At 62.3% G+C, this 115,343-nt stretch carries 84 protein-coding genes and 4 pseudogenes (1 of these 88 running past the window's edge); 42 read left to right on the forward strand and 46 right to left on the reverse strand.

Features of this window, described 5'->3' with window-relative positions; genetic code table 11:
• Positions 1–16 precede the first annotated feature (16 nt).
• Positions 17–774, reverse strand: a pseudogene (locus tag GM910_RS06180) (IS630 family transposase); the annotation flags it as partial.
• Between the two features lie 87 nt (positions 775–861).
• Here GM910_RS06180 and GM910_RS06185 point away from each other — a divergent pair.
• The 8 genes and pseudogenes from GM910_RS06185 to GM910_RS06215 all read left to right on the forward strand — a co-directional run bounded on the left by GM910_RS06185 (position 862) and on the right by GM910_RS06215 (position 9,056).
• Entirely contained in the window at positions 862–1,005 is a 144-nt protein-coding gene (locus GM910_RS06185; protein ID WP_159586647.1) for a hypothetical protein, read from the forward strand.
• 206 nt (positions 1,006–1,211) lie between these two features.
• Positions 1,212–1,417, forward strand: a pseudogene (locus GM910_RS27140) (hypothetical protein); the annotation flags it as partial.
• 204 nt (positions 1,418–1,621) lie between these two features.
• Entirely contained in the window at positions 1,622–2,635 is a 1,014-nt protein-coding gene (locus GM910_RS06190; protein ID WP_159586648.1) for a tripartite tricarboxylate transporter substrate-binding protein, read from the forward strand.
• 27 nt (positions 2,636–2,662) lie between these two features.
• Positions 2,663–3,196: a tripartite tricarboxylate transporter TctB family protein gene (locus GM910_RS06195; RefSeq protein WP_159586649.1), complete on the forward strand. Its 534-nt coding sequence runs from the start codon at positions 2,663–2,665 to the stop codon at positions 3,194–3,196.
• Positions 3,196–4,737, forward strand: a complete 1,542-nt coding sequence (locus GM910_RS06200) for a tripartite tricarboxylate transporter permease (protein ID WP_159586650.1) — start codon at positions 3,196–3,198, stop codon at positions 4,735–4,737. Before GM910_RS06195 ends, GM910_RS06200 begins: the two co-directional genes overlap by 1 nt.
• Positions 4,738–4,743: 6 nt before the next feature.
• On the forward strand, positions 4,744–5,994 hold the full coding sequence (locus GM910_RS06205) for an LVIVD repeat-containing protein (RefSeq protein WP_159586651.1): 1,251 nt from the start codon (positions 4,744–4,746) through the stop codon (positions 5,992–5,994).
• Positions 5,995–6,035: 41 nt separating this feature from the next.
• A complete protein-coding gene (locus GM910_RS06210) occupies positions 6,036–7,577 on the forward strand; it encodes a carboxylesterase/lipase family protein (RefSeq protein ID WP_159586652.1) in 1,542 nt (513 codons plus the stop codon).
• A 210-nt stretch (positions 7,578–7,787) separates the two neighbouring features.
• A complete protein-coding gene (locus tag GM910_RS06215) occupies positions 7,788–9,056 on the forward strand; it encodes a LysR family transcriptional regulator (protein WP_159586653.1) in 1,269 nt (422 codons plus the stop codon).
• A gap of 19 nt (positions 9,057–9,075) precedes the next feature.
• Here the strand turns inward: GM910_RS06215 and GM910_RS06220 are convergent, their stop codons facing one another.
• The 6 genes from GM910_RS06220 to GM910_RS06245 all read right to left on the reverse strand — a co-directional run bounded on the left by GM910_RS06220 (position 9,076) and on the right by GM910_RS06245 (position 17,678).
• Positions 9,076–10,650, reverse strand: a complete 1,575-nt coding sequence (locus GM910_RS06220) for a carboxylesterase/lipase family protein (protein WP_159586654.1) — start codon at positions 10,648–10,650, stop codon at positions 9,076–9,078.
• Positions 10,651–10,719: 69 nt separating this feature from the next.
• Positions 10,720–12,327, reverse strand: coding sequence for a carboxylesterase/lipase family protein (locus GM910_RS06225; protein WP_246225872.1), 1,608 nt, complete (start codon positions 12,325–12,327; stop codon positions 10,720–10,722).
• Positions 12,328–12,559: 232 nt separating this feature from the next.
• Complete coding sequence (locus GM910_RS06230) at positions 12,560–14,242, reverse strand: carboxylesterase/lipase family protein (protein ID WP_246225873.1); 1,683 nt, start codon at positions 14,240–14,242, stop codon at positions 12,560–12,562.
• A gap of 238 nt (positions 14,243–14,480) precedes the next feature.
• Positions 14,481–15,566 (reverse strand): tricarballylate utilization 4Fe-4S protein TcuB, encoded by a 1,086-nt coding sequence (tcuB, locus tag GM910_RS06235; RefSeq protein WP_159586656.1) that lies wholly within the window; start codon positions 15,564–15,566, stop codon positions 14,481–14,483.
• Positions 15,556–16,986, reverse strand: a complete 1,431-nt coding sequence (gene tcuA / locus GM910_RS06240; RefSeq protein WP_159586657.1) for an FAD-dependent tricarballylate dehydrogenase TcuA — start codon at positions 16,984–16,986, stop codon at positions 15,556–15,558. Before tcuA ends, tcuB begins: the two co-directional genes overlap by 11 nt.
• A complete protein-coding gene (locus GM910_RS06245) occupies positions 16,983–17,678 on the reverse strand; it encodes a GntR family transcriptional regulator (protein WP_159586658.1) in 696 nt (231 codons plus the stop codon). The genes tcuA and GM910_RS06245 overlap by 4 nt, the downstream gene beginning before the upstream one ends.
• 197 nt (positions 17,679–17,875) lie before the next feature.
• Between GM910_RS06245 and GM910_RS06250 the strand changes: the two genes are divergently transcribed.
• The 7 genes from GM910_RS06250 (at position 17,876) to GM910_RS06280 (ending at position 26,082) form a co-directional block, all read left to right on the forward strand.
• Positions 17,876–18,331 carry a tripartite tricarboxylate transporter TctB family protein gene (locus GM910_RS06250; protein ID WP_159586659.1) on the forward strand — a complete coding sequence of 152 codons (456 nt, stop codon included), beginning with the start codon at positions 17,876–17,878 and terminating at the stop codon, positions 18,329–18,331.
• 15 nt (positions 18,332–18,346) lie between these two features.
• The gene (locus tag GM910_RS06255; RefSeq protein ID WP_159586660.1) at positions 18,347–19,861 is read left to right on the forward strand and encodes a tripartite tricarboxylate transporter permease; all 1,515 of its coding nucleotides are present in this window, start codon (positions 18,347–18,349) and stop codon (positions 19,859–19,861) included.
• A 58-nt stretch (positions 19,862–19,919) separates the two neighbouring features.
• Entirely contained in the window at positions 19,920–21,908 is a 1,989-nt protein-coding gene (locus GM910_RS06260; RefSeq protein ID WP_159586747.1) for an oxidoreductase, read from the forward strand.
• A 111-nt stretch (positions 21,909–22,019) separates the two neighbouring features.
• Positions 22,020–23,003 (forward strand): Bug family tripartite tricarboxylate transporter substrate binding protein, encoded by a 984-nt coding sequence (locus GM910_RS06265; RefSeq protein WP_159586661.1) that lies wholly within the window; start codon positions 22,020–22,022, stop codon positions 23,001–23,003.
• Between the two features lie 168 nt (positions 23,004–23,171).
• Complete coding sequence (locus tag GM910_RS06270) at positions 23,172–23,894, forward strand: SDR family oxidoreductase (RefSeq protein ID WP_159586662.1); 723 nt, start codon at positions 23,172–23,174, stop codon at positions 23,892–23,894.
• 35 nt (positions 23,895–23,929) lie between these two features.
• Positions 23,930–25,705 carry a thiamine pyrophosphate-binding protein gene (locus tag GM910_RS06275; RefSeq protein ID WP_159586663.1) on the forward strand — a complete coding sequence of 592 codons (1,776 nt, stop codon included), beginning with the start codon at positions 23,930–23,932 and terminating at the stop codon, positions 25,703–25,705.
• Between the two features lie 11 nt (positions 25,706–25,716).
• The gene (locus GM910_RS06280) at positions 25,717–26,082 is read left to right on the forward strand and encodes a cupin domain-containing protein (protein ID WP_159586664.1); all 366 of its coding nucleotides are present in this window, start codon (positions 25,717–25,719) and stop codon (positions 26,080–26,082) included.
• A gap of 47 nt (positions 26,083–26,129) precedes the next feature.
• Here GM910_RS06280 and GM910_RS06285 read toward each other — a convergent pair whose 3' ends face one another.
• From GM910_RS06285 to GM910_RS06335, 11 genes are all read right to left on the reverse strand, one after another.
• Positions 26,130–26,939 (reverse strand): IclR family transcriptional regulator, encoded by an 810-nt coding sequence (locus GM910_RS06285; RefSeq protein WP_159586665.1) that lies wholly within the window; start codon positions 26,937–26,939, stop codon positions 26,130–26,132.
• 253 nt (positions 26,940–27,192) lie between these two features.
• Positions 27,193–28,167 carry a LysR substrate-binding domain-containing protein gene (locus GM910_RS06290; protein WP_159586666.1) on the reverse strand — a complete coding sequence of 325 codons (975 nt, stop codon included), beginning with the start codon at positions 28,165–28,167 and terminating at the stop codon, positions 27,193–27,195.
• Positions 28,168–28,245: 78 nt separating this feature from the next.
• Positions 28,246–28,845 (reverse strand): glutathione S-transferase family protein, encoded by a 600-nt coding sequence (locus tag GM910_RS06295; protein WP_201285415.1) that lies wholly within the window; start codon positions 28,843–28,845, stop codon positions 28,246–28,248.
• 16 nt (positions 28,846–28,861) lie between these two features.
• A complete protein-coding gene (locus GM910_RS06300) occupies positions 28,862–30,316 on the reverse strand; it encodes an aldehyde dehydrogenase family protein (RefSeq protein WP_159586667.1) in 1,455 nt (484 codons plus the stop codon).
• A gap of 70 nt (positions 30,317–30,386) precedes the next feature.
• A complete protein-coding gene (locus GM910_RS06305; protein ID WP_159586668.1) occupies positions 30,387–32,333 on the reverse strand; it encodes an oxidoreductase in 1,947 nt (648 codons plus the stop codon).
• Positions 32,330–33,361, reverse strand: a complete 1,032-nt coding sequence (locus GM910_RS06310) for an ABC transporter ATP-binding protein (protein WP_246225874.1) — start codon at positions 33,359–33,361, stop codon at positions 32,330–32,332. The genes GM910_RS06305 and GM910_RS06310 overlap by 4 nt, the downstream gene beginning before the upstream one ends.
• Positions 33,361–34,350: an ABC transporter ATP-binding protein gene (locus GM910_RS06315; protein ID WP_159586669.1), complete on the reverse strand. Its 990-nt coding sequence runs from the start codon at positions 34,348–34,350 to the stop codon at positions 33,361–33,363. The genes GM910_RS06310 and GM910_RS06315 overlap by 1 nt, the downstream gene beginning before the upstream one ends.
• Before the next feature lie 13 nt (positions 34,351–34,363).
• A complete protein-coding gene (locus GM910_RS06320; RefSeq protein ID WP_246225875.1) occupies positions 34,364–35,269 on the reverse strand; it encodes an ABC transporter permease in 906 nt (301 codons plus the stop codon).
• Positions 35,262–36,179, reverse strand: coding sequence for an ABC transporter permease (locus GM910_RS06325; RefSeq protein ID WP_159586670.1), 918 nt, complete (start codon positions 36,177–36,179; stop codon positions 35,262–35,264). Before GM910_RS06325 ends, GM910_RS06320 begins: the two co-directional genes overlap by 8 nt.
• A gap of 151 nt (positions 36,180–36,330) precedes the next feature.
• Entirely contained in the window at positions 36,331–37,866 is a 1,536-nt protein-coding gene (locus GM910_RS06330; protein ID WP_159586671.1) for an ABC transporter substrate-binding protein, read from the reverse strand.
• Between the two features lie 68 nt (positions 37,867–37,934).
• Positions 37,935–39,923: an oxidoreductase gene (locus GM910_RS06335; RefSeq protein ID WP_159586672.1), complete on the reverse strand. Its 1,989-nt coding sequence runs from the start codon at positions 39,921–39,923 to the stop codon at positions 37,935–37,937.
• A 343-nt stretch (positions 39,924–40,266) separates the two neighbouring features.
• Here GM910_RS06335 and GM910_RS06340 point away from each other — a divergent pair.
• Both GM910_RS06340 and GM910_RS27145 read left to right on the forward strand, forming a co-directional pair.
• A pseudogene (locus GM910_RS06340) lies at positions 40,267–40,563 on the forward strand (FAD-binding protein); the annotation flags it as partial.
• 121 nt (positions 40,564–40,684) lie between these two features.
• Positions 40,685–41,101 (forward strand): annotated as a pseudogene (locus GM910_RS27145) (FAD-binding protein); the annotation flags it as partial.
• Between the two features lie 125 nt (positions 41,102–41,226).
• Here GM910_RS27145 and GM910_RS06350 read toward each other — a convergent pair.
• From GM910_RS06350 to GM910_RS06365, 4 genes are read right to left on the reverse strand one after another with little or no spacing between them, the layout of a single operon-like run.
• Positions 41,227–41,883, reverse strand: coding sequence for a dienelactone hydrolase family protein (locus GM910_RS06350; protein ID WP_201285416.1), 657 nt, complete (start codon positions 41,881–41,883; stop codon positions 41,227–41,229).
• 60 nt (positions 41,884–41,943) lie between these two features.
• Positions 41,944–42,915: a TAXI family TRAP transporter solute-binding subunit gene (locus GM910_RS06355; RefSeq protein WP_159586676.1), complete on the reverse strand. Its 972-nt coding sequence runs from the start codon at positions 42,913–42,915 to the stop codon at positions 41,944–41,946.
• A complete protein-coding gene (locus GM910_RS06360) occupies positions 42,912–44,837 on the reverse strand; it encodes a TRAP transporter permease (RefSeq protein WP_159586677.1) in 1,926 nt (641 codons plus the stop codon). Before GM910_RS06360 ends, GM910_RS06355 begins: the two co-directional genes overlap by 4 nt.
• Positions 44,834–45,736 carry an amidohydrolase family protein gene (locus tag GM910_RS06365; RefSeq protein WP_159586751.1) on the reverse strand — a complete coding sequence of 301 codons (903 nt, stop codon included), beginning with the start codon at positions 45,734–45,736 and terminating at the stop codon, positions 44,834–44,836. Before GM910_RS06365 ends, GM910_RS06360 begins: the two co-directional genes overlap by 4 nt.
• Before the next feature lie 176 nt (positions 45,737–45,912).
• Here GM910_RS06365 and GM910_RS06370 point away from each other — a divergent pair, with 176 nt between their 5' ends.
• Positions 45,913–46,824, forward strand: coding sequence for a LysR family transcriptional regulator (locus GM910_RS06370; RefSeq protein WP_159586678.1), 912 nt, complete (start codon positions 45,913–45,915; stop codon positions 46,822–46,824).
• 359 nt (positions 46,825–47,183) lie between these two features.
• Here the strand turns inward: GM910_RS06370 and GM910_RS06375 are convergent, their stop codons facing one another.
• The 6 genes from GM910_RS06375 to GM910_RS06400 all read right to left on the reverse strand — a co-directional run bounded on the left by GM910_RS06375 (position 47,184) and on the right by GM910_RS06400 (position 53,870).
• Complete coding sequence (locus GM910_RS06375) at positions 47,184–48,869, reverse strand: carboxylesterase/lipase family protein (RefSeq protein ID WP_246225877.1); 1,686 nt, start codon at positions 48,867–48,869, stop codon at positions 47,184–47,186.
• Between the two features lie 244 nt (positions 48,870–49,113).
• A complete protein-coding gene (locus GM910_RS06380; RefSeq protein WP_159586679.1) occupies positions 49,114–50,793 on the reverse strand; it encodes a carboxylesterase/lipase family protein in 1,680 nt (559 codons plus the stop codon).
• 102 nt (positions 50,794–50,895) lie between these two features.
• On the reverse strand, positions 50,896–51,639 hold the full coding sequence (locus GM910_RS06385) for a transporter substrate-binding domain-containing protein (protein WP_159586680.1): 744 nt from the start codon (positions 51,637–51,639) through the stop codon (positions 50,896–50,898).
• Positions 51,640–51,664: 25 nt separating this feature from the next.
• Positions 51,665–52,405 carry a hypothetical protein gene (locus tag GM910_RS06390; protein ID WP_159586681.1) on the reverse strand — a complete coding sequence of 247 codons (741 nt, stop codon included), beginning with the start codon at positions 52,403–52,405 and terminating at the stop codon, positions 51,665–51,667.
• A 35-nt stretch (positions 52,406–52,440) separates the two neighbouring features.
• Entirely contained in the window at positions 52,441–53,640 is a 1,200-nt protein-coding gene (locus GM910_RS06395; RefSeq protein ID WP_246225878.1) for an NAD(P)/FAD-dependent oxidoreductase, read from the reverse strand.
• 26 nt (positions 53,641–53,666) lie between these two features.
• Positions 53,667–53,870 carry a rubredoxin gene (locus GM910_RS06400; RefSeq protein ID WP_159586683.1) on the reverse strand — a complete coding sequence of 68 codons (204 nt, stop codon included), beginning with the start codon at positions 53,868–53,870 and terminating at the stop codon, positions 53,667–53,669.
• Positions 53,871–53,991: 121 nt separating this feature from the next.
• On the opposite strand from GM910_RS06400, the gene GM910_RS06405 reads away from it, so the two are divergent.
• Positions 53,992–54,894, forward strand: a complete 903-nt coding sequence (locus GM910_RS06405) for a LysR family transcriptional regulator (RefSeq protein WP_159586684.1) — start codon at positions 53,992–53,994, stop codon at positions 54,892–54,894.
• A gap of 8 nt (positions 54,895–54,902) precedes the next feature.
• Here the strand turns inward: GM910_RS06405 and GM910_RS06410 are convergent, their stop codons facing one another.
• The 5 genes from GM910_RS06410 to GM910_RS06430 form a co-directional block, all read right to left on the reverse strand.
• On the reverse strand, positions 54,903–56,585 hold the full coding sequence (locus tag GM910_RS06410; protein WP_159586685.1) for a thiamine pyrophosphate-binding protein: 1,683 nt from the start codon (positions 56,583–56,585) through the stop codon (positions 54,903–54,905).
• A 26-nt stretch (positions 56,586–56,611) separates the two neighbouring features.
• Positions 56,612–58,627, reverse strand: coding sequence for a tripartite tricarboxylate transporter permease (locus GM910_RS06415; protein ID WP_159586686.1), 2,016 nt, complete (start codon positions 58,625–58,627; stop codon positions 56,612–56,614).
• Between the two features lie 82 nt (positions 58,628–58,709).
• Positions 58,710–59,738 carry a Bug family tripartite tricarboxylate transporter substrate binding protein gene (locus GM910_RS06420; protein WP_159586687.1) on the reverse strand — a complete coding sequence of 343 codons (1,029 nt, stop codon included), beginning with the start codon at positions 59,736–59,738 and terminating at the stop codon, positions 58,710–58,712.
• An 88-nt stretch (positions 59,739–59,826) separates the two neighbouring features.
• The gene (locus GM910_RS06425; protein WP_159586688.1) at positions 59,827–60,600 is read right to left on the reverse strand and encodes an SDR family NAD(P)-dependent oxidoreductase; all 774 of its coding nucleotides are present in this window, start codon (positions 60,598–60,600) and stop codon (positions 59,827–59,829) included.
• Positions 60,601–60,629: 29 nt separating this feature from the next.
• Positions 60,630–62,018 carry a CapA family protein gene (locus GM910_RS06430; protein ID WP_281354869.1) on the reverse strand — a complete coding sequence of 463 codons (1,389 nt, stop codon included), beginning with the start codon at positions 62,016–62,018 and terminating at the stop codon, positions 60,630–60,632.
• Between the two features lie 134 nt (positions 62,019–62,152).
• Here GM910_RS06430 and GM910_RS06435 point away from each other — a divergent pair, with 134 nt between their 5' ends.
• From GM910_RS06435 to GM910_RS06475, 9 genes are all read left to right on the forward strand, one after another.
• A complete protein-coding gene (locus GM910_RS06435; RefSeq protein ID WP_159586690.1) occupies positions 62,153–62,836 on the forward strand; it encodes a GntR family transcriptional regulator in 684 nt (227 codons plus the stop codon).
• 294 nt (positions 62,837–63,130) lie between these two features.
• Positions 63,131–64,522 carry a CapA family protein gene (locus GM910_RS06440; protein ID WP_159586691.1) on the forward strand — a complete coding sequence of 464 codons (1,392 nt, stop codon included), beginning with the start codon at positions 63,131–63,133 and terminating at the stop codon, positions 64,520–64,522.
• Between the two features lie 91 nt (positions 64,523–64,613).
• Positions 64,614–65,630: an ABC transporter ATP-binding protein gene (locus GM910_RS06445; RefSeq protein ID WP_159586692.1), complete on the forward strand. Its 1,017-nt coding sequence runs from the start codon at positions 64,614–64,616 to the stop codon at positions 65,628–65,630.
• Entirely contained in the window at positions 65,630–66,574 is a 945-nt protein-coding gene (locus GM910_RS06450) for an ABC transporter ATP-binding protein (RefSeq protein WP_159586693.1), read from the forward strand. Before GM910_RS06445 ends, GM910_RS06450 begins: the two co-directional genes overlap by 1 nt.
• A gap of 4 nt (positions 66,575–66,578) precedes the next feature.
• Complete coding sequence (locus GM910_RS06455; RefSeq protein WP_159586694.1) at positions 66,579–67,532, forward strand: ABC transporter permease; 954 nt, start codon at positions 66,579–66,581, stop codon at positions 67,530–67,532.
• On the forward strand, positions 67,529–68,467 hold the full coding sequence (locus GM910_RS06460) for an ABC transporter permease (RefSeq protein WP_159586695.1): 939 nt from the start codon (positions 67,529–67,531) through the stop codon (positions 68,465–68,467). The genes GM910_RS06455 and GM910_RS06460 overlap by 4 nt, the downstream gene beginning before the upstream one ends.
• A gap of 49 nt (positions 68,468–68,516) precedes the next feature.
• A complete protein-coding gene (locus GM910_RS06465) occupies positions 68,517–70,184 on the forward strand; it encodes a peptide ABC transporter substrate-binding protein (RefSeq protein ID WP_246225879.1) in 1,668 nt (555 codons plus the stop codon).
• 76 nt (positions 70,185–70,260) lie between these two features.
• Positions 70,261–71,238 carry a D-2-hydroxyacid dehydrogenase family protein gene (locus GM910_RS06470; RefSeq protein ID WP_159586697.1) on the forward strand — a complete coding sequence of 326 codons (978 nt, stop codon included), beginning with the start codon at positions 70,261–70,263 and terminating at the stop codon, positions 71,236–71,238.
• Positions 71,228–72,499, forward strand: a complete 1,272-nt coding sequence (locus GM910_RS06475) for an MFS transporter (protein WP_281354870.1) — start codon at positions 71,228–71,230, stop codon at positions 72,497–72,499. Before GM910_RS06470 ends, GM910_RS06475 begins: the two co-directional genes overlap by 11 nt.
• Before the next feature lie 74 nt (positions 72,500–72,573).
• Here the strand turns inward: GM910_RS06475 and GM910_RS06480 are convergent, their stop codons facing one another.
• The 4 genes from GM910_RS06480 to GM910_RS06495 form a co-directional block, all read right to left on the reverse strand.
• Positions 72,574–72,981: a VOC family protein gene (locus tag GM910_RS06480; protein ID WP_159586699.1), complete on the reverse strand. Its 408-nt coding sequence runs from the start codon at positions 72,979–72,981 to the stop codon at positions 72,574–72,576.
• 387 nt (positions 72,982–73,368) lie between these two features.
• Positions 73,369–74,673 (reverse strand): NAD(P)/FAD-dependent oxidoreductase, encoded by a 1,305-nt coding sequence (locus tag GM910_RS06485; RefSeq protein ID WP_159586700.1) that lies wholly within the window; start codon positions 74,671–74,673, stop codon positions 73,369–73,371.
• Positions 74,674–74,821: 148 nt separating this feature from the next.
• On the reverse strand, positions 74,822–75,088 hold the full coding sequence (locus GM910_RS06490) for a DUF2277 domain-containing protein (protein WP_159586753.1): 267 nt from the start codon (positions 75,086–75,088) through the stop codon (positions 74,822–74,824).
• A 270-nt stretch (positions 75,089–75,358) separates the two neighbouring features.
• Entirely contained in the window at positions 75,359–76,273 is a 915-nt protein-coding gene (locus tag GM910_RS06495; RefSeq protein ID WP_159586701.1) for a LysR family transcriptional regulator, read from the reverse strand.
• Between the two features lie 96 nt (positions 76,274–76,369).
• Here GM910_RS06495 and GM910_RS06500 point away from each other — a divergent pair, with 96 nt between their 5' ends.
• A complete protein-coding gene (locus GM910_RS06500; protein ID WP_159586702.1) occupies positions 76,370–77,242 on the forward strand; it encodes an NAD(P)H-dependent oxidoreductase in 873 nt (290 codons plus the stop codon).
• Positions 77,243–77,400: 158 nt separating this feature from the next.
• Here GM910_RS06500 and GM910_RS26900 read toward each other — a convergent pair whose 3' ends face one another.
• Entirely contained in the window at positions 77,401–77,646 is a 246-nt protein-coding gene (locus GM910_RS26900) for a YMGG-like glycine zipper-containing protein (RefSeq protein ID WP_201285417.1), read from the reverse strand.
• A 539-nt stretch (positions 77,647–78,185) separates the two neighbouring features.
• Between GM910_RS26900 and GM910_RS06510 the strand changes: the two genes are divergently transcribed.
• The 6 genes from GM910_RS06510 (at position 78,186) to GM910_RS06535 (ending at position 84,675) form a co-directional block, all read left to right on the forward strand.
• Positions 78,186–79,427, forward strand: coding sequence for an ABC transporter substrate-binding protein (locus tag GM910_RS06510; protein ID WP_159586704.1), 1,242 nt, complete (start codon positions 78,186–78,188; stop codon positions 79,425–79,427).
• Between the two features lie 20 nt (positions 79,428–79,447).
• Positions 79,448–80,386, forward strand: a complete 939-nt coding sequence (locus tag GM910_RS06515; RefSeq protein ID WP_159586705.1) for a carbohydrate ABC transporter permease — start codon at positions 79,448–79,450, stop codon at positions 80,384–80,386.
• 8 nt (positions 80,387–80,394) lie between these two features.
• Entirely contained in the window at positions 80,395–81,210 is an 816-nt protein-coding gene (locus GM910_RS06520; RefSeq protein ID WP_159586706.1) for a carbohydrate ABC transporter permease, read from the forward strand.
• Between the two features lie 18 nt (positions 81,211–81,228).
• Positions 81,229–82,563, forward strand: a complete 1,335-nt coding sequence (locus GM910_RS06525; protein ID WP_159586707.1) for a sulfatase family protein — start codon at positions 81,229–81,231, stop codon at positions 82,561–82,563.
• 15 nt (positions 82,564–82,578) lie between these two features.
• On the forward strand, positions 82,579–83,613 hold the full coding sequence (locus GM910_RS06530) for a LacI family DNA-binding transcriptional regulator (protein WP_159586708.1): 1,035 nt from the start codon (positions 82,579–82,581) through the stop codon (positions 83,611–83,613).
• 384 nt (positions 83,614–83,997) lie between these two features.
• Entirely contained in the window at positions 83,998–84,675 is a 678-nt protein-coding gene (locus GM910_RS06535) for a Crp/Fnr family transcriptional regulator (protein WP_159586754.1), read from the forward strand.
• A 51-nt stretch (positions 84,676–84,726) separates the two neighbouring features.
• On the opposite strand, the gene GM910_RS06540 is transcribed toward GM910_RS06535, so the two are convergent.
• Entirely contained in the window at positions 84,727–88,884 is a 4,158-nt protein-coding gene (locus GM910_RS06540) for a cytochrome P450 (RefSeq protein WP_159586709.1), read from the reverse strand.
• Positions 88,885–88,966: 82 nt separating this feature from the next.
• Positions 88,967–90,712 (reverse strand): adenylate/guanylate cyclase domain-containing protein, encoded by a 1,746-nt coding sequence (locus GM910_RS06545; protein ID WP_159586710.1) that lies wholly within the window; start codon positions 90,710–90,712, stop codon positions 88,967–88,969.
• A gap of 265 nt (positions 90,713–90,977) precedes the next feature.
• Here GM910_RS06545 and GM910_RS06550 point away from each other — a divergent pair, with 265 nt between their 5' ends.
• On the forward strand, positions 90,978–91,772 hold the full coding sequence (locus GM910_RS06550; RefSeq protein ID WP_246225880.1) for a LuxR C-terminal-related transcriptional regulator: 795 nt from the start codon (positions 90,978–90,980) through the stop codon (positions 91,770–91,772).
• Positions 91,773–91,908: 136 nt separating this feature from the next.
• Here GM910_RS06550 and GM910_RS06555 read toward each other — a convergent pair whose 3' ends face one another.
• From GM910_RS06555 to GM910_RS06570, 4 genes are all read right to left on the reverse strand, one after another.
• Complete coding sequence (locus tag GM910_RS06555; protein ID WP_246225890.1) at positions 91,909–92,595, reverse strand: response regulator transcription factor; 687 nt, start codon at positions 92,593–92,595, stop codon at positions 91,909–91,911.
• Positions 92,596–92,984: 389 nt separating this feature from the next.
• A complete protein-coding gene (locus GM910_RS06560) occupies positions 92,985–93,527 on the reverse strand; it encodes a Crp/Fnr family transcriptional regulator (RefSeq protein ID WP_246225881.1) in 543 nt (180 codons plus the stop codon).
• A 282-nt stretch (positions 93,528–93,809) separates the two neighbouring features.
• Positions 93,810–95,135 carry a polysaccharide pyruvyl transferase family protein gene (locus GM910_RS06565; RefSeq protein WP_159586712.1) on the reverse strand — a complete coding sequence of 442 codons (1,326 nt, stop codon included), beginning with the start codon at positions 95,133–95,135 and terminating at the stop codon, positions 93,810–93,812.
• A complete protein-coding gene (locus GM910_RS06570; RefSeq protein WP_201285418.1) occupies positions 95,132–96,592 on the reverse strand; it encodes a hypothetical protein in 1,461 nt (486 codons plus the stop codon). The genes GM910_RS06565 and GM910_RS06570 overlap by 4 nt, the downstream gene beginning before the upstream one ends.
• A gap of 253 nt (positions 96,593–96,845) precedes the next feature.
• On the opposite strand from GM910_RS06570, the gene GM910_RS06575 reads away from it, so the two are divergent.
• The 5 genes from GM910_RS06575 (at position 96,846) to GM910_RS06595 (ending at position 112,265) form a co-directional block, all read left to right on the forward strand.
• Complete coding sequence (locus tag GM910_RS06575) at positions 96,846–97,598, forward strand: glycoside hydrolase family 16 protein (protein WP_159586757.1); 753 nt, start codon at positions 96,846–96,848, stop codon at positions 97,596–97,598.
• 289 nt (positions 97,599–97,887) lie between these two features.
• A complete protein-coding gene (locus tag GM910_RS06580) occupies positions 97,888–99,831 on the forward strand; it encodes a non-ribosomal peptide synthetase (RefSeq protein WP_159586713.1) in 1,944 nt (647 codons plus the stop codon).
• On the forward strand, positions 99,828–107,825 hold the full coding sequence (locus GM910_RS06585; RefSeq protein WP_159586714.1) for a non-ribosomal peptide synthetase/type I polyketide synthase: 7,998 nt from the start codon (positions 99,828–99,830) through the stop codon (positions 107,823–107,825). The genes GM910_RS06580 and GM910_RS06585 overlap by 4 nt, the downstream gene beginning before the upstream one ends.
• A complete protein-coding gene (locus GM910_RS06590) occupies positions 107,822–110,614 on the forward strand; it encodes a condensation domain-containing protein (protein ID WP_159586715.1) in 2,793 nt (930 codons plus the stop codon). Before GM910_RS06585 ends, GM910_RS06590 begins: the two co-directional genes overlap by 4 nt.
• 1 nt (position 110,615) lies before the next feature.
• Complete coding sequence (locus GM910_RS06595; protein ID WP_246225883.1) at positions 110,616–112,265, forward strand: glucosamine inositolphosphorylceramide transferase family protein; 1,650 nt, start codon at positions 110,616–110,618, stop codon at positions 112,263–112,265.
• Here GM910_RS06595 and GM910_RS06600 read toward each other — a convergent pair.
• Positions 112,235–113,041: a 4'-phosphopantetheinyl transferase family protein gene (locus GM910_RS06600; protein ID WP_159586716.1), complete on the reverse strand. Its 807-nt coding sequence runs from the start codon at positions 113,039–113,041 to the stop codon at positions 112,235–112,237. The genes GM910_RS06595 and GM910_RS06600 overlap by 31 nt on opposite strands.
• On the reverse strand, positions 113,031–114,209 hold the full coding sequence (locus GM910_RS06605) for a DegT/DnrJ/EryC1/StrS family aminotransferase (RefSeq protein WP_159586717.1): 1,179 nt from the start codon (positions 114,207–114,209) through the stop codon (positions 113,031–113,033). Before GM910_RS06605 ends, GM910_RS06600 begins: the two co-directional genes overlap by 11 nt.
• A gap of 284 nt (positions 114,210–114,493) precedes the next feature.
• Between GM910_RS06605 and GM910_RS06610 the strand changes: the two genes are divergently transcribed.
• Positions 114,494–115,343, forward strand: the 5' portion of a protein-coding gene (locus GM910_RS06610; RefSeq protein ID WP_159586718.1) for a GMC oxidoreductase. 833 nt of this gene lie beyond the right edge of the window; only the first 850 of its 1,683 coding nucleotides appear in the window; the start codon lies at positions 114,494–114,496; its stop codon lies beyond the right edge, outside the window.

Here is a 115,343-nt window from a genome sequence, read left to right on the forward strand (position 1 = left end):
CTAGAGCACGTCCTGTTTAATCCGGGTCATATCCTGCGGCCCTGAAGTAGTTGGCGCATTCGGCCGGCGTGAAGAGGTCGATGATAGGACCGACGGCATCCCACAAAGCCTTGATGGTTCTCTCGGCTTTGGCGCGCATGAGGGCCTTGAGCTTGGAGAAAGCATTTTCGATTGGATTGAAGTCGGGACTGTAGGGCGGCAGGTAGAGCAGGCTGGCGCCTGCCGCCTCGATCGCGCCGCGAACGCCGACGGCCTTGTGGGCGGGCAGGTTGTCCATCACGACGATGTCGCCCTCCGACAGGGTCGGGACCAGCACCTGCTCGATATATGCCAGGAAGACGTTGCCGTTCATGGCGCCGTCGTAGACGAACGGGGCGGTCATGCCCGTCAGCCGCAGCGCGCCGGTAAAGGTGGTGGTCTTCCAATGGCCATGCGGCACGCCGGCCCGGCAGCGCTCGCCGCGTGGCGCACGTCCGCGAAGTCGGGCCATCTTGGTCGACAGTCCGGTCTCGTCGATGAACACGAGCTTCGCGGGATCGAGATCGAGCTGGCCGTCGAACCAGGCCTGCCTCCGCTTCAGGATGTCGGGGCGATCCTGCTCCAGTGCTTGTGCGGACTTTTTTTGAAAGTCCAACCGCGGCCGCGAAGCCAGGCGCTCAAGGCGCTGCGGCTGATCCGCACCGACTGCTCGGCGACCAACCGTTCCACCATCTCGTTCAGCGTGATGTCCTTGCGCTCTTCGATCAGCCCGACGATGAAGGCTTCATGCGCATCATCCACCTCCGTCAAAATGGAGGTTGAATCAGAACAAAATGTCGCCGTCACATCACAATCGATTCATCGATCACAGGACATGCTCTAGTGCTGCAGGGTGATGCGCGCTTCCATATGCTGCTGGAACTAGTCGATGACCACGGCGGCGATGATGACAAGGCCTTGATCACGATCTGCCAGAAGGACCCGACACCCATCGTCATCAGTCTGTCCGAAGAAAGGATGGCGTGACAGCACCATCCTCCAGAACGTAGCGGTCGAAGTCGCAGCCGTGCAGCAAATGCGCCCGCAGTGTCGTCCGCCCCAACTCCGCAGAGCCCGGCCGGCTTGCAAGTTCAGCCAGTGTCCGAAGAGCGGTCTCGCTGGAGTATTCCGGTCCGATGGTCAGTCCCTGGCCTTCGAGATAAGAGCCGCCGGCGCCGACGCAGACGAACGATCATGGCCGCATCGAGAACAGACCCCATTGGGTGCTCGACGTCGTCTTCCACTATAGTCTCGCCCGCCTCAGAACCGGAAACACATGGCCATGAACCTGGTGAGAAATCCCAAGGACAAGCATAGCCTCAAGGTGCGAAGAAAACTCGCCACCTCTCGACCAGAATTATCTCGCAGAACTCATCACTCAAAGCCCCCGCTAACCTGAAGCGATTCTCCTGAGATAGCGATTCTCCTGAGATAGAATGCGTGGCCGAAGCATCGATATAGAAATAATTCGATTGCGATTGAATATCCCCTCGCGGAAGAACGAATTCCAGTGCCCCGGCCAGAGAATCGATAACCGTGAGACGCTCGAGCACCATATCGTTGCGGGGTGCACAGAAAAAAGAGCACGAAGGGAGGATTCAAGATGCCAGATGAAGCTGCTTTCATGAATCGCAGGGGCTTCTTCAAGATCGCTGGGAGCTTTGTTGCCGCATCGGCGATCGGTGGCGCGGCCGGCCAAGGTATCGCAGCCAACTATCCCAGCAGGACCTTCGACGTCATCGTTCCCACCCGAGAGGGCGGAGGGGCGGATGGCCTGTCCCGCGCCTTCATCAATAGCTGGAAGGACAAGATCGGACAAAATTTCGAGCGTCAGTTCAGCCCCGGCGCGGCCGGGCAAGTGGGCTATGAACTGTACTTCAAGCAACGTGAAATGGACGGCAGCAATTTGCTCTTCGGCAATGTGAGCGCGGAGATGATCATGTACGCGTTGCAGAAGCCCGATTTCAGATTCCCCGAGGACATTTATTACTTCTGCGGGATCGATACGGACCCCTGCGGCATATGGGTTTCGGGTGAAAGCCCATTCACGTCGGTTGAAGAGGTTGTCGAGACGGCCATGAAGCGGCCAGTGAGCGTCGCCGTCAGCCGATTGCCGCACCCGGGCACGATCGGGCTTCTGGCCTTGGCCGAAGCCACAGGGGCGCAGTTCAACATCGTTCCCTATGGCGGGGGCAATCCCCAGGTGGTGGCGGTGTTGAATGGGGAGGCCGAATGCGGCGGCGGTGGCACTGCAGGGTATATCGAAGGGGCGCGTATCCTCGGGGTCTTCGACCGCGAAGAGTTCGTGCTGGCCGAGACCCGCGGTGACGTGCCGCTGATCAACGAAGTCTTTGGGACCGATATTCCCAGCCTTTACTCGACCCGCTCCTGGGCGGTTCACCGCAGCTGGGCCGATGCCAACCCGGACGACTACAAGGTGCTCCAGGATACCTCGGCGGCCGTATTCGACGATCCCAGGTTCAAGGAAGAGATCGTTCAGAGCGGGGTGACACCTTGGGACGGCGTTCGTTTTCGCGATCAGTCCACTTGCATGGCGCTTGCGCAGAGCATGGTCGAACTGGCCACGAAATATGGGGATCAGCTGACCGCCGGTTAGGTGGCCAGCTGATGGCCGAGAGCGCATATGGATAGCCGCCAATCGCGCGAGACGAGCCCCAGCGCCCAGAGACGGGCGTTGGGTGCCGATCTGCTGATCCCTGTCTTCGCGGGGCTCTTCGCGCTCTATTTCTTTTGGGACACGTGGGGCCTGAAGTGGGAAGCCCGCATCAACGGGATTCTCATCGGCGTTCCCCTTCTTGGCCTTATCGTGCTCAAGATCACCTCTACGGTGATTGCTGCCACGAAGGGAGAGGCTTCGATGCGCCTGGGCACTATCACCGCCTGGTCCCCGGATCAGCGGCGGCGCCTCCTCCTCTTCGCTGTGTTTGCCGGTTTCGCGATGCTGATCGGGTGGCTCGGCGTAACGCTGTCGCTGTTCTTCGCTCTACTTGCCGGCCTCTGGATTCTCGATGTGCGCAGCCCCGCCGTCCTGGCGCTACTTCCGGCCGGAACGGCCGCGCTGGTCTACGTTCTGTTCATCGCTGTCCTCGACAAGAGAATGCCCTACGGCCCGGTTGAAAACCTGCTTGCGCCTCTGCTGGTCGGCGGAGGCATGTGATGCTGTCTGGCTGGGAGAACTACGGAACGCTGTTTATTGCATCCTTCACCCACCTTTGGATCATCGTTCCTGCGGTCGTCCTGGGCATTCTCGTGGGCGCCATTCCGGGGTTCAGCGCCCAAAACACACTGCTCATCCTGCTGCCCCTTACCCTGGTCATGGACATCGACACGTCCATGGCATTCATGGTCTCCGTCTATTGCGCATCGCACATGGGTGCCGGCATCCCGGCAATTCTGATCAACATGCCCGGCACGGGGGGACACGCGGCAACCTGCCTTGACGGCTTCGCCATGACGAAGCAGGGACGCTCGCAAGAGGCTCTCGCGATCTCTGCATTCGCATCGGTTGCCGGCGGTCTTTTCACGACCATCCTGGCCATCGCCTTCCTGCCCCTCCTTTCCAGGATGGGCCTTTACCTGCACAGCGTAGACATGGTTGTGATCATGGTCTTCGGCCTTTGCCTGATCGCAATGATCGCCACCGACGACCTCGTCAAGGGGCTGATCGCCGGCTTCTTCGGCCTCCTTATGGGAGTGGTCGGGACGGACTTCATCTACGGCACACCCCGTGCCACGTTCGGGTTCATCGAGTTGTACGAGGGGGTGCCGCTGGTCCCCGCGCTTATCGGCCTCCTCGCCATCTCCGAAGCCATGGTGATGTTCGAGCGGGAAACGATCGCCTTGAGTTCGCAGGAGGCTCGTCAGAAGGTCTCGGGGTGGACCGGGACATTCGAGGGAATTCGTCAATGTATCCGGCAATGGTGGATTCTGGCGTGGACCTCCTTCATCGGCCTCTTGATCGGCATCGTTCCGGGCGCCGGGGCCTCGATCGCCTCGTTCGTCGCCTACGCGCAGGCGCGTCTGTTCTCTGCCGATCCGCAAAGTTTCGGCCGCGGCAGCCCGGCGGGGCTGATCGCGGCTGAAAGCTCAAACAACGGCGTGACCTCAGGGACGCTGGTCCCGCTGCTCGCGATCGGTGTGCCCGGCGGCACGACAGCAGCGGTCATGGCTGTGGTGCTTCAGTACAACGGCATCCTTCTGGGCCCGCGCCTCTTCACGGATCGCCCCGAAACAGCTTACGGCATCTTCTTCTCGATGCTCGCAGCCTACATCGTGATGGTCTTCCTTGTGCTGCCGCTCGCGCGCTATGTGGGCACCATCGTTCTTATACCGACGCGCGTGCTCGTTCCGCTGATCCTGTCGCTGACCGTCGTCGCCTCGCTCGCCAACCGGGGCTACGTCTTCGACATCTATGTCGCGCTCGTTTTCGGCGTCATCGGCTACATCTGCCGCCGCACCGGATACAACGTCATCGCCGTACTGATCGGCGTCCTCCTGGGGCCGCTTTTCGAGCAATACCTCCTGCGCTCGCTCCGGTTGGGTCAGGGCGATCTTCAAATTCTCTTCTCATCGTCCATAGGCAACACTCTGTGGGGGCTGCTTGCGCTGTCCCTCGCACTGCAGTGGTGGAAGGGGCGGAAGATGCGGCGGGTACTTCGCGACGGGCCCGCCGCCAAGGAAACCATCAATCCCTATTGAGCTATCATGCCAAACCAAACACAACCCAAGAACTTCAAGCATTTGGCCAGGCTGGATATCCCGGGCGGTGGGCAGGTGACGGTTGGGAACGGCTACGCCTTTGTCGGCCACATGAATGCTCCGCACGGAACCAGCATCATCGATGTCCGGGATCCCAGGCGACCGAAACTCGTCCACACGATCATGCTGCCCGACAACCGGTCGCATACGCACAAGGTGCGAGTGATCGGCGACCTGATGTTCGTCAACGTCGAACAGGCTGCCCGCCACCAGACGCGGCGGGCGGGCGCGGCGATCGAAGCCGATCCTGGCGCGACGGACGCCGAGATCGCAGTGCGCACCGGGTTATCCGCCATGATTGTCGCCAGCGCGCGTTGCTACACATCCCGGCCCTACGATCTTGGCGGCTGCAAAATCTACGACGTTTCCGACAAGGTCCGCCCACGCGAGATCGCGTATATACGCACGCATGGGTTCGGTGCCCACCGTTTCGATGTGGACGAGAGATATCTTTACCTCTCGACCGAAATGGAAGGATATATCGGCAACATCCTCGTCATCTACGACCTTGCCGACCCTTCCCGGCCGAAGGAGGTCAGCCGATGGTGGATGCCGGGCCAGCATGTCGCGGGCGGCGAGACGCCTTCCTGGCAAGGCTATGGCCACCGCTTGCACCATGCGCTGCGATTTGGGGATCGGCTCTGGGCCGCCTGCATGAAGGCCGGCGTGTATATGATCGACTGCTCCGACATAACGCGCCCGCGGACACTAGGGAGTTACAATTACCATCCGCCCTTTCCGTGCCCCACGCACACCGTTATGCCGATCCGGGCGCGGCATAACGGACGCCAGGTCGCGGTGGCGGTTGACGAAGAACATGATTTTGCCCCCGGAGAACCCCATGCGGGGCTGTGGTTCCTCGACGTGGAGGACCCGGCCGACATCCGGCCGATCTCGGTGTTTCATCTTCAGGAGCGCGCGAGCCCCCATGCCCTTTCCGGCCTTACTTTCGGCGCGCATCAGTACAATGAGACCATGCACAGCGACACGCTGTTCGTGACCTGGTTCAGCGGGGGGCTGCGCGCGGTCGACACATCGAACCCGGCCCAACCGCGTGAAATCGGCCATTTTCTTCCGCAGCCGCCCGACGGCTATCCGGCACCGATGAGCAACGACGTCTACGCCGACGCTTCGGGCATCGTCTATCTGTGCGACCGCAATCGCGGCCTCGACATTCTTCAATTCGAGGGCGGGTGAGAACGGTGATAACCCAGAAGCGCATTTTTTCCGGCCCCGGCGTGGCCGAGGCCGAGACACGGTCGGGCCGCGTATCGGGATACCTTGCCGAGGATATCTATACCTTTCTCGGAATCCCCTATGGCGCCGATACTGGAGGGATGAACCGGTTTCTCCCTCCACAACCGCAGGCGTCCTGGGTTGGTGCGCGGCCCTGCCTGATCTTCGGGCCCATATGTCCGCAGCCGCCCCGCGCCGGGGCCGAGGAGATGACCCACGCATACCAGGAGGAGGGTTTCCTTCTGCAGTGGCGCGATGGCGTGCAGAGCGAGAACTGCCTCAACCTCAACATCTGGGCGCCGACACTCGACCGTGAAGCGCGGCTTCCGGTAATGGTCTGGCTTCACGGTGGCCATTTCGCTTTCGGCTCGAGCGGGGAGCTCCCGGCGACCCATGGAGAGGAACTCAGCCGGCGCGGCGAGGTGATCATCGTCAGCGTCAATCACCGGCTCAATATCTTTGGCTACATGCCGGCCCTCCCCTTGGGAGAAAATTACGCCGGTTCAGGCAATGTGGGGATGCTCGACATCGTCCTGGCGCTTGAATGGGTTCGCGACAATATCGAGGCGTTCGGCGGCGATCCGGGCTGCGTGACGATCTTCGGGCAATCCGGCGGCGGTGCGAAGGTGACGACGCTGATGGGAATGCCCGCGGCGCGTGGCCTGTTCCACCGCGCTGTCGTTCAGAGCAACATCGCGCTCCGCCAATGCGGGGCCAAGCAGGCGGACCATATCCGCGCGGCCATTCGCGCCGAAATCGGTGGGATGGATGCCGAACGACGGTTACTGGAGATGCCGTCGGAGCGCTTGATGCGCTTCGGAATGACGGTGTTGCAGCGTGTCGCGATTCCCGAGAACCCGGCCCGCCGAAACCGCCGCGTCCGGTGGGAGCCCGTGGTCGACGGCATCCACCTTCCTAGCAATGCCTTCGATCCCGAGGCGCCCGAGTTCAGCGCAGAGGTGCCGCTGCTTGTCGGCACGACGCTTCACGAGTTCGCAAACGGGATCGGCGTTCCCGATCCAGAAGGACTTACCGATCGGGCCGTGGCCGAAGAGTTTTCCCGCACTTTCGGTGAGACAGGTGCCGCCGTATTGAGCCTGTTTCGCGCCAAGTATCCTGACATTACGCCGTTCGAGCTGAGGTCTCGCGCCTATGGCGCTACCGTGCGGCAATGTGCTGTGATCCAGGCCCGGCGCAAGGCGCGCCAAGGCCGGGCGCCTGCGTATCTCTACTGGTTCCGCTGGCGCACGCCGGCACTTGGTGGACGGCCGGGTGTATTCCACAATGCAGAATTGCCCTTCGTCTTTGCCAACGCCCACCGCTGTGTCGAGTGGACCACCGGCAGCCCGGAGGCGATCGGGCTGGCAGACCGCGTCGCGGACGCATGGGTTGCATTCGCCCGCACCGGCGATCCGAACCACCCAGGCCTGCCCGAATGGCTGCCGGTTTCCGCGGCCGGATGCGAGACGATGATCCTTGACACCGATTGCACCCTGGATATCGGCTCGGACCGAGACGAGCGAAACTTGGCCGGTCCTGCCTGACAGTCTGACCGAAAATTTGTCAGCCGGAGCGAAAATGGTGTTTAGAGCACCGGAGCGGAGCATACTTAAAGTATGTGAGCCCCGGAGCGCAGAAAAATGCCATTTGCAGACCGCGATGGCGGATTTCCGGTCAGACTGTGAGACCGATTGGAATTCCTTCCAATATGCTATGATGCGGATCCAGGAAGAAATTCGGGGTTGGTTCCGCCGGTGACGCTATCGGTTCTCGAGCGCACGAAACACATCAGCATCCGGCACTTCCGCGCCTTCGAAGCGGCCGGCCGGTTGGGCAGCCTGAATCGGGCGGGCGACGAAGTCCACATGTCGCAATCGACCATGACCTATGCGTTGCGCCAGGTCGAGGAGATGTTCCGCGTCCGATTGATGGAGCGCGACGCGCGCGGCAGCCGCCTGACGCCGGAAGGGGAAGTCGTCCATGCCCGCCTAGCCACGTTTTTCGAGCTTCTCAACGATACCGTGGTTGCGGTGCTTCGCCCGCTCGGGAACCGCGCCGAGGCGGATCTGGGTCGTATAGTCGGTTCTATCTCTTGGCTCCACATCCTTGCCGTTGCAGCATTCGCCCGCCTTGGCGACGTCGATGTGGCAGCACAAAAGCTTGGAATTTCTCAGGCCTCTCTGTTGCGGCGGTTGCGTGAAGTCGGGCGGTGCCTGGGATGCGATCTGTTCGTGCGCAACGCGGAGCGCCTTGTCCTGAACCGAACCGGACAGGCATTTGCAAGGGGCCTCAGCCTCGCGGCCAAGGAACTCGACTATGCCGTCGACGAGTTGGCCTCATTGGGCGAGAGCCATGTCAGCACCATCGCCCTGGGCTGCCTTGGCCTGGCACGCACGGCACTGATCCCCAAGACGCTGTCATGCTACCTGTCGCATCGCCCCACGGTCCGTGTCCGACTTGTCGACGACTCCTTCGATGTCGCTTTCGCAAAGCTCTGCAACGGTGAGCTCGATTACCTGATTTGTGCAAAGCGCGACGACATGGCAGCGCATGGTATCGTGGGGGACGAGCTGTTCAGCGCAAATTATGCCATCGCATGCCGGGCCGGCCATCCGTTGACCCGCGTGGACAAGGTTACGATCGCCGACCTCCTGAGGCACGACTGGCTGCTGCCGATCGAAGGTACTCCACTGCGCCGAGCCTGCGAGCGGATCTTCGAAGGTGTCACCTTCCCCAGCCATTCGGTGATCGAGACCCAGTCGGCGATGACATCCTTCGCCATCCTCCGCTCCAGCGACCGGCTGATGATCTCCTCCTGGCACGACATCGTCTCGAACGGTCAGGACGAGTATCTTTCCGTCCTGCCCTATCCGCTGCCGATCGCTGCGCGGTCGATCTATCTCTATCGACGACAGAGTTTTCGTCCGCCCCCGCTTCATTCTGAATTCGCCGTGCGCCTGAGACGCCGCGCGGCCAAGTTCCACGAAATCAGCTGTCCCCTACCGGAGCTGCGACCGCAGTGAGGAGGCCGCAGCTCGCTTTCTACTTGGCGAAGAGGTCGCAGTTATGGTCCGCTAGATACTGGTCCTCGGGGACAGCACTGATCTGGCCACCGGCGGAAAAGACAATACGCTGCCGGCTTTCCGGCGTATAGGCCGGCCACTCGGCCTGCTCGGATGCGGCCATGCCCCGAGTATCCGTGAGACGGACCCAATAAGCGCGCATCAGTTCGGCCAGCTTCTGCTGCTCGGCGGTAAGCCCGTTCGGGACCGTGCCCTCGCCCCACAGATAAGGCAGTTCGGCGCTGTGCGGGACTCCAAGGTCGAAGGACGAGGGAACGCTTGCATAGGAGCGGATCGGCGCGGTCTCATCGGCGAACTCGTAGGCATAGGTCGGTGTCCATTTGCCCAGGGCGTCAATCGCCTTGTGAGTGCCGCAGATATAGCGCTGGTCGGTGTCGAAGTCGCCCAGCGCCATGCCGGGGGCGGTTTCCTCCGCCTCCTTATACGCCGCAAGAACGACTTCGGCCTTGTCGCCCATGCGCTCCCGCACCGTCGATTCATACTTCTCGCGCGTAACCGGCTGCTTCTGCAGGTCGTTGCCCTCATAGATAAAGACGCGCGTCTCGTTGCGGGTGTTGCCGATGATGACGGGGACACGGTTGAATTCGCCTGACCGGAAAGCTTCCAGCGGCGGCTTCGGCAGCGCATAACCGCCATGGGTCGTCGGGAAACCAAACCCCGAATCTTCCTGCGCGGTCAACACCTCGGCTGGCGACTTGGAGCGAAGGCAAGTGAGTGTATCCTCGGCATCCGCGCAGCCGATCGACTCGACAAATTTGCTGCCCGCCACGACCTGGTCCGCGTTCGAGGTGCTCGGGCATTCGCGCCCGCTCTCCATCACCGCTCCATGGAACAGGCCTGCTGCCTCGGGCGAGGCGAGAAGGAAGCAGACCCCGCGCGCGCCGGCCGATTGGCCCGCTATGGTCACGCGGTTCGGATCACCCCCGAAGGCCGAGATGTTCTCCTTGACCCAGCGAAGCGCCTGAACCTTGTCCAGGTCGCCGTAATTGCCGCTGCTCAGGCCGTCCTTCGATTCGGCATTCAGCGCATCGAGCGCCAGATACCCTATCGCCCCCAGGCGATAGTTCGCCGTCACGACAACAGATCCGGCCTGCGCCAGCTCACGCGGATCCCAGTCGGTCTTGGAGCCGTTGACCGATCCGCCTCCGTGATAGCCAACGAAGACCGGCAGGTTGTCTCCCCGATCGGCCGGCACATAGACGGTGAGTGACAGGCAGTCTTCGGTCCAGCTTGCAGGACGGTCCGGACGCCAGAAGGTGGCAAACTGCACGCATTCATTGCCCGAACCCGTCGCCTCGAATGGCTCGGTGAACGGAGCTTTCGGCTGCGGAGGGGCCCAGCGGAGATCGCCTACGGGAGCCTCGGCATAAGGAATTCCCTGGTAGATATGGAGTTCGCCGCTGCTGGTTCCGTGGATGTCGCCGGCGGGCGCGGTCACCGTCTGAGCATCCGCTGTCGTGGCAGCCAACAGGCCTGCCGCGACAGCGAAACCCAGTTGTCGACTGAACTGGTATATGGTCGGTCGAAAACTCATATGTCTTCTCCTTGCAGGCTTGGAGGATGAGGGCGTTGAACCCTCATCCTCGCAAAGCACCGTGTCTCTTCACTGGGAAAGGTCGCCCTCGCTTACTTCGAACCGGTCGAACACTGCTTTGCGGTTCAGGGCGTCACGGCTCGGATACGGCGTTGATTCCACGGCTTGGGCATAGCCGTCGGCGAACCGCATGAAGGCCGGCCCATCCGTCGGCTGGGGCCACTCCGGCAGGTCTTCGCCGTTCGGATCGCCTGTCTTGATAAAGTTCGCAAGATAGGACGAGATGGTATCGGCCATGCGATAGTCCGCATCGGTCCAGTGCCGCTGACCCGGCCATTCCCGCAGCGAATTGAAGAAATACCACAGGTCCGACGAGTGGTACGCGCCATAGAACTCGGAGTCCCGGCCCGGCGGCACCTGATTGAAATAATAGGCGAAAACATTGCCGTTGTTGTGCGCCTTCGCGTATTGGGCCGAAATGAGAGCCTTCTGGAACTCGAAGTCGGTGTCGGCCCGGAGCGACATCCGGTACGCTTCTCGCGGATCGGACGGCTCGTAGACCTCCTTGTAGTCGTCGTTGCCGTAGATCTTGGTCATGGCGGCATCGAATTCCTCATCCGCGAAGGTGCGGTCCGGGCCGCCTCGTTGCGAGGTGCGTTCGTCGGAAGTTCCGCCGATCATGATATCGATGCCGTTGAGCGCGCCCGGACGCAGCAGGTCGATCGACTCCTGCGTCAGCGAGTAGCCGTCGATGATGTATTCGCCGATGGCTCGGTCGAGTGCTTTGTAGAGAATATCATCTCCCACCATCTTTTGGGTGAACTCAGTCGTCGGTAGCGCTCGGAGATCAGCAAGGTTCATCGGCTTCCCAAATATCTCCTCCAGCGCCGCAGCGTTATCGGTCTCTGCCTGTTCCAGCGTCTTGAAGTCCAAAGGCAGGATGCCACCAAAGCCGCTTTGGATGACGGCACGGTGGAATAGTCCCTTCGCCAAGGGGCTCTTGAGCAAGGTGACGCTGTTTCGCCCGCCGGCCGACTGACCTCCTATCGTCACGCGGCTCGGGTCGCCGCCAAAGCCTCGTATGTTGTCTTGCACCCATTGAAGTGTCGCGACGAGGTCGAGCAGGGCGTAGTTACCGGAGGCGCCGTTCGGGCTCTCCTTGCTCAGTTCGTCGAGCGCAAGGAAACCAAGAGGTCCGACACGGTATTGCGTCTGAACGACGATGACCCCCTTTTCGGCCAGTTTCGATGCCCAGAATTCGATCTCCGAGGCATAGCCGTGATCGTTGCCGCCGCCGTGAATCCAGACATAGACGGGCAGGTTGTCGTCTGTGCTTGCGGCGGGGGTATAGAGATTGAGCTTCAGACTGCCTTCGCTGGCCGGGGGCAGGAACTCACGATCGTAATAGAACTCATCGCCCCAGAACTTTCCAACCGGATTGAGGTTGATGTCCTGAACCACCTGATCGGGCCATCTGTCTGCGGCCATGACCCCTTCCCATGGCTCGACGGGCTGCGGCGGCATCCACCGGTTTGCCCCGGATGTTTGGGCGGCGAAGGGAATGCCCTTGAAGAGCTGGACGCCCGGCACATCCGTTTCGACGCCCTTCACTTTGCCGCCAGCGATCTCGACCACATCAACCGGGTCGGCAAGAGCGGCGGGTACGGCAGTGCTCATTAGAAGACTGCCGGCCAACACACACCACGCCAATCTCCTGCAAGGGGATGCCTTGCTAGATACCATGTGCATTTTCTCCTCCTCCTTTGGGATCCGTCCCATCGGGACGGACAGGCTAGGCCGCTTCTCCACCGGCCAAGACAATATCCGATCAGCAAGTTTCGGCTGTTCCTCCTTCGGTGCGCCGGCGGAATGCCGCCGGCACACTTCGTTGCTTGGTTGGAAGACAGGATCAGATCGCGCCCGCAGCTTCGAGCAGCGGGGTATCGTGATTGAAGCGGACCTCGCTCACATTGTCGAAGATCATCGTTGCTCCGCCCTCGACCGTGTAGGCTGGCCATTCGGGAAGACCCTCATGGTTCGGGTTGCCCGTACGGGCAAAGGCGATCCAGGCGTCGCTTACCCGCTCGGACATTGCGATCGCGTCCGGTCCGCCGCCGGTGGCCGTATTGACGAGTTCGGCGTTTGCGAAGACATGCGGGATTTCCGCGCAGTGCCAAGCCATGCCGATGCCTTCGAGCACGGGGGATTCCCAGCTGAACATGTAGGTGTAGACCGGCGCGCCACCCTGTTCCGCCTTCATCTTGGCATTGCGCAGGGTACCTGGGCGCGAGCGCAGATCTACGAAGTAGGCATCGGCCAGCGTCTTGTCGGGATATGCGGCGAGGAAGGCCTCGGCCACTGCGTCAGCCTTGTCGCCAAATCGCTCCTTCAGCTTCTCCCGGGCGTATTCCTCGGCCCATTGGTTCTTGTTGTCAGCGAGAAGGTCGGCAGGCTTGTTGCGGATGACCGTCTCGCTTTCGTTCAGCACGTTGCCGATCAGAAGTGGGATGTCGCGTCCCTGGTCGACCCAGCCGTCGCCGCCGTTCTCGTCCTGCAGGACCTGGACGCCGTCGATGACGGCCCGCCAACCGGTGACGCCTGGAAAAGCATTCTCCTGTGACAGCGTCTCGAAAGCCTGGGTCCCAGCGGCGAGCAGGTCTTCATATGAAACCTCGCGAATCTTGTCAGCCGTCTCTGCGGTTAAGCCCAAATTCCCAAGCGTGAGTTCGGCCACACGGCTCGCGGCTTCCTTCGGCATGCCCGCCACATTGGTGGCGCCGCTCTGGACTATAGCTTTATGGAACAGGCCGTCCGCTGCCGGCATGCGCATCAGGGCACGCACCTTGCCGCCGCCGCCGGACTGCCCGAAGATCGTGACGTTGTCCGGATCGCCGCCGAATGCCTCGATGTTGTCACGCACCCATTCAAGGGCGGCCACAGTATCCATCAGGCCGAGATTGGGCGTATCCGCATAGTCCGGCCCGTATGCCGATAGATCGAGGAAGCCCAGAATGTTCAGCCGGTGATTCAGCGTTACGACGACGACATCTCCCTTTTTTGCAAGATTTTCGCCGTCATAGGCCACCTGCTCGATCGCCGATCCATTGGTGAAGCCGCCGCCGTGCAGCCAGACCATCACGGGCCGATTGCCTCCGTCGTTCACCCCGGGTGTCCAGATGTTGAGGAACTGACAGTTCTCGCTCATGGGAAGATAGCGATGCGGATTGAAAAGTTCGTCGTTGGCGACCTCGCTCATCGGCGGAATGAGACAATTGTTGCCATAGGTCACCGCCGGACGGATCCCCTCCCAGGACTCCACCTTTTGCGGCATCATGAACCGCTCGGCAGTGGCGTAAGGCGTGCCGAGATACTGGAAAACGCCGTTGCGCTCGGCGCCCAGCAGCTTGCCCGCGTTCGTGGCGACCAGCGCACGGTCCGCGGCTGTGACATATTCCGATGCCTGAGTTCCGACCGCTGGCATGAACGTCGCGCCGATCATCGCCATCATGGGTATTGCAGCCAGGCCTGCTGACCGCGCAAGGCCAGTCAGTGTGAGCTGTCTCGAGTCGAACATTCGTTCCTCCTCCTCCAACTGTCACTTCAAAATGGCCGGGGTCTTCGGAAAGCCGAAACCCGGCTTCCGCCGGCACGAGGGTACCCGCGGATTGCAGGAGGATAATTGGCCCTAAACTTTGAGGGTTATCGAGTTTGCAGTAAGCGCTATGAAAAAACCGCCATCCATTCGGCAGGAGCTGGGAACGGTGCAACGTCGGAGGTCGGCTACTCGTCGCGCGTTGCCTGGAGTCGGCCCGCGGGGAACCGCCCGGCACTCATCCCTTCCGCTTCGTTTCCTCGGCAAGCAGCGCCGCGATGCGGAAGAAGCCATGAACCATTTTCGTGTAGGGTAGCAGCAGGAACAAGGCCAGCACCGAACCCAGATGCAGCGCCAGAAGGCTGGGCACCGCAAAGGTGCCGGTGGCTGCATATAGCGCCAGCCCGGAAGCCGCCACGAGACCGAGCAGCAGCACGAATGCCATCTCGCCTCCCCAAACCCGGCTTGCGCCAAGCTTGGGATCGGCGCGCATCTTAAGCCAAACAAGCCCGCTGGTGCCAATCACCAGCGCGATGCCGCCGGGCACGCCCAAGAGCTTGGGCGGCGTGAACAGGCCGTAGGGCGCCTGCCAGTCAAGGAAGTAGTGCATGAGCGTTGCCACCGCCGTCGCCGCGAAGCAGGCAAGGAAGCCGTAGAGCACAGCCTGGTGGAACCAGCGCCTGAGGTCGGTGTAGCGGTCCTCGCGCTCGAAATTGCAGCCTTGTCCCTGTCCGCCGTCGAGGTTCCGCAGTGTCGCAGCGCTGGCAAGGGCATTGCGGATGTCGCGCAGCGTGATAGGCCCCGCACCGACGTCCCGCCAGTACTGGTACAGACCGATGGCGACGGCAATAAGCGGCAGCAGGAATGCCGGGGTGAAAACCGCGACCATCGCGTTGTGCGACAGGTGCGCGTAGAACCCGTCGCCCGCACCTTCCGGCAGGGCGGCAATCAAGGCAAACAAGGCCGAGATGCCGGCGACCAGCATCCCCGCAATTGCCACGCCATGCGTATGGAATAAGCGCGAAAATGGCGCCGGCCAGACCAGCCGCTCCCAGCTTCCCTGACGGACTTCGGCCAGCGCTGCGGGAAGATTCAGCGCGAATTCATGCGGCTCGGTGTACTGGCAGGCATAGTAGCAGCCCCGGCAGTTGTGACAGAGGTTCGCCAGATGCGTGATGTCGCCGTCGGAGAACATCTTCTGGCGCGTCATCGCCGGAAACACGGAACAATAACCTTCGCAATAGCGGCATGCGTTGCATATCTCGATCTGCCGCCGGGCTTCGGCAGTTGAACCAGAGTCGTCTTGGGAGAGTTCAAGCAACATCTGCAATTTCCTGATCGTTGAGAGCGTGGCGAGCCGCTTCATGTCCCGCGATGCGGCCAAAGACGGTCCCGATCGTCATGCCGAAACCGGCAAGGTAGCCCTGCCCTAGGATCGATCCGGCCATGATTTCGCCGGCGGCCCAGACATTTGATAGAACGCCGGAGGGCGTCTGAACGCGCGCTGTCTTGTCGACCTTGAGGCCGAGATAGGTGAAGGTGACCCCTGGCCGCAGTTGATAGCCATAGAAGGGCGGCTCCGTGACGGGTTGTGCCCAGTTGGTCTTGGGAGGATCAATGCCTTCCGTCGATAGCCCGTCCAGTTCCGTCGGGGTGAAGGCGCCAGGCATGCAGGCGGCATTGAAACCGCCGATGGTTTTGGCGAGTTTTGCAGGATCGAGGCCGAGCTTTTCACCCAGTTCCTCGATGGTCTGTCCCACCACCGGCCGAAAGACCGATGGCATGAAGAGATCAAGGGATGTGGAATCGATAATCGCGTAGGCTACCTGGTCCGGCTGTCCGGCGACGAGGCGCCCCCAGATTGCGTAGCGCTTGGGCCAGACATCCTCGCCTTCATCATAGAAGCGCTCCGCATCCCGGTTCACCACGACCGAAAATGGCACGCAGTCGAGGCGCGTAACGATCCCGCCGTCATATTGGGGTGCGCGGCCGTCAATGGCCACTGCATGGCACTGCGTTGGATCGCCGACGCTTTCACATCCCTGGTCCAGCATATCGCGAAGCACCACACCGCGGTTATAGGGTGTTCCGCGGATGAGAAAGTTTCTGGCGGCCGGCCCCCAGGCGCTTACCAGCCATTCCCGGTCGGCCTGGAAGCCCCCCGAGGCAAGCACCACCGCACGCGCGGAAATGCGCTCCACCGGGCCGCCGGAGAAACTCACTTCGACATGCTCGAATCTGTCCGCCTCAACGGCGATATGGCTGACCTGGGCTTCATAACGAACGGTCACACCCAGATCTTCGGCGGTGTTGTAGTAGGCGTTGACGAGCGCCTTGCCGCCGCCGAGGAAGAAGGCGTTGGTCCGGCTCAAGGACAGGGTGCCGGACAGGGAGGGCTGGAAACGAACGCCATGCGCTTCCATCCAAGGCAGGCATTCCTGGGAGGCGCGGATCGTGAAGCGCGCCAGATCTTCATCGGTCTTGCCCTTTGTCACCAGCATCAGGTCTTGGAAATATTCGTCCTCGCCATAGGTGCCGGTGAGAACAGAGAGAGGCCCTTCATGCTTGCAGCGGAAGTTGCGGGTATGGCGCGAATTCCCGCCGCGATAGGGTTTGGGCGCCCCCTCGAGCACGAGCACGCGCGCACCCTCTTCGGCAGCGCAGATAGAAGCGCAAAGGGCTGCGTTCCCTCCGCCCACGACGACGACATCCCATGAATGGCGCGGCGGCGCCAGCCGGTTCATAGCCCCTCCCCATCGATCCAGAGCGATTCTTCTTCATCGCGGTCAAGCGCCCGAAGGGCCTTTAGGCGCACGAGCTGTGCCGCCTCGATATGCGCGCGCATCTCCGCTTCCGCCGCCGCTCCGTCACGCGCATGTATGGCATCCAGGATGCGCTGGTGCTCACGGCAAGCTGCCTCCGCCCGCCCTGCATCGGTAAGCGTAGAGCGGCCGAGAATGAGCATTGTCTTCTGCAGAGCGCTGACGGACTTGCGCAAGAAGCGGTTCTTGGCGGCATCCAGCAGAGTGGCGTGAAACTGGCGATTGACCTCGGCCGCCTGCACCTCGTCGTCGAGCACCTCGGCAAACTCTTCGTTCAGGGCACACAGCTCGGCCAGTTCCACCTGCGAGGCCGCCCGCGCGGCAAGCCGCGCCGCCGTTCCCTCGAGAACAGTGCGCATCTCGTAAAGCTCCATGATTTCCGCATAGCCAAGCCTGCGCACCACGGCGCCAAGGCGCGGCTGATGGACAACGAGCCCATCCGCCTCAAGCCGCCGCAGCGCCTCTCGCACGGGTGTGCGCGAGATTTGCAATCTCTCCGACAGCTCCATCTCGCGCAGTCGCGCGCCCGGCAACAGGTCGCCGCGGCGAATCTCGTCCAGCAAGCGAAAATAGACTGCTTGCCCGTGGTGAGTCGCATCTTGCTGGTTTGTCATGAGAACGTCAGCGCCTGTATACGATTGGATACGTCTGGACGACGCTAGTTGTCGGCCCGCAGAAAGACAACCGGAATTTCGAGTTGACTTCTCACATTATCGGAATCTATTTCTAATATTGAAACTTGAGGGGTGGAGTGGCCTGGCCGGCATCCAGCGTGGTCGCTGATGGACAGCCGCGCGATCGGGGGAGGATCATGAAAATCTACGAACAGGCCGGAGGGATGTTCTGGCTGTTTTTTGCCGCTCTGGTGATGGCGGAGTCGATGCGGCTTGGACTGGGAACTCCTGCTAACCCCGGTGCTGGATTCGTGACATTCGTATCGGCGCTTTGTCTCGGCTTCCTGTCGCTGGCGCACATCGCCCGCACGACCTTCCAGGGTGCGGAAGCGGCGGATGACGCGGCACTTCCCCTCGCAGCGGTTCCGAGGGTACTGCCGAGCTTCATCGCGCTCGTCCTTTACGCGCTTGTTCTTCCGCTTCTCGGATACGGTCTCAGCACATTTGCGCTCATGTTCGTGCTGTTCTGGCTGGTCCAGCCGAAACGCTACGTTCTCATCACCCTTCTCGCGTTTATCAGCACTGCACTGACCCAACTGATCTTCCAGTTTCTGCTGAAGAGCCAGTTTCCGGTCGGCCCTTGGGGCTTTTGACGGAGGCAGCGCCAGATGGACATCTTATCGAATATCGCCCTCGGGCTCGGCGTTGCCTTCCAGCCAGAGAACCTTCTTTTCTGCACGCTTGGCGTCGTCATCGGCACGCTGATCGGCGTTATTCCCGGCATTGGTCCTGTTGGTGCAATGGGATTGCTTCTGCCGGCCACGATGTATGTGTCGCCCGAGGCATCAATCATCATGCTCGCCGGCATCTATTACGGGGCCCAATATGGCGGGACGATCACCTCCGTCCTCGTGCGCATCCCCGGCGAGGCGACTTCGATCGTCACCTGCATCGACGGCCATGAGATGGCGCGCAATGGCCGCGCAGGCGCCGCATTGGGCATTGCCGCTTGGGGATCGTTCATTGCCGGCACGGTCAGCGTGCTAGTCCTCATGCTGGTCGCACAGCCGCTCGCCTCGATGGCGCTCAGATTTGGCCCACCGGAATATTTCGCCATTATTTGCATTGGGTTGGTGCTTGTTACCCACCTCTCCCAGGGCTCGACGCTGAAGGCGCTGATGATGGCGTTCGTTGGGTTTATCCTGGGTGGGGTGGGGCTTGACCTCGTCACCGCGCTGCCCCGGTTCACACTCGGCATCAACGAACTGAGCGACGGCATCGGCATCGTTCCCGTGGTCATGGGCCTGTTTGGCGTGGCCGAAGTTCTCGAGAACCTCGAAGGACGGGAACCGAATGTGCGCACGACGGAAACGCGGGTGAAAAACCTTTGGCCGACGATGGCCGATTGGGCGCGTGCAAAATGGCCGATCGTGCGCGGCACGGTTATCGGCTTTTTCATCGGCATTCTTCCCGGCGGAGGCGGCGTGCTCGCGACCTTCACCTCCTATGCCGTCGAGCGCCGGATCTCCAAACACCCGGAAGAATTCGGAAAGGGCGCGATAGAAGGCGTAGCCGGCCCCGAAACCGCCAATAACGCGGCGGCAACGGGCGGGCTTGTTCCCCTGCTCTCCCTCGGCCTGCCCACGGGCCCGATCATGGCAATGCTCTTTGCGGCTCTCGTCATCCAGGGCGTTCAGCCGGGACCGATGTTCATCAGCAACCATCCCCAGATATTCTGGGGCCTCGTGGTGAGCATGTATGTGGGAAATCTTTTGCTGCTCATTCTGAACCTGCCGCTTATCGGCGTCTGGGTGCAGATCCTCAAGACGCCCGGCTGGATGCTCTACCAGCTCATCTTCCTGTTCTGCCTCATCGGGGCCTACTCGGTGAACAACTCCACCTTTGACGTTCTTGTGATGCTCGTGTTCGGGGGCATCGGCTACCTGATGCGGAAGTTCCGCTACGACGCGGGACCAATGGTTCTTGCCTTCGTGCTCGGGCCGATACTCGAACAGAATCTGCGCCAGTCGCTGCTGATCTCGCACGGCGATTTCTCCATCTTCGTCACGCGGCCGATCTCCGGCGCCATCCTTCTCCTGGTGCTCCTTATCCTGATCTCGAACGTACTCCCGTATCTGCGTGCTAGACGCCGTGCGCGGGGTCAGTTTCGCGGGGCCGAGTAGCCAGAATCGCAAGGGAACGATGCGCCATGCACCAACTTCAAATCAGGGAATACTGCATATGCAGATAAAGTACCCTCACCTTTTCGAGCCGCTTACGATTGGCAAGGTCCACCTCAAGAACCGGATCGCCATGGCGCCCATGGGCTTCCCCGCCCTGCAGGACGAAAGCGGTCTCCCTACCCAGCGCTACGTCGACTATTTCGTAGAGCGCGCCAAGGGTGGGGCCGGCCTGCTGCACACTGGCATGCTCAAGGTCGAGGATGAGATCGAACATTCCAGCCGCAAGCGCGGTCCCGTGCGGGAGGCGTTCATTCGTCCATTCGCGGACCTGACCGAGGCGGTTCATTCGCTCGGCGCGAAGTTTTTCGTTCAGCTCTCTCCCGGCTTCGGTAGCCAGGCGCGCCCAGGCACCATCAGGGGCGGTCCCGTCGCGCCTTCCGCCGTGCCGAATTTCGGTGACCCGAAGATTACTTGCCGGGCGCTCAAAACCGAAGAGGTCGAAGCGCTGGTGAAGGCATATGGCCGCGCCGCCGAAATCGTCGCCCGCGCCGGCTGCGATGGTGTCGAATTACACGGTCATGGCGGCTTCTTGCTCGATCAGTTCACCTGCTCCTACTGGAACAAGCGCGACGACAAATATGGCGGCAATCTGCGTGCCCGTCTGACCTTTCCGTTCGAAATCCTGCGCGAGATCAAGAGCCACGTCGGCGAAGATTTCCCCGTCACTTATCGCTATGGACTCAAGCACTACATGAAATCTTTGCACGATGCCGGCCTGCCGGGTGAGACCTTCGCGGAAGTGGGCCGCGACATCGATGAGGGGCTCGAAATGGCAAGGCTTCTCGAGGAGGCCGGATTCGACGGGCTTGCCGTCGATGCGGGCGCGTTCGCGGGCCATTATTGGACGCATCCACCGATCTATCAGGACCATGGCTGCATGCTGTCCATGTCGGCCATGGTTAAGAAGGTGGTCTCGATACCCGTCATGACCGTCGGCCGCCTCGACATCCCGGACATGGCGGAACGCGCCATTGCGTCCGGCGAGGCCGATATCGTCGCAATCGGCAAGGGCCTGCTCGCAGATCCCTATTGGCCTAATAAGGTGCGTGCGGGCCATGTGGAAGACATCCGCCCCTGTATCGGCTGTCACCAGGCCTGCACGGAGGTCATCCATGGCCGCGATCTGAACTCTTGCACCGTAAACGCTGCGTGCGGACGCGAGCGTACCCACACCCCCACACCTGCGCTCGTCAAGAAGAAAGTGCTCGTTGCAGGCGGCGGCGCCGCGGGCATGGAGGCAGCACGTGTCGCTGCCGCCAGGGGGCACGAAGTCATTCTTTACGAGAAGGAGACCGAACTCGGCGGCCATCTGCGCGACGCATCGGTGCCGGACGATAAAAAAGACGTTGGGCGGCTCAACACCTGGTATCAGCGACAGCTCTCCAATCTCGGGATCCCCGTCAGGGCCAGCACTGCCGTTACGCCTGCTGTTGTCGAGGCCGAAGCGCCGGATGTGGTGGTGGTGGCCAGCGGCTCGACGGACCTCATGCCGAAACTGCCGGGCGCCGATCTTCCGCATGTCGTGCCGAGCACGGGCGTTCTGCTGGGCAGGTACGAGACAGGCGAGAACGTCATTGTCGTGGGCGCCGGAGAGAACGGTTGCGAGCTAGCCCTGTGGCTCGCCAGGAAGGGCAAGCGCGTCACGTTAGTCGAACGGCTGTCGCTCCCGGTGGCAATTCCCGTGGCGCGCGCCAATCGTAACATGCTGCTCGATCTGCTTGCATTCCATCAGGTGCCGATCCTCACCGATACAGCTCTCGAAGAGGTGCGGGAGGGGTCGGTGGTGGTCAGCCATGCTGATGGCACCCGCGAGGAGATCGATTGCGACACAGTGGTTATGGCCGTCGGCGTCAAAGCCGAACCAGAGCTCTACGTCCAGCTCGTTCAGAGCTTTCCCGGCGAAGTTTATTCGATCGGCGATTGCGACGGACCAAAGAACATCATGAAAGCCGTCTGGGACGGCTTCGAGGTCGGGCGCGCGATCTGAACATTTCCGAGCCGGAACCGATCAGGCCCGGCCGGAACGCTACCCCAGGGAGGGGGGCCGCCCCTTCAGCCGAATGAAGGTTGGGGCTGCCATCAGAAGGAGGAGTTAAAAATGAAATTCAATCTCAAAGCTTTGGGCGCGATCTGCGGCCTCGCGCTCGGTGCCATTCTCGGAATGGCGCCCAACGTGGCTGCACAGGACTTTCCCACCAAGCCAATCACGATTCTCGTCGGTTACAATCCCGGCGACAACATGGACGTCATGACACGTCATCTCGCCGAGCTGGTCGAGAAGAAGCTTGGTCAGCCGATCAACATCGTCAACAAGCCCGGCGTGGCAGGCGCGGTTTCGCTTGGCGTTCTGGCCCAAGCAGCGCCCGATGGCTACACCCTGGCCTCGGTCGTCGACACGCCGCTGAGCCGCATGCTCACCATGCGCAAAATGGAGTACACGCAGGAGGATTTCGCGCCTGTGATGCAGTTCTCGTCAGGCGTGACAGGCGTCGTTGTCAAGGCCGACTCACCTTGGCAGACCTTTGAAGAGTTCATTGCGGATGCCAAGGCAAACCCGGGAAAAATCACCTACGCCACTTCGGGCGCAGGTTCGACCATGCATGTGGCGATGCAGTATGTCGGCAAGGAAGCCGGCCTCGACTGGACCCACGTCCCCTACCCTGGCGCGCGCGACACACTTGCCGCCGTGCTAGGCGGCCATGTCGCCGCCGCAGTCGGTTCGACGCAGTGGGTCGAGGACGTTCGAGCGGGGAACATGCGCCTGCTGGCGGTGATTTCGGACGCCCGTATGCCGGCCTTCCCGAATGTACCGACGCTGCCTGAACTCGGCTTCGATTTCGATGCCCACGCCGTCAGCATCATCGTTGCGCCTGCCGGCACACCGGAACCGATTGTCGCCAAGCTCGACGAGGCCTTCCATGAAGCAATGGAAACACCCCAGTTCGGAGAAACCCTCACCAAACTGATCGCGGCCAAGGAATATCGCGGACACGCTGAACTCACCGCCTATCTGAAGAAGGTGAAAGAGGACTTTGCCGGGATCATAGCCGATCTCGGCATTCCCACCGAGTTCAATAAATGACGTTCTCTGCTTCGGCCCCCGGTCACTCCGGATCGGGGGCTGCCTACCCCACTCGGCCTGAGCGCGTGACCCGGTTGGCCGCATCGCATCCAGTCATCTCCGTCGGCGGTAGATCCTGACGGCGCCAGAACTCTGACAGAACAAAAGTAGGCAACGGGAATGGATGAAATGAATTCCAAGACTGCAATCGTGTTCGGCGGCTCACGCGGTATCGGTGCGGCCATCGTCGAGGTGCTCGCCCGCGACGGCTATAGCGTCGCACTCACTTACACTTCAGCTAAGCCCGATCCAGTTCCCGGTGGAAGCCTGAACAGGATTGCCTGCTACGAATGCGACATCCGTAAGCCTGAGGACATCGAGCATGTTTTCACGAATGCCGAAGCCGAGTTCGGCGGCGCGCTGGCCTGCGTCGTCGCGAATGCCGGCATAAATGTGCCCCCGGCTCCCGTAGGCGGTTTCCCGCATGAGCGGTTTGTCAGTCTCGTCGAGGTCAACATCGTCGGTGCCTTCAACGTTCTTCACGCGGCAGCGAACCATGTCTGCGACGGCGGCACGATTATCGGCCTCACCACTTCCCTCGTCCGCCACGCGGCGCCCGGACTTGGTCCCTATTCGGCCACCAAGGCCGCGGTGGAATGCCTGTTGCGCTCCATGGCCCGCGAACTCGCGCCACGCAAGGTGCGCGTGAATGGCGTCGCACCCGGTCCCGTCGACACCGACCTCTTCCGCGCCGGCAAGGACACCGCCGCTGTGGAACGGTCCGCGGCGATGAGCCCCTTCAGCCGCGTCGGACGCCCTGACGAAGTCGCCGCCGTCGTGGGCTTTCTCGCCTCCGACGCCGCATCCTGGGTCCATGGCCAGATTGTTCAGCCGAATGGCGGCCTGATCTGACGCTGGGCGACAACCAACTGCACGGAGCTCACAAGATGGCACTGAAGAAAGGCGGAGAGATCATCACCGAATCTCTCATTAATGAGGGCATCACCCATGTCTTCGGCATATGCGGGCATGGCAATGTGGGGCTTCTCGACTGCCTTTACGAACGTCGGCACGAGATCGCACTAATTTCGCCACGTCATGAGCAGACCGCCGTCCATATGGCCGACGGCTTCTTCCGCGTGTCGCACCAGCCGGCGGCAACGCTGACCTCTACAGGTCCTGGATCGGCAAACCAGATCATGGCGCTGGCTGTTGCCCAGACCGACAGCTCCGCCGTCTATTCCATTACGGCAAACGTGCCCACCAATCAGTTCAACAGGGCGCCGTTCCAGGAACTGAACCTTCATCACCACGCCGATTTCAACAGTGTTATCAAGCCGGTGGTCAAGCGCAGCTTCCAGCCCACCAGAGTCGAGATGCTGCCGCTTGCGATGCGGCAGGCCGCGGCAACGATGACAACGGGCCGGCCGGGCCCGGTCAATCTGGATATCCCCTACAACCTCTTTCAGGAAGAGGCCGAGGTCACGCCCGAGCCGCGCGGCAACGCCTTCGGCCAGCGCCGCAGCGGCGCGAGCCTGGAGGACGTGAAGCGGGTGACGGACATGCTCCTCACGGCCGAACGGCCGGTGATCTTCATCGGCCACGGGGTCACTCTCTCCGAGGCCTCGGCCGAGCTCACGCGGCTGGTCCACAAGCTTTCGATCCCCGTGATCAGCTCCCCGAACGGCATGGGCTGTTTCGACATGACGGACCCGCTCTCACTCGGTTTCATCGGCCGCAACGGCGCGTATCAGGCGAACCAGGCGGGCCGGCACGCCGATCTTGTTCTGGCGATCGGCGGCCGCTTTGACGACCGGTCGGCTTCAAGCTGGAAGCCTGGATACTCCTGGAATTTCCCGCGCACCAAACTCATCCATGTCGACGTCGATCATGCCGAGCTCGGCCGGAACTACACGCCGGACCTGCCGATTCTGGCCGATGCTCGTGCGTTCCTCGGGCAAGTCCTGAGCGAACTCGAGGGGCGTGAAATCAGTGCCAATCGCCTTGCCCCATGGCTCGCCGATATCGCGGGCTGGCGCAAGGAGTGGGAGGATTATCTGAGGCCTAACTGGAACAGCCACGTCTCGCCTATCTCACCTTACCGGATTGTCGAAGACTGTCTGAAGGTGCTGCCGGAGGACGCGATCCTGACGCTCGATTCCGGCGTGCACCACAATTGGTACATGCAATTCTGGCAGGCGCGCCGGCCGCAGTCGATGCTCAACACCTGGGGTTATTCCGGAATGGGCTTCGGGCCTTCATCGGCACTTGGCGCCAAGCTTGCTGCGCCCGACCGGCCCGTGGTCTCGATCAGCGGCGATGGCGGCTTCACTATGGTACCGCACGTGCTGTGCACAGCCGTTGAATACGACATCGCGGTGGTCTTTGTAGTCTGGAACAACTTTGCCTGGGGCGCGATCCGTGACCTTCAATACGGATATCTCGGCGGCCGCGAATACCGCACAGCCTTCTATCACAACGCATCAGGTGAAAAGTATAACCCCGATTTTGCGGCATGGGCGCGGGCGAGCGGCGTCGAAGGCTATACCGTTACCCGCAGCCAGGACTTCGCCGGCGTTCTTGAAGAAGCCGTGCAGCTGAACAAGCCCGCTCTGATCGACGTGCATGTCGACGCGGATATCCGGCCGCCGGCGACGGGGTCGTGGGAGCTTCCGCCTCTGCCGGCAAAGGAGCCAGTCTTCGGCAAAGCGTGGCGGCCATAAGGAGCAGTGATGTGAGCGAACGCAAATCCGTTATCCGGCACATCGCCGAAGTGGCCTGGCGACAATATCCGGGGCACTTCGGGTCCGCTCTCTCAAAGGGGCTCGTGACGCCCGACAGCGCCGCTGCCCAGCATATCGACTACCGCATCTCCACCTATCAGCCGATGGCCTATGTCGAGCGTCACGTCCACAAGGTGCAAGAGCAGGTCTATCACGTCCTCGAAGGCGAGGGGCTGATGGAGATCGACGGGGAAAAACGCGTGGTGCGCAAGCACGACGTCGCCTTCATCGCGCCAGGCAGCTGGCACTCCATAGAAAACACCGGGCTTGGCGATCTGACCTTCATCGTGGTAACCGCTCCGGCGCACGACGAATAGAGACAAAATGGACGCGATAATCAGAGACGGCCTTGGGGCCGTCTTCTTTATGCGTTCGCGGTTTCCAGCTCCCGGTACCCCAGCGCCTGAGAGAGTTGCTCCGCCGCCACTTCGAGCTTGAGGATACGCTTGTCGATCACATCCGGCGTCATGCGCCACACCGGACCGGAAAGCCCGATGGCGGCAACGCAGCGGCCGGTAAAATCCCAAACGGGCATGGCAATGCAACGCAGGTCCGGATCGAACTCAGCACGGTCGTGGGCGATGCCTTCGCTGCGGACAATCTCCGCTTCACGACGAAGCTGTTCCGGATCGGTGATCGTCTTTTCCGTGATGCGGTTGAGCTGGAGGATGGCTATCAACTCGTTCCGCTCTTTTTCCGGCATGTATGATAGGAGCACTTTGCCCAAGGCGGTCGCATGCATAGGACGCGTAATTCCCACGCGCTCGGACAATTGGAGGACTCCTGCCCCTTCCGTCCGCGCCACAACAATCACGTCGGTACGCTCCCTGACGGCTAAATGGGACGCCTCGCCCGTCTCCGCGCTAAGGTGTTCGAGCACAGGCAGACCGAAATTGAGCAAGGTCCGCTCACGAGAAGCACCGGAGGCCAGACCGAAAAGGCGGGGCCCGATACGATACTTCTTTCCATCGCGGTCCTGAGCCAGATAGCCGAGCCCGACCAGTGTCTTGACGAGATGAAAGGCAGTACTTGTATGGAGGCCGACACGACCGCTGATCTCGGTCAACCCCAAGCCGTCCGGACTGCCAGCCACCGCATCGAGAATTGCGGCACCGCGCTCAAGGGACTGGATGCCAGATCCGCGGCTTGCGGGCTTGCTGTCGCTCGTGTTCATCTTTCCCATCGGTGATTTAGCACCGCTCTTGCTCGCCAAGTCTGTAACACCACGCTCTCGTGTTTGACCAGATTTGTTTGAATCTTGTGCCTCGGCCGAGTGCAAAGCAGCTGTATTTCACAGGCTGGCGTCATACATGCGCAATTATGGGAGCGTGGGATTGTCCTGACCAGATTGCTCGAAATACGATCGGGAATAGCGCCTGCATGTCCAGCGATCGAGACCGGCCTGGCTAGGGACATGGGCAAATGGTTCAAGAGGCGATCGCCTCGGGAACCGCGGAAGCTTCAGGAAATTCGCCCTCGAATCCCGGCCAAACCTTGTCGGTGATCAATAGACGCACGGTCTCGCGTAGTTCGGCAACCACAACCGCCGCCGCGGGCGTTAGCTGCTCCGCGGGCAAGGTGTAAAGAAAATTCCGCCGCCGGAGGACGAGGTCCCTAAAAGCCAGGAACCGGAAGCGCCTGCCTCCGGCGCTTTCCTTCATGATTGCGCCCATAGGTTTGATGGTTGCGCCCATGCCGTCATACACGCAATCCATGACGAGGGACAAGGAATCGACCTGGGCCACCACATTCGCCGAAAGACCGCGGTTCTCGAACTCGGCTTCGATCCGCTGCCGCAGACCGTGGTCGCGAGTCGGCAAAATAAGGGGCAGCGCCGCAGCCTTGGCGAGATCGACACGGTCGAGCCCGGCGGGGACGAGCGGGCTTTCCAGCGAGAGGATCAGAAAGAGCTCTTCCACCATGAGTGGCTCGATCACCGCCTCCATGGCCGATTCCTGGCTGAAAAGCACCGCCATGTCGAGCTGACCGAGCCGCATGAGCTGCCCTATGTGGCCGCTCATCCCCTCTACGACATTGAGCAGGATGCTGGGAAATCGCTCGCGAAGGCGTTTCACGAGCGGCAAACCGATCGCCGCCACCGTTGTCGCCGGCAACCCCACTGTCACCACGCCCTGTACGGGTCCGATCTCGCCGCGTGCTATCTCGATCGTCTGGTCGAACTGGCGCAGCATGAAGCGCGCGTGATGATAGAGAGCCAGGCCGTATTCCGTAGGGAGCACGCCCTTTGAAGAGCGGCTTAGAAGCGGCCTGTCCACCTCCGCCTCGAGCTTGGCGATCTGCTGACTGAGAGCGGGTTGCGCGATATACAGTTCGCGGGCGGCGCTTGAAAGGCTACCGCAATCCACAATGTGAACGAAATAACGGAGTTGACGGATGTCCATGCATGCTCCTCCGCCGGGAACATGGCCGGAAGGGTAGCCCCTGTCCAGCCAATTTTATTCACATCGTCGCAAGCGTACTCAGAATGCCGGATATTTTGTGCTCTGCATGCGGTTGGTTGCCACCTCTCTCTCCAGCCATTTCGCGAGACCCGGGCGCCATTCCCGCCAGCGTAGCTTGGGATGCCGGAAGTCGAGATATTCGAGCGCAGCAGCAAGGCCGATCGTGCCCATGTGCAGAGTTCGGAGATCTTCCGTCCCCGCCTCCAGACCGTCGAGCGCAGCCTCGATGCGAGCAAACTGCGCCGCGACCCAATCCTGCCAGACAAGGTCGCCGGGACGGATCGCCAGCTCGTATCGCGCAACCACGGCGGCATCCATGATGCCGTCGGCCAGCGCTTCGAGCCTCAGGATCCCCCAGGGATCAGGGCCGGCATAAAGTCCCGGCCCCTCCCCTTTGGCATCGATGTAGCGGCAGATAACGCGGCTGTCGTAAATCGCCCCCTTCGAGGTGAGCAAGACAGGGATCTTGGCGAGCGGATTGAAGGCGCCGAGCGCAGTGTTGCGATCGGCCGGATCGACCTTTGCCTCTTCAAGCGCAAGCGGCACGCCACGTTCGATCGCCACCATGCGCACTTTCCGCGCAAAGGGCGAAGCCGCCGTCTGAAGAAGGGTCAGCATTTCGGCCGCCTCTCCCTTAGACCGTAAAACTTACCACGCGCTCTTCACTCATCTCGTGCATCGCGTAATACGGGCCCTCGCGGCCGAAACCACTGTCCTTGGAGCCGCCATAGGGCATCATATCGAGCCGTGACGACGAGGTCTCATTCACATGCACACCGCCGACCCTGAGGCGCCGGGCTGCGGCAAAGGCGGCATCGAGCCGGTTCGTGAATATGCCCGAAGCCAGCCCGTAGGGCGTGGAATTCACGCGCGCGATCGCGGCATCGAGGTCGGAGAAACTTTCGATCCCGATAACAGGCCCGAAGACCTCTCGACAACCCACCTTCATGTTCGGCCCGATGCCGGCGAGTAGTGTCGGCGCAACCACCGCACCTTCGCGCTTGCCGCCGGCCAGAAGGCGCGCGCCAGACGCAATTGCTTCGTTGACCCAGTTCTCGACACGCTTTGCATCGGCTAGTGAAATCATGGGGCCGGTCACACATCCCTCGCCGGCGGGGTCGCCATGCGGCAAAGCCGCAACCCTTTCGGCCATGCGTGCTTCGACCTCGTCCTTCAGACGTTCATGAACCATCAGAACCTGTACAGAGGTGCAGACTTGCCCGGCTTTGCGGTAGCCGGCCCCGATCACCTTGGGCAAAGCCGCGTCGAGATCCGCATCTTCGGCAAGCAGGGTGAAGGCGATAGAGCCCAGCTCCATCTGCGTGCGTCGCAAACCCGCCTGCCCCTGAATGATCCTTCCAACTTCGGTCGATCCGGTGAAGGCGATATAGCGCACCCGTTCATCCGTTATAGCGGCGGAGACAGCCGCGCCGCCCCCGTGGAAGACTTGCAGATAGCCCTCGGGTAGCCCCGCCTCAAGAAAGCAGTTGGCCAGCAGGCAGGCGGTGCGGGGCGTCCGTCCGGCCGGTTTGAGCACCACCGTGTTTCCGGCAGCAATCGCGGGCGCGATCTTGTGCGCCACCGTGTTGAGCGGCGCGTTGAAGGGCGTGACCGCCAGCACGACGCCGAGCGGCACGCGCAGTGTGAAAGCCAAGCGCCTGCCTTGCCCCGGCGCGCCCGCAACCGGGAGAATTTCGCCCGCGAGCCGGCGCGCCTCCTCGGCCGCCAGGCGAAAGGTTTGTATGGTCCGCCCGATCTCGCCCTCGCAGTCCGAAGTCGCAAAGCCGGTTTCCGGCTGCATGACCGATACGAGCTCCGCCAGGCGCGCCTCGATCAGCTCCGCAACGCTCTCGAGAATGCGACCGCGATCATGCGGCGTCAGCCGGTCGCCTTCAAAGGCCGCATGCGCGATTCCAATCATGCGCTCGATCTGCACGTCAGAACTTGCCGGCAACTGGCCGATGGACGTCAGGCGGTATTTGTCGAGAATCTCGCTCGCAGCCCCCTCACCGGGAACCCATTCGCCGCCCAGGAGCATCCCGCAAACAGGCAGCGCCCCCACCTGGCTGGTTTCGAAACTGTAGGACATCAAATCGTCTCCGATACGGTCGTCTGCGAAACTGGGCACCTGCCTTCAAAGGAGCAGCACTGCCAAAGACTTAAATTATGCGGGCGATGCGGTAGCCTTCCTGCATCGCTTCGGCCACCTTGCGTGGCGCTACGCAGTCGCCGATCGAAAACACCTCGGCCGCACCCCTCTCAAGCGCCTCGACGATCTCCCGACGCGGACGGAAGCCCACGGCGAGAATGACCGTATCGGCATCGATCCTGTACTCCGCTCCCGACTTGTCGGTATAGCGGACGCCAGCGCCGTCGATTTCGAGCACGCTAGCCTCCGTGAAAACACGGACCCCCTCTTCCTGGAGGAGTTTGAGCATATGCATGCGGTTGATGTAGTACATGTCGCCGCCAACCGCGCTCAGGCGCTCGATGATCGTCACCTCAAGCCCCTCCCGCACCAGATGCAGCGCGGTTTCGCAACCGACGACGCCACCCCCCACGATCACCGCCTTCTGCCCGCATCCAGCCTCGCCGGTAAGCACATCATTGGCGGCGACGACATTTCTCCCCTCGACGCCCGGGATGGACGGCACAATGGGCTCGGAGCCCACGGCGACGATCACGGTGTCGGGTGAGGCCTCTGTAACATTCTCCGCTGTGGCCTCCTTGCCGAAGACCACATCGACGCCTTCCTTCTCCATCTGGTGAACGAGATAATCCGTCAGGCGCCGATAGATCTCCTTGAATGGTGGAGACGAGCCCGGCCCGATATTTCCGCCCACCCCGCCTTCCTTTTCCCAGACGGTGACGCGATGACCGCGATGGGCGGCAACGCGCGCCGCTTCCATGCCGCCGGGTCCGGCGCCAATCACCAAGACCCGCTTCTTCTGCTCTGCCGGGGTGAGACGCATCTCGCGCTCATTGCCGGTCGCCGCGTTCACAGCACAGCCGATCCGCTTTCCGTCGTGAATGTATTTGTGACAGCCCTCGAAGCAGTCTACGCAGGGCGCGATGTCGAGATACCTGCCCACGCGCACCTTGTTGGCCCAGTGCGGATCGGCAATCAGCGTGCGTCCGAGGGCAATGAAATCCGCCTTACCGGAAGTCAGCGCCGCTTCGGCTATCTCGGGATTGCCGAGCTTGCCCACCGCGATCACCGGGATGTCCACTGCCTCGCTGACCATCTGGGCAAGATCCAGCGTACATCCTTCGGGCAGGAATTCGGACGGCAGCGTCCAGTATTGCGTTTCGCGGCAGCCGGCATCGATCATCAGCCCGTCGACCCCGGCCGCTTCCAGTGCGCGCGCGATCTCGACCCCTTCCGGCGCCTCTCGGCCTCCGGGAAGATAGTGGTCGAGCGCATATTTCACCGTGATCGGGAATTTGCTGCCCAGCACGCCCTTGAGCCGCTCCACGACTTGCACGATCAACCGCAACCGGTTCTCCAGGCTGCCGCCATATTCGTCCTCGCGCTTGTTCCAGAGCAGCGTCATGAACTGGTCGAAAAGATAGCCCGCGTGGCAGTTCAACTCGACCATGTCGGCCCCGCCGACCTTGAGAAGGCCCGCCGCCCGCTCGAAATCGTCGAGCATCCGGTTGATGTCGTCCTTGCTCATCGGGCGGGTCAGCCGCTTGGGGTCGTTGAGGCAAGGTATGGCGGAAGCACCATAGGGCTGGATGCCCTTCATCAGATCCGGCTTGCTCATGCAGCGCCCGAGTCCCGGCGCCAGCTGGACGCACAGCTTGGCGCCATAATCATGCACCGCCTGGCTGAGTTCGTGCACCCAACGGGTATAAACCTTGTTGTCCAGCGTGAGGGAGGTCTGGATCGGGCTCAGCGGGTCCTTCTCGAAATGGCGTGAGACGCGGACCGACCCGGTGGTGATCATGGCGGTGCCGCCGCGGGCGCGCTCGACGAAATAGTCGATCCCGCGCTGCGAGAGGCTTCCGTCGGTGTCGATCAGCGCGCCGATGCCCGCACCCGACATGATGACGCGGTTCTTGAGCTTGAGGTTTCCGATCCAGCCCGGTTCAAAAAGCTTCATTCGCTGGAACCTCTTTGGTGCGTGGCCTTCGTGAATTGAGGCCCGCTCATCAGATGGCATGCGACCCGCCGCCCCGCGCCCACATCGACAAGCTCGGGATCAACGTCGCTGCAGACCGGCATTGCTTCATCGCAGCGCGGGCAGAAACGGCATCCCTTCGGAATGTCGAGCGCCGAGCCGATTTCTCCGCGCAGGCTGGGCGCACTCTTTTTCCGGTTCGGATCAGGCAGCGGCATCGCCCTGAAAAGAGCTTTGGTGTAGGGATGCAAGGCCCGTGCGTAGATATCTTCGGTCCCGCCGATTTCCACGATCCGGCCCAGATACATCACCGCTAGTTGGGAGCTCACATGCCCCAGCGTAGCCAGATCGTGGGAGATCATCAGGTAGGTCAGGCCATATCGGTCCTGAAAATCGGAGAGCAGGTTCAGAACCTGCGCACGGATCGATACGTCGAGCGCGGAGACGGGCTCGTCGAGCACCAGCATCGTCGGTTCGAGGATCATCGCCCGGGCGATCGCTACGCGCTGCTTCTGCCCCCCGGACAGCTCGTGCGGATAGTTGTCCATCACGCGTTTGGGCAGGCCGACCTGCGCCAGCATGTCCTCGACCTTCTCGCGGATTTCGATCTTGCCCAAGCGGTTTGGACCGGTGCGCGCATGAATTTCCAGCGGTTCGGCGACAATGGCCGAGATGCGCATCCGCGGGTCGAGGGAGCCTGAAGCATCCTGAAAGACGGCCTGCACGCGGGTCCGATACCAGGCGTCCCCCTCGGCATCGAGTTTGCCGATGTCGCGGCCCTCGAATTCGATCGCGCCCCCCGTGGGGCGGTCGAGACGCAGGATGAGCTTACCCATGGTGGACTTACCCGAACCCGATTCCCCCGCAACGCCGAAGCTTGACCCGCTGGCGATTGAGAAGCTGGCGCCGTCGACGGCCTTGAGCGGCTTCTCGCCGCCGCCGCCCATCCATCCTCCAGAGCGGATTCCGAAGTACCTCTTGACGTTGCGCAGTTCGAGAATGGTTCCCACTACCGAACCTCCCGGGCTTCGAGTGCGAGGCATGCCGCTTGCCGCCCATCGGAGAGCTTCTTGATCGGCGGACGGGCGTTTCTGCATGCCTGCATGGCACGATGGCAGCGCGGCTCAAACGCGCAGCCTGCGGGCGGGTCGAGCAGGTTCGGCGGCTCACCAGGTATCTGATAGAGCCGCCTCTGACGCGTCCCGGGAACCGGAAGCGCCTTGAGCAATGCCTCGGTATACGGATGGGATGGCGATGTGAGCACCTGCCGCACGTCGCCGAATTCGACGATCTTGCCGGCATACATGACAGCGACCTTGTTGCAGGTCTCGGCCACGATCCCTAGGTCGTGCGTAACCAGAATCAGGGCCATGCCCGTCTTCTCCTGCAACTCCCGCAAGAGTCTCAGAAACTGGTCCTGGATCGTAACGTCCAGCGAGGTGGTCGGCTCGTCCGCAATCAAAAGACCAGGACTGCCCGCCAGCGCAATCGCGGCGACCGTGCGCTGGCGCATGCCGCCACTGAACTCGAACGGATACTGACTCAGCCTTGCCTCAGGTGAAGGAATGTGAACCTGCCGCAGCACATCCAGCACCTTTTCGCGCAGATCCGATCGGCCCTTCGCCGCGCCGCGCAATCTAAAGGGCTCGCCTACCTGGTTGCCGATCGTAAATACGGGGTTCAGCGACATCAGCGGATCCTGGAGAATCATCCCGATTTCCCGTCCGCGCACGCGGCGCATCTCGCGCTCGGGAAGCGTGAGCAGGTCACGCCCTTCCCAGAGCACACGCCCGCCGACGGTCCGCGCGGCGGGCCTGGGCAGAAGGCGTAAGATCGAGTTGCAGGTCATGCTCTTGCCGGAGCCGCTTTCCCCGACGAGGCCGAGCGAATCCCCGCGCTCAAGCGCAAAACTGACGCCGTCCACCGCCTTCACCACGCCGGCGCGCGTGTAGCAGTAGGTCCGGAGGTCTTCGACCGAAAGGAGGGAGGCCTGTGTCATCTCTCTCCGGTCCTCATGTATTCCGCAGGCGGGGATCGAGCTTGTCCCGGAGCCAGTCGCCGAACATGTTCGTGCCGAGGACGGTTACAACGAGCGCGACGCCCGGGAAGAAGGGCAGCCACCATGCCATTGCAAGGTAGAGCTTGGATTCCGCGATCATCTTGCCCCAGGCGACGGCAGGCGGCTGGACGCCGAGGCCGAGGAAGGACAGCGAGGCCTCGAGCATGACGGCAGCGCCGAGCTGCAGCGAAGCGACCACGAGCGCGCTGTCGATCACATTGGGCAGGATGTGCTTTCGAATGAGCCTTGCGTCGGGGCATCCGAGTACCCGCGCCATCGCCACATAGTCGCGTGACTTGACGCTCAATGTTTCGGCGCGCACCACGCGGGCGTAGTTCGTCCAGAAGACGATGGAGATCACGGCAATAACGGTCGCCAATCCCGAACCGAGCGCGGCGGAAATCAGCAGCGCGAGCAGGATTGCGGGCATCGACATCTGAATGTCCACGAGCCGCATCAGAACCGTGTCGAGCCAGCCGCCGAAGTAGCCGGATACCAGCCCTATGGTGATGCCGACGATCCCGGCGATGCCGACGCCAAAGAAGGAGACGAGAAGGGAGGCCCTCGCGCCCGCGATCACCCGACTGAAGACGTCGCGGCCGAGATAGTCTGTCCCAAACAGGTGGGACAAACCGTCTCCCGTCAGCCATGAAGGCGGCCTGAGCGCCACGGTGGGGTTTACCGCCGACGGATCGTAGGGCGAAATCAACGGGCCGAACACGCCAAAGAGGATGATCGGCAACAGCAGGATGATGGGCAGGATCGGCCAGTCCTCGAGGGTGCGGAAAATGGATGCCCGGCGCAGTCCTGCCTCCGCGCCCAAGGTCTCCGCTGGCATATCGACGTGGTGTTCAGTCATATCGGATCTGCGGGTCGAGGAGGCCGTAGGTCAGGTCCACAGCCAGGTTGAGGATGATGTAGGCGGCGGCCACGACGCAGATGGCGGCCTGCACCACGGCGAAATCCCGGGCAAAAATCGCGTCTATGATGAGCTTGCCGATGCCGGGCCAGGCGAAGATGGTTTCGACAACCACGGTGTTGCCGATCATGTTTGCAAGCTGGATGCCGGCAAGGGTCGCCACGGGAATCGCGGCATTGCGAAGCCCATGCTTCCAGACGACGCGTGCCTCAGAATTTCCCTTCACCCGCGCCATCTTTATGTAGTCGGCGCCGAGGACGCCCAGCATCGCCGAGCGGGAGAGCCGGCTCATCGCCGCAGCCGGATTGAGCGCCATCGTCACGGCCGGCAATATCAAATGCGCGAAACTTCCCCGCCCACTGGTCGGGAACCACCCGAGGTCCACTGCAAAGACCATGATGAAGATCAGGCCGACCCAGAACACCGGCACTGCAAGGCCGAGCGTTACACCGAGGCGCACACCCTGATCGAAAACGGAGCCGCGCGTCGTCGCCGAAGTCACGCCGCTCAGAAGCCCGATCGTAATAGCGATCAAGAAGGCAAGGCCGGCAAGTTGCAGCGTCGCCGGCAGGCGCGCGAGCACAAGCTCCATCGCCGGCATCTTCCAGCGCGTCGACGTGCCGAAATCGCCCTGAACGGCGTCCGTCACGAAGATCGCATACTGCACCGGCAGGGGCTTATCGAGCCCGAGCTCCTGGCGCAGTTCGATCCGGTCCTGTTCAGTGGCATCGTCCGGCAGCAGAAGAAGCGTCGGATCACCCGCCAGCCGCATCGCCACGAAGATGATGATGCTCACGCCGACCAGGCAAAGGAGCCCTACCCCCAGCCGCTTGAGCGCATATCGCAACATGCCCGAGCTCTCCGTTCAGTGCCCGCCCTGCCAACGCAGAGCAATAGCGGCACCCTCGCCGGGGGACGCCCGCCCCCTCGGCGCTTGTTGTTGGTGGAGCGGAGCATGCAGCCGCCCGCTCCGACTTTATTGAAGTCCCTCGTCCAGCCGATCAGGCGAACGACATGTCCTTGACCAGCACCAGATCGAAATTGAAGCCCTGGGTCGGCGTGAAGTTCACGCTGCTCTTCATCGCGTAGACAGCGAAATTGTTGTAGATTGGAAAGCTCGGGACATCTTCGTGAATGAGGCGGACCGCCTTCTTGATCAGCTCGCCTCGCATTTCCTCATCCATGGTGGCGGTCGCTTCGGCGTTGATCGCATCCAGTTCCGGATTGTTGTAGATGCTGATCGGGCCGCCGGCACGGAAGAACAAGCCCAGATTGTAAGTCGGATCGGGGCTCCCCGCGCGGCCATGGGTGAACAGGGCAACATAGGACGAACCCGGTTCCTTGGCTGCATTGTATTTGGAGCGATAGGCTTCCCATTCCTCGCCGACCAGCTTCGTGCGCACACCCACTGCCTCGAAATAGGCCGCGACGGCTTCCGCCACCTGCGGGTTCATCTGAACGCGGCCGGTGATGGCGTAATTCAGCTCCATGTCGAAGCCGTCCGGATAGCCTGCTTCGGCAAGCAGTTGCTTGGCCTTTTCGGGATCATAGGGGTACGGCTCGAGATCTGGATCGTAGCCGACCTCGTACGGTGCAAGGAACGCCAGACGCTGGGGAACGCCGAACAGGACACCGTTGATGATCGCATCCGTGTCCACGGCGTGTGCCAAAGCCAGCCGCACCCGCCTGTCGTGCCAAGGATCTTCCGGGTTCTGCGTGCTGAACACGATCGACATGGTGGGATGGTTGACTGGGAGCTTGACGGTCTTGAAGTCGCCCACAGCATCAAATCCCTTCACCGCGTAATAGGGGCAAGCCATGATGAGATCGGTCTCGCCCGCCTGGAGCGAGGCGACGCGCGTCGTTTCTTCCGGCACGAAGATGAAACGGGCCTTGGCAATGGGCGGAACGGCGCCCCAATATTCGTCGAAGCGTTCCACCTCGACATATTCACCGACCGCATAGCTCGAGAATTTGTACGGGCCGGTTCCTGAAGGCTGGCGCGAGAACTCCTCTTCGCCCACCCGGTCGAAATAGGAATTCGAGGCGATCATTGCCGCACCCCGGTTGGGCAGGAATGTCACGTCGGGCGCGCTGAAGTGGAAAGTCAAATGGTAGTCGTCCTTGACCTCGATATTATCGAGAGACCGCAAGCGGTTCTTCACCGTCGCGCTCTTGTCGATGCCGCGCTCATAGCTGAACACCACGTCCTGTGCGGTGAACTTGTCGCCGCTGTGGAATACGACGTCGTCGCGCAGTGTCACATCGAGCGTCTTGCCATCCTCGGAATATGTCCACTCAGCGGCAAGTCCCGGCACGATCTCGCCGTCGGTATTCCGCGGGAACAGATATTCCGCGTAGTTTTCGATGGTGTTGTAATCCACTCCTGTCCAGGCAACGGTCTGGTCGCTGGTGGTTGGTTCGTCGCCGATGGCGATCGTAATGTTGTCCTGCGACTGCGCAAAGCCAATGCGCGGCAGTCCGACGGCCGCTGTGACCAAGGCCGAGCTGACGAGGAATTCCCTTCTGGTCTGCATTGTCTGTTTCCTCCCTCTGCCGGCGGCGGTCATTCAGCCGCGCGCCGCCTTTGCACGGGAACGCGGCTTCAGATGGTCCTCCCGACCTCAAACCCGTCCCAAACTGCTTTCATGATGTTCTTGGGTTCCTGACAGTCGCCGATCTCGTACATCGGCCCCGCGAAGAACGCGTTCAGCGATTGGTAGAGCCGGTTCTCCGGTTTCATCCCGACTGAGAGAACGACCGTGTCGCAGGCGACTCTCCGCTTCTCGCCCTGGCGCGTTTCCACGGTTACGGCACTGTCATGGATTTCACGGACTGCCGTCTCGAGCAGCATCGGCACCTTCGCCTGAGCGAGCATGTCGAGAAGCATGTTCCGGTTGGCATTGGCGACCGGGATGGCGATCGGCTTTGACTGCATCTCGACGATCATGACCTTGCAGCCCCTTCGATGGAGCCATAAAGCCGCCTCGCAACCGTTTTCGCCGGCACCAACCACAACCACCTCGCGCCCCGGCAATCTGTGCCCGAGCAATAGTTCCGTTGTGGAGATGACATGCGGCCCGTCAGCACCGGGGATAGGAGGCACGACGTCGCTTGAGCCAGTCGCCAGCACCACGACATCGGCTTTTTCCTCGGCAACCAGTTCAGCCGTGACATCGGTGTTCACGCGCACGTCGATGCCAAGCAGTTCCATCTGGCGCTTGTACCAAGTGTTCAGCCGCTCCACGTCTTTCTTGTCCTCGGGAACACCTGCCTCGATCAGGTGCCCACCGAGTTCGACCGACCGCTCGCAGAGCGTCACCTTGTGGCCGCGGCTGGCGCTCACGCGCGCAGTTTCCATGCCGGCAACGCCACCGCCGATAACGAGCACGTGCCGGCTTTCCCGTGCGGGAGTCAGCTGATGCGAGCGTTCGCGTCCACAAGCTGGGTTCACCGTGCAGGAGTTGAGATAACGCCCATTGAACTGCTCCGAGCACGCCTGGTGGCAGCCGATACAGGGGCGGATGTCTTCTATCCGGCCCTCGGAGACCTTTTGCGGCCAGTAGGGATCGGCCAGCAGCGCCTTCGCCAGCGAGATGACATCTGCCTTGCCTTCCGCAATCGCGCTATCGGCAAGTTCGGGAATATCGAGGCGACCCACGGCAATAACCGGGATCGTGATGACTTCCTTGACCATCGCCGAAAGGTCCAGCATGCAGCCATGGGGCTGATAGATCGGCGGATGGGCCCAATAGTGGCCCGTCGCGGTGCCGGCATCGACGGCAAGGGAATCGAACCCGTGGTCCTGCAACATCGCCGCGAGTTCCAGACCTTCTTCGATGTCGCGGCCCACCTCCACGAAGTCTTCCCCCGGCAGAGCCGAAGCGTGGAACGATTTCATGTAGTGCTTCAGGCCATAGCGGTATTGCACCGGGAAATCCGGGCCCAGCCGGCGCTTGATCTCATCGAAGATCTCGAACGCGAACGTCATGCGTCCGCGCAGGTCGCCGCCGTAGCGATCACTCCGCTTGTTCCACAGGCTGTGCGAGAACTGGTCGAGCAGGAAGCCCGCGTGACCGTGGAGCTCGATGCCATCCACCCCGGCCGTGAAAAGGATCTCCGCCGCGTCGCCATAGGCGCGGACCATCTGCTGGATTTCTTCCACTGTGAGTTCGCGGCATATGATGTCCGGAGCGGCGAAGCTCGGAATCGGAGATGGCGCGACAGGCGTGCCCACCACGTTGTGTGGACGTCCCTGATAGCCGAGGCCGGGAGAAAGCTGGACGAAAATCTTCGTGCCCAGCGCATGGATATGCTCCGTGAGATCCGCAAACGGCTTGATGAACTCCTTGCTGACAGGCCCGCGCCGCGCGCGCAGAGTCTCGATCTTGTCCTCGACCTTGAGCATGCCTGTCATGAGCAGGCCGGCCCCGCCCTTCGCGCGCTCGGCGAAATAGTCGACATAGCGCTGGGTCGGTATGCCCCGATCGTCGCTGAGTGCGCCGAAGCCCATCGGCGCCATTGCGACACGGTTCTTCAGGCGCAGTTTGCCGATCTGGAGGGGCTGAAAGAGATGTGGATAGGGTCTTTGCATTTAGGCAGGGTTCCGTCGCAGGCAATTCTAGAATGCCGGTTACGCATCCACACTAGGTACCAGCACCGGATCCCGGAAATACTGTTTCCTTATGGAGTCATAAGCTGCCAGAATGGACTGCAAGATCATGATTCATAACATCTTTATCTCCTAGATACCCTGGCAGACTCGCGTGCTCCGCCGTCGCTTCGCAGCGCCAGAAGTTTTACCTTATTAAGAGAGGTGCTTTTTCATTGTAGGAGTTGCCTTCGATCCGACTCCCTCGACGGAGTGGATGTGGCGATTCTCGGCAGTGGCGCAGCCGGACTGACCGCGGCGCTGACAGCCGCGCTCGACGGGCCAGGATTGTCTGTTGCTCGAGCACCTTCCGGTGCTGGCTGGCACGTCCGCACGCTCTTCCGGGACTGTATGGGTACCCGGCAACAGAGCGATGCGGTCGTCTGGACATGTCGATGACGGGGCGGCGGCATATCTCGCCGCGCTTATCGGCAATCGCGGCTCCGAAACCCTGTGGCGCAGTTTTCTTGAAGCAGCTCCGCTCATGCAGGCCGACCTCGAAGACCGTGCGGATATTCTGCTGCGTCCTTTTGCTGACGCTCCCGACTACCGTCAGGAGCTGCCAGGAGCGGTGGCCGGATAGAACGCCATGGAACCTGCGCCATTCGACGGCGGCAAGCTGGCGCCGACTTCCGTCACCTGGCGCCGCCTCTTCCCGAGTTCCTGGTCTTCGGCGGCATGATGGTCACGCGACGGGAGGCCGCCATGCTTTTGCGCGCCGACCGCTCGCTGTCCGCCGCTGGCTCGGCCTGCGGTTGACCGCGCGCTATCTTGCGGATCGCCTCAACTGGCATCGCGGAACGCGGCTGGTGCTCGGCAATGGCCTCGTCGCTAGGCTTCTTTACGCAGCGCTTGAAGCGGGCGTATGCGTTCACCGCGAGGTTTCGACCAAACGCCTGCTCGTTGAAAACGGCCGTGTCGCAGGCCTGGAGGTTGCCGCCTCCGGCGACACCAAGACTGTTCGCGTTAGGCATGGCGTCGTGCTGGCGGGCGGTGGTTTCCTCGCGGACCCAGAAGGCCTCGCACGTGAGCTGCCCTCGCCCACACCGCGCTATACGCCGAACAGTGCGGTGCTGATCGGCTCCGGGAAACACGGATCGTCGAGCAGGACGCTGAGGTAATCCGCGCTGGTCACCGGTGGTCTTCGCCTTCCAAGCGACGAGTTTGGCCTGGCCGGCATAGACCCGGAAGTCCGGCGCGCCGTGGCCGTGAGATCATACGGTTTCGGCGACCCGGCTCCCGTAGCTCAGCCGATCAGGTATTTCTGGAGGAAGGCCCGGGTGCGGGCGTGGGCCTTTTCAGCGGCTTCCGCCACATAAGAAGGGCGTGCGTCATTGGCAAAGGCATGGCCCGCCTTGTAGGTATGGACCTCCATCTGAGGGAAATAGGACCGGGCCTCGGCCAGCATCTCGGACGGGACGTGATCGTCCTCGGTGCCCCAATGGCCCTGCATCGGCGCCTTGAGCGGACGATCGAGATACTGCGGCAGGCGGGTGCCGTAGAAGGTGACCGCGGCGCCGATATCGAGCGTTTGTGCCGCGCGGATCGCTAGGCCGCCGCCCCAGCAGAATCCGATCACCCCGACCTTTCCGCTGTTCTGGGCCAGAGCCGCCACGACGGCGGCGACATCCTGCATCGTCTCGTCGAGATTGGCGGCCAGCATCAGGTCGCGCCCTTTGATCCCCTTGTCGAAGGGCACCACGACACCGCGTTCCTGCCGGTCGAACAATGCGGGGATCGCCACTTCGTAGCCGAGCGCGGCATAGGTTCTGGCCACGCCTTTGAGCTGGTCAGTCACGCCGAAGATTTCCTGGAGGATGACGATCCCCCCTTTGCGTTCGCTCTGGGCAGGCTCGATCCAGCAATCGAAACAGTGGCCATCGGCAGCCGCGATCTGTGTCATCATCTGTTGGTCCCTTCAAAAATATGCGCCCCCTCAGCAGAGGGGGCGCATCACGTGTGATTATTCGCCGACGGGAATGCCGGCTTCCTCAAAATAGCGCCGCGCGCCCGCGTGATAAGGGACGGCAGAGGCCGGCGCCATGGTCTGGGCATTGAAGCCTCCGAAGGCGCCGAACGAAGCCTGCAGCGCCTCCTTGTTCTCGGCTATGGCCTTGGTCAGCGTATAGACGAGGTCCTCGTCGACCTGGTTGTTGGTCATCAGCACCCAGGGAATGCTCATCAGGTTCGCAGCATGGTCCTGTAGCCCGTTGACCTTGTCGTTCTGCTCGCGATGCACGAGGTTGCCCGCGGGAAGGAAGTCCTTGAACGCCGCCTTGCCCTCATCGGATGCGTCGAGCGAGATGTAGCACAGGCCGCCACGATCCTGCAGTTTGACCGAGGCCTGCTGGCCCGCGCCCGCGTTGAGCGAGACCAGCGCGATGTCGACAAGCCCGTCACCCAGTGCGTTCATGCCGGCCACGAAATTGGCCACCGGAACCTGCTGGAAGTCGTCATAGCTCAACCCGCCACTGGCCAGCCCGCCGGAGATGTAGAAGGGGATGATCGTCGAGGAGGTGTATTCCGAGGCGATGCGCAGATCGGCGGCCTGTGCCTTCGCATCGGCGATGGTCGCGAGACCCAGATCGCAGGGCGCCATCATGCCGGTGACGAGGTTGAACATCGTGCCGACGAGCTCAATGCCAGGACTGGCCCGGTCGTAATTTCCCGTGCCCGTGACCGCATATTCCGTTTCGATGAGGTTTGAGAATCCGAAGTCGACTTCGCCATTGCTGATCAGCGGCAGGTAGCCGACGAGAGGTTGGGTCCGGCCGGTGATTCCGGCGTCGTTAGCGATCTTGGCGACCGCCTGCCCGGTATTGTAAGCCAGCGAACCCTGTGCACCCGAGGCGATGGTCACCACCTGTGCGTTGGCCGCACCGGCAAGGCCCAGGCTGATGGCGCCTGCGGCGAGTATGGCATTGAACTTGGTCATGAGCGAATTCCTCCCTTGGTGTTCTCATGGTGGATCTTGCCCCGTAGGGCGAGCAGCAGGGCAAGGACCAGGCACAGCCCCGCCGCTATTTCGTGAAAGATGACACCGGCCGGCAGGAAACCGAGCGGAAGCGCGCAGAGGCCGAGCAGGACGACAAGCCCGCGCGACGGTCGGTTCAACAGTCCGCTCCAATGGCCGACAATCCCGGCGGTGACGGCAACGATACCGATGATGGCTAGCGCCATCATCACGACTATTGATGTCATATCCCCGTCCATCAGAAGTTCGGGTGTGGCCACGAAGAGGAAGGGGATGATGAAAGCAGCCCAGCCGATGCGCATCGAGGCGACCCCCGTCAACAGCGGGTCGTCTTTGGTGATCGTCGCGGCGGCGAAGGCGGCCAGTGCGACGGGCGGTGTGATCATCGACAGCATCCCGAAATAGAGAATGAACAGATGCGCGGCCATCGGCGTGATCCCGGCCTGGACGAGCGACGGCGCGACCAGCGCAGCCAGAAGCACGTAGACCCCTGAGGTCGGCATGCCCATGCCCAGGATGATGCAGATCACGGCGGAGACCAGCAGAAGCGGCCCTACGTTCGACCCCACGGCATCCACGAGCACCAGCGTCAGCGCGAAGCCAAGACCGGTGAGGTTGAGGATGCCGATCACGAAGCCCGCGGCCGCGACGATCAGGATCAGGTTGATCATCGCAAGGCCGGTGTCGACGAAGACTTGGCCAAGCGTTCGCAGGGTCAGCCGCTCACCGCGATAGCCGCGCAGGAAGCCCACGCCGACGATCGCGATCGAGGCGAGTAGCGCGGATTCCTCGGGGTCGAGCCGCCAAACGAACAACGCCAGCAGCAGCACGGCGAAGGGCAGGATGAAATGCCAGCCTTCGCGCAGCACCTGCCGGGTGGTCAGTCCGTCAGCGTCGGCCGACGAGATCTTGTCGCGCGCTGCGATCAGATCGACCTGCGCAAAAACCGCGAGATAGTACAGCGCGGCTGGCAGAAGCGCCGCCCCGGCGACCGCCAAGTAGGGGATGTCGAGAAACTCCGCCATCAGGAAGGCGGCGGCCCCCATGATCGGCGGCGTCAGCTGGCCGCCGGTGGAGGCCACGGCCTCGATCGCGCCGGCGTCACGTTTGGAATAGCCTCCGCGGTTCATCAGCGGGATGGTGACGACGCCTGTGGTCACCACGTTGGAAACCGCCGAACCCGAGATCGACCCGAATAGTGCCGAGCCTACCACCGAGATCTTGGCGCTTCCGCCGCGCGTCCGGCCAGTGGCCGCCATTGCCAGATCGGTGAAGAAATTGCCGCCGCCCGCTGCGAAGAGCAACTGGCCGAAGAAGACGAAGAGCATCACGATGATCGTGCCGACCGCCAGCGGGGTGGAGAACACCGCATTGGGGTCGAAGCCGGCATATTGGACCAACCGCTCGGGGCTCAGTTCCTTGCCGACCAGCCGTCCCGGCACCTTGTCGGCAATGAGCGCATAGACAAGAAAGATGCTGACGATCGAAAACAGCATGAGCCCCGCGCGGCGGCGCACGCCTTCCAGAACGGCGAGGGTGACGACCGTGCCAATCGCGGTGATCTGCCACGGACGATAGGCCTGCTCCTGCAGCAGCCAGGCGAAGTCCCAAGCCGTATACATCAGCGTGCCGAAGGCAATCGCCGCAATAGCACTGTCGATCCAGCCGACCCGCGTCTTCTCCTGCCCTTTGAACCCGAAGCGCAGATAGGCGACCGCCAGCGCAATGCCGAGCTGGAAGGCCATGTATTGCTGCGGCAGGATCGCCAGGCCGAGCCGTGTCGGGGCCTGGATGTTCCACAGGATACAGGCGACGATCATAATGCTCGCCAAGCCTGCGACAAGGGTTCGGGTAAAGGAAAAGGCTTGTCTGGTCAGGGTCAAGGCTGCGTCTCCTCGGGCCAGTAGAGCCGCATCGGGTTGGAGACGAGCAGGGCATGCTGCAGCTCTTCCATGGGGGCGATGCGTGGGATCATATCGGTTAGAAGCCCGTCATCCGGCATATGCGACACCATGTTTGGATGCGGCCAGTCAGTACCCCAAAGCACACGGTCGGGGAATTGTGTCACCAACCGGTGCGCGAAGGGCACGACATCGTCATAGGGTGGGCCCGCAACGGATAGCCGCTCGGGGCAGGAGACCTTGACCCATATCCGGGGATTGCGCTCCATGAGATCGACAAAGCGCGCGAATTCGGGACCGTCCACGCCCTTTGTGACATCGGGCCGCCCCATGTGATCGACCACGATCCTGCCCAGCAACCGGTCCAGAAGTGGCGCGACCGATGTAAGGTCCTGCGCCTCGAAATAGACGACGACATGCCAGCCGAGGGGCTGAACCCTTTGCGCGATGCGCTCGAACACCTCGTGCGGCGTATCGTCAACCAGCCGCTTTACGAAATTGAACCGCACGCCGCGAACGCCGACTTCGTCCAGGTCTTGGAGTTCCGCGTCGGTGATATCCTCGCTGACAACGGCGACGCCCCGTGCCAACCCGCCCGAAGCTTCGAGCGCATCAATAAGAGCCGCATTGTCGCGGCCGTGGCAGGTGGCCTGGACAATCACGTTGCGCGCAAAGCCGAGATGATCGCGCAGCCAGAACAGCCGCTCCTTCGGAGCATCGACCGGCGTATATTTACGCTCAGAGGCGAAGGGAAATCGGGATGCCGGGCCGAAGACATGGCAATGGGAATCGACCGCACCTTCTGGCGGCCGGAAATCAGGACGTTTCGGCTCTGTGCAAAACGGCAGGTAGGTTGAGGTCCGCTTCACAGGGACAGTCATGCCGGCGCCCCGTTCAGGTGGTGTTTCATCGTAATTCCTCTTCGGCGCCGCCCATGAACGGCAGCGCGATTCCCCCACCCGTTTGGGCGCTTCTGGACCGTAGTTTTTGAAAAAACATTTGGCAAATTTTTGATATATCTTAATATCATCATCAGAAATGATAGTGGTATGCCCTGATGCTGAAGACATTCGACATGAATCTGCTGGTGGTGTTCAACATGCTGATGGAGGAGCGCAGCGTGACGCGGACAGGGGAACGGCTAGGCCGAACCCAGTCGGCAATCTCCAATTCTCTCAAACGCTTGCGCGATGCGCTTGGCGACCCGCTCTTCGTGCGCGAGGCGTCGCGCCTGGTGCCGACCCCGCGGGCGGAGGCGCTGGCCCCCGACGTGGAACAGATCGTCAGGCAGACCGAACGCTGTCTGCGGCAGGACACGAAAATCGATCTGGCCACCAATGATGCGCATTTCGTGGTCGGTGCGCCCGACCGGCTCAGCCTACCTGTCTTTTTGCCGTTCATGCGCTACGTACACGCGGTCGCCCCGCACATGCGGCTTGATCTCAGGACCTCCGACCGCGATATCTCGATCCGGCTGCTGGCCAGCGGAGAAATCGACTTGGCCCTGGGCTGGTTCGATGACCTACCGCCGAGCATGCTGCGCTCGGTCGCCTTTTCCGAGGCGCTGGTCTGCCTGTGTCGCAAGGGGCATCCGATCCTGCGATCCGAAGGCGCGGCCGACATCCAGTCGCTTCTGGCCTACCCACATCTCGTGGTTCGCTCGGGTGGGGGGCGCCACGCCGCCTTTGATGCGATCCTGTCGCGGATCGGCCATGCACGGCGCGTCCAGACCGCCTTGACCAATTTCACTCTGGTGCCGCATCTTCTACGCGACAGCGACCAGGTCGGCGTCTTCACCAAGCGCACCGCGGATTATTTTGCCGCAAACTACGATCTGGCCGTGATGCCGATCCCGCTGGAAATCGCGCCGATCTCGCACGAGATCGTCTGGCACCGCCGCTTCACCAACGACCCGGCCCACCGCTGGCTGCGCGAACAGATCCAGAGGGCCTGCACGGCGGAAGGCTGACTGATCGCCGGGCACGGACAGTATGAGGATGCGGGTGGAGTGAAACGTCATCCATCACTCTGGTGATGGGTCGCGGTAGCGACGGTCTTTGCATACGATTTCGGACAGCTCTTGTTCCGACACCACCTCGGGAGGGGCGGTTAAGCAGCGCCATCAAAGACCTTTTCGCCTGCGGAAATGACATGCACTCCGTTCTCGGCAGTGAATATCCTGGCGCGGATGCCCAACTCGGCCAGGGTATGACCTTCGGGTAGGTCGTAGCCAACACGCTCTCGGAGACAGACTGACCCCGAGGATTTCTCCCCGGGGTCCTTAACAACTGCGTGAACAGCACGGCGCGACCAGGTTGAATGATAGACCTAGCGGTCGAGGTCGGCCTCCGACAGCTCTTCGGCGGCCATCACAGCCGCACGGTTGAGCGCATCGCGCGTCGGATAGGGCGTTTCCTGAGAGGGATAGGCATAACCCTGGTGGAAGCGCATGAAGTCCCCTCCGCTAACCTGCGGCCAGTAAGGGAGATCACCACCATTCGGGTCCCCCATCTTCACGAAGTTCGCGACATAGGTGCTGATGACATCCGCCATGCGATAATCAGCCTCGGTCCACGGCCGGTCGCCACGCCCCTCGCGGATCGAGTCGAAAAAGTACCAGAGGTCCGAGGAGTGATAGGCGCCATAGAATTCCGAGTTCCGTCCCGGCGGAAAGTGGTTGAAGTAGTAGACATAGACGTTGCTGTCCGGGTTGTATTTCTTGGTGACCTCTGCAGAAACAAGCTGGTTCTGGAATCGCAGGTCGGCCTCGGCCCGGAGCGCGGTGCGGTAGGCGTCGGTGGGATCCGAGTATTTGTAGACGTTCTTCCAGTCCTCGCTGTAGCCCTTGGCCTGCATCTCCTTGGCGAAGTCCCCGTCGGTCATGGTTCCATCGGGATCTCCTGCCGTCGAGGTACGCTCGTCCGAGACCGAACCGACTAGGATATCCTTCCCGTTCAGCGAGTTCCTTCTGAACAAGTTCACCGACTCGTCGGTAAAGACCACTCCGTCGATGGTCTTCGAAGGTCGCGCGATACCGCCGCCGACCAGCGCGGTATAGAGGTTCTCATCGCTGTCGGGCGCGGTGCCGGTCGCGAAGTCCTCGGCGGGAATCGCCCGAAGGTCGGCCAGCGTCATCGGCCGGCCGAACACTTTTTCAAGGCTGGCCGACACCGTCTCCAGCCTTCTTTCGATCGACCAGTAGGGCGCGGGGAGAAGGCCGCTACTGTTGCTCTGAATGATCGCACGGTCGAACAGGTCTGCGGCCAGCGGAGATTTCAACAGACCTACAGTATTGCCCGCCCCTGCGGACTGCCCGCCAACCGTTACACGGGTCGGGTCTCCCCCAAAGCCGGTGATGTTGTCCTGCACCCACTCGAGCGCCTTGATGAGGTCGAGCATCGCCCAGTTGCCGTTCGCTCCCATGGGATCTTCCTGGCCGAGCTCATCCATTGCCAAGAATCCGAAGATGCCGAGACGGTACTGCACCGAGATGACGATGATCCCCTTCTCGGCCAGTTTCGTCGCCCAGAACTCCATCTCCGAGCCATAGCCGTGATCGTTGCCGCCACCATGAATCCAGACATAGACTGGCAGGTTGTCGTCGGTGTCTCGTGCCGGCGTGAAGAGATTGAGGTACAGGCCGTCCTCGCTGACATCCGGATTGAATTCCGGATCATAGTAGAACTCGTCGTACCAGAAGCTCCCCTCTTCGAAGAGATTGGGCTTTTGCATCGACTGGTTCGGCCAGGTGTCCGCTGTCTTCACACCTTCCCACGGTTCGACCGGTTGCGGTGCCCGGAAGCGGTTCTGTCCGGCAGTGGTGGCGGCATAAGGGATTCCCTTGAAGACTTGGACACCCTCGGTGTCCGTTGGAACCCCCTGCACCCTACCGCCTTCGATCTCAACCACATCGATCGGCGCTGCCAGTGCCGAACTCGCCCCCAGTATCGTGCAGGCCGTTAGTAGGCTGATCAACCTTCGACTTACATGATCGCCCTTCATATGCGTTCTCATTGCAGTCTCCTCGAAGCGCCCCCGTCTCGGGGCGTATCGCCGGACCTCCTCCGGCGGGATGGGCGGTCTGGAGCCGCCCCTCTGGGCCCCTTCTTGCAGCCTCGCGCAGGAGGAGCCTTCGTTCCGGCGAGAACCGCTGGGAATCCTTTCGCTCATCGCTCATTTCGGTATGTCGGCCCCGGCAGGCACTGCCGACCGCAAGAGCACATTCACGGCCGCGGGAGAGATCCCCCGCAGCCGCCGCTCAGTTGGCGATGTCCTCTTCGGTCAGGCCATTGGCCTCCATGATGATGCGGCGGTTATATCGGTCGCGAGAGGGGTAAGGCGTCTCGTTTACGAGATAGGCATAACCCTGGTGGAACCGCATGAACTGGCCGCCGGACTCAGGCGTTGTCTGCCCCCATTCCGGAAGCCGCTCGCCGTTGGGATTGCCCGTCTTGATGAAGTTGGCGAGATAGTTGGTGGCCAGGTCGCGCATCCGGTAGTCGGGATCAGTCCACTTCCGCTGGCCCTCCTCATCGCGCAGCGACGCGTTGAAGTAGTAGAGGTCCGCGGCATGGTAGGCGCCGTGGAAGCCTTCATTGCGGCCCGGAGGGGCGTGGTCCCAGTAGAAGGTCCAGACATCGAGATCCTGATTGTGCGCCTTGGCGTATTCGGACGAAATCTTGATGCTGGCGAAGATCTTGTCCGCCGTTGAGCGCCGGCTCAGCCGATAGGCGTCAAGATCGGTGTCGGGCCGATAGTGCTTGGCATACTCGTCGTCATAATGACCGTATTTGCCGTAGCTGCGGGGCGCCCTCATCGTCCTGTCGAACTCCTCGGGCGTCAGGGTTCCCTCCGGATCGCCGCCGAGACCGGTATATTCGTCGGCGGTACTGCCGATCATGATATCGAGACCCTGAAGCGCACCGGGGCGCATCAGGTCGTAAGACTCTTCGGTGATGACGATGCCGTCGATATTGTAGAACTGCGACCGCGCGGTCGCATCGTTCATGACGCGCGCAAGCGACTGCTGCCCGCCCTTCCAGGGCTCCAGATATTCCTCGGCGGTGATCGCGCGCAGCTCTGCGAGCGTCACGCCACGCCCGAAAATCTTGTCGACTGCTTCCTTATTTTGCTTCAGCTTCTCTTCCGCGCGGACATACTTGCCCGGCAGAAAACCGGTGAATCCGCTGGAGATGAAGGCACGGTCGAAATATTCGCGCGCCCGGGGCGTGCGCAGCAAGGCTGTGACGTTCTCGGCACCGGCCGACTGGCCGCCGATCGTCACGGTCTCCGGATCGCCGCCGAACCCGGCGATATTGTCATCGATCCACTCGAGCGCCTTGACCAGGTCGAGCAGGCCGTAATTGCCGGCGACGCCCTCGGGATTTTCCTCGGCCATTTCCGGAAGCGCCATGAACCCGAACGCACCGAGACGGTACTGCACCGAAACGACGACAATGCCCTTGGCCGCCAATTCGGCGGCATAGATGTCGCGTTCGGAGTTTGCGCCGGTGCGATTGGCACCGCCGTGAATGAGCATATAGACGGGTAGCTTGGCGTTGGCCGATTGAGCCGGCGTGAACACGTTCAGATTGAGACCGTTTTCGCTGACCGGCGGCTCATCCGGATCGCCGTCGGTATCCTGCAAGGCGCGGTCGCCCCATTTGTCGGCAACCATCACCCCTTTCCAGGGCTCCACAGGCATTGGCGGCTTCCAGCGGTTCTCGTCGCCGACCAGGGCAGCAAAGGGAATGCCCTTGAAGACCTGCACATTCTGTGTGTCGCTCGGCACGCCTTTGACGAGCCCGCCTTCCACCTTCACCACGTCCACTGGATTATTCCCCGCACCGGCAGCGGATTGTGCCAAGGATGCAAGCGGGGTGTTCGCCAGACCGTACAGGCTAAGGAACAGCAGTGCGCCGCGCAGAGCTTTGATCATCTTCCACCCTCCTCCAATCTACCGCGGACAGTCCCCTGCCCGCTCCTCCAAAAACTCTGGGCCGCTCTGGCCGCGCCGGAGCCAAGCCCTCCCTGCCGGGCCTCAGGCCGGCGGCACGACCACGTCAGCGTGACCGTTGCGGACCAGCGTGTCCTTGACAAAGCCGGAGGCTTTCATTTCCTTCACGAAGGAATGCACGTATTGGGCGGCGATCTGCCTTTTCACCCTCACGCCCATCGCCTGCGGGATCGTCATGAAAGCTTCCGACATCACCTGAAAATCCGAGTGGGAGTCGGCCACCTTCTGCATGGCCTGCCGGACACCCGCGAGCCCATCGATCTCCCCGCCCTCAAACGCCGCGATTGCTTCGCCCAGGCTCAGAAAGCGGATGAGCTGGCCGCCCTTGCCTGTCCGCGATAGGTGCAGCTCGTAGGCGCTGCCTCTGACGGCGCCGATCTTTACCTGCAGGCGGTCGACATCGCCTGGCGTTTTGGCCGGCGAATCCTTGCGGACGAGAAAGGCCCCTTCGATAAGGACGTAGGGATCGCTGAAGGCGATTGTCTCTGCCCTCTTGGGATCGATCGCCAGGAAGCAGATATCCCATTCATCGAGGCCGACACTTTCCGACACCGCCGCCGCCTTGTCGTAGTGCCGGAAATGAACCGGAATTTCGAGGCGTCGGCCCAGCTCGCGCGCCAGCTCGACGGTAATGCCGCTGGGATTGTCGTCGGTCTCTCCGCGACGGACGAGGACGACGTTGCCGTGATTGAGCGCACAGCGCAGGGTACCGGACGGCGCAAGGTCCCGGCGCACTTCTTCCAGATCGGACTCCTGATCAGGCGTCATTTACAGGCCCTCCCGAAAGCCGAGATCAGATCGATTTCATCCAGTCATCCTCACGGGGAAACTGCGTGATCATGACTTCGAGCCCGCCCTCGCCGGCCAAGAGGATCGGCGCCTCATCCGAGGAGCGCACGAAGACGAGCGAGTAAGGCTCGTGGGATTTGCCCTCGAGCAGCAGACTGCCGTTGAGCACAATGAGATACTGTCCCCCGGCTTCACTCGGATCAGACGACTGGGCGGCCATGTTGGGGCCGAGGCGGATGATCTTCACGTTCATGCCGTCATCGCCCGGCTGTTCTTCGATAACGGTATCGACGGAAACGCTGTCCCGGTTGCGCAGCACGGGATCGATGGAGAGCGCGACCGCCTCGGACACGCGATGCCGCCTCTTCGTCGGCTTCAGCTTTTCCCGAACGTTCGGCGTGCTGAGATACACCAGCCCCGCATCTGTCTTGCTGCGAAGCGTCAGGTACGAGAGCCCCTGAGCGCTGGCGATCAGCGGGCCGTAGCCCGTGTGATGGTCGGCGTAGTGCACAGTGACGAGCTGGACTTGGTTGCGGCCGATGGTTCCGCTGCCGGCGATGAAGACCTGGAACTGATCGACGATATGGAAATGGGAATCGAGCTTCTGGTGGGCGTTGAGGTCCAGGCGGAACGCCTGCGGATCGGGAGTAGCGATATCCGAGTTCTTGCCGAAGAGATTGATCTTCCAGGATTGCCCGCGGCGGAACCGGCCGGGTTCCTTCTCCGTGTAAGAAGCGGCCTGCATTGAATTCCTCCTTGTCGCATTGCCCGCCCATTACTTCAGTGGTGATGGGACGGCGGAAATTCCCAATCCAGCTCGGCGGTGAGACGGTCGCTGTCCGTGCCGATCAGCTGGTAGAGCTGCATGAATTGCCGCGGTGCGTTGATGGTCTGGACGGCAACGAGCCGGTCGTCCTGAAAGCCAAGCACGGAGAACGCACCGCTCTCGGGCGCCTTGAGGACGAACTCCTTCGTCGCGCCGTGGACGTCTCCGGCCATTTGCAGGTTCATTGCGCCTTGGTGGGTCCAGTAGCGGGGGATCCCCAATGCCGGCACCGGCCGGCCCGCGATCGCCGCGGCAACCCGTTTCGCCTGATCCTGCCCGGGATTCACGGCTTCGCACCGAATATGACGCCCTTTGTCGGGGTCGAACCATGCGGCACAATCACCAATTGCATAGACAGCGGGATCGACCGTGCGGCCTTGCTCCGAAGTGAGAATGCCGTCGTCGACCTGCAAGCCGGCCGCCCGCGCGAGCCCGTCATTGGGTGCGATGCCGACGGCCACCACCGTCAGATCCACGTTCAGCGCCTCGCCGCCCTCGAGAAAGACGACGTCGCCCTTCCCGCCAGCTTGCCGCTCGATCGACGCCAGCGTCGTGCCAAGCTTCAGGTCGAGCCCGTTGGCGCAGTGCCGGTCCGCCAAGTAGTTCGAGATCGACCGGCTGACGGAGCGCTGCATGATACGTTCGCCCGCCTCCAACAGGGTAGTGCTGACACCCTTGGCGAGCGCGACAGCTGCCACTTCCAAGCCGATCAGACCGCCACCGACGACCGCCATCGAGCGGGCGGAACCAAGCCGCGCCTTGAGCGCCCGCAGATCATCGAAGTTGCGGAGATAAAGCGCGCGCCGCTCGGGGTCGGCCGCTTCCGGAAGCCTCCGCGGCGAGGCGCCGCAAGCAAGGATCAGCGTCTCGTAGTCATGGCACTGCCCATTGGCGTCGACGACGCAGCGATCCTGCAGGTGAAGCTGCGAGGCCGTCGCGCCGCAAAGGAGCACAAGCCCATTCTTCTCATAGAAGCCTTCGGGCCGCAGCGGCTGCGGAGAGAACACCTCTTCCCGGAGGGCCTCCTTCGAAAGCTGCGGCCGGTGGTAGGGAAGCGCCGGCTCCTGTGCGATGATTTTGATCGCGCCTGCATAACCCTCAGTGCGGAGGGCAGAAGCCGCCGCAACACCGGCATGGGAGCCTCCGACGATCAAGACACTCGACATGGATTTCACCTGGCTCAGCCGACCACCACCATGTCGAACTCGCTCTTACGTGCCCCGCATTCCGGACAGAACCAGTCGTCAGGCACATTCTCCCACCGCGTCCCGGGCGGTATGCCACCGTCGGGATCGCCTTTGGCCTCGTCATACCGAAAGCCGCAGAGCACGCATTCCCATGTTTTGGAGGCGCCGTCCTGCACGACATCTGCTGACGCACTCATCACCAATCCTTGTCCTGGTTGCCTTAATTCGGTTCGAGGCTAATTCAGTGGCTCCCATATCGCCAGACGCTGGTTTAGACTATCAGTCATGCCAAATCGGCATATGCCAGAAGGGGGTGAGATGGATATCCGCCAGCTGAACTATTTCGTGAGGGTTGCGGAGCTCGGAAGCTTCAGCCGCGCTTCGGCCTTCCTGCACGTCGCCCAGCCTGCGCTGAGCCGCCAGATCCGTAACCTAGAACTGGAGCTGAAGGAATCGCTTCTCATCCGCAACGGAAGAGGCGTGGAGCCGACGGAGGCCGGCGAGCGGCTCCTCACCAACGCGCGCGGCATCCTGCGGCTGATGGAGCGAACCTACGAAGACGTCGAGAACGCGCGAACCGGCAAATCCGGAAAAGTGGCGATCGGGATGCCCGCCACGATTTCGATGGCAATTGCCACCGCACTGATCCGGCGGCTGCGCGAGGAACTATCGGACGCCCGCGTCACCCTGGTTCACGGGCGATCGCGCCAGCTGCAGGAATGGGTCCTGTCCGGCAGTCTCGACGGGGCGATCATGTTCGACGCGCCCTCTTCCCCCATGCTCGAGATCGACGAACTCATTCGGGAACAACTGTATCTGGTCGGCCCGGAGTCGGCGTTTGACGATTTAGGGCCCATCTCGCTGGAAGAACTCCCCTCGCTTCCCATGATCATCGCGGTCCGCCCGAACAGCGTGCGGGTTCTGGTGGATTCGGAACTGGCAAGGCTCGGTCAGAAGCTGAACATCGTTTTCGAGCTGGAGCCGCTGGACGCGATGCTGGATCTCGTTCAGGACGGCTACGGCTTCACGGTGGCTTCGCGACGGACGTTGAAGACGAAAGGACGCGGCGAGGGGCTGACCATGCGGAAGATCGTCGGTCCTGAACTGGCACTGCCCGTTCAGATTGTACTGCCTACGCGAAGGCACAACAATCGCCTCCAGGAAGCTGCGTTCCGGATTCTAAAGGAGCTGAGCCTGCAACTCCTCAAGAGCGAGGGTTAGGTGTGCACTCAGTTCGCCGACAGCTTGGTTCGCACTTCCTCGATACGCCGCTGCATCGCGGGAGAGAGAACCTGGTCGGAGATCGGAATATTGACCACCATCGCGCGATCGCCTTTCGCAAAGGCGTCGATGATTTTCGGCAGATCACCCAAGTCGGTGAGCGTATGGCCTTCGAGGCCGAAGCCACGGGCGATCTGTGCCAGGTCAGGTCGGCCGAAAACCGCACCCTCTTCGGTCAACCCATGGGCCCGAAGCTTGTGAATTTCAGAGCCGTAGGCCCCGTCGTTGAGGACGACGACGAGGATCTTCATGCGGCTTCGCCTGATGGTGTCGAGCTCTTGGGAATGCATCAGGAAGCTGCCGTCGCCGTCAAGCAGGACCACCGGCGTATCCGGCCGCGCCGCCGCCACTCCCATGGCGAACGAGGTACCGTTCCCGATCGCACCAAACTCCCGAATGGTGAGGAAGGCGTCCTGAGGGCGCCCCGGCATCTGCGTGGTGAAATAGGAGACATGCCCGGAAGTATTGACCAGTTGCCAATGCCTGGGCAGCGCCGCCTGCAAGGCCTCGACGGCGGAACGCGGATCGTGGGCACCGTCCGGCGAGGGTTGCGGCTCATAATCGCTGAACGGCGCCGCGCGGAACCTCTTCGCAAGCGCATCGCTCCGCCACTCGGCGAGACGTTCAGGCAGTGCGGCATTCAGCGCGTCGAGTGTCATGGTTGCATCAGCCCGCATGAAATAGTCGGCGCAAACCCTGCCCTCGCTCACAGTACGAGCTTCGGTGTTTATCTGAAGCACCTTGGCCTTTGGCCATAGCCTGCCGGCCATCGATGTGTGGAACGCAAGCGATGTGCCGACTGCCACGATAAGATCGGCTTCCGCGTAGACCTGCTTGGCCGCCGGTGCCGCGAGGCCTCCCGCTATACCGGCCGAGAAGGGATCCTCGTGAAAGAGCCCTCGCGCCGGCAGCGTGGTTGCCAGGATCCCGTCGACACGGACCGCCAAGGCACGTGCCGACTGCGCGGCGGCAGGCGCGGCCGCGCCGAGGCCGGCCAGCACGATGACGCGCCGCGCTTCCCCGATCATGCTCGCTGCTACGGCAAGATCGTCGGGGTGGGGCGGCACGGGCTTCGGCGGCGTCCGCACCTTGTAGGACGGCGCGGGCAGGTCGTCGCCTGTCCAGCGGTCCTCCTGCAGGTCCATCGGCACGCCGAGCACCACCGGGCGCCGCTCCTCCTGCGCCTGCAGGAAGGCGTCGCGCGCCTCCATCGCCATCCGCTCGATTGTGTGCAGTGGCCGGTAGGCTGCGCCCGCTGCCTTTACGAACGGCGCCTGGTCGATGCCTTGGTTGTACCAGCCGGACCGCAGCGGTGCTTCCCCGACAAAAACCACGAGCGGCAAGCGCGCATAGACGGCGGCAGGCAGTGCCGTCATCGTCTGCGTGAGACCGGGACCGCAGGTAACGGTTGCCACCCCTACCCGTCCCGATTTGCGGGCATAGGCCATGGAGGCTGCAACGGCGCAATGTTCGTGCCGGACATAAACCATGCGGCAGCCGGCTTCTGCGAGTCGCGCCGCCCATTTCATGTTCGCATCTCCGAGAAGGCCGAAACAGACATCGATCCTCTCGTTGATGAACGCGCGGGCCAGCATGTCGTAAACACGAGGCTGCTGAGAGTTGTCCAGCATGTCAGCGCTCCCTCTAATGGACGTTGTCACACCCCTGGAATCACTCTGGCTTGCGGCAGCAAATCGCGCAGAAGGGTGTGGGGCCACGGGATGTGCAGGATCCGGTCGAATACGAAATACACGAACAGTGTGAGGCACAGGGCATTGGCGATCACCAACGGCCATCGCTCCTTGCCTTCAAGCCGCATATAGGTGGCAACGAACAAGGGAATGGTCACAAATATCCCCGCGGTCGCCATCGAGACGAGGAAAGACAGCAGCCAGCCGAAGAAGACGCCAGCGCGCAGCAGGATCGTCGTACCCGATAAATGACCGCTCTGCGCCACCAGTTCGTAGTACATCTTGGCGCTGCCCGCCCCCACCGGGCGATAGAAGATGTGCCCGGCCAGGCTGAGCGCTCCCAAGGACAACGCGATGCCGCCGGTGATCCTTGGAACGAGCCCCGCCTGGAAATCCCAGGGCGACGCAAGAATTAGCAGGATCGCTACCGCCCCGAGCACCAATACGGAGTAAAGCTGCGACCATTCCCAATTCGGCTTGCCGAGCCCGGCTTTTATGGCCCGTATGCCCCCATGTGCACGATAGTCCTGCCAGAAGGCTCGGGCGAAAGCGAAGAACGCAAGCGCAAAGAGCGCGATCACGAGCGGACGCATCATCCAGTCCATGCCGTAGCGGTCGATGGAAATGAAAAGATAACGCTCGAACATATCGCCGAGAACGAACCCCAGAAGAAGCGGCGGACGCGCCCATTGCAACTGCTTCATGGTCCAGCCGATTACGCCGAAGATGAGCATGGTGTAGACGTCGCCCCAGCTGCGCGACCCCTCGAAGGCTCCGATGAAGATGATCGACAGGACGGTGGGCAGGATGAGCGTGTACCGCAGGGTCGCCAGCTTGGCGAACTGGCCGCTGAACGCATAGCACAGGCCGGCGCCGAGAATGTTGGCGATCGCCACGCTCCAGATCATGCCATAGGTGAAACTGAGGTTCGGCCCGAGCATATCTGGTCCCGGTTGCAGACCGTGGACGAGAAATGCCGAAAGCAGGAGTGCCATTGTCGCCGTGCCCGGCACGCCGAACGCGATGGTGGGAATCAGCGCGCCTCCTTCCTTGGCATTGTTCGCGCTCTCGGAAGCGATGACGCCGCGAATATCTCCCTTGCCGAAAGTTTCGGCCGCGCCGCGGCAGGTCGCGCGCGCATGCGCATAGGCGATCCAGTCGATAATCGCCCCGCCGATACCGGGAATGGCCGCCAGCACGCCGCCGATTGAGCCACAGCGGATCACGAGCCACCAATTCCGCACAGTGTCGGCAAACCCGAGGACCATTCCCCGGCGCACGTTGTACTTGGTCTTGGTTGAGATCGATTCCCGCGTGATCGCCAGGTCGCACAACTCGGGCACCGCAAATAGACCCAGCACCACGGGCAGCAGTGGCAGCCCTTCAAAGAGGTAAAGCGTGTCGAATGTCCACCGCATCGTCCCGGTCTTCGGATCGGCGCCGAACATCGACAGCATCAGCCCGATACAGGCGGCGACAAGCCCACGGAGTGGGCTCTTGCCGGCCATCACCGCCACCATGGAGAGCCCGAAAACCGTGAAAGCCAGTAGCTCGGGCGACTGAACGAAGCGCATCATCGGCCGGAACACCGGAATGGAGACGGCCAGCATGAGGGCGCCGAACAGCCCGCCGAAGAGCGAGGCGCTGTAGGCCGCCGACAGCGCCCTGCCCGCCTCCCCTCTTCGTGCCAGCGGCAGGCCATCGAGCACTGTGGCGGCCGATCCCGCACCGCCGGGCACACCGAAGAGGATTGCGGGTATCGGGTCACCGGTCGCAGTCACCGCCCCAAGCCCGAGCAGAAAGGCGAAGGCCGTGTAGGGATCCATGGAGAAGGTGAACGGCAGGAGAAGCGCCGTGCCGGCTAGCCCCCCTATTCCCGGCAGAATTCCGATCACCAGCCCCAGGACGACACCAGCCGCGAGAACCCCCAGCCGAAAGGGGTCCGCGATCATTGTCAGAGCGGTTAGCGCGGCCTCCAGCATGACGAGGTATTCCCGTTTTGGGTGAGGGAAAGCGGGACGCGCAGGCAATAGGCGGCGCGCCTCGATTGCGATTTCTTGGAGATCAGTCTGCTGGCGGCTTCGACAGTTCGGCGAGCTTGTCGCGCAGCTCTTGCGGCGATTCGTAAGCCTTCTTGTAGACGGCCTCCATCTCCTGATGGCTTACCGGGAACACATCGACATGCTGCGCTTCCGCAGCCTTGATGAACTCCGGATCGGCGTAGGTCGCCTCGAATGCCTTCCGCACCGCATCGACCCGCTCCTGGGGTACCTCTGGCGGGAAGAAGAAGGGAAACCCGACAGCATTGGAGCCATATTTCAGCTCGAGAATCGCGCGCTGCTCGTCGGTCTTGGCAAAGTCCATGAGCGAGGGAACGTCGTCGGGAATACGCGGATATTTTACAGCGCCGGTCTGGTAGAGGATATTGATCTTGCCGTCTCGCAGCCAATCGGCATGGCGGGTCGAAAGCCCCGTCCAGCCTGCGGTCGCGCGGCCCTCGAGTTCGCCATTCTCGACTGCGAGGTCGATTTCCGACGGCCCCGGATAGCCGTTGATCACCCTGTATTTGAACCCGAGGAGGTTTCTCAGCACATAGGCGTCGTTGGTGCTTCCGGTCTGACCGATCCCGCCCACGATCAGCTCGTTCTCGAGCAGGTCCCCGACGGTTTTCACGTCCGAGGTGTGCCACGATATCGCAACATTGGGGAACATGTTCGGGCTGCTCAGCCAGATCAGCTCATCAAGCTTGAACTCCGCCTTCGAGGCATCGCCGAGCAGGATCGGTTCGAACGGGATGGACTCCCGGGTCAGCCCGACCACGGTCCCGTCCCGGTCGGCCTGATTGTACATCCAGTTCGCCTGGACGAGGCCGCCAGCCGCCGGCATGTTCTCGACGATCACATTCGGATTTCCGGGAATGTGCTTCCCGATGTGGTCGGCGATCAGACGCGCATAGGTGTCTCCACCACTTCCTACACGCGTACCAACCACGAAACGCACTGTCTTGCCTGAATAGAATTCCGCCACGGCTGACTCGTCGGCAAAGGCCGTTCCGGCGGCTATTCCAGTGACCGTCAAGGCGGCCGCCAGCACGGCCGATACGGTGAATGGTCCTCTTCTCATTCTCACCTCCCAACACTTTTGGAACGCCGTTCATGCGGGTTCCGGCCCCGGCCACGCCCTATCCCGCGGCAATTCCTCCGTTCACGAGATAGGTCTGGCCGGTCAGATACGCGGCGTCATCGGAACAAAGGAACCGGATCAGCGCCGCGATTTCGGCGGGCTTGCCGAGGCGACCCACTGGAATCTTGTCGACCCCTCGCGATACCGGATCCCATTTCGGATCATTGTCGCGGTAGTACTTGTTGTGGCGCGGCGGCGTGTCGATTGCGTGGGGCGCGACCACGTTGGCCGTAATCCCATGCTGGGCGAGTTCTCCCGCTAGGCCCCGCGTCAATCCGACCACGGCCGCTTTGGTCGCTTTCACGTGAACCCCGGTGCCGTGGATATTGATGTGCGCATGCCCGCCCATGTTGATGATGCGCCCCCAGCCGCGCTCGACCATTTGCGGGACAATGAGCTTGCACATGCGGAACATGCTGTTCGCATTGATATCGAAGAGGGTGGACCAGTCCTCGTATGCCATGTCGAGGAAGGGCATCCGGGGGCTTGCGCCAACATTATTCACCAGGATGTCCACCCTGCCGAACGCATCCAGCGCTCCCGCCGCCAAGGCTTTCGTACCCTCATCGCTGGAGACATCGGCCACGACGACCGTCGCACGCACACCGGCGCCCCGGCACTCCTCGGCCACAGCTTCTGCCTCGCCTCCGGCCGTGCGGACATTGACCACAACATCCGCGCCGTCCCGCGCCAGCGCGCGGACGATCTCCGCCCCGATCGAGCGGCTCGAACCCGTGACAAGCGCCACTTTTCCCGACAATCCGCTATCCATGCTTCCTCTCAAGCTTCCGGCGGGCATCATCAGACGCAGGAAATCCTGCCGATATCTCCCTCGATGTTCAGCAGCGTGCCCAGCGGCCTGGAGAGCCGCGCAAACCGTTCCAGAACGGCTCTGGCGCTTTCGCCCCTCGCTAGGACTGGCCGTCCGTCCGTGTAGCGTTGCCGCCCGACCGGCCGTGTCACCGGCGCGTCGGCGCTTACTTCGCGCCCCAGCTCTACCGGCGTCAGGCGCAGGGCCGATGGCTTTCCGTGCGCGAGTTCGACTTCGATGACCGCGGAGGACCACCAGGTTTCGGAAGGTCCGTCGAGCCCGGGGTGAAGCGGGCGCAGATTGGGTCCGAGCGTCGGCAGACGATCGACCTCGTGCCCCCAGGCCTCGTAGCTGTCGTAGGGGACGACGGACATGAATTCGGAATGGGCGATGAAATTGCCGATGCCATAGATGATTGGCCGGTTCCTGTAGATTTCGATTCCCATCGTGCGGTGCCAGCCATGGCCGATGAAGACGTCCGCACCCGCCTCGATCGCCGCATGCGCAAAGTCGCGCACGAAGTTCGGCGGCTCGTCGCCTCGTACGCCGTCGGATATGTTGAAGTGATGTGCGACCAAGACGAGGTCCGCGCCGTCACGCGCCTCCTCCACCGCCCTCAGATTGGCAGCCAGATCGCGCTCGTTGCACACGTTGCGCGTCGCGTAGTCGTCGCCCACGACAAAGGCGTTCTGGGAGCGGGTGGATTGATCCGCCGGCAGGGCGAACCGGAACTCCCCTGGCTCCAGCCCGACCGCCGCCGGCCCTCCTTCGCCTCCGTTGCGAAGGATCTTGAGGGCGCCACCTATGGCCTTGAGCTGCTCCGCGGCCTGCGGCGGTATCTCGTGAAGCGTCTTGATCCGGAGCGGGTTGACGCCACCGCGGGCGGGGACCCCGCCCTTGCTCATACCGGCGATCTCATAGCTCTTGTTGCCCGAACTCAGCGAAACCAGCGCCACCCGACCCCCCGGACCGTCCGCATATGCCGGCGCGCGTGCAGCCTCCAGATCCGTTCCTATGCCCGCGCAGAGCAACCCTGCCTTTCGGCAGTGCGCCACGGTCGAACGGATGCCGCCCTGGCCGAAATCGCAGCTGTGGTTGCTGGCTGCGGAAACCAGGTCGATCCCTGCCCACGCCAGCTCACCGGCCATTGCCGGGTCGGCGATCATGTAGCTGCCCAGCCAGTCGCTACTCTTTGCACTATCCACCTCGTCCGGTCGACCGATGACCGTTTCAAGATGAGCATAGGTCGTTGCGGCGGACCGCATGAGGCCGAGCACCTCATCGAAGCCGGGCACGGTTATCTGCGACCACGGCCTTGCGATCATGCACTCTCCCACCAGCGCGATGCGATCTGCAGACGGTGCATTTTTCTCGACCACGGAGACTCCAATTCTCAAAACAACAGATGGTGTTTTTTGGTATACCAAATTGAACCGAGTGGATTTGTCAACACAGGTCTGGCAAGATATCTTCGAAACGCCGTTGGAAACCGAGCGCACCACGGGCCCTTATTATGAGCGAAACATCTGATATTTCTGAGAAAACAGAGACCTCCGGCGATTCGATTCCGGATCGCGTGTATGAGCAGATCCGCGAAGCGATCCGGCGCGGCAAGTTCATCCCCGGCAGCCGTTTGCGCGAGCGGGATGTTGCTAGCCAGTTCAATGTCAGCAGGACTCCGGTGCGCGAAGCTTTGCGCCGGCTGGAGAGGGATGGCATCTTAACTTCGGCGCCCCAGAAGGGACTGAAGATCGCTGAGCTCGATCACCAGATGATCTCCGAGCTTTATTACATGCGCGAGTTGCTCGAGAGCACAGCCGCAGCCCTGGCAGCCAAGAACGCGAGTTCTGCGGAAAAGGAACTGATGCGGCTGATTGTCAATGAAGAAGCCCAGTTTCTGGAAAGCCCCGCCGACCTCTCCCGGTTGAACTATGCGCTTCACCAGACAATCCAGGGCGCTGCGCGCAACCGCTACCTTGTGACATCACTGAACACTTTGCGCGACGCACTTATGCTCATTCAGACTTCCAACCTGCAAAACACTCAGCGTGCCGAGGCGGCGCATCAAGAGCATTTGCGCATTGTCGAGGCAATCGAAGCCGGCAATGCCGACGACGCAAAGGAGGCCGCAAAGGCACACATCTCGGCCGCCTACGCCGCCAAGCTCGTGGAACGGACGGCAAGCCGGACACGCTGAATAGTTGGAGTGCCGCTTTTCGAGTTCTTGCGCCCCCGGGTTTTCTTGAGGGCCATGAGCCAAGACGCTCTTTTCGCGATATCTCACCCATACCATTCCGGCATATCTGAAAGTGAATCTTTCTACATTGTAATAGCAACGCTGATGCTTGATGGTTTCAGCATGAAGACGCCGTCTACCTGCTGAATGACGGGCTCCCGTAGACAGTGGCGGGAGCGGCAGGCCTGTCGCCCCGCCAAGGACGCGACGCGGAGAGACGGTCGGATTTGTCCGCGCAGGAGCTAAAGGGATACGATGACATCACCGCGAACATGGAATGTTACACTGGCCGGCGAATGCATGGTTTGCCGGCCGTTCATGCTCCACGACGAGCCGGAATTCACGGGTGTCATCGATCTTCTGACAGACTCGGACGTCACCTACGCTCACCTCGAAATGAACCTGGCCGATTACGAAGAGCTTCGCTGGCCGGCCCGTGGTCAGGGCATCGGCAGCTTCATGATGGCCGATCCCGAAATCGCCATGGATCTGAAGTCCGCCGGCATCGACATCGTGTCTACGGCTCACAACCACAGCTTCGATTTCGGGGCCGAGGGGCTTCTGGCGACCAAGAAGCATTGCAAGGCAGCCGGGATTGCCGCCGCGGGAACCGGCACTGACCTTGAGCAGGCCAGCGAGCCGGCCTATCTCGAAAAGAAGAAGGGGCGCGTGGCGCTTGTTTCGGCCAGCTCCGGCAATCAGCACTTCATGTGGGCGGGACTTCCGAAGGGAGGGCTTCAGGGGCGCCCCGGCGTGAACCCGCTCCGCATCTCGTATGAGTTCGTCGTGGACGAGAACACGGCCGCCAACCTCAAGGAGTTCGGCCGCAATCTCAACGTGCTCAAGCCGGTCAAGAGCGAGAAGCCGGGTGCGTTCGGCATCCTGATGCCCGGCACGCAGCAGTGGGGCGACGTCAATACCTTCGTTGTGGGCGACCGCTTCGACATCGTCAGCCGCTGCCACCAGCGCGACCTCGAGCGCAATTTGCGCTCCGTCGAAGAAGCAAAGGCGATGGCTGACCTGGTGCTGGTCGCGCATCATTTCAGCGTGGCGGATGGCCCCCGTGGCGACACCCCGCCGAAGTTTGTCCGGGATTTCGCCCATGCCGTCATCGACGGCGGCGCCGACATCTATGTCGGGCACGGCTGGCACAAGACGCTGGGCATCGAGATCTACAAGGGCAGGCCGATCATCTACGGGATCGGCAACTTCTTCGCCCAGTCCGAATTCATCCAGCGCGTTCCTTACGACAGCTATGATGCGTGGGGGCATGACGTCGACCGTCTGCCCACGCTGACGCCGGCCGCGCACCCGCTGCATCCCGGACTCGATACACCGTCCGACACCTGGTGGAGCTCGGCGATCATCAAGGTCGAGATGGAAGATCACCAGCTTAAGCGCATCCATCTCCACCCCGTTGAGATGGGCCGCGAGAGCACGCCCGACGCGCGCCAGACGCGACGGACCGGAAGCGGCGATCACGCCTTTACCGAAGGGCGGCCGATGCTGGCCAAGGGGGACGGCGCGGTGCGCATCCTCGAACGGTTTCAGCGTCTGTCGAAGATGTATGGCACTAACGTCGAAATCTATGGCGGCGTGGGCACAATCGATTTGTCGAATGCCGAACCGGTCGCACTGTCGGCCTGAACATAAATCCGGCCGACGAGGCCGCACGATACTTCGCCGGCGGGCCTGCCTGCCGGCGGCCATAAGAAGAAGACAGGGAGGAATTCGAGCCATGAGCGTGGCGACTCCGGCACTTGAGGTGGTCGGCGCGGGGCACGTGGCGCAACCGGACCGTCCGCGGCTGTTGCGGGTATCTTCCCTCAGCGTGTCGTTTCCCGGTGCGGAGGGGCGTGAAAGCGAGGTCGTGAGCGAGCTCAGCTACGAGATCGCCCAGGGCGAGACGCTCGGCGTGGTCGGTGAAAGCGGCTGCGGCAAGACGATGACGTCGCTCGCCATCATGGGGCTGCTGCCAACGGGCGCAAAGGTCTCCGGATCGATCGAGTTCGACGGCAAGGATCTGACCGCCTTCAGCTCCAGGCAGTGGCGATGCCACCGCGGCCGCGACGTGGCGATGGTGTTCCAGGAGCCGATGACGGCCATGAATCCGGTCATGAAGGTCGGGCAGCAGATCGCGGAAGTTCTCGTCAAGCACGAGAGGCTCAGCAAACGGGCGGCCTTCGGCCGCGCCGTCGAGCTTCTCGCCAGCGTCCATATCCCCTCGCCCGAGCGACGGGCGCAGGACTATCCCCACCAGCTCTCCGGCGGGATGCGGCAGCGCGCCATGATCGCCATGGCGCTGGCCTGCCGCCCGAAGCTCCTGGTGGCAGACGAGCCGACCACGGCGCTCGACGTGACCGTCCAGGCGCAGATCCTGGATCTGATGCTTGAGCTCCAGGAGACATACGGAACGGCAATACAGTTCATCAGCCATAATCTTGCTGTGGTCTCCGAGGTCGCGCACCGCATCATGGTCATGTACTCGGGACGTATGGTCGAGTACGCGCCGGCCGAGGATCTGTTCGCCAATCCGCTTCATCCCTACACGCAGGGGCTGATCAGGACGCTGCCGGACATCGCCCAACCGATGGCTGAACTCTACACGATCCCTGGATCCGTCGGCGGAAAGCGACCGTCCGGCTGCCGCTTCTCCAACCGGTGTCCGCTGGCGGACGCGCGGTGCCGCGAAGCCGAGCCAGCTTTGCGTGAGGTCATGCCGAGCCATCACGTCGCTTGCTTCAAGGTGAACTGATGAACGCTCTCGTCGAAGTCGACAACCTGAACCTGCACTTCCCCATCGACGGCGGATTCTTCAAGGAGAAGCTTACGCTCAGGGCGCTGACCGATGTTTCCTTCTCGGTCGAAGAGGATGAGACGCTGGCGATCGTAGGCGAAAGCGGAAGCGGCAAGACCACACTCGGCTACGCAATCTCAGGGCTCCTCACCCCGACCTCCGGGCGGATCAAGTTTGGCGCGGCGCTGGGTGGCCATTCACAGGATCGTCCGGTGCAGTTGGTCTTCCAGGATCCCTTTTCCGCGCTCGACCCGCGGATGATGGTCGGCGATATCGTTGCCGAGCCACTGCGCCTGCAGGGGGTGAGCCGCGCCGAGCGGCTCCAACAGGCCGATGACGTGCTGGAACAGGTGGGCCTACCCGCCGAAAGTGCGCGGCGATACCCGCACGAGTTCTCGGGTGGCCAGCGTCAGCGCATCGCCATTGCGCGCGCGCTGATTGCGAAGCCCAAGCTCATCGTCGCCGACGAGCCGCTTTCCGCACTCGACGTCTCGATCCAGAGCCAGATCCTGAACCTGCTCAACAAGATCAAGCGCGACCGCACCATCAGCTATCTCTTCATCAGTCACGATCTCGGCGTGGTCCATCATCTCGCCGACCGGGTGGTGGTGCTCTATCTCGGCCGCATCATGGAGATCGCGTCGCGCCAGGATCTGTTCGCGACGCCAAGCCACCCCTACACCCAGGCGCTTCTGGAGTCGGTGCCTCGCATCAGCCGAGGAAGGCGCAAGCCGGGCCAGGCGCTCAAGGGCGAGATCCCGACACCGTTGTCACCGCCGCCAGGCTGCGTCTTCCACACCCGGTGCCCCAGGGCGCAGGAAGTCTGCCGCCGCCAGGTCCCCGAGTTGTTGCCGGCACCGGGACGGCCCGAACAGCTCTCCGCCTGCCATTTCAAGGACTGATGCCATGCTGAGATACACATTCTTCAGACTGGTACAGGCCGCTTTCGTCCTGCTCGTGATGACATTTCTGCTCTTCATGCTGATCGGCATGATGCCGGGCGACCCGGTCGAGAACATGCTGGAGGGTAATCCGGCGCTAACCCCGGAGCTGGCACGGCAGATGCGCGAGCTCTACGGTGTGGGCGTTCCCCTGCCTGTTCGCTACTGGCACTGGCTGACTGCGGCATTTCAGGGCGATTTCGGCTTTTCCAGTCTCTACTTCCGGCCGGTGCTGGAAATCCTTGGCCCCGCGCTCCTGCAGACGCTGAAGCTGATGGTCGCGACAATCATGCTGTCGATCCCCTTATCCCTGCTGTTGGGTGCCATCGCGGCTCTGCGGCCCGGCGGTTGGATGGATACCGTCATCAGTTTCTTCGCCTTCGCAAGCATTTCACTGCCCAACTTCTGGCTGTCCTTGATCCTCATCATCGTGTTCGCCGTGCAGTTGGGCTGGCTGCCGGCCAGCGGCACGCCGCTTGCCGAAACCCCCTCCCTCGGACTCCAGATCTACCATTCGATACTGCCCGTCACGGTACTCACCATGTTCTTCGTCGGCCCGCTCCTGCGCTACGTGCGCGCGTCCATGATCGAGACCATGAGTTCCGACTACATTCGCACGGCACGGGCCAAGGGTCTCTCCGAGACGACGGTCATCGTCAAGCACGCGTTACGCAATGCGCTCATCCCCATGGTGACGGTGCTGGCGCTCGGCTTTGGAATGCTGTTTTCCGGCGCCCTGGTGGTGGAGACCATCTTCGGCATTCTCGGCATGGGCAAGATGATCTTCGACGCCATCCGCTATGTCGACTTCAACCTCGCGCTCATCGGTCTTCTGCTGGCCACCATCGTCACGCTGGTATCCAACCTTCTGGCAGATCTCGCCTATGCCTGGCTCGACCCAAGGATCACACTGAAATGAGCGCGATCGACACAGAACTCGCCGGCATCCCCTCGGCTCCCCGCCAGACGATCTGGCAGCTCCGGCGCAAGCGCTTCCTGCGCAACAAGCCGGCAGTAATTGCGCTCGCAATACTCTTGGTGCTGTCGGCTCTGTGCGTGCTGGCCTACCCGTACAGTCTCCTCATGGAGCTCGATCCCAACGAGACCAACCTTCTGATGCGCTTCCGTCCCCCCTCTGCCAAGCACTGGCTGGGCACGGACTCGCTCGGCCGGGACGTGCTGCTGCGCCTGATGTATGGCGGTCAGGTGTCAATCGCCGTCGGCGTACTGGGAACCTTGCTGACTGCCCTCATCGGCATCCTGATCGGCGTCTGGGCCGGCTTTCTTGGCGGCAAGGTCGACGCCTTTCTGATGCGCCTGACGGACGTGGTGATCGCGCTGCCGATGACGCCCGTCCTGATCGTGCTGGGCGCGGTGGACCTTTCGAAACTCGGGCTGTCGCAGGCGCTCGCAAGTTCGCCCGGAGCGGTCTTCCTGCGCATCGTGATCATTATCGCCCTGGTGGATTGGACGACCATCGCGCGCATCACGCGTGCGGCCACAATCGAGGTGCGCCAACGCGAATATGTGAAGGCGGCGACGGTGAGCGGAGCCCGGCATCTCTATAACGTCCTGGTCCATGTGCTGCCCAACATCACTACACCGATCACTGTGGCGGCAACGCTGTCGGTGGGACGCATTATCCTGTTCGAATCCACGCTGAGCTTCCTCGGCTTCGGCATCGTTCCGCCTACGCCGTCATGGGGCAACATGCTCACCAATGCGCAGGAACTCGTCATTTCGGCACCGGCGCTGGCCGTCTATCCCGGCCTGCTGATCTTCCTGACCGTCATTTCCGTGAATTTCGTGGGGGATGGAATCCGCATCGCGTTCGATCCTCGCTCGGAAAAATAGGTCCGGATCCCCGGACCTCCATCAAAGTTCTCTAGGGAGGAAGACTGAGATGACTGGACTGAAACTTCTACCGGCCCTGGCCGCGCTAGGGCTCATGACCGCGCCTGCGGCATACGCTCAGGCCGACGACGAGCAACTGGTGCTTGGAGCCCGTCAGTTCCTGACGAACTTCCACCCGCTGGTCCAGGTCAACAACACCAAGAGAAACCTGATCAATTTCTCGCTGCGGCCGCTCACGGCGTTCTACCTCGACGGCAGCAATGTCTGTGTGCTCTGCGAGGAGCTGCCCACGGTGGAGAACGGCGGCGCCAAGATCGTCGAGAATGCCGACGGCAGCAAGGGCATGGAAGTGACCTTCAAGTTCAAGGAAGGTCTTGCCTGGGGCGACGGCATGCCAGTGACGAGCGACGATGTGGTCTTTACCTGGGAGATGGCGAACGACCCAAATATCGGCTTTTCCAACTACAACCCGTGGACCCGAGCTTCCGATATCGAGGTGATCGACGAGCGCACCTTCGTCATCCGCCTGCCGGAAGTGATGCAGAGCTACAATTCGTGGGACCAGGTCATTCCGGCCCATCTGGAACGTCCGATCTACGAAGCCAACAAAGATCTGGAGAGCTACACACGCCAGACGCTCTATAATCGCGAACCCGACAACCCGGGCCTTTGGAACGGCTCATACATTCTGAGCGACTATGCGGTCGGCCAGCGCGTGGGCTTCGGGGTCAATCCGCACTGGCCTGGCAAGACTCCGGACATTGAACGCATCGTGGTCAGCTACCGCGATAACTCGTCGGCGCTGCTTCAGGCTGTACTCGCCAACGAGATCGAGACCATCGTGGTCAGCCCCGGCGGCATCAGCTTCGAGCAGATGCTCGAGTTACGCAAGCAGCACCCGGACCGCTTCCAGTTCTTCGTGCGGGACGGCACCAATCTCGAACGCATCGCCGTCAATTTGGACAATCCGGCTCTCGCCGATCTCAAGGTGCGGCAGGCGCTGATGCATGGCATCGACCGCCAGGCGATCACTGACGCGCTGTTCGAAGGGCTGCAGGCCGTGGCGCACACCTTCGAGAGCCCGGTGAGCCCCTACTACAATCCCGACGTGCGCAAATACGAATTCGATCCGGAAAAGGCGAAACAATTGCTGGCGGAAGCGGGCTGGACGCCGGGTCCTGACGGCATCTGCGTGAACGACAATGGCGATCGGCTCTCATTCGAGTTCGTGACCACGGCCGGCAATACGACGCGCGAGCAGCTTGCGTTGGTCATCCAGAGCCAGCTCAAGGACATTTGCGTCGAGACGCAGAACAAGTTTGTCGGGCTGCAGGAATATAATGGCGAGTACGCGCGCAAGAGAGGTTTCTCGGGCATGATCCTGTCTTCGATCCAGTTTTCGCCATCCACCTCGCCGCGCATTGCGCTTGGCTCGGACGCCATCCCGACCGAGGAAAACGCCTGGGTGGGCAACAATTTCTCCGGCTATGCCAGTGAGCACATGGACGAGGCCGTCGCCGGCTTCGAGCAGTCGCTCGAAGAGACCGAGAAGGCGAAGTATTCCGGCCAGGTGCAGGAGATCTTCGCGGAGGACCTGCCCATGCTCCCGCTCTACTTCTACGCGGCGGCCTATGTGGCCATCCCGCAGGTCGGCAACTTCAACTCCACGCCCTTCGACGTGAATGCGATCTGGGCCGAGGAATGGACGCTTAACTAGTTCCTCCACGTCCCACGGGGGTTGGGGCAGACCCGCGGGCCTGCCCCTTTCAATGTTAGAAGCATCGGGTCAATATATGCGCATCGCCATTCTCGACGACTATCTGGAAATTTCGCAGCAGGTCGCCGACTGGTCTGCCGTAACGTCTAAAGCCGAAATCGTGGTCTTCAACCGTCCGCTGGCGGTGCCCGAGGAGGCGGCAGAGGCGCTGAAGGACTTCGATATCATCTGCACGCTTCGCGAGCGGATGCCCATCCCACGCCGTCTCATCGAACGCCTTCCGCGGCTCAAATACATTCTCGTGACCGGTAAACGATACGATACCATCGACGTCGAAGCGGCCGCCGAGCACGGCATCCTCGTTTCGAACACCAAGGTCGATGGCCGTGGCGGTGGTTCGGTCACAGAGCTCGTTTGGGGCCTCATCCTGGGGCTTGCCCGCAACATCCCGCTCGAGGACCGGCTGATGCGGCAAGGTGGCTGGCAGCATTTCGCTGGCACCACCATCCGCAACAAGACACTGGGAATCATCGGTCTCGGCGGGCTGGGGCGGCAGGTGGCAAGCGGCGGCAGGTTCTTCGGCATGGACGTCGTTGCGTGGAGTCAGAACCTGACGCCCGAGCGAGCCGCGGAAGCCGGTGCGCGCTATGTCAGCAAGGACGAACTCTTTAAAACCAGCGATTTCGTCACGGTGCATGTCGCCTGGAGCGAACGCACCACCGGTCTTGTCGGCGCCCGTGAACTCGGCCTCATGAAGCCCAGCGCCTATCTGATCAACACCGCGCGAGGCGCCATAGTGGACGAGGCAGCGCTTATCGATGTGCTGAAACGCAGGATGATCGCCGGGGCAGCTCTCGATGTCTATCAGACCGAACCCTTGCCGGCCGATCATCCGCTGCGCGGCCTCGACAACGTCATTCTCACACCTCATCTCGGTTACTTCACACGGGAAATGCTGGCGATCTATTACGGCGACGCGGTCGCCGCCATCGCTGCCTTCATGGACGGCACGCCGATCGGCGTGGTGAACGAGGCGGCACGGAATGGCAAGTGAGAGACTTGACCACCACTCCGGCCTCCTCCATCGCTTGCGCAATGTAGGGCATCTGCGCCTGCTGACGCAGAGGCGGTTCGGGCTCTATACCCTCGGGAACGGCATTTCACTCACCGGGTCCTGGATGCAGCGGATCGCGCTGATCTGGCTGGTGTGGGAGATGACGGGCTCGGGCTTCTGGCTCGGCATGCTCGCGACGGCCGACATGCTGCCTATCCTCGTGGTGGGGCCTTTGGCCGGCGCGGTGGCCGATCGGACGAACCGTCTCAAACTGACGCGCTTGTGCCAATACGTCCTCGCCGGCATCGCCGCCCTTTTGGGCATTCTGCTGTTCTTCGACCTGCTCAACCTGCCCATGCTCATGGCGCTCGCCGCGGCCAACGGTTCGATGATCGCGCTCAGCCAGCCTGCGCGCATGGCGCTGGTGCAAAGCCTGGTCTCCCGCGAAGACGTGGGGTCGGCGGTTGCCCTGAGTTCGGTCAACATCAATCTCGCGCGGCTGACCGGGCCGGCAATCGCCGGTATCATGATCGTGCATTTTAAGGTCGAACTGATCTTTCTTGCCAACGCGCTTTTGACCATTTGCTTCGTCGCGCTGCTTGGGCTCATCAAAATCGATCCGCCACCTGCCCGGCAACCGGAAGGATCGGTGTTCACGCAGATACGCAGTGGTGTGATCTTTGCTTTCGGCGATCGGGGGATCCGGTTGCTGCTCCGCCTGCTTTTCCTGGGCGGTGCCGGGGTGCGATCCGTTCAGGAGCTGTTCCCCGCCTTCGCCGAGAACAATTTTGCATCGGCGGCGACCGGCCTCGCCTTTCTAACCTCGAGCATGGCTGTCGGGGCGATCGCGGCCGGGCTCACGTTCGGCGTCGACACCTCGCTCAACAGACTCGTGCGGAAAGTAGCCACGTCATGGGCGCTCGGGGCCGCGGCGCTGGCAGCGCTCGTGGCCAGCGGTTCCGCAATGCTCGACACTGCATTGGCGCTCATCATTGGGTTCTTCGTGACCCGCAGCGTGATCGGGACACAGACATTTGTGCAGTTGCGGGCGCCCGACTCCATGCGCGGGAGAACGCTCAGCGTGCATGGCCTTATCTCGCGAGGCAGCCCGGCGCTGGGTGCACTGGGTACGGGCTGGGCGTTCGACCATGTGGGTCTTACCCTCCCCGTGCTTCTCGCTACGGGATTGGTGCTTCTTGCGGTCATCGCCGGCATACCGGCCATGCGCGCACTGGGAAATCTTGAGCCCGGAGACGGCTAGCCCACGACTTGAAGCAGAATGCCGGCCTTGCGGCAGACTTCCGCCCCAGCGTGTCCTCATCGGCGGCACACTCACTATTCTTCCGGGATGTCTCCGCGATGGACGATATGCACCTTGTTGCCATCGGGGTCGCGCAGATACGCTCCGTAGTAGCCTTCGGCGTAATGCGGGCGCGGCCCGGGTGCGCCGTCGTCGGTTCCGCCAGTCGCAATGCCTGCCGAGTAGGCAGCATCAACGATCTGCGGCGAGGATGCCAGGAACGCCACCATGCTGCCATTGCCGGCGCTGGCCGGTGCGCCATCGAAAGGTATATAGACGTAAAAACGAGGCAAGCTTGCTTCAACTCCGACCCAACATACGGCGGCAGGGCCACCATCCGGATTCACGGGGCGTCGCCTCAGACCGAGCGGCAGAAGAACCGCATCGTAAAAGGCAGCCGCCCGTTCCAGATCTCGCGATCCCACGGTCACATGACTGAACATCGATGCTGCTCCCTTTTCCTTTCCAAAAATCCACCATCACAGCTAACCCCGCCACCAGACAATAGTGTCGGCAGGTCGGCGAGACGCGAACCCAAGCAATAAAGAGAGCGCTGCGGATCGATGTCTAGCTGTGCACTGCTCGACAGAGCGTCCGCAACGGGCGAATCTCCGCGTTCCTCTGAGGTCGCGAGAGGGAGGGCTCAGTGCAGTTTACCGAATAGCCGCCTTTTTGGACGAAGCTGCCTTTCAATCTTGGTGCCTCAGCGGCTGGCGCTAGTTTGCAGCCAGACGCCATATGATCCGTGGCAGGATAAATCCGTGGCCGCGAATATGATCTGAAAAGCCAGGCCGAGAGCGAACGATCATCCAGATCGCGGGTCACACCTCTCAGACCCTTGGACCTTCTGCGTCCTTGGCCGCGCGTTCGCCCGAGACATTAAGGTCCTTCAAGGTTTCCTTCTGCGTGATCAGCCGCGCGGAGTTCTGCCCCGACAGGAAAATCCAGAGCCAGCTCAGTGACACGAACAGACGGGAGCGCGCCCCGATCAGGAAATAGATATGCGCGATACCCCAGACCCACCACGCAAGCCATCCCTTCATCTGAAAGCGGCCATATTCGATCACAGCGGCATTCCGCCCGATGGTGGCAAGGTTTCCCATATTTCGATACCGAAAACTGCCGGGCGGCTTCCTGCCCTTCAGTCGCGCACGGATTGTACGGGCGGCGTGGTTTCCTTGCTGCTTGGCTGCCGGTGCCACACCGGGAACCAACTGACCGCCGTCTTCAACATGCGCGGTATCACCCAGCACAAAAATCGATGGATCGCCGGGCAATGTCAGATCGGCATTGACGACGACGCGGCCAGCGCGATCGGCCTTGGCTCCCAACCAATCCTTGGCTCGCGACGCCTGCACACCTGCCGCCCAGATCACCGTACGCGCGGGAATGAACTCGCCCCCGAGCACGATCCCGTCGCTTGAGCATTCAGTCACGGGTACGCCGGTCTTCACCTCGACGCCCCGCCGCGCCAACGCATGCGTGGCATAGGCTGAGAGCCGATCACCGAAGGCCGGGAGAATGCGCGGTCCCGCCTCAACCAGGAGCACCTTCGCACGGCGCGTGTCGATGCGACGGAACTCTCCGGGAAGGACGCGGTGGGCCAATTCGGCGATAATGCCGACCAACTCGACGCCAGTCGGGCCTGCACCGATAACCGCAAAGGTCAGCTGCGCCTCGCGCTCCGTCTTATCCTCGGTCACTTCCGCCCGTTCAAAAGCCAACAGTAGCCTGCGCCGGATCGTTGTCGCGTCCTCCAGCGTCTTCAACCCTGGCGCATCCACTTCCCAATGGTCTTTGCCGAAATAAGCATGGCGCGCACCCGTCGCGATGACCAAGGTGTCGTAGGGAACCCGGTTGCCATCGCACAAAATCACCTCGCATACATCGCGATCAACTCCGTCAACCGTCCCGAGTAAAGTCGTCACATCCTTGCGTTCCCGCAGCAGTGCCCGGATCGGCCAAGCGATGTCCGAGGTTGCAAGCAAGGTCGTAGCGACCTGGTAAAGCAGCGGCTGAAAAAGATGATGATTGCGCTGATCGATCAGAGTGATGTCGCAATCGCAACCCTTCAGGACCTTGACGACAGTCAACCCGGCAAAACCCGCCCCGACAATGACGATCCGATGCTTCATGGACGGTTTCCCCGATCAGCTCCGGAAACAGTGTCCGGTCGCGTCATCTCGACGAGGTGATCGAGAGTACGAGAGCGCTCGCGGAGCAATATCTTTGACAAGTCAGCCACCACGCCGTCCGCCGCTACACGTATCGCATCACTGCTGGTCATGCAAAGCGAATTGCCGCCCTGGCGCGGGCTTTGGCTGCCTCTTCCTCGCGGCTACGCGGATGCTGGGAGGTTTCAAGCGTATCGAGAAGTTCGCGAACCGAAGCCGCGATGGCATTGACGGCGCGTTCGAAGGTTTCCTCGTTTCGCTTTGAGGGGCGTGTCGAACCGCTCACTTTGCGGACGAACTGAAGGGCCGCCTCATGGATTTCTTCGTCTGTGGCCGGTGGATCGAAATTGAAAAGACTTCTAATATTTCGGCACATCGCTTCCTCCAAGCATCAGTCGATCGTCCCCGCCTTCCATTCATCTGGGCTGACTGAAGGATCATAGGAGACGAGCTCGACAGTGTTTCCTTCAGGATTGCGCGCAAAAACTCCTCTCCACGCCTTCAACTCCCTCCGGCAAGGGAAGTTACCAGATCAGTCCCGGTATTCAACTGTCCGCAATGGGTATAGGCATGAAACGAGACTTCCGGATTGCGCGATTACGACGGGGCGGGGTGTGCACTACGCCAAAATGGAGGTGAGGCGCAACTACGCGATCCCTGGCGTGCCAGTTATCTGCTCAGCGAGGAATTCGACCAACAGCCGGACTCTGGCAACGCCCGCGCGCTCGGGGACGATCAGCATACTCAGCGGGACGGCCGGCAGCGAATAGTCGGGCAGGACCGCCTCGAGCCGGCCTTCGCCCAAGAGATCATCGACAAGCCATCGATGTGCGGGTGCGATGCCGCGTCCAGCGACAAGGGCCTCCCGCGCGGCGAGCCCATGGTCAACACGAAAACGCCCTCTGAAGGACACCGCATGGCGCTCCCCGTCGTCCCCTTGCAAGACAAGGGTATCGCTGCCCGCCACGTTCGACATCCGGATGCCCTCATGGCTAGCCAAATCCTGCGGGACAGCCGGTCTCCCTCGCGTTGCCAGATAGTCCGGCGCTGCCACAAGCAGACGCCGGGATTGGCCGAGAGCCCGCAGCTTCATGGAGCTGTCGGTGAGCGGGCCCAAGCGAAGCGCGATATCGACACCCTCCCGGACAAGATCGACGCGCTCGTCGGTGAGGCTAAGATCGATCCCGATGTCGGGATAGCGGTCCTGAAATGCAAAGATCGACCGGGTGATGTGCAAGACGCCGAAGGCGGCTGTGCAGGAGATACGAATCGAACCGACCGGCGCGCCGCGCGCGCCCCGGGCTTCATCACCGGCCTGCTCCACCAGGCGCAGGATCTGGACGCTGTTGGCATAATAGCGGCTGCCTTCATCGGTTAGCGTAACGCGCCGGGTGGTCCTGCTGAGCAAAGGCACGCCGACGGCCTCCTCGAGCTCACGCACATGGCGCGTGACGGTCGACTGCCCAACCTCGAGTTCGCGTGCGACCGCCGACAGGTTGCCACGCTCGGCCACCCGGACGAAGGTACGCATGCGCTCGAATGTCACCTCATATTTATCCATTATTCGGCATGATCATATGCATTTCATATATCTAGTGGATTAGCCGCCCATTGGCTAGCTGAAGGGTCGGTTCCGCATCAACGGAGTATAGACCCGATGAAAATTCTGCTTGTCTTCGCCCATCCCGAACCGCGCTCGCTCAACGGCGCGCTCCGAGACATCGCCGTCCAGGAACTTGAAGCCCAAGGCCACGAGGTGCAGGTATCGGACCTCTATGCCGACGGCTGGAAGGCGCAGGTCGACCGCGCCGACTTTCCCTCGCTGGCGCGGGACGAACGCCTCGTTCCGGTTGCGGCCTCCAAGAAAGCCCTCGAGACCGGCACCCTCACCGAAGACGTCAGGGCCGAAATCGAGAAGCTTCTTTGGGCTGATGCCCTGATCCTCCAGTTTCCCTTGTGGTGGTTCACCATGCCGGCGATCCTCAAGGGCTGGGTCGACCGTGTGTTCGCCTACGGCTTCGCCTATGGCGTCGGCGAGCACAGCGACAGGCGATGGGGCGACCGGTACGGTGAGGGCATGCTGGCGGGCAAACGCGCGATGTTGATCGTGACCGCCGGCGGCTGGGAGGAGCACTACGCCGCCCGCGGGGTCAACGGACCGATCGATGACCTCCTGTTCCCGATCAATCACGGCATCCTCTATTATCCGGGCTACGACGTCCTTCCGCCGTTCGTGGTCTACACGGTCGATCGTCTCGATGAGAGTGGGTTCGAGCCTATCGCCGAGCGCCTGCGCAAGCGGATGCGCACGATTTCCTCCACGCCGCCCATTCCCTACCGGCAGCAGAACGGCGGCGACTACCTGATCCCCAGCATGCAGCTCCGCCCCGGCCTGGGCGAGGCGGGCGCGACCGGCTTCGCGCTTCATCTGAACGATGAGGGCGGTGCTACCGCCGATTTCAGCAGCAATGGAGCGCAAGAGAGGGTTTCATGGCCCATTCCAGAGTCTCCCCGCGAACCTACCCGATAGGGGACGGAACCCACTGTAGAGATGAACAGGCGCGCGCTCAGGCAGGGAGAACCCTTGCCGTGCGCAAGCCGGAAACGATCGAGAGGCTGTATCTAGATTTCGACGGGTTTTTCGCCTCCATCCACTCGCAATGCGACCGTCGCTTGTGCGGCTGGCGGTCAGCAGCGGGCAGTGTAAAGACGCCCATTTCGATCCCGGTACTGACAGTACCCGTTTCGGAGATTTCTGACGAGCAGGCCGCCGAGCGCGCCGGCTCCAGCACCGACAAGGGCTCCTTCGCCGCCCTCCACTATTCCGCCGACGAGAGCGCCAGCAGCTGCTCCAACGCCAACATCGCGTTCGGTCGTAGTGCATCCGGCTAGGGCCGCTGCGAGAACCAGAGGGATAAAGATCCTGTGTAGCATCTTGGACTCCTCCAAAGTTCGACCTGCACCCACCTGAAATATTGTCTTCGATTTCGGAAAGGCAACACAGGGAACACCAGCAACACACCCATGGGGTGAACGACAATGCAACGCAGGAGTGGGCGGCGCGTCAGGCGTCTCCCAGTGATGAACCAGGGGACGCATGGTGTTACTCAGCCACCCGTGGCGGCCGGTTCGGCGTCGACGACTTCCGGGCCGGGCCGCTCGCGACGCACATCCACTATTCGCATCGTCAAGGACTGATATGGAAACTCGATATGACAAACATAAAGGCCGACACGCTCTCAGTTCGGGTCAATGTTGAGTGTCGGCGCGAAGCATCTTGGCTTTCGCGCCACAAGCGATGTGCGCGTTAAGACAGCGCACAATTGGGCGGTGCGATCAGTACAATGTGCGGGCGAAACGCGCGGAACCATAATCGGCGGTTATGCCCTCAGACGCTATTGACTCTTATCTATATTAATCGATTAATATAATGGAGCCATGGAGGATGGCCATAACCACTCTGGGAGGAAGAGATGAGCTGGTGGAGGAGAGCTAAGCTTTTTATCGGTACGGGTCTGGGCGCGCTGCTTTCGACGGGAGCGGGTGCTGAGACGCTGACGCTTTATTGGAACGCGGGCCACGCCTATCAGGCCTATGCCGACGTGATCGAGCGTTTCGAGGCTGATCACCCCGGCTGGGAGGTGCGTTGGGAACGCTTCCAGTGGCCGGACATGCGCACCAAGCTGATCGCCGATCTCGCGGCCAAGAACCCGCCGGACTTGGTGGCCGAACCTGGCGGCTGGGTGCAGGAGTTCGGGCAGCAGGGTCTTCTATTGCCGCTCAACGACTTCGTTGCCAAGGACGGCGAGGCGATGGGCTTTCCGGAGGATTGGCAGGCTCGTGCGGTCGAGCGCAACATGCTTGACGACCAGTATTTCGGGGTGCAGATCCACCTCACCTGCGGCACCCTGGTCTACAATGTCGACATGCTGAAGGAGGCGGGGTTCGATGCGCCGCCGGCGACCTGGGAGGAATTCCGCGAGGTGGCGATGGCCACGACGGGCGGCGGCCGCTTCGGCTTCGCGCCCAATCCGAGCATCGGCTACTATTGGTCGTGGTTCCTGCAGAACGGGGTCACCTATTACGATCCTGAAACCAATACGGTGAATCTCGGCAGCCCGGAGGCGATCGAGGCGATCCAGTTCCTCGCCGACCTGATCCAGAAGGACAAGGCCGCGACCACCCCTGTCGCGGGTTCCGACTATGAAGGGCCGCAGAAGCTCTTCACCGCCAACCGCGCGGCGATGATCATCACCGGCCCGTGGGACGTAAAGCCGATCCGTACCGGCAATCCGGATCTCAACTGGGCCGTAGCGCCATCGCTGAATCATAAGGAGCAGGCGACCTTCGCCGGCGGTGTCAGCTTGATGATCCCCAGGGACGCCGAACACCCGGACCAGGCCTGGGAGCTTCTGAAGCGCCTCGTCGCGCTTGAAACCGAGATCGCAGTGACCAAGGAAGCAGGCATGACCATGCCGCGCAAATCCTGGGTCGAGAACACCGAGATCCAGGCCGATCCGATAATCGGCAGCTTCGGCGAATGCCTGCCCTATGCGCACGATGTGGCGGCCGAGCTACGCCTGACGGGCAAGCACGCGCGCATCGACAAGCTCCTGCGCAGCGCGCTCGAGGAGATCATCTACAACCAGGTGCCGGCGGCCGAGGTCATGCCGCGATTCGCCAAGGAAGCCAACGCTATTCTGGCGAGCAATTAAGGATGGCGGCGGGCGGAAGCATGGGCGCGGCTGCGAGCACCGGCACCGGCTCCGGTGCCCGCTCCCTCTTCCGTACCCGCCGCCTGGGCCGGCGCGCGCAACAGACGCTCATCGCCTATTCTCTTCTGTCTCCGGCGATCATCTACTTCACCGTCTATTTCTTCTATCCGATCGGTCTGGAATTCTGGGCCAGTCTCTTCAGCGGCCAGCCGCTGATCGGCGAAAGCCGCTTCGCAGGCTTCGACAATTACGTGACGGCGCTGCAGGATGCGCGGGTGCGGCAGTCCGTTTTCGCCACGCTCACCTATGCGATCGGTGTGACGACGGCAAGCATCGCTATCGGTCTCGGCCTGGCGCTGCTTCTCAATCAGCGTCTGCCTGGCCGCACGGCCATCCGCGCCGTCATCTTCTTCCCTTACATCATCTCCTTCGTCATCGTCGCGCTCATCTGGCAGGCGATCCTCGATCCTTACACGGGCATCTTGAACGGCGTTCTTGCGAATTTCGGCATGCCGACCCAGAACTGGCTCAACGACAGCTCGGCCGCGCTTCCCGTCATCATCGCAATCACCGTGTGGAAGGATGTCGGCTATGCGATGCTGATCTATCTGGCCGCGCTGCAGTCGATCCCGTCGGATTTCTACGAGGCCGCCTCCATCGACGGCGCAAGCCCGGCGCAGCAGTTCCGCTACGTGACCTGGCCGCTGCTCACCCCGACCACGCTCTTCATCGCAGTCGTCAGCATGATCGGCCAGCTCCAGGAGATCGCCCCCGCCTATCTGATCACCAATGGCGGGCCGGCGGACGCGACGAGGCTGTTCAGCCTGCACGTCTTCGAGGCAGCCTTCTTCGAGCTCAACATCGGCTATGCCTCGGCCCTCTCCTTCCTCATGTTCCTGCTGATCCTGGGCATCACCTTCGTCCAGTTTCGGCTGCTTAATCGCGACGTCAGCTATTGAGGGCCGAAATGACGTGGACGAGAATGCTCTTCAGCTACACCATCCTGATGCTTGGTGTGGCGATGTGTGTTTTTCCCTTCCTCTACATGCTTTCGCTTTCGCTGCAGAGCGACGCAGATATCTTCAGCGGCGTGCCGATCCTCATTCCCGAGACGCTGCAGTTCTCCAACTATATCGATATATGGCAGAAGGCGCCCTTCGCTCGCTTCACCCTCAACAGCATCATCATCGCCGGCGGCATCACCGCTCTGCACCTGATCTTCGATCCGCTCATCGGCTACGTCTTCGCCAAGATGGACTTTCCCGGCAAGCGCTTCATGTTCGTGGCGGTTCTGTCGACGCTGATGATCCCCTTCTTCATCCGTATGATCCCGCTCTACATCCTGACCGCACGCATGGGCTGGCTGAATACCTATCAGGGGCTCATCGTGCCCTTCGCCATGAGCGCGTACGGCATCTTCCTGATGCGACAGTTCATCCGGCCTATTCCCGACGACCTTCTGGACGCCGCACGCATCGACGGCTGCTCCGAGCTCGGCATCTACTGGCGCATCGTGCTGCCGCAGGTGCGCCCGGCGCTGGCCACGCTGGCGCTTCTCACCTTCATCTTCCAGTGGAACGAGTTTTTGTGGCCGCTCGTCGCCGTCAGCACCACCGAGATGCGGCCGATCACGACCGGGCTCACGCTCTTCAACCAGGAATTCTTCACCCAGTGGAACATGACGGCTGCGGGTGGGGTCATCCTCTTCATCCCCAGCCTGCTCCTGTTTCTCTTCACTCAGCGCTACTTCGTCCGCAGCGTCATGCTCGCGGGCATTAAATAACCGGAGCCAATGCAGCCCATGACATCCCGCCGGCCGAACGTCGTCGTCTTCTTTACCGACCAGCAGCGCTGGGACACTATCGGTGCGCATGGCAACCCGCTCGACCTGACGCCGAATTTCGACCGTCTTGCCGAAACCGGGACCTTCGTGGCGAATTCCTTCACCTGCCAGCCGGTCTGCGGGCCGGCCCGCTCCGTTTTTCAGACGGGAAAATATCCGACAGTCACCGGCTGCTACCGCAACGACATTCCGCTGCCCAAGGATGAGCCGACGCTGGCGCACCATTTCGGGGACGCGGGCTACGACACGGCCTATATCGGCAAGTGGCATCTGGGCTCGACCGAGCCAGTGACGCAGGAAGAGCGCGGCGGCTATCGCTACTGGCTTGCCTCAAATATCCTGGAATTTACGTCGGGGCCGTTCGACACCGTCGTGCACGACAATGACGGCAGGCCGGTGAAGCTGCCGGGCTACCGGGTCGATGCGCTGACGGACGCCGCGATCCGCTATATCGCGTCCAAGGGCGAGGAGCCGTTTTTCCTGTTCCTGTCTTTCCTGGAGCCGCACCACCAGAACCAGACCGACAATTACCCGGCGCCGCTCGGTTATGAAGAGAGGATCCGCAGAAAGCTGGCCATCCCCGGTGACCTCGCCGCATTGGGCGGCACGACCGCTGCGCATTTTCCAGGCTATCTCGGCATGGTGGCAAGGCTCGACGAGGCATTCGGGCGGCTGGTGGAGGCGCTGTTCAGTTTGAATCTTCTGGATGACACGATCATCCTCTTCACGTCCGATCATGGTTGCCACTTCAAGACGCGCAACAACGAGTACAAACGCTCCTGCCACGAGGCTTCGATCCGCGTGCCCACGCTTTTCCACGGACCGGGCTTTGACGATGTTGGGGCCTTCGATGGGTTCGTAAGCCTCGTCGATCTGGCCCCGACCTTGCTCAACGCCGCCGGCCTCAGCGTACCGGAGGCAATGCAGGGCCGCTCGATCCTTCCCGCTCTACGAGGCGATGAGCTGCCGTCCGACGAGATCTTCGTCCAAATCAGTGAGCATCACGTCGGCCGCGCCTTGCGCACCAGGCGGTGGAAATACGAGATCGAGGCGCCCGGAAAGGATGGCTGGCACGATGCGGACAGCGACATTTATGCCGAGGCGCGGCTTTATGACCTCGAGGAAGACCCGAACGAGCTGAAGAACCTCATCGCCTCGCCGGAACACGCCAGCACCCGCGCCTGGCTGCGGGACCGCATCGTCTTCTACATGCGGCAGGCGGGCGAGGCGAAACCCACCATCCTTCCCGTTGAGCACAAAAATTGGCATGTAGAGCTTGTGAGCGAAGGGTGATTGCAGGCTTTTTGAATGGGCGAGAGCGATTTCGACCGGAAGAAGGCGCCGACCATGGCCGACGTCGCGCGTCGCGCCGGAGTCTCGACGGCGGCCGTCTCCTATCTTCTGAGCGGCGACAGCGCGCGCCTGAAATTCGTCGGCAAGGAGGCGCGCCAGCGCATCCTTGAGGCGGTCAACGAGCTCAATTACGTGCAGAACCGGACAGCCCGCCAGCTTCGCCGACGGCAGGCGGAGCGCATCTGCCTGCTCCTGCCGCGGCTGGGCGTGCCGTTCAGCGACCGCATCGCTCAGGATGTCCAGTCTGCCGTCGCCATGCACGGCTTCTCCACCATTATCGCCGCGGGCGATTCGGTGGAGCGGGTCGGCAGGATCGTGAGCGAGGTCGAAAGCGGCCTCGCCGACGGGCTGATTGCCGACTGGCAGCACTTGTCCGAAGCTGAAATCTCGCAGTTCGCGGTACGGCTTGCGGCGGCCGGGCGGCCTGCCGTCATCTTCCATCCGTCAATCGAGCCGGCGAGCTTCTCGGTCGTTCGCCAGCACACGGCCAGGGCGGTCTCGATCGCACTGGACTATCTCCATGAGGCAGGCCATCGCCGCATCGCCTACATGCTGCACGATGGCGTGGCCGAGGGAAGCCGCGTGGCCGCCTACTACCAGTTTCTTCAAGAGCGAAACCTGCCTTTCCGGCAGGAGCTGCTTGTGCGCGGCGCGGAAGGGCGCAAAGCCGCCTTCACCCATGCCAACACGCTGCTTGCGCTCGAAGAGCGGCCCACCGCACTTTTCGCCGAGTCTGACTTGGCGGCCGTGACCGCCCTTCACGCCTTCGAGGAGGCCGGCCTGTCTGTCCCCGACGATATTGCCGTTATCGGCTGCGGCAATGTGGAGGAAGGCGAGTTCAGCCATCCGCCGCTGACGACGATCGGTCCGGAGACGACCAACTTCAAGCCCTTGGCCGATCATCTGGTCGCATTGGTCACCGGGGCGAAGGGGGTAGCTCCCACGCTCTTCGACGTTCCTTGGCGGCTTGTCCGCCGCGCCTCGGCATAGCGCCTCCCTGTCACCTTGCGGGTCAGCGCTGAACTCACCGCTCGAACGGTATTTGCCGCAGAAGTCTTCCTGCGAGCCGGCGTGAGACCTATCTGCACGGATTTCGCACGGTTGCTTCTACAATTAGCTGAAATCTTTGAGCTTTCGGTCCAATTCACCATAGGCGCAATGGCAAATGCCTTTTCTTTGTTTTTCAAAGTTTTATGATACATTTCAGCTGGATTGGAAGGGATTACAGGGACGGCTGTGGTTGCGAATTAAGGAGGGAAGACGGAGGGTTCAAGTCCGGCGAATTGACGTGGGGAACCCCTGTGGCCCACTATGTGCCCAAGCCTGATCGAGCAGGTTGTATAGATGACGGCGGAACAGCCTGGAATGCGGGAGATGAGCGCCCCGTGGAGCGGTGACCCCGCCCTACGCCTGGCTAGGTTGCGCCCCGATCTGTTCGACCTTCTGTTCGGTGAATGCCGGCCCGAACGATACAGCGCCGGCGCGCATCTCTTCATGCAGGAGGACGTGGCCGACCGCATTTACGGCGTGTTGTCGGGCACGGTGGAGATTTCGATCTACTCTCCAGGCGGGCGCAAGCTCGTTGCCAATATCGAATTGTCGCGAAGCCTCGTCGGCGAAATCGGGGTGCTCGATGGAGGCGCCCGCACGGCGAGCGCGCTTTGCCTGACCGATTGCACGCTGGTTTCCCTCAACAGGGCGCAGCTTTTTGACAAGCTGGAGAAAAATGCCCCCCTCGCGCTGGCGGTGATAGAGCTTCTGTGCGCACGATTACGGTGGGTCAGCGGCGAGCGGAACGATCAGGCTTTGCTCAAGATAGAAGCCCGTCTCGCCAAACGGCTATTGTTCCTCTCCGGAATATTGGCCGACAAGGATGGCTGGATTCCAATTTCACAAGCCGAACTCGCCGCGTTTCTGGGGGCGACCCGGGAATCGATCAACAAGATGCTGAACGAATGGCGCAGTCGTTCGCTGATCATAATAAGGCGCGGCGCGATCCGCGTGACGAATGCGGATGGCTTGCAGGAGATCGTCGATCTGGGAGATGCGTGATCGGCCCGACGCGCGGCGCTCCAGGCCAGTTCATCGATTCCATGAACTGGCCTAAAGCCTCGAAAGCAGATAGCGCAGGCTTGACCGGCTCGGCATGAAGAAATAACCGCCGCCGCGCGTGGTGACGAATTCGGGCAGGCCAGTCAGCACCAGTGAGCCGTCGCTGGAAGGGATCGTGAAACGCCCCTCCCCGCCATTGGCTCCTATCGTCGGGTCCTTCTCCGCCAGGAGCCCGTGGAAGGTGGTGGCCGAGACCCAGCTTTGCTGCATGAACTCATATTGGCGCTCGATGTCGGCGTTGAGACACATGAAGAGCAGTCCCTTTTCGCTCCCCCTCTCGTACGAGCGCCCGCAGCGCAGGATGCGGTGGCGATTGTTGAGCCTGATCTGAGTCTCCCTGTCGTCCCCCAGCGAATCCCGCGGATTGGAACGTCTCACATGCGAGCCGAACGGGCAGCGCAGCCCCAGCGGGTCTTCCGCGGCGTAGGAGAAGTCGTTGTCCGGCTTGCGTGCCTTGCGGCCGTTCGGGTTGCGGACCAGCGACGTTCCATCGGGCCAGCGACCGACCATTTTTGCGGAGATCCAGCGCGCATTGATGGCGGGATTGCCGGTCTGCGAACGCGCCATGGTTGCGGCTTTCCTGCAGTACGCGTGGAACGTCTCGACATGCTGTTCGAGCTGGCGCACGACGACGAAGGAGCCGTTCCTGCCGAAGTCCCGCAACTGTGACTTTGCCCCGAAGAGAGGTTGATGCTCGCTCTCTACCGCCGGCAGTGCACCGCAGCTGTCGCGTGATGAAGGCACCGTCGGGGTCAGCGGATAAAAACCGCTTTCGTCCTTGTAGCCCAGGAGGAATTCGCCGGGCGCCACCAGGTGCATGGACGGGACCGGCGCATTGGCGCGCCGGGTGCCCGTCACAACGGGCTGCGAAATCCCATCCGCGAAGCCGAAATGCTCGACCGCCTGTTTCCCTTGCCTTTTTGTCATGAGCGGCAGCTGCGTGACGATCGTCATCCCTGCCTTTTCCGTGCGCTCATGCAATTCCCGGATGTCGTCCGAGAGCGTCTCCTCATCGGCCGCGTAGCATATGACCACCGCGTCCACCGGCTTTTCCGCCGATCCCCACTCCCAATGTTCCGGCGCACTGCGGCCGACGTCGTCGAGTATGCGGCTCCTCGGCTCTATACCCATACCCTGGCGGAACACCGCCGGGAAAGTCTTAAGCCCGCTCTCGGGCGAATGATCGTCGAGGCCGAGGCGCGCCAGCCCGTTCGGTCCGAACATGACTGCCATAGCCCGCTTGCCGGGAAGCCGGTTGCCGAAGCTGGTTCTCTCCGCCATGAAACGCAACCAGGCCTTCCGCTTCGCGCACGCAAGGCCCTCGGAAATGCGGACTGCCGTCATGCGTGCATGCTGCAGCGGCCCGAGGGGGCCGAAGAAGATCGTCTGTATCTCCTCCGTTTCCAGCGTGCCGTACGGGCGCGGCTGGGAACCGAAAAGCCGAAGCCAATCACGCGCCTCGCTCTCTGTCTCGGCCTTCGCAATGCCACTCCTTATGAGCGAGTTGATACGGATGCGGTTCGTGTTGAGGTCGGGATAGGCCGAATACCAGAAGAGGGTCGGTATCTGTTGCGCCCGCGCCCATCGCTTGAAGCGGGCGCCGTCTCCTGCGCCTTCCAGGAAAAGGGAACGGGTCCTGGGAAAGCCCAGCGTATTGCTCCAGACTCCCGTCAAACCGGCGCGCGCCTTGGCGATGAAGTCTTCGAGATAGCTTTCCCAGCTGCCTCCGTAGTTGCTGAAGAACACCAGCCTGTCCGTGCCGGGCAAAAGCACCCAGCGCGCAAAGTGGATTGTGTTGATGTCGGCGAGGAAGCCGGGCCGGAAAACCTGCCGAGCCATGATGGAGATAAAATAGAAGGAAAGGCGCAGCGCCAGCCGCCGCAGCCAGCCAGGCTTCATGACCGAGACGGCGGTCAGGTGGTTCTGTGGAAAATGGTTCTCCCGCCTTATAATCTCGGCCAGCGTTTCCGGATCCGGCTGAGCGTCGCTAGGCACGTCCCGCTTCTCAAGCCGCCGTAGCGCGAGATGGAGGAGCAGTCCGATGAAGGCCAGAGACATGCTGACCCCCAAGAGGCTGAGCACGAGCGACGTCCCGGAGACCAGAAGATTGCGGAAGATGCCGGGCGTGTATCCGAAAACGAGGGTGTAGGTGATCCCCCAGCACACAAGAAGCACGATCGCGGCCGTGACCAACAGCCTGGGCGATCGAAGCGTTCTCTTGATGGCCGCCCAAAGACTTCCCTCCGGCATTTCCAGAAGGCTTTGCACCGGTTCGAACGCCCATTCGTAGCTGCCGTCCCGCGCCAGCCTTTCCCGCACCTCGGCAAGTACGTCGCCGGCGGCGTTCGCCTGCGCTTCGGCTATGATCTCACGCGCCGCGTTCTGCAGCTTCGCCTCCGCACGGATGCGGGCGACCGAATAGCCGGGCGTGCCGGAAAATACGAGGCCCGCATTGCTGCCGAAGGTCGGGGAGATTTTGATCATTCGCGCGAGCATGAAATCCTCGAGGGACTCTTCGGCGCCAAGCCCGCATGCGTCTTCCAAAAGATCACGAACCAGGGAGCCGGGGTGTTCGGCAAAAGCCCGGGTCACGGCCTCGTCCGCGCCGTCGCCCGAAAGTTCGAGCACGAGATATGTCCGTTCGCCGTTTCCTGGGGCGCTCGGAGCGCAGACGACAGCGAGGCTCGCGAAGTGGATGATGCCGCTTGCATCCAGCGCCGCCGTGGCCCGTTCGTTGGCCGGGTTGCCGAGCTTGTCGACCTCTTTCCGCAATCTTTCGGCTTCTGTGCCTTCGTTGCACTCGAACACGACCGTGACCATCGAATGCTCTACCGCTTTCGAAAGCGGCGAAGGCTCGAAGGCGATCCTCAGGCTCTCCGGATAGGCACCGAGCCGCGAAAGGTGGCCGGCCTTGCCCTTGGCTCGCCGCACGCCCGGTTTTGAGAAGATCGCGCGGAAGCACTCGGCGATCTGGACGCGGGCGATCGCCGCGCCGATGCATTGGTGAATGCCGTGACCGAAAACGAGATAGTCGCGCGCCGGCCGTTCGATGTCGAACACGTTTGGATTGGCCACGGCGTCCGGATCGAACATCGCCGACAACACAGCCGGCATGACGGAGGTTCCGGCCTTGACTGTGCGCTCCCGGCGCGTGCCCCTGGCGATCACCGCGTCGCGGGCGGTGTAGCGAAAAGGCCCGATCCAGATCGGCTTGAACCGCATCGCCTCCAGGATCACCCGCTCGAGGCGTGTATTGTCCTTCGCGGCGACAGCCTCCTCGACCGCCTTGCGCGCATCGTCGCGCGAAAGCACGACGTCAAGGCAGTTGCTGCCGGCGAGCAGGTTAGTCGGCGCGAAGCCGGCTATCATGCCCATCATGATGGAATGGACATCCCCGACACCGACGTCGGAACCGGCGTCGTCGAGCAGATCGACAAGCCGGCCAAGCGGCGTCGACCGGCTGGTCGTGCCGTCCCTGACCGCTTCTACGGACAGGTCGATCGTCCTTTTCATCCTGTCCGCGGCGACGACGGCAAGCTCACGCGCGATCGGGTTGGCGAGGGGGTCGGCAAAGAACAAACCGCTCAGCGCGTTCGCCCAGTCGGAGAATTGCTTCTCGTCGTCGATCCTGATGCCGAAATAGTCGCGGCAGATGCGCACCGGCACCACCTTCAAGAGCTTGCCCACCACGTCGAAATCGGGAGCCGCCCGCCGCATGATCTCCTGGGCGTGCCGGGCCGCCAGCGGCCTCACCACCTGCTCCACTTCGTCCACGGGAAAGGCGCTCAGGATGGTGGACTTCATGTGCCGGTATTGCGGGCCGTCCTGCATTCCGAGGATGAAGTTGTGCCCGCCGGCGATTTCCGTCATCTCCAGGCCGTAAGGCGTCTGGAACACATCCTGCCGTTCGAGGACTTCGCGGACGTCCGCGTTCCTCGTCACCAGAAGGAACTTGCCGAAACGCGGCATCGGCCAAAAACGCCTAAGCAGCGCGAGGGCCCAGCGCGGGTCTTCCAGAAGCCGCTTCGCCAGGCGTGCCCACATGCCTCTGGTGCGCAGGCGCTCCATGTCGAACGGAGGCATCTCGGCAAGGGGCCGCTGCTCCTTTTGCGCTTCGAGAACCCCTCCATAGTACTTGACAGCCACCATCGCTCACCCCCCGGGTTCAACAGTTGCCTACGTCCTTGAGCGCCCCCCGTATGTGAAATAGATCACGTAGCCGACGTTGCTGTCATGCCAACTCAAAATTGCTTATGAGAGCGGCCTTCGCGGATGCGTCGGCGAACGGGATCCATTCGATGCGCTCGTTCGTGAAGTCGGGGTGCCGTGTCCGGAAAATTGAAAGCTCTCGCCGGGCGTCATCGAGGCGCCTGCTGCGTGCGAGCGCGCCGATCTTCAGGAAGCGTGCATAGAAATAGCCGGGGGAAAGACTGAGCGAGCGGTCCGCGGTTTTGATCGCCTCGTCCCACTGGGAGGTAAGGCAATAAGCGGCGGTCAGTTCGCCGAGATTGTGGAACGCATAGATGTCGAAGGGGCTCAGTCGCGACGCCGCCTGGAAAAGCGGGATCGCCTCCTCCGCCTGGCCGAGAAGAAGATGCGCGCTCCCCATGGCCGAGTGGGCAAAAGCGAAACTGGGATTTATCTCGAGCGCCTCGCTCAGATGTTCGAGAGCCATCTTCGGCTGGCCGCGCATGATCGCGACGACGCCAAGATAGGCGTGCGGACGCGCATCCTGGCTGTCCATCAGCAGCGACCTGCGCGAATACTCCACGACCTTGTCGAGATCGTCGCTGTCGCCCGAACGCAGCCAGGCACGCCAGAAATACCACCACGCGAACTCGTTGAGCACGGCGCTCGAATTGGGATCTTTCGCCTGTGCCTGCCCAAAGCACTCGAACGCCAGGGCCATGTCCTCGCGGCTGCGGCGCTGCATGTGCCAGCGGCCGCGCCTGACGAGTTGCCATGTCTCCAGGCTCTCCCACGGAACCTGGAACGTGCGCGCCTGCTCGGCCCGCTCCACCTCCTTCTCCAGCATCGAGACGATCATGCCGCCGATCTCGTCGTGAAGCAGGGCCACCTCATCCGCCCGGCGCTTGAACTCCCTCGACCAGATCAGCCGTCCGTTCGCCGCGTCGGTGAGCGTGACCTTTAGGACGAAATATGTGTTCGCCCGGGTGAGCCTGCCGTCGACGATGTAGCGCGCGCCCAGCGCACTGCCGATCATCCGCGTGCCGAGCGATTTGCCACGGAACTGAAAGCTGGAGCTCTTGGCGATAACGGGGAGCCACCGGGTGTTGGAAAGGCCCTGAATGACATCCTCCGCAATGCCGTCCGCAACGTAGTCGAGTTCGCGGTCTCCGCTCTCGTTGTGAAACGGCAGAACGGCAACGGCCGGCGGCATGGCTGCAGAAGCCTCTTGCCGGCGAGGCAGGAGCAATTCGGCGCCTCTGCCGTCCTGGGTCGCCATGAATATGCGCACGGGCAGCGCTATGTTCTTCAGGATCTGTTCGCCCAGGTCCGTGAAATGGGCGGCCGTCTTGTCCTTCACGTGATGCCAGGTGGTCTCGGAGATCGCCAGCCCGTCATAGGGCGCAAGTTCCTGAATCCGGGCGGCGATGTTGACGTCGTCGCCGTAAAGGCTTTCGTCGCGGACGATCACGCTCCCGGTATTGATGCCCACGCGGAAAGGCATGCGCATCTCGTCGGTGACGGACGCGTTCAATGCCGCGATCTTCTCCTGAAAATCGAAAGCCGCCCTCATGGCATCGATCGGCGCCCCGAATTCGGCCATGAGGCTATCGCCTGCTGCGCCGAACATCCGCCCGCCCCCAGCATCGCAACTCTCTACAATGATCGCCCGCCGCGTCTCGAAAGCCGTTACAGCAAATTCGTCATTGATGCCCATCAGGCGTGAAAAGCCGGCGGCATCAATAGAAACGATGGTTGCGACATGACGGGTATACAGCCGTCCAGTCATCTTCGATCGGGCTAGCCGCCCTCGCCTTCAGTGGAAAAGAATATCTCTGCAGTAAGTTTCCGACAACCGGGCGGCAGCTTGAATATTCACCGTCGCCCGGTGTGATCCCCCTTGCATTCGCGGCGTCGGAAGCCGGTACCGCATGATTGCACGAATAGAAGAAGCATGTGTAGCAAATTTCACAGACGAAAGAGCCAGCACTCCCTAACTTGCAACACTCCAAGAGAACCAGATCCTATTTTTCAACGCACGGGGAATGTTCGACATGACTCTTTCCACGCACACCGATCTTGGTCTGCGAAGGCCGGGCGCGTTCCATGGCACGGAGCGCATCGTCAAAGAAGAGACGGACAACTTCGACGACGACATGCATTCCGATGAGAACGGTCCCGTTGAAATCGGCGAAGGGCTGCAATCGGTTGCGCTCATCGACAATCGCACGCTCCGCAGAGAAAGCCTGCGGCGCAGTCTGGTGTCACAACGCGTTTCGTGGGTGGTGGCTGCCTACGGCTCATTGGAAGAGTGGCGTGCATCGGAAGATCTTCATCCTCCCTTGGCGGCGATCGTCTTCCACCTGGGCGCACAGAAGGCCACCGAGGCCGCAGACCAGATCAAAAAGCTCGTTACCGATGCCGGTTCGCTGCCCGTTATAATTCTCGCCGACTCCGACGATATCGTTCAGATCGTCAATGCGCTGGAATACGGGGTCAGCGGCTATATCCCGTCCTCGGTGAGCATAGAAGTCTGCGCCGAGGCGATCAATTTAGCCATTGCCGGGGGTGTATACGTACCGGCAAGCAGCGTCTTTGCAATACGCCAGACCATCACATCCGATACCTCGCGAAACGGCCGTCTGGCAGAACTTTTCACGCCGCGTCAGATTAAGGTCGCAGACGCCATCAGGCAGGGCAAACCGAACAAGATCATCGCCTACGAACTTAATATGTGCGAAAGCACCGTGAAGGTTCATATCCGCAACATCATGCAGAAGCTGAAGGCAACGAACCGCACCGAGATCGCTTACAAGGTAAGGGATCTGTTCCCCAGCGATACGGCTTGACCGGACCCGCGTTCAGCAGGTCCGGCAGCCGCCGCGACCGCTCTCGCGGCGACTATCGGATTGCAGGGGCAAGACGAGCCCCGCAGAGGCGCTGATAGCGCCGGCATCAGTTCATCGGCGATGAACGATTTCCTGGTCAGGGCAGCATCTCCCTTATCTTGTAGGCCACCTCCGTGCGGTTCGTTGCGTTGAGCTTTTTCATGATGTTGCGGATATGGACCTTGACCGTGCTTTCACAAAGCTGCAGCTCGTAGGCGATGATCTTGTTCGCCTTTCCGCGCCGCAATGCCTCGGCAACCTCCGCCTCGCGCGACGTGAACAGATTGCCGAGACCGGCAATGCGGTTGGTGGTCGAGTTGATAACGTCGCGCATGGCGAGCACACCGCTGGCGGGCACGAACACGCCCCCCGCGCGGGCCAGCAGAATTGCCTCCGCAGCCACACCGACACCAACGTTGCTGGGGATGTAGCCCCGTGCTCCAGAGTCGAGCGCCTTCAGGATTTGCCCGAGATCATCCGTATCGGCAACGACGACCACCGGGCTTCCCTCGAATTTCTTCGCCAGCTCCTGGATTTCCCCGCTCACGGCCGGCTCGGCAATCTTCCTGCTGCCGACGATGAACAGCACCGCGGATGGTTCACGTGATTCATGGTTTCCGCGCCATTCGTTGGCGGAGCCGACCGCCACGATATCCATGGCGGGGTTCTGCTCGCTCAGGCTTCGCGCCAGGCACTCCCGGTCGAGCGCCCGCGGATCGATCAGCAGAATGAGGTCGCAGCGCTTCTCCCCGCCGGGCTCCCCCCCTGCTTCATACTCTCCGATTTTCTCTAAAGTCCCCGGTATGTTTGGTACCTGTTTAAGGCCAGGTACCTGTGTAATCGCGTTCGTATATTCCACGACACAACTCCCCTGACAGTTTGCTTGTCTTGCACAGGCCAATTCTCGCCCGACCACAGAGCCGGCGAACCTGCGTGCTTCCTTCTCTATTCCCCAGTTGCCATTCCAATTGTCGCCCCCGTTTCGAGAGACATCCCGATTGGTCAACTTGGATGGTAAGTATCTGCTAATTGGGGATAAGATGCACTAACTTGGATTAATACCTTGCCAAATATTTATCGTTTGGTAAGTAATATTTCTACAATTTATAGTTGTACGCTGCGAATCCAATCCGGTGATGCCCACATGAGGGGCCGCACCGGCCGAAAAGAAGTCTATACGGACCGCAATTCGAGGTAGGATGGATCAAAACTGGCGAGTTCGACTAAACCTCGCCGATCGTAAATCTCGACAACACCACCCCTGAACGACACAAAGCCGCCTTCGCGCAGCTCTTTCAACACACGGTTCACATGCACCGCAGAGAGGCCAAGCGCATCGCCTAGGTCGGCTTGCGTCAACGGACAGGCAAAACTTACGACCCCGTCCTTTTCCCGTGCGTTTATGCGATGCGCAAGTTCCAGAAGCAGATGCGCCGTGCGCTCGACCGCTCCCCGCCTGCCGATATTCACCACATGCTCGGCAAGCCTGGCATAACGCCTTGCCATACCCTTGAGAATGATCTCTGATATCGGTTGGGGATAGGACAGAAGGCCCTCGAAGGTCGGCCCAGGCAACTCCACCACCACCGCGGGAGAAAGGGCAGTGGCTACTTCCCGTGTCCATCCCGTCATGACCACGTCGCCGGCGAGAGAAATGTCGAGGACCGTGCGCATGCCGGTGTTCAGCACCTTGCAGGAAGCAACCCAGCCGGACATGACCAGTAGAATAGCCGGCTTCTTCTCGTCCCCATCGGTAATAGTCGATCCTGCTGGGTAGGTCTGCCGCCTGACGGATGATCGTGGGGTACCCTTTGGCCAAGGGTCGTCTGGCGGCACAGCTTTAGCGGGAGCCTCAAGAGACCTAAGAATATCTCGGAAATTCCCCGTCACGCTTAAAAGCACACCCCCACCTCTTACCGGTATGCCTACTTATTCTTGAGCTTTCTCATTTATAACACGTGTAAATTTCGCTAGGCATCTCTCCTAAGGTGGTAGCGTCTACGTTTCTCGGTCATTCTCCGCTTCTATCGCCAAGCGTTTCAAGGCAAACCGCGCGCCGCGCCCATGGATCACATCTTGGTGATCGGGTGTCTTCGAAGCCTTCGGCCGAACATTCGCGGGGCCTGCGGCATCCGTCTGGCAGGTCATTTTCCGCATCTTCTGGACAAGCAGTGCCACCGCCTGCCTGGCCTGCCCAAGATTCCTGCCATGCGCTTCCGTGTCGATGCCCTCATCCATTGCCTTCAAGACAAGCCTGCCGATCGCCTGCGGCGCGACATCCCCCTGAACAAAGAAGTCCTCGCGGCCGACGGATCTGAAAAAGCTCTCCACCTTGCGGTCCCAGCCGAGTCCTATTTGCGGCGTACCCAGCGAATAGGAGACGATGCAGGCATGCAGCCGATGCGCGACAACGGCGGCAGGCTGCCGTAAAATGCCGACGAGATCGGTCGGTGCGCGCGGAGGAGCCGCCGCCACGAGCCGCCCCGTCGCCAGGTGCGCGGCGCAAGCAGGGTTTCGCAGAACGCGCTCGAGAAGCCGCTGGTCCTCGCTGGCCCCATTGGTGAAAAGCAGGACCTTGCAGCCGGCATTGATCAGCCACTCAGCCAGTTGCCGGTATTCGTCCACCGACAGAAGTGGAATCTGTGCGTCGGCGATGGCTGCATGCCGCCGCAGGACGAGCGGATGCGTGACGCACACGCCGATGAGCGGGCGGTCGGCCGCAGGTTCCGCTTCTCCAGTCCGTGGCAGGTCGCATGCCAGCAGGCCAGGATCGGGGCAGACTTCCACATCGTGTCGATGGCCGAAATGGGCGATCCAGTTGTCCCGCGCGGCACGGTCGCGAACCGACACGTGAAAGACCCGGCAGTCGCGCAGCCTGCCGAAAAGCTTTGCCGCGCGGTCCGACCAGTGGGCGGTGACGCCGACGGCAAAGACGGCGAGCGGTCGCTTGCCGCGACATGCGCACTCCAGCACTGCCGCAATCTTGAGGGGGAAGTTCAGGTCGTCGTCCTGGAAGAGATTGCCGCCGCCGATCACCACCGCATCCGCCATCTCGACGCGAGCCTGCCACCCACCGCGCAAACCCCGCAACCTGCGCCCGAGCGCGAACGCAACCGCCGCCCTACGCAGGCGCGGCGGCAACAACCCCAGTATCGCGAGCGCCCCCATGCGGCCGCCTCCCGCGTCCCCGTAGGCACAGCGGCCGGCGAGATCGATCGTCTCGACCTCGATATCGTTCCGCCGCAGCGCGCTCTCGAGGCACTCGGCCAGAATACCGTCACCGAGGTTGGGGCTGTATTTGACGTTGAAGACCAAAATTTTCAATGGCTTGCCCTCGTGGAAGGTATAGTCGGCGCTTCATGCTTCCGGAACGGCACTTCCAGCACCCACGTTCTCCCCACGCCGGAAACCGGCATGTGCATCGCCGCCACCGCACCGGCCAGCAGGTAGAACATCAACCCAAGGTCATAAACGGTCCCGGAAACCAGCGCCTCGGCAAGACCGGCGACCAATCCCGCTTTGGCGGCCCTGGCGATCTTATCGTCCACATCTTGGCCGGCACCGCCCCTCCCCACCCGCGAAAACAGGATGGAGCCGAAGAAGATGAAGAAAATGACCGTGCCCAGCAAGCCGACATTGGACAGAAGCACGAGAAGATAGCTCGACGCGCGGGCGCTCCCCAGCCCCGCGCCAAGCCCCCACGTATCCAGGAAGGCCTGGTAGGCGACGGCGTTCCACATGAAGCGTTCCCGCCCGGATTGACTCTCGAGCTTGGAAAACAGGATCTCGTCGAGGAAATCCATAATCCGCTCCACCGCCTCGGGCATGAGGAGGATGGTCGTTAGAATAATGAGCGGAAGCCCAAACACCGCCCCGGCCAGAAAGACGGGCCGGCCCACGGGCTTCCTGCCGACCGATCCCTGTGCCGACCTTAGGCCGAGGAACAGAACGACGGCCGCAAGCGCGACGAGCCCGGTGGTGGACGTCGCCAGGAGCAGCACAACGAGGAGCAGGCCTGCCAGCGTGCCGCTGGTCCAGGAGCGCACCCGGTCGAGCCAAAGGCTGGCAATGAAGGCGAACAGTACCACCGTGTAGCCGGCAAAGGCCGAAGCTTCGGGAAACGTGCCCGAAATGCGCTTGAAGCCGGCTTTCTCGGCGCCGGTCAGCAAAGCGTAATTGGCTGTGCGGACATAGTCGAACAGATAGGCGGTCCCCGAATAGTGGGTGACCACGTCGAATAGAGCGAAAGCCAGGTTCGCCGCCCCCAGCACAAGGACCACGCTGGCAAGATGGGCAAGTGAGCCGACGCGGCGAAGATAGGCGAAGGTGAACGCGAAGCAGACCAGCCCGCCCAGCGCATAGACAGCCTGTGTTATGTTGTTGGTGGACGGCGCCAACGGAACCATGGAAATGGCGCTGCGTCCCGCCGCTATCCGCTGCACGACCATCGTCTCCGTCATCCCCTCCAGAAGCCGCGGGAAGAACACCGCGGTGACGAGCGCATAAACGGTCAAAAGCAGAAGCCAGAACCCGGCACGCGGCGCAGCCACGGCAGCCAACACCGGCCCTTCCCCGAACGCCATGAACAGGCGCAGGGAGTAGAAGACCAGGAACAGGCTCGGCACGAGCACCGAGGCCCCGCCCAACCCCGACAGGCTGAAAGCGGCCGCCGCGCCGAAAAGCGTCGACAGGACCATGATGGAGAAAGCCCGGCGGATCGGGGCGAACAGAACGGTCACCCCAAGAACCATCGTCACAATGCCGAGCAACTCGATATTCATGCGGCGATCCCCGCCCCTTATCCGGAAGCGGCATAAATTATCACCGTTGCCCCCCGCCGTCGTTCCACCCCCGGTACCGCTTATGATGTATGGCGCGCACCGTTCGCCCGTCTGGTTAGGGCCTTCGCCCATGAAGTATGCTGAGCCAGGAGGTAGCCATATGAATTCCCCGGAACAAATCCCCCTCAAGACACGCAACGTCCCGCATGGTGGCGGAGGTAGAGCTTTTCTTGCAGCGGCTACCCTTGCGGCAATGATCTTCGCCGCCTCTCCAGGTATCGCCGGCTCGGCGGAAGACCGGCTCGATCTGGAGGAGATGAGCGTCTCCTTCGAGGAGGAGTTCGATACCCTCAGCGTCTCCGCCTGGGGACCAGGCACGCGTTGGATCGCGCACACGCCCTGGTCCGGAGACTTCGGCGGCGCCCGCTTCGCCGACCCGGAGGAAAACCCCTTCACCGTAGACGACGGCATCCTGCGCATCGAGGCGAAGAGGGACGCCGAGGGCGAATGGCGTTCCGGTTTGCTGGCGTCCGTCGATCCGAAGGGAAACGGCTTTGCGCAGCAATATGGCTACTTCGAAATGCGCGCCCGCCTGCCTATGGGTCCGGGCGTATGGCCCGCCTTCTGGTTGATCGGCAAGGACCGCTCCCGCTTCACCGCAGAAATAGACGTGATCGAGTTCTACGGCGACAAGCCGGACGGCTACTCATCCGTCGTCCATGTGTGGCATCGCGACGGCCGGCACTATTCGCGCTACTCGCGCAACGAGGTTTTTGGCGATGCCGACCCCGACGACTTCCATACCTACGGTGTCAAGATCGACCACGACTGGATCCGCTTCTATTTCGACCGCGAGTTCGTGTGGAAGACCGAGACCCAGGAAGAGCACAGGCAGCCGCTCTACATCCTGGTCAACCTCGCCCTCGTCGATGGACCGACGAAAAACGACACTCCCGATCCATCCTCCATGGATGTGGACTACGTCCGCGCCTATCGCGCCGACTGAGACTTGGGGATCGTTGCCGGCGGGCCGGTATTTTAATGCTTTTGGAACAGTGCCGCCTAGGGTGTGAAATGCGTCCTCGCCGAATGATCTAAAATGCAAATCCACATACAGCTTCCGGTCAGGAAGCCTTATCCGGATGAATATCTGTTCCTTTTCTCCCACGCGTGAAATCCTTGCACCAGAGAACGTGAGAAACCATTGATTTTCTTGCGTTCTATCTGAAACGGCAAGGTTTCTCAGAGGCAATCTCCGCGGTCGGCGCAGATTATCTTGGAGGTGGGGTGCTGGAATGAACAGCAATGAAGGGCGGGCGGAATTCTTTAATGGACGCGTAACGGCGGCGCGCCCCGCTTTTCAGGTGCGAAACAGCTACGAGCGCCGGCGCAGCATTCATGATCTCGTGAGCGAGCAGGCATCGCTGCGGCCGTACGCAATAGCCGTCCAGTTCGGCAGCACCCGCCACACCTACGCCGAGCTCGACCGTCGGTCCTCCGCGCTCGCCGGCGAGCTGATGCGGCTGGGCGTGGCGAAGGGCGACGTCGTCGGCCTCTTTTTGCCACGTGGGCTCAACACGATAACCGCCAAGCTGGCGATCCTGAAAGCCGGTGCGGCCTACGCTCCCTTCGACCCGTCCTATCCCGCCGAGCACCTCGACTACATGATCGGCGATTGCGATCCCAAGCTTATCCTGGTCGACACGGAGAGCGCCGGGGCGATCCGCGCGATTGCGACCGCCAGCGCCGTGTTCGACCTCGACCGCCTTCTGGAAAGCGCAGGAGAAGGCCCGCCTCAAGACCTGCCCGATGTCTCAGGCGGCGACGCTGCCTATGTCATGTACACCTCCGGCTCGACCGGCCGGCCGAAAGGTGTCGTCATTCCCCACCGCGGCATTGCCCGCCTCGTGCGTGACCAGAACTACATTCGTTTCGAGCCCGACGACGTCGTCCTGCACACTGCAACGATCTCCTTCGACGCGGCGACCTTCGAGATCTGGGGCGCGCTGCTCAACGGCTGCACACTGCTGGGAATAGGCGACCGCACGCTGTCGCTGCCGCGCATCGCCCAGGCCATCGACGACAATCGTGTCACCGTCATGCTGCTGACGACGGGCCTTTTCCACTTGCTGGTCGATCATCGCGGTAGCCGGCTTGCCTCTTTGAGGCATGTGCTGTTCGGCGGCGAGGTCGCCTCGGCGGGTCACGCCAAGCGGTTCCTGCGAAACAACCCCGACTGCATCCTCACCAATGCCTACGGCCCCACGGAAGTGACCGTCATGGCGTCGGCCTACACCATATCGCCGGATTTCGAAGGCGATGAGATTCCGATCGGACGCAGCATCGCCCACAGCCGCGTCCACATCCTCGACGGCGATCTCCGTGAGCTGCCGCCGGGTTCGGAGGGACAGCTAGCGGTGTCGGGCGACGGCCTGGCGATCGGCTATCTCAACCGGCCCGACCTCACGCGCGAGCGCTTCGTCACCATCCATACCGCCGAAGGAACCTCCATGCGCTGCTACCTCACCGGCGATCTCGCCATGGTGGACAGCGAAGGGATCCTGCACTTTAGGGGACGCCTGGACCGGCAGATCAAAATCGACGGGAAGCGTATAGAGCTCGACGAGATCGAGGCTGCGCTGCGCCGGGATGCACGCCTTGCCGATGCCGTGGCCGTCTGCCATGAGAACAGCGCCGGCACCAAGCGGATTGTCGCCTATCTGCGGCCTCACCCCCCGATGACTGTGAGCGAAGCCGATTTCGCGGCGGCAATCCTCTCGACATTAAAGACGGTGCTGCCTTCGCACATGATCCCGAGCCGCGCCGTGGTGCTCGACCGGTTCCCCATGAATCAAGCCGGCAAGATCGACCGCTCCCAGCTCCCGCCTCCCCCGCCCGAATCGGCCGTGTCAACCGCACCGCCGCCGTCGGCCGGCGAAACCGAAGCGCTGCTGACGAAGCTCTGGGAGCAGGTGCTCGGCAGGACGGGCGTCGGCATGGACCAGAACTTCTTCGATCTCGGTGGCACCTCCATGCAGCTCATCCGCGTACACGCCGCGCTGGAGGGAGCCCTCGGACGTTCGATCGACGTCGTGGCGGTCTTCCAGCATCCCAACATCCGCAGCCTGGCACGCCATCTCGACAATGGCGGGCCAGATGCGGCGCCCGCCACCTCCGTCCAAGCGCGGGCGGACTTGAGAAAAAGAACGATGTCCCAGTTCCGCCGGAGCGCCTCATGAACGAAACATCACCTCAAGCGGAAGCCCTCGCCGGCGAAGGCATAGGCAGCGTGGCGATCATCGGCATGTCCGGCCGCTTCCCCGGCGCGCCCTCCATCGATGCACTTTGGGAGCTCATCGCGCAGGGCAGACATGCATTCGCGCATTTCCCGCCCGAAGAGATCGAGGACGCCTTCGGCGACGACGTTCGCACTGCCAAGGACTACGTGCCGGCGAGACCCCATCTCGACGATGTGGAGCTGTTCGACGCCGAGTTTTTCGGCATGTATCCGCGCGAGGCCGCCCTCCTCGACCCGCAGTTTCGCGTCTTCACGGAGATCTGCTGGGAGGCCATCGAAGGCGCTGGCTACGACCCCTATGCCTGTCCTGGACAGGTGGGTGTCTTCGCCGGTTCCGCGCTTGCCACCTATCTCATCAACAATGTGCTGTCTGACCGCGAAAAAGCCGAGGCCTTCACCTCGAACTACCAGATCGGCATGTTCTCCGAGCTGATCGGCTCGATCAACGACACGCTCGCCACACGCGTCGCTTACAAGCTCAATCTGCGCGGCCCCGCCTTCACCATCCAGTCTGCCTGCTCGACGTCACTCCTGGCGGTCGCGCAGGCCTGCCAGAACCTCCTGACCTATGGCTGCGACATGGCGCTGGCCGGCGGTGTGTCGATCACCTTCCCGCAGAAGCGCGGCTACATCTATCAGGAAGGCGGCATGGCCTCCCCGGATGGCTTCTGCCGTCCCTTCGATGCCGATGCGGCCGGCACCGTCTTCGGCAGCGGCGCCGGCGTGGTGCTCCTGAAGCGCCTCGACGACGCGATGCGCGACGGTGACCACATCCACGCGGTCATCCTCGGCTACGGCGTCAACAACGACGGATCCGACAAGGTCGGCTACACCGCGCCGAGCGTGGCGGGCCAGGCCGAAGCCATCGCCACGGCATATGCCAGCGCCGGCATCGCCCCTTCCACCATCGGCTATGTCGAGTGCCACGGCACCGCCACGCCGCTGGGCGACCCGATCGAGTTCGCCGGCCTGAGGAAGGCGTTCGGCGACGTCTCCACCAGATCGACCTGCGCTCTCGGCTCGGTAAAGGGCAATTTCGGCCATCTGGACGCGGCCGCCGGCGTGGCGGGGCTCATCAAGGCAGCTTTGGTGCTGCGCAGCGCCAAGATCCCGCCCATGGCGAATTTCTCCACGCCCAATCCGCGCATCGATCTCGACGACAGCCCTTTCTACATTCCGCGGGCGCTCTGTGAGTGGCCGGCAGATGGCCCGCGGCGGCGGGCGGGCGTCAGTTCCTTCGGCGTAGGCGGCACGAATGTGCACCTTGTCCTGGAAGAGGCGCCGCCCGCTCCTTCACCTGGAGAAGAAGGCGGAAAAGCAAATTACATCATACCTTTGTCGGCGCGAAGTGAAGAATCGCTCGCAGCCATGCGCCGCAACCTGGCCGAGGCGCTCCGCCGCAATCCAGGCATCTCGCTTCCCGCCGCCGCCTACACGCTTCAAAACGGCCGGCACCATTTTGCCCATCGCACGGCGGTAATCGCTGCAAACGTGGAAGAAGCCGCCGCCGGCCTGGAGAACGAACGTCCGCTCGCCGGCACAGCGGAGGAAACCCCTCCGCCAGTCATCTTCATGTTCCCCGGCCAGGGCGCCCAATATGTCGGCATGGGCGGCGCCCTCTATGACAGCGAGCCCGAATTCGCCCGCTGGATCGATCACGGCGCCGGCCTTCTGGAAGCGCGGACCGGCATCGACCTGCGCAAATTCATCTGCCACGCGGGCGATCCCACCGACGAGATGTCGGCTGCCCTGCGCGATACGAAGATCGCCCAGCCGGCGCTCTATCTCATCGAATACGCGACGGCGCGCCTGTGGATGAGCCGCGGGCTCGTGCCTGCCGCGATGATCGGCCACAGCGTCGGCGAGTTCGTCGCCGCCACACTCGCCAACGTCATGTCCTTCGACGACGGACTGCTTCTGGTGGCCAATCGAGGCCGGCTGATGCAGAAACAGCCGCAAGGCGCGATGGTCTCCGTCCGCGCCGAGGCCGACACGGTGCGTGCCCACCTCGACGAGGGCGTGGAGATCGCCGCGGTCAACGCGCCCAGGCTCTGCGTCATCTCAGGCACGTTCGAGGCCGTGGATGCCGCCTGCGCGCGGCTGCAGGAGGCCGACATCGCCTTCAGCCGCCTGCACACCTCGCACGCCTTCCATTCGGCCATGATGGACAAGGCGGCGGCAGCCCTGCGCAAGGAGACGGGCAGGCTCGCCTACGGCACGGCTACAATTCCCTACGTTTCCTGCACCACCGGCGACTGGCAGACCGATGCTCTTGGCACCTCGCCCGACTACTGGGCGCAACACTGCCGTGACGCCGTCCGCTTCGCCGACGGCCTTGCCACTGCCTGCCGCGACAGAAGGCCGGTCCTGCTGGAGGTCGGCCCCGGCCGAACGCTGTCCGTCTTCGCCGCGCAGACCATCAATCGCGGCGATCTGGCGGCGGTCGTCCAGTCACTGCCCGAGCATGACCGGGCGTCCGCCGCCCCCGCCACCTTCGCCGAGGCACATGCGCGGCTGTGGATTTCCGGCTGCGACCTCGACTGGCCGCAACTGCCGACGTCCGCCCAGCGGCGCCTTCCCCTGCCGACCTACGCCTTCCAGCGCCAGAAACACTGGATAGAGGCTCCGCGGCCACACCGGCAAGTCTCCATCACGGCAGAGGCCACCGCACCGCAGGCCAACGCGCCGCAACCGGCACCCGAATACGGAAACGATACCATGAACGCTGTCACGCAAGTTCCCTCCGAAAACAGGATCGAGAGGCTGGAAACGGCACTGCTTGCCCTTCTGGCTGAGATGTCGGGCGAGGAGCTGGCCGCCGACGCTATCGGCGCGACGTTCCTGGAACTCGGATTCGATTCCCTCTTCATCGGCCAGTTCGCGCAAAAGATCGAGAAGCAGTACAAGGTGAAGCTCTCCTTCCGCGAGCTTCTGAGCAGCATCCCGACCGTCAGCGCCCTCGCACGGCATCTCGACGCCGAGCTCCCGCCCGACGCGCTGCAGCCGGCCACCGCCCCGGCGGCGCAGGCCCCTGTTCCTGCAATCCAGGCGCCGATGGTGCCGACGACAACGCCCTCCACATCGGCGGTGGGCGGTTTGGACGGGCTGTTCCAGTCGCAGCTTCAGATGATGCAGCAGCTTTTCGCCCAGCAATTGCAGGCGGCCCAGGCGTTGGGCGCTACCGTACCGTCGCCGTCCCCGACGCCACAGCAGACGAGCCCGCAGTCGACCATCTTCGCCAAGCCTCCCGCAACCGAAGAGGCCAAACCCGCCGAAGCGGAGACCGGCTCCGGGCGCCCGCGCCTCTATAGGCCCGGCATGCGCATCAGCGAGGGCGAACTGACGCCCCAAAAGCGTGAGTTCATCGCCGAGCTGGCGGAACGCTACGCCGCGAAAAACGCCAAGTCCAAGGCCTTCACCGATGCCAACCGCCGCCGCCTGGCGGACCCGCGCGCAGCCTCCGGCTTCCGCGCGGAGTGGAAGGAGATCGTCTTCCCTGTCGTTTCCGACCGCTCCAAGGGCTCGCGCATCTGGGACATCGACGGCAACGAATATATCGACCTCGTCAACGGCATGGGCCAGACGGCCTTCGGCCATGCGCCCGACTTTGTCGTCAAGGCGATGATCGACCAGGTGAACAGCGGCTTCGCCATCGGCCCGCAGACGCCGCTTGCCGGAGAGGTGGCCGAACTCATCGGAGAGATGACCGGTCACGAGCGCGTGACCTTCTGCAACACCGGCTCGGAGGCCGTGATGGCTGCCATGCGGGTCGCCAGAACCGTCACGGGCCGGGAAAAGGTGGTCGTCTTCGGTAATGATTACCACGGCCAGTTCGACGAAGTTCTGGTGAAGGGCCGCAGCCGCTCGGGCGCGCCCACAGCACTGCCGATCGCCGCCGGCATCCCGCCGACCTCGCTTTCCAACATGACGGTGCTCACCTACGGCGCGCCCGAAAGCCTCGACTGGATCCGCGCCAACGCCGAAGACATCGCGGCCGTCATCATCGAGCCCGTGCAAAGCCGCCACCCGGAGCTGCGCCCGGTCGAGTTCGTCCGGGAACTGCGCCGGATCGCCACCGAAGGCGAATTCGCTCTGGTCTTCGACGAGGTCGTCACCGGCTTCCGCGTCCATCCGGGCGGCATGCAGGCCGTCTGGGGCATCCGAGGCGACATGGCGACCTACGGCAAGGTGCTGGGCGGCGGCATGCCCATCGGCGTCCTTGCCGGCGACAGCCGCTTCATGGATGCCCTCGACGGCGGCCACTGGGCCTATGGGGACGATTCCGTTCCCATGGTGGCGCCCACCTTCTTCGCCGGCACCTTCGTGCGCCACCCGGTCACGCTGGCGGCGGCCAAGGCGGTTCTGCAGCACATCAAGGGCGAAGGCCAGGCGCTTTACGGCCGGGTCGCCGACCGCACGCAACTGCTCGTGGAAGAGCTGAACGCGGACCTTGCCCGCCGCGGTATCGCCGGCACGGTCAACGGCTATGCAAGCTGGTTCGTGACGGACTTCGGCAGCCTCGATCCTCTCGGCGCGCTGTTCTACCCGCACACACGCATGCAGGGCATCCATGTGCAGGACGGCTATCCCTGCTTCCTCACGACCGTCCATACGGAGGAGGATTTCCAGCGCATATCCGACGTCTTCCGCAATAGCCTCGATGCTCTCCAGGCTGCCGGCATCCTGGCGCCTTCCGAGGGGAAAACACTGACCGCGGCCTCCATGCCGACGGCTGGAGAGACCGTGACATCGGCCGAGCTCACCGAAGCGCAGAAGGAAATCTGGCTCGCCGCCCAGGCGGGCGACGAAGCCTCCTGCTCCTTCAATGAATCCTTCAACCTCACCCTTGAAGGCATTCTGAACAAAGAGGCTTTCCGCCGCGCGCTCGACTTGGTTGCCGAACGCCACGATGCCCTTCACATCCGTTTCTCGCGCGCGGGCGACCGGTTGGAGATCATCCCTGATTTCCGGATCGGCATGAAATTCAAAGATTGCGCCGAGGATCCGGATCCCGAGGCCGCGCTTGAAGAGGTCGTCGCAGAGGAGGCCTACACGCCCTTCGACCTTGTGGCCGGGCCCCTTGCCCGCACGCAGCTCGTGCGCCTTGCCGCCGACCGGCACGTGCTCGTCTTCACCGCACACCACATCGTCTGCGACGGCTGGTCGACCAACGTCATCGTCGAGGAACTGGCCGCGGCCTATTCCGCGTTCGCGTCGAACCGCGAGCCCAACCTTCCGCCTGCGCTCTCCTTCGCCGCCTATGCGGGCAATCTCGCCAAGGTGGAGACGAACCCGGCGACGGAGGATTTTTGGCTAAAACAGTTCGAAACGATCCCGGAATTGGCCGAGCTGCCGACCGACCGGCCACGCCCGGAGCGCCGGACATTCGCGGGCGGCACCTGCACCGCGCATATAGAAAAGGAGGCCTATAAGCGCCTCAAGAAGGCCGGCGCGAAGAACGGCGCCACCATGTTCTCGACGCTGCTCGCCGCGCTCCAGGTCATGATCGCGCGCCTTTCCGGCAGCACGGACATCGTCATCGCCGTACCGTCGGCGGGTCAAAGCCTGCTGGGCGACCAGACCCTGGTCGGCCATTGCGTCAACCTCCTGCCGCTGCGCCAGGCGGTCGATGCCGGCGTTTCGTTCGAGAAGCATCTGCGCGCGACGCAGCAAGGCGTCCTGCAAGCCTTCGAACATCAGGACTACACCTACGGGACAATGGTCCGCAAACTCGGCCTGAAGCGCGACCCGAGCCGCCTGCCGCTCACGGAAATCCAGTTCAACCTGGAGCGCACGGCCAGGAACGCAGGATTTGAAGGTCTATCGGCGCAGATCGCGCCGAACCCGAAAGCCTTCTCCAACTTCGACATGTTCCTCAACATGATCGAAAGCGAGGACGGCATCCGCATCGACGTCGACTACAACGGCGACGTTTTCGATCGGGCGACCATCGAGCGCTGGCTGGAGCACTTCAACACCCTCGTCTCGGCCATCGCTGAGGATATGGGCCGCAAGGTCGTGGACCTTCCTCTGCTTTCCGACGATCAGGAGAACTGGCTCGTCAACGAGATCAACCAGACTGCCGCCGAGTATGAGCACGACCGCTTCGTCTTCGAGCTGTTCGCCCGCAAGGCCGGCGAACACCCCGATGCAATCGCCGCCGAGCACGACGGCGCGTCCATCACCTACGGCGCGCTCGAAGCCAGGAGCAACCAGCTCGCCCGGCATATTCAGGGCAGGCTCTTCATACCTGGCCAGCGCGTCGCCCTGGCGCTCGACCGGTCCATAGACATGCTCGTCGCCCTTCTGGCGATCATGAAGGCGGGCCACGCCTATGTGCCGCTCGACCCCGACCATCCCGAAGCGCGTCTGCGGCAGACGATGGAGGCCGCGGATATCTCGGCTCTCGTCTGCGGCAGCGAGGCGATTGCAAAGCTCGCCACCAAGAACACGTGCGTGATCCGCATGGATACCGAGCGCACGAAGATCGAGGCGCAGGACGCGGCTCCGCTGGACTTGCAGGTGGCAGACGCCGGCTCGGCCGCCTACATCATCTTCACCTCGGGCTCCACGGGTACGCCCAAGGGCGTCGAGGTGTCGCACCGCTCCCTGGTCAACTTCCTGACCTCCATGGCCAGGGAGCCCGGTTTTACGCCGCAAGACACGCTGCTTGCGGTAACCACCATCTCCTTCGATATCGCAGGCCTCGAGCTCTACCTGCCGCTGATCGTCGGGGGCAAGGTGGTCATCGCCGACCGTGCGCAGGTGCAGGACGGCTTCGCGCTCGTCGAACTCCTCAAGACGTGCGGCGCAACGGTCCTGCAGGCGACCCCGACGCTGTGGCAGATGCTTGTCGAGGCGGGCCTTTCAGACCAGCCGAAGCTCAAGATGTTGTGCGGCGGCGAGCCGCTGCCGAAGGAACTGGCCCGCGCGCTGCTGAAGATCGGTGGCGAATTGTGGAACATGTACGGCCCGACCGAGACGACCATCTGGTCATCGCTCGCCCGTGTCGAGGACGACGACAATCCGATCCACATCGGCCATCCCATCGCCAACACCCAGCTCTACATCCTCGACGGCAACGACCGCATCGCCCCGGTAGGCGTCGTTGGCGAGCTCTGTATCGGCGGCGACGGATTGGCGAACGGCTACTTCAACCGCCTGGACCTGACAGAGGCCGCTTTCCGGCCGGTCAGGATTGGCGGCAAGTTGCCCCGCCGGCTCTATAAGACCGGCGACGTCGGCAGGCGCCTTCCGGACGGAACGCTGCAACTGCTCGGCCGCCGCGACAACCAGATCAAGCTGCGCGGCTTCCGCATCGAGCTCGGCGACATCGAAGCGGTGATCGGCGGAAAGGACGGCATCCGTCAATGTGCCGTCGTCGCGGCCCAGAACAAGAACGGCGACCGCCAGCTCGTCTGCCACTTCGTGCCGGCGGATGGACCGGAGCCGTCGGCGGAAGAGCTTGCCTCCCATGCCAAAGCCCAGCTGCCAGGGCACATGGTGCCGAGCTTCTGGGTGGCTACCACCGAGCTTCCACGCACGGCGAATGGCAAACTCGACCGAAAGGCGCTTGAGAAGCTGGGCGTTCCGCAGCGCGAGGCCGCCCCTATCCGCGCCAAACCGCGCACGCCGATGGAAGAGAGACTGTCGCACATCTGGAAGGAAGTGCTGGAGATCGGCGAGATCGGCGTTGACGAAAACCTCTACGCGCTGGGCGCGGATTCCTTGAGCATCTTCCGTATCGCCGCACGCATGTTGGATGCCGGCCTGCCGCTCGAAGCCAAGCATCTCCTGCGCCACCCGACCATTTCGGAGCTGGCGAGCTACGCCGAGGAGCAGGACGAAGCGCCGATCAACGGGACGGCGCCGCACATTCCCTCGCTGCGAGAATTCCGGAACGGCGCACGGCGCGGAATGGAGAGGCCCTCATGAACAAAATGGACCCTGCCGCGACGTTCTCCGATGGGCGTCATGCCGTCGTCGCCGAGTTCCCTTGCACGCAGACGCAGCTGCGCTGCTGGTTTCTCGACCAACTCAGCCCCGGCAACCCGGCGCTCAACGTCGCCGTGCGCTGGGAAATCCGCGGCACCTTCAAGATCGCCAGCATAGAGGCTGCCTTCCGGCAAATCGTCGACCGGCACGAAATCCTGCGTACCCGGTTTATGGACGTCTCCGGTCAGCCGGTCCAGCAGGTGGTCGACAAGGTCGATTTCAAGATGTCGGTGATCGACCTCAGGAACGTGCCGGCCGACCAGCGCGACGAGCGCATCCAGTCTATCAGCCGCGAGACGGCGAGTGCGCCGTTCGACCTGCGGGAGCCCGGGCTTTTCCGCGTCACCTTCCTGATGGTGGAGAATGATCGCGGCTTCATCCTCATCACCGCTCACCAGACCTGCTTCGATGGCTGGTCGATCCGCGTGCTCGGCCGCGAGGTGGGGGAGATCGCCTCGGCGATCGACGCCGACCGGAGCCCCAGTCTACCGGACTTACCCTTGCAATATGGCGACTTTGCCCTGTGGCAGGACGAGTACCGCCGCAGCTACGGCTTCGAAGCCGAGAAGACGTACTGGCGCCGGCAACTGGCGGACGCTCCCTATTTCGAAGTCCCTCCCGACCGCCCACGCGGGCACACAAAGACCAGCCGCGGCGAGATCCTGTCGGCGGCGATGCCGCTCGAATTCGGCGAGCGCATCGACAAGGCCGCCCGCGCCCATCAGGTTTCTCTCTTCAGCTACGGCGCCGCCGTCATCAGTGCCGCATTGGCCCGGCTCACCGGCGAACGGCAAATCCTGTTCGGAACGCAGATCGCCGGGCGCGACGAGGTGGACCTTGAAAACCTCATCGGCGTCTTCATCAACAACCTCGTGCTGCGCTTCGATGCAGCGGACGACCTGTCCTTTGCCGAGCATATCCGCCGCGCCAGCGAGACGGTCGCCGCCGCCCTCAATCACCAGAAGATGCCGTTCAACAATCTGGTCGAACTCCTAAACCCGGTGCGGGACCCGTCGCGCAATCCGCTGGTCTCAATCAATTTCAACCAGCAAAAGGCGTTCCTGGAGAATGCGCGCTACGGCGCGTTCGAACTTATCAGCGCTCCCTCCCAGTCGCCCGGCGTGATCTACGACCTGAACTTCATCATGATCGGCCGACCGAACGGTTGGCGCATGTCGGTCGAGTACAATACCGACCTCTTCGACGCGGGCACTGCGCAAGAGTTGCTGCGTCTCTGGCAGGATACCTACGAGCACGCCCTGGCGGATCCGGCCGCCACACTCGGCTTGCCGGGTGTGGCTATCCGTCGGCGGGCTCCCGACGAGCCGGCTTCGGGCAGCCCCACGCACCTCGAGAAAGTCCTGGCGGAGCATCCTTACGTTGCCGAGGCCGTTGCAATCGGTGCCGGCACATCGGCAACCGGCCGCCCCTACGGGTTCGTCGTGCCTTCTCCGACACTTGCCCATCCCGTCGAAGCGCTTCCCGAACGCCTGATGGAGTATCTGTCTACGCGCATCGAGGCGAGGGACATGCCGGATGGCATCAGCGTTCTGCTCGCGCTTCCGCGCACGGCCGCGGGCGGCGTAGACCGGCAAGCGCTGCAAGCCCCCTCCCCTTTGCAGGCGAAGGAGCGTCCCGTGGCCGCGCCGACGCCGGCAGGCGGACGTCCCGCAACTGGCAAGGAGCGCCAGCTTGCGGAAATATGGGCGGATGTGCTCGGCGTGGACAAGGTGGAGGGCTCCGACGATTTCTTCGCCCTCGGCGGTCACTCGCTGCTTGCCCTGCGCATGTTGTCGGCAATGAGGGAGACGTTCGGCGTCGCACCGGATCTCGCCCTCCTCTTCAGGGCGCCCACCCTCACCGCTTTCTCCCGCGAAGCCTTTGGCGAGGACGCGCCGGTGCCCGCAAGCCCCGAACCGGCTACCATGCGGCGATCGGCCTATTGGGAGACGTCGCTCTACAGAGAAGGCAACGGCGCGTGTACCCTCTACACGCTGAATCACCCGTTCCTCTACTACCGCATGGCCAACGAGCTTGCCGAGGGGACGGCGGTGGTGAACCTCCACATGTTCGGCGCCGAGATCGACGACGCGCTTCGCGGGTTGCCGATGGAGCAGATCGTGGCCGATGCGATCGCCGCAATGGACCTTCGTCCCGATTCCGGCCCGGTCGCCGTGGTCGGGCTGTGCGTGAACGGCATCCTGGCGATCGAGTTGGCAAGGCAGCTCCGCCGCCTCGGCCACCGCACTCAGTTCGTGGCCGTCATCGATAGCTGGGCGCCCGGCTATTTCCGCTCGCTCCCCCGCTTGAGACAGCTCCGCTGGACCATGGAAAAGCGCGCCAAGCGGCTCCTCTATTTCACCGGCAAGCTCATCGGCGGCAGGATACGGCTGATCGACTACCTGAAGGAATTCAACGTCACGCTGAAGCTCCTTGGTGCGAAAGGGGCGCCGAGCAAGGAGGAGCGGCAGAACGAGCTCGTCACGGACCTGCTGGTCGAGGCTTCCCGCAGCTACCGCCCGCGGCCGATCACAGGCGAAGATGTCCTTTTGTTCCGCAGCCAGGCAAACCACAAGCGCGCGAAAAAGCTCCTGTTCGGATGGCGCGGTTTCATCCGCGACGATACGCCGGCTTTCGATCTCAATGGATGGCACGAGGATTCGCTCAGCAGCACTGGCATCAGCAAGCTGTCTTCGATCCTGTCGAAGCGGCTGAACGTGGGGGGCTGACTTGCGCTTCAATGGCAAGGCCTATGTTCAGCCGGTCCTGGAGTGGACGGGCAAAAGCAACCGGCCTCCCCTTCGCATCGGCATCCTTGTCGGTAGCGAAGAGGGTTTCGAAAACTGGGAGCTGCAGCTTTTCGACCGGCTGTTTGCCGACCCGCGCTTTGATCTCAAGGCCGTGTTGATACACCCGGGCGGTTACGGCCAACACTGCACGACGCCCCTTTTCGACCTCGTCGCAAAGGTCGACCGCCTGCTGTTTGCTCGCCAGCCTGCCTATCGTCCGAGTTATTTCGAAGACATCCGCCGGCGGACCGAGTTCATCCACCTTGGCGAAGCGGGTTCTGGCCCCACGATCGGATCGCCGGCCCTGGAAGACCTGCGCCTCGATCTTGTCCTCCGCACGGTCCCCCGGGGGCTCCCAGACGCCTTCGTCGCCACGCTCCCATACGGAGAATGGGCGTTGACGTTCGCCGATCTTAAATCCCGTACCGCGGACTGGTGCAGCTTTGCCGAGGTCAGCGCCGGTGCGCCAACGGTGCAAATAGGGCTCAACGTCAATCATGGCGGAGGAGGCCCCGTTGAACAAATCGCCTCGGCCGCCTTCAACCCAAAATTCAGCGCGGCCAGAAATTCGGCTTTCCTTAAGGAAAAGGCCGTGATCCTGCTCATGAGAGAGCTGCGGCGGCTGGCCGATACCGGAAGCCTCACATCTGGGCACGACACGGCTTCGGCTCGGCCCGCCGGCCCGCCAGGCACGGCAGAGGTCGCGCGCTATGCCCTCGGACTGGTACGCGCGGCGGCCGCACGCGCGGCGAAGGAGCTACGGAGAAAAGCGGGCGTGGAGACGGCCGTCTGGACGCTCTATAGCGGCGCCGGCTCCGTCGAGCATTTCGATCCGCATCTTGCCGTCGAACTTCCGCCCGCAAAAGACTCGATCAAGGCCGACCCCTTTCTCTTCAGGCATGGCGACGACTTTTATGTCTTCTACGAGAACTATGCGGTCGGCGACCGCAAAGCCCATATCGCCGTCGGCAGGCTGAGGGGCGATGGGATAGAGCCGCTCGGTCCGGCGATAGAGAGTGCCAGCCACCTCTCCTTCCCCTTCGTATTCCGCAACGGCAAGGGCATTTTCATGATGCCGGAAACGCATCAGGAAAAACGCATCGAGATCTGGCGCTGCACCGGCTTTCCCTTGAAATGGGAGCTCTATGCAACCGCGCTCGACGGCTACTCGGCCGCCGACAGCACCCTTTTCCGGCACAAAGGCAAATGGTGGCTCCTGTCCAATCTGTCCGACCACCACGCATACGAGGATCATTGCAGCGAACTCCACGCATTCGAGGTCGACGGGCCCAAATTGTCGCGCATCGTCCCGCATGCGCGCAATCCTGTGGTCATCGGCAGCACCGTCGCGCGCAATGCCGGCAGGGTCTTCGCCCGCCATGGCCGCCTGTTCCGGCCGTCGCAGAACAACGCCTACGGCATTTATGGCTATGGCCTCAATATCATGGAGATCCAGGAGCTGAGCCGCGAGGCCTATCGCGAGAGATGCATCAGGACGATCGTTCCCGACTTCAAGCCCGGCCTCGCCGGCTGCCACCATTTCGATGCCGCCGGCGGCCGCTACATCCTCGATGCGCGGTTGAACAGCTGATTGTTGGACGAGGCTCGCCGAACAGGCGCCGCAAGCGGCATTTCCTCCCGCATATCTTTCGCCGTTTCATCCGACCGATAACGCAGCGAGATATCGTTGCCGGCCGTCAGAGCCGCCATCGCACCCACGAAGCCTGCCGGCAGGGCCAGGTTGAGAAGCCGCCACTGCGCTGGCGCTTCAGGATCCCCTTCGAGCCGCAGCAGCTTCGGCTCGCCAACGGAATCGATCGACACGTCGAAGGCCTCGAGCGGCAGGGAAAGCCCCGCCCCGTGCGCCTTCACGAATGCCTCCTTGCGCGTCCAGCACCGGTAGAAGGCTTCGAGATAGCCGTCCGGCGGTACGTTGCGCAGCGTCAGGCGTTCGCCGGGCGAGAAGAAGTGGCCCGCCACGTCCTCCCTGAGCGGCACGATCTTCTCGATGTCGATGCCGACATGATACCTGTCCGACACCGCCAGGACCGCCATGCCGCCGGTATGGCTGAGATTGAAATGCAGCGGCGGCCGCGATGCCGCCAGGCGCGGCTTCCCGAACGCGTTGCAAGCGAAGGAGAGGCGCCTGGCCGGCACGCCCAGATAACGGCCGATGATCTCGCGCAGCTTGCCTCGCCCGACTATGAAGCGCAGGCGATCGCGCTCGTGCACGAAGCGCGAGGCGCGTGCGAACTCTCCATCGCTGAGCGCGGTCACGTAACGCGGCAGGTCGTCCATCCCGACGTCGAGCGGCCAGCGCCAGATGTCGACGACATCGGGGCCGATGGTAAGGGGTCTATACCGCATAGGAAAGCCTCCTCGCCGGATCGGCTCCGTTCGCCATGCGCCGCGCAAGGAAAGCCGCCAGGGGCGAGGGATAGTTCTCGCCCAAGCTGATGCGGCAGGTGCGCTGCAGGATGTCGAGCGTGCGTGCGCACATGTCTGGCGTATACTCGATCCTGGGCGAGGCCCAGGCGAAGGGGTTCATCTTGGGATGGGCGGCACGCTGTTCGAGAATGGGCACCCAGTTGGTGTAAACATGACGGCTTGAATCGTAGAGCCTGTAAACCCCGCGCCGGTTGCGGCCGGCGAAGCGCTCCGCTTCCTCGGCACTCTCGAATATCAGGTGCAGCCCAACCGCGTTCTCCACGTCGTTGTGCGGGCCGACCCGGAAAGCAGGCGAGGAAGCCAGGATGCGCGACATGAGCCGATAGCGCTTGCGCATGCGGCGGATCATCGGATCGAGCTTGGCGAGCTGCACATTGAGCATCGCCCCCTGGATCTGGCTCGCCTTCAGGTTCACGCCGAAGAAATGCGGCTCATTGTCGTTGTCGAGATGGCCACGGAACACAGCGCCCACATCGTGATACATCCGCGCACGTGCGAAATAGCGGTCGCTGTTGGTGACGACGGCTCCGCCTTCGCCGATGTTGATGTTCTTGAACTGGTTGAAGCTGTAGGCGCCGATATCGCCGATCGCGCCGACCCGTCTTCCCTTGTAGGAGGCGCCGACGGCCTGGCAGGCGTCCTCGATGACGAGGAGCCCGTGCTTACGGGCAATCTCCATGATCCGGTCCATGTCGCAGACCATGTTGGCCATATGCACCGGCAAGATGGCACGCGTGCGCGGCGTGATCTTGCGCAGGATGTCAGCCGGATCCATGGTCAGCGTCTGGTCGATGTCGACAAGCACAGGAACGGCGCCGACGGCAAGGGGTGCTGCGGCGGTGGCGATCCAGGTATAGGCAGGCACCAGCACCTCGTCGCCCGGCCCCACGCCGGCCGCTGCGAGTGCGCAGATCAGCGCACCCGTTCCGCTGCTTACCGCAAGCGTATGCTTGACCCCGAATTTCTCCGAATAATCGGCCTCGAACCGCGTCAACGGGCCCTCGCCTCCACCGCCATAGCGGGCAAGACGCCCCGACATCACGACCCGCCCGACGGCGAACCATTCCCGCAACCCGACCCTTGCCATCGCCTGTTTCCCGAAATGCCGGTGACGTTGCGGCGGCGCGCCTGTCGATATCGCTATCGCCTGCAGGATGAACTCCCACGCCATCGAGCCGCCCTTAGTTCTTCAAGCCTATTTCGCGGGCGCGAATTATTCAAATAAGCCTATGATATCTTTCAACTTACCGAGCGCGTTATCCGCTAGTACCCAAATCCATTAGCAAGGCATTTATTATAGGCAATTTGGCTGAGTACGGGCATCGCGGATTGTTTGCTAGCATGGGAATTTCCAGTTCGGCGGGGCCCGCTGTGAAAATCCTCGACTTGCAATCCATGCCGGCGGGAACGTCTCTGAAGGCGGATTTGGCGATCATCGGCGCCGGCCCGGCCGGACTGACCATCGCACGTGAACTCGCCAATACCAAGATACGGGTCCTCGTTCTCGAAAGCGGCGGCGCCGGCTTCGAACCTGGAGCACAAGCCCTCAACCAAGTCGATAATATCGGCGAGCCGATCGAGCGCGGCACCGCGCCCGGCCGCGGCTATACGGACGAGCTTTCATGGCTCAACGACATCCCTGCATTCGAGCTGCGCAACCGGCTGGTCGGCGGCAGCACCCATACCTGGGTCGGGAAATGCGCCGCCTTCGACGAGATCGACTTCGCCGAGCGCCACTGGGTCCCAGGTTCGGGATGGCCAATCTCCCGCGAGAGCCTTTCGGGCGTGCTCGACCGCGCCGCCGTCATGCTCAACCTCGGGCCGAACGTCTATGACGAGACGCTCTACAGCCTCCTCCGCTCGCCACCCGCCGATCTTCGGATAAATCGGGAGCTGCTTCGCCCGTTCTTCTGGCAGTTCAGCCATGCGCGCGAACGCGCCGAACCGCTGCGTTTCGGCGATGAGATCGGAAAGTTCGACGCCCCCAATGTCGAGATCCTCACCAACGCCACCGTGACGCATCTCAACACGGACGAGACGGGACAAAGGGTCGTCTCGCTCGACCTCCGCTCCCTCGACGGCGCCCATGCATCGGTGCGGGCGGATATGGTGGTGCTCAGCGCCGGCGGCATCGAGAACCCACGCCTGCTGCTCGCCTCCGGCGGCATCGGCAACGGCCATGGCCTTGTCGGCCGCTATCTCGCCGACCACCCACGCACCG

Origin of the sequence: Chelativorans xinjiangensis (assembly GCF_009812055.1) — a bacterium.
Lineage (GTDB): Bacteria > Pseudomonadota > Alphaproteobacteria > Rhizobiales > Rhizobiaceae > Chelativorans > Chelativorans xinjiangense.

Coding starts and splice junctions, on each gene's coding strand:
- GM910_RS06295 (WP_201285415.1), bottom strand. CDS start 28,845: ATGCTGACCCTTCTTCAGACGGCGGCTTCGCCCTTTGCGCGGAAAGTG.
- GM910_RS06365 (WP_159586751.1), bottom strand. CDS start 45,736: ATGACTGTCCCTGTGAAGCGGACCTCAACCTACCTGCCGTTTTGCACA.
- GM910_RS06330 (WP_159586671.1), bottom strand. CDS start 37,866: ATGCAGACCAGAAGGGAATTCCTCGTCAGCTCGGCCTTGGTCACAGCG.
- GM910_RS06325 (WP_159586670.1), bottom strand. CDS start 36,179: ATGTTGCGATATGCGCTCAAGCGGCTGGGGGTAGGGCTCCTTTGCCTG.
- GM910_RS06525 (WP_159586707.1), top strand. CDS start 81,229: ATGACATCCCGCCGGCCGAACGTCGTCGTCTTCTTTACCGACCAGCAG.
- GM910_RS06400 (WP_159586683.1), bottom strand. CDS start 53,870: ATGAGTGCGTCAGCAGATGTCGTGCAGGACGGCGCCTCCAAAACATGG.
- tcuB (WP_159586656.1), bottom strand. CDS start 15,566: ATGTTGCTTGAACTCTCCCAAGACGACTCTGGTTCAACTGCCGAAGCC.
- GM910_RS06465 (WP_246225879.1), top strand. CDS start 68,517: ATGACTGGACTGAAACTTCTACCGGCCCTGGCCGCGCTAGGGCTCATG.
- GM910_RS06275 (WP_159586663.1), top strand. CDS start 23,930: ATGGCACTGAAGAAAGGCGGAGAGATCATCACCGAATCTCTCATTAAT.
- GM910_RS06415 (WP_159586686.1), bottom strand. CDS start 58,627: ATGCTGGAGGCCGCGCTAACCGCTCTGACAATGATCGCGGACCCCTTT.
- GM910_RS06545 (WP_159586710.1), bottom strand. CDS start 90,712: ATGACTGGACGGCTGTATACCCGTCATGTCGCAACCATCGTTTCTATT.
- GM910_RS26900 (WP_201285417.1), bottom strand. CDS start 77,646: ATGCTACACAGGATCTTTATCCCTCTGGTTCTCGCAGCGGCCCTAGCC.
- GM910_RS06190 (WP_159586648.1), top strand. CDS start 1,622: ATGCCAGATGAAGCTGCTTTCATGAATCGCAGGGGCTTCTTCAAGATC.
- GM910_RS06245 (WP_159586658.1), bottom strand. CDS start 17,678: ATGACAAACCAGCAAGATGCGACTCACCACGGGCAAGCAGTCTATTTT.
- GM910_RS06255 (WP_159586660.1), top strand. CDS start 18,347: ATGGACATCTTATCGAATATCGCCCTCGGGCTCGGCGTTGCCTTCCAG.
- GM910_RS06335 (WP_159586672.1), bottom strand. CDS start 39,923: ATGCAAAGACCCTATCCACATCTCTTTCAGCCCCTCCAGATCGGCAAA.
- GM910_RS06355 (WP_159586676.1), bottom strand. CDS start 42,915: ATGACCAAGTTCAATGCCATACTCGCCGCAGGCGCCATCAGCCTGGGC.
- GM910_RS06570 (WP_201285418.1), bottom strand. CDS start 96,592: ATGAATATCGAGTTGCTCGGCATTGTGACGATGGTTCTTGGGGTGACC.
- GM910_RS06580 (WP_159586713.1), top strand. CDS start 97,888: ATGAACAGCAATGAAGGGCGGGCGGAATTCTTTAATGGACGCGTAACG.
- tcuA (WP_159586657.1), bottom strand. CDS start 16,986: ATGAACCGGCTGGCGCCGCCGCGCCATTCATGGGATGTCGTCGTCGTG.
- GM910_RS06540 (WP_159586709.1), bottom strand. CDS start 88,884: ATGGTGGCTGTCAAGTACTATGGAGGGGTTCTCGAAGCGCAAAAGGAG.
- GM910_RS06405 (WP_159586684.1), top strand. CDS start 53,992: ATGGATATCCGCCAGCTGAACTATTTCGTGAGGGTTGCGGAGCTCGGA.
- GM910_RS06290 (WP_159586666.1), bottom strand. CDS start 28,167: ATGGACATCCGTCAACTCCGTTATTTCGTTCACATTGTGGATTGCGGT.
- GM910_RS06220 (WP_159586654.1), bottom strand. CDS start 10,650: ATGAGTTTTCGACCGACCATATACCAGTTCAGTCGACAACTGGGTTTC.
- GM910_RS06350 (WP_201285416.1), bottom strand. CDS start 41,883: ATGACACAGATCGCGGCTGCCGATGGCCACTGTTTCGATTGCTGGATC.
- GM910_RS06510 (WP_159586704.1), top strand. CDS start 78,186: ATGAGCTGGTGGAGGAGAGCTAAGCTTTTTATCGGTACGGGTCTGGGC.
- GM910_RS06435 (WP_159586690.1), top strand. CDS start 62,153: ATGAGCGAAACATCTGATATTTCTGAGAAAACAGAGACCTCCGGCGAT.
- GM910_RS06195 (WP_159586649.1), top strand. CDS start 2,663: ATGGATAGCCGCCAATCGCGCGAGACGAGCCCCAGCGCCCAGAGACGG.
- GM910_RS06475 (WP_281354870.1), top strand. CDS start 71,228: ATGGCAAGTGAGAGACTTGACCACCACTCCGGCCTCCTCCATCGCTTG.
- GM910_RS06200 (WP_159586650.1), top strand. CDS start 3,196: ATGCTGTCTGGCTGGGAGAACTACGGAACGCTGTTTATTGCATCCTTC.
- GM910_RS06390 (WP_159586681.1), bottom strand. CDS start 52,405: ATGCAGGCCGCTTCTTACACGGAGAAGGAACCCGGCCGGTTCCGCCGC.
- GM910_RS06305 (WP_159586668.1), bottom strand. CDS start 32,333: ATGAAGCTTTTTGAACCGGGCTGGATCGGAAACCTCAAGCTCAAGAAC.
- GM910_RS06265 (WP_159586661.1), top strand. CDS start 22,020: ATGAAATTCAATCTCAAAGCTTTGGGCGCGATCTGCGGCCTCGCGCTC.
- GM910_RS06460 (WP_159586695.1), top strand. CDS start 67,529: ATGAGCGCGATCGACACAGAACTCGCCGGCATCCCCTCGGCTCCCCGC.
- GM910_RS06520 (WP_159586706.1), top strand. CDS start 80,395: ATGACGTGGACGAGAATGCTCTTCAGCTACACCATCCTGATGCTTGGT.
- GM910_RS06300 (WP_159586667.1), bottom strand. CDS start 30,316: ATGTCCTACAGTTTCGAAACCAGCCAGGTGGGGGCGCTGCCTGTTTGC.
- GM910_RS06485 (WP_159586700.1), bottom strand. CDS start 74,673: ATGAAGCATCGGATCGTCATTGTCGGGGCGGGTTTTGCCGGGTTGACT.
- GM910_RS06560 (WP_246225881.1), bottom strand. CDS start 93,527: ATGTCCGGCTGGGTTGCTTCCTGCAAGGTGCTGAACACCGGCATGCGC.
- GM910_RS06315 (WP_159586669.1), bottom strand. CDS start 34,350: ATGACACAGGCCTCCCTCCTTTCGGTCGAAGACCTCCGGACCTACTGC.
- GM910_RS06380 (WP_159586679.1), bottom strand. CDS start 50,793: ATGATCAAAGCTCTGCGCGGCGCACTGCTGTTCCTTAGCCTGTACGGT.
- GM910_RS06470 (WP_159586697.1), top strand. CDS start 70,261: ATGCGCATCGCCATTCTCGACGACTATCTGGAAATTTCGCAGCAGGTC.
- GM910_RS06385 (WP_159586680.1), bottom strand. CDS start 51,639: ATGACGCCTGATCAGGAGTCCGATCTGGAAGAAGTGCGCCGGGACCTT.
- GM910_RS06260 (WP_159586747.1), top strand. CDS start 19,920: ATGCAGATAAAGTACCCTCACCTTTTCGAGCCGCTTACGATTGGCAAG.
- GM910_RS06490 (WP_159586753.1), bottom strand. CDS start 75,088: ATGTGCCGAAATATTAGAAGTCTTTTCAATTTCGATCCACCGGCCACA.
- GM910_RS06440 (WP_159586691.1), top strand. CDS start 63,131: ATGACATCACCGCGAACATGGAATGTTACACTGGCCGGCGAATGCATG.
- GM910_RS06285 (WP_159586665.1), bottom strand. CDS start 26,939: ATGAACACGAGCGACAGCAAGCCCGCAAGCCGCGGATCTGGCATCCAG.
- GM910_RS06375 (WP_246225877.1), bottom strand. CDS start 48,869: ATGAGAACGCATATGAAGGGCGATCATGTAAGTCGAAGGTTGATCAGC.
- GM910_RS06320 (WP_246225875.1), bottom strand. CDS start 35,269: ATGACTGAACACCACGTCGATATGCCAGCGGAGACCTTGGGCGCGGAG.
- GM910_RS06410 (WP_159586685.1), bottom strand. CDS start 56,585: ATGCTGGACAACTCTCAGCAGCCTCGTGTTTACGACATGCTGGCCCGC.
- GM910_RS06270 (WP_159586662.1), top strand. CDS start 23,172: ATGAATTCCAAGACTGCAATCGTGTTCGGCGGCTCACGCGGTATCGGT.
- GM910_RS06370 (WP_159586678.1), top strand. CDS start 45,913: ATGCTGAAGACATTCGACATGAATCTGCTGGTGGTGTTCAACATGCTG.
- GM910_RS06530 (WP_159586708.1), top strand. CDS start 82,579: ATGGGCGAGAGCGATTTCGACCGGAAGAAGGCGCCGACCATGGCCGAC.
- GM910_RS06445 (WP_159586692.1), top strand. CDS start 64,614: ATGAGCGTGGCGACTCCGGCACTTGAGGTGGTCGGCGCGGGGCACGTG.
- GM910_RS06535 (WP_159586754.1), top strand. CDS start 83,998: ATGAGCGCCCCGTGGAGCGGTGACCCCGCCCTACGCCTGGCTAGGTTG.
- GM910_RS06590 (WP_159586715.1), top strand. CDS start 107,822: ATGAACAAAATGGACCCTGCCGCGACGTTCTCCGATGGGCGTCATGCC.
- GM910_RS06450 (WP_159586693.1), top strand. CDS start 65,630: ATGAACGCTCTCGTCGAAGTCGACAACCTGAACCTGCACTTCCCCATC.
- GM910_RS06480 (WP_159586699.1), bottom strand. CDS start 72,981: ATGTTCAGTCATGTGACCGTGGGATCGCGAGATCTGGAACGGGCGGCT.
- GM910_RS06455 (WP_159586694.1), top strand. CDS start 66,579: ATGCTGAGATACACATTCTTCAGACTGGTACAGGCCGCTTTCGTCCTG.
- GM910_RS06600 (WP_159586716.1), bottom strand. CDS start 113,041: ATGCGGTATAGACCCCTTACCATCGGCCCCGATGTCGTCGACATCTGG.
- GM910_RS06585 (WP_159586714.1), top strand. CDS start 99,828: ATGAACGAAACATCACCTCAAGCGGAAGCCCTCGCCGGCGAAGGCATA.
- GM910_RS06425 (WP_159586688.1), bottom strand. CDS start 60,600: ATGGATAGCGGATTGTCGGGAAAAGTGGCGCTTGTCACGGGTTCGAGC.
- GM910_RS06495 (WP_159586701.1), bottom strand. CDS start 76,273: ATGGATAAATATGAGGTGACATTCGAGCGCATGCGTACCTTCGTCCGG.
- GM910_RS06250 (WP_159586659.1), top strand. CDS start 17,876: ATGAAAATCTACGAACAGGCCGGAGGGATGTTCTGGCTGTTTTTTGCC.
- GM910_RS06500 (WP_159586702.1), top strand. CDS start 76,370: ATGAAAATTCTGCTTGTCTTCGCCCATCCCGAACCGCGCTCGCTCAAC.
- GM910_RS06605 (WP_159586717.1), bottom strand. CDS start 114,209: ATGGCAAGGGTCGGGTTGCGGGAATGGTTCGCCGTCGGGCGGGTCGTG.
- GM910_RS06515 (WP_159586705.1), top strand. CDS start 79,448: ATGGGCGCGGCTGCGAGCACCGGCACCGGCTCCGGTGCCCGCTCCCTC.
- GM910_RS06205 (WP_159586651.1), top strand. CDS start 4,744: ATGCCAAACCAAACACAACCCAAGAACTTCAAGCATTTGGCCAGGCTG.
- GM910_RS06225 (WP_246225872.1), bottom strand. CDS start 12,327: ATGAGCACTGCCGTACCCGCCGCTCTTGCCGACCCGGTTGATGTGGTC.
- GM910_RS06575 (WP_159586757.1), top strand. CDS start 96,846: ATGATCTTCGCCGCCTCTCCAGGTATCGCCGGCTCGGCGGAAGACCGG.
- GM910_RS06550 (WP_246225880.1), top strand. CDS start 90,978: ATGACTCTTTCCACGCACACCGATCTTGGTCTGCGAAGGCCGGGCGCG.